The sequence below is a fragment of the Microbacterium sp. RU33B genome (genome assembly GCF_900155915.1).
In the GTDB taxonomy this organism is placed as follows: Bacteria; Actinomycetota; Actinomycetes; order Actinomycetales; family Microbacteriaceae; genus Microbacterium.
In genome coordinates, this window is the sequence record NZ_FTPO01000001.1 from 843,862 (window position 1) to 956,722 (window position 112,861).

Genomic DNA, 112,861 nt, shown 5'->3' on the forward strand with positions numbered 1-112,861 from the left:
GCGGCATTCGAGGATGCCGCCGCCATGCTGCGCGGCGTCGTCTCGCACACGCCGCTCGACGCGTCGCTCTATCTGTCCGAAGTGCTCGGCGTTCCCGTGCACCTCAAGCTCGAGAACCTCCAGCGCACGGGTTCGTTCAAGATCCGTGGCGCCGCGTACCGCCTGTCGCGCCTGACGGAGGAGGAGCGCGGGAGGGGTGTCGTTGCGGCCTCCGCCGGCAACCACGCGCAGGGCGTCGCTCTCGCGGCCCAGGCGCTCGGCATCCCGGCGACGATCTTCATGCCGCTGGGCGTGCCCGTTCCCAAGCTCCTCGCGACACGTGGCTACGGAGCCGACGTCGTGCTGGAGGGGGCGACCGTCGAGACCCCCCTGCGGCTGGCGGCCGAGTTCGCCGAGCGCACGGGCGCCGTGCTCATCCATCCCTTCGACCACGACGACATCATCACCGGCCAGGGCACGCTCGGCCTCGAGCTCTTCGACGACCTGCCCGAACTCGACACCGTGCTCGTCAGCATCGGCGGGGGAGGACTCGCCGCCGGCGTCGCCGCCGCCGTCAAGGCTCGTGCCGCGGCGGTCGGACGCACTGTCCGCGTGATCGGGGTGCAGGCCGAGAACTCCGCCGCCTACCCCGAGTCGCTGCGCAAGGGCGAGCCGCTCGAGGTCGCCACGCGTCCGACGATCGCCGACGGGATCGCCGTCGCCCGCCCGGGCGACATCCCGTTCGCCGTCATCCGCGAGCTCCTCGACGACGTCGTGACCGTGACGGAGGACGACATCGCCCGTGCCCTGCTCGTGCTGCTGGAGCGCGCGAAGCAGGTCGTCGAACCCGCGGGTGCCGCGGGGGTCGCGGCGATCCTCGCCGGCAAGGTGCACGCCACGGGTCCCACCGTCGCGATCCTCTCGGGCGGGAACATCGACCCCCTGCTGCTGCAGCGCGTCGTGGCCCACGGGCTGGCGGCATCCGGTCGCTACATGACGCTGCGGATCGGACTGCCCGATCGCCCGGGCCAGCTCTCCCGCGTCTCCGAGCTGCTCGCGCAGGCGGGCGCGAACGTGATCGAGGTGCTGCACACCCGTCACGGGCAGGGTCTGCAGATCAGCGAAGTGATCCTCCAGCTCAGCGTCGAGACGCGCGGCGAGGAGCACCGCGCCCACGTCATCCAGACGCTGGAGAACGCCGGGTTCGCCCCGACCGTCGTCGCCGACTGACGTGCCGCCCGGGGTCGCTCGGGACTACTGCCCCGTGTAGGTCTCGACCTTGACGACCTCGACCTCGATCGAGCGGCCGTTGGGAGCGGTGTACGAGGTCTTGTCGCCCTCCGAGAGGCCGAGGATCGCGGCGCCCAGGGGAGAGGCCTCGCTGTACACGTCGAGCTCCGAATCCACGGCGATCTCGCGATTGCCCAGGAGGAAGACCTCTTCGCCTCCCGCGACGATCGCGGTCACGACGGTGCCGGGTTCGACGGTGCCGCTGGCCTCGGGGGCCTCGCTGACGGTCGCGTCCTTGAGCAGCGCCGTCAGCGTGCGGATGCGCGCCTCCTGCTTGCCCTGCTCGTCCTTGGCGGCGTGATACCCGCCGTTCTCCTTCAGATCGCCCTCTTCGCGGGCGGCCTCGATGCGCTTGGCGATTTCCTCGCGGCCCACGGTCGACAGACGCTCGAGCTCCGCGGCGAGGCGGTCGTACGCGTCCTGCGTCAGAAACGTGATCGGTGCGTCGCTGGACACAGCGGTCTCCTTCGTTCGATGGGGCGTCGACGGAGCGGATATAGCGAGACGCCCAGGCACGTGGCCAGGGCGTCGGGTCGACTGCGTCCGGTCAGCCTACGTCACCCAGCAGGTGTTGACCAAACCTGTCGTCGCCTCGGCGACCGTCGGGATCGACTCCCGGAACGCGCGCGTGTGCTGGTCGGATGCCTCGATCTCGATGATCTTCCACCCCACGACGCCGTGGTCTTCGTCCTGCGCCTCGAGGGCGCACGCGATGTCTCGTCCGATCGGCACGGTGAGCTGGAAGTCGAGCGTCACGGCCCGTTCCTCGATGCGGAAGCCCGTCGTCTCGGCGGCGATGTCATCGAACGCGTTCGCGACCGTCATCCAGGCGAAGGCGCCCACCACCACCACGGCGAGGCCGATGAAGCCGCCGCGGATCCAGCGGGCACGCGGGGAGCGACGGCGGCCGTACCGCTCGTCGAGCACGTCCTGCGTCGTCATGATCACCTGCCGGGGAGGAATTAGGCTGGAACTCCAGGCTATGCGCTTCCGCGCGGATCAGAGGACACCCCCATGCACGCAGCGATCGCGGCCTTCCTGCACGCGGCATCCTCCGTCACTCCGAGCCCGAGCCCCACGGCGCCTCCGCCCGAGCTCGTGACCCCCGGACCCTGGGGGTTCGCGGTGATCGCGTTCATCGCGCTCGCCGTCGTGCTGCTCGTGTGGGACATGCTGCGCCGCATCCGGCGCGGACGGTTCCGCTCGGAGATCCGCGAAGAGCTCGACGCCGAAGAGGCCGCCGCGCAGCAGGCCGAGTCCGCCGGGCGCGCGAGCGAGGTCGACGACCAGGACATCGAACCCGGGGCCGACCCGAAGCGCTGAGGCCTCAGCCGGGGAGGCCGAGCGACGGGCTGAGCGGGTCGATCGCGATCAGCAGGCACGCGGTCCAGTGGCAGAGGAACGCCAGCACCGTGCACACGTGGAAGATCTCGTGGAAGCCGAAGTGCCCGGGCCACGGGTTGGGCTTCTTGAGTGCGTAGACGACCGCGCCGCCCGTGTACAGGAGCCCGCCGATGATGACCAGGAGCATCATGACCGGGTTCGCCTGGAACAGCTGCGGCATGTACATCACGGCCGCCCAGCCCAGGGCGAGGTACAGCGCGACGTAGAGCCAGCGCGGCGCGCCGATCCAGAAGACGCGGAACAGGATGCCGAGCAGGGCGCCCGTCCATACGACGACGAGGAGGATCGTGCCCTGATCGGGCGGGAGGGCCATCACCGCGATCGGCGTGTAGGTGCCGGAGATCAGGAGAAGGATGTTGGCGTGGTCGATGCGCTTCAGCGTCGCCTTCGTCCGCGGGCCCCAGTCGAAGCGGTGATAGAGCGCGGAGTTGCCGAACAGCAGCAGCGACGAGGTCATGAAGACCGCCGACGCCCACTTGCCCGGGGTGCCCTGGGTCGCGATGATCAGGATGATCCCGCCGACGATCGCGATCGGGAACGTAGCCGCGTGGATCCAGCCGCGCCACGTCGGCCGGATCTCCGCCTGGGCGCTGACCGCCGCCGCCTCGATCAGCGGGAGCTGGGGGACGTCGGGCACGGACGATTCGGGGCGCGAACTCACAGGACGAGCGTACGCCGCGGCGCATGCTCCCAGCTGAATGTCCGCCTCGGTCGAGGAGTAGCGTAGGAGCGTGATGTCGTCGAGCCGCGGGCGCGGGCCCCTGTACCGGCTCTACATCAACCGGCTGCGACGTCGGATGGCCCACCAGCCCACGCCGCGGCACGTCGCCATGATGATCGACGGCAATCGCCGGTGGGCGCGGCAGCTCGGGTACGACTCGGCGGCGCACGGGCATCGCGCCGGCGCGGCGAAGATGCGCGAGTTCCTGCAGTGGTGCGACGATCTGGGCGTCGAGGTGGTGACGCTCTACCTGCTCTCCAACGACAACCTCCGCAAGCGCGACACGAAGGAGCTGGCCGATCTCCTCGAGATCATCGCCGACCTCGCCGACTCGCTCTCCCGCGAACGCGATTGGCGCGTGCAGTCGGTCGGACGCTCCGACAACCTCCCGCCCGATCTCGCACGTGTGCTCGCCGACGTCGAGGAGCGCACGCGCGGCAACACCGGCCTGCACGTGAACCTCGCGGTGGGCTACGGAGGACGCAGCGAGATCGTGGATGCCGTGCGCAGCATCATCGCGCAGCACGGCGGCGACGGGGGCTCGCTGGAGGAGCTGGCGGCGAACCTGACACCGGAGCAGATTGGCGAGCATCTGTACACGGGCGGTCAGCCCGATCCCGATCTCGTGATCCGCACATCGGGGGAGCAGCGACTGAGCGACTTCCTGCTGTGGCAGTCGGCGCACTCGGAGTTCTACTTCATGGAGGCCCTCGGGCCCGACCTGCGCGAGGTCGACTTCCTCCGTGCGATCCGCGACTTCGGCTCGCGCGATCGTCGCTACGGCAGCTGAGCGCGTCGCCGGTGTCGCGGGGCCGCCGATAAGCCCGGTGATCAGGCATCCGGCACCCCGCGCGACCTCTGCCACAATGTGACGGTGATGGATCTCGAGTCGTTCCAGGCATCCTTCGACGGCGAACCCGGCTACCTCGACTGGGCCGCGCACGGGCCGCTCTCCTCGACGGTGCGCGACGAGGTCCACGCGGACGCCGAGCTCCTCGGCTCGGGCCGCCGCGCCGGCATCGACATGGTGCGGGCGCACGTGCCCGAGGCGGAGCAGCTGCTGGCCGAACTGCTCCGGGCGGATGCCTCTCAGATCGTCCTGCAGCCGTCGACGACGTACGGACTCCAGCAGGCCCTGTACGGACTGGCCGGCGGCCTCCTGGTGTCGCAGGCGGAGTTCCCGAGCCTGACGGTGACCGCGACGCGCGCAGCCGAGGCGCTGGGCTCGCTGCAGCTTCAGTGGCTCGAGCCCGCCGACGGCCGCGTCACGGCCGAGGTCGTGCGCGACGCCCTCACCGACGACACGCGCGCACTGGCCGTGAGCCTCGTGGACTTCCGCACCGGCTACCGCGCCGACCTGTCGGCCCTCCGAGACGTCATCGGCGACAGGCTGCTCATCGTCGACGCCATCCAGGGCTTCGGCGTCGTCGACGCCGATTGGGCCGCCGCAGACGTCGTGTGCGGCAACGGCTACAAGTGGCTGCGCGCCGGACGCGGCACGGGCTTCGCCTCGTTCAGCGAACGGGCGCTGGAGCGACTCGCGCCCGTGCTGTCGGGCTTCACGGGTGTCGACGGCGATCTGCCGGTGGATGTCGTGCCGCAGCCCTCCACGTCGGCCGCCGCGTTCCGGGTGAGCACTCCCGACCACCTCGCCGTCGCGAGACTGGCCACCGCGCTCGCCGACGTGCGCGACGTCGGCGTCGACATCATCGAGAGGGAGATCGCGGCGCGCGCGAGCGATGTCATGTACTTCGCCGACCGCTACGAGATCCCCGTCGTCACGCCTCGCGAACCCGAGCAGCGGGCCGGCATCGTCGCCCTCGCTCCCGCGCCGCAGGACGCCGCGCCGCTCGCGGCATCCCTCGCCAACCACGGGATCACGGTGACCGTGCGCTCGGGTCTTGTCCGGGTCGCCCCTCACGTGGGAACGGGCGGCGACACGCTGAGACTGTTCGGCGATGCGCTCGCGGCGTTCTCGTCGTCGCGGGTCTGGTGATCCCCGGGAATTAACCCGGCCGTAACGTGCCGACAGCGTGTCGCCGCGTGCCGTGTCACACGTCGGACGTACGTTCATCTCATCGGGCAAGGCGCCCGGTCGGGTCGGCCTGATGGATCGCGACTCGTGGCCCTGGGTCGACTCTTATCTGCCGGGTTCTCGCAGCCCGGGGCGGGAGTGGGTTGTGACCACAGGAGCACCACACAAGCAGGACCGTCAGCTCGTCGACGACGGCGTCGCGCAGGATCAGGACCTGCGCACGTATGTCCTCGACACCTCGGTACTGCTGAGCGATCCGCGGGCGTATTTCCGTTTCGCCGAGCACAACGTCGTGATCCCCGTCGTGGTGATCACGGAGCTCGAGGGCAAGCGGCACGATCCCGAGATCGGCTACTTCGCACGCCAGGCCCTCCGTCATCTCGATGAGCTGAGGGTGGAGCACGGGCGTCTCGACTTCCCCGTCCCCGTCGGCCAGGGCGGCACGCTGCGCGTCGAACTCACGAACACGGATGCCTCGGTCCTCCCGTCCGGCATGCGTCTGGGCGACAACGACAGCCGCATCCTCGCCGTGGCGCTCAACCTGGCGGCCGACGGGCAGGAGGTCACGGTCGTCTCCAAAGACCTGCCCATGCGCGTGAAGGCGGCCTCGCTCGGCATCATCGCCGAGGAGTATCTCGCCGAGCAGGCGGCGGACTCGGGGTGGACGGGGATCTCCTCGATCGACGTCTCGGGCGACGATCTCAGCGATCTGTACGAGAGCGATGTCGCGATGAGCGACGACGCGCGCGGGCTCCCCGTCAACACGGGCCTCATCATCCACTCCGAGCGCGGTTCGGCGCTCGGACGGGTGACGGGGGACGGCGAGTTCCGGCTCGTCCGCGGCGACCGCGACGTCTTCGGCCTGCACGGCCGGTCGGCCGAGCAGCGCATCGCGATCGACCTGCTTCTCGACCCCGAGGTCGGAATCGTCTCGCTCGGCGGACGCGCGGGCACGGGAAAGTCCGCTCTCGCCCTGTGCGCCGGACTCGAGGCCGTCCTCGAACGCCAGCAGCAGAAGCGCATCCTCGTGTTCCGTCCGCTGTACGCGGTCGGGGGCCAGGATCTCGGCTACCTCCCGGGAGACGCGCAGGAGAAGATGAACCCGTGGGCTCAGGCCGTCTTCGACACGCTCGGATCGGTCGTCTCGGGGAATGTGATCGAAGAGGTCATCTCGCGGGGGATTCTCGAAGTCCTGCCCCTCACCCACATCCGCGGTCGTTCGCTGCACGACGCGTTCGTGATCGTCGACGAGGCGCAGTCCCTCGAGCGCAACGTCCTGCTCACGGTGCTGAGCCGCATCGGGCAGAACTCGCGCGTCGTGCTCACTCACGACGTCGGTCAGCGCGACAACCTCCGCGTCGGACGGCACGACGGCGTCGCATCCGTCATCGAGACCCTGAAGGGGCACGATCTGTTCGGTCACGTCACTCTCATGAGGTCCGAGCGGTCCGCCATCGCGGCGCTGGTCACCGACCTCTTGGAGGCGGGAGAGCTCGCCTGACGACGGCGTGCCGAAGGGCCGGGGCGGGATGCCTCGGCCCTTCGGCACGCCGTCGTATGCACGCGCATGAAAGCATGAGAAGAGTCTCATCCCCTTCTCCTCACGTTCTCATCGCCGGATGTCACTATTGATCCAGCGCAGGAGGACTGCGCCCGAACCTGGGGGTTTCACGTGGAGGGACGCACGCGTCTCGCGGCAGGCGGCTTCATCGCCGGCTCCGCGTCGATCGCCGCCGTCGCCGCCGTCATCATGACGAACTCGGCCGCGTTGGCCGACGTGTCCGGTGCCCCCGTCCACGCGTCCTCCATCGTGCTCCCGATGGCGGCATCGGCTGCGCCGACGGCGGTCCCCACCGCTCCCGCGGTGAGCACGGCCCCGCCGATCGTCGCCGAACAGCCCCTCGTCGTGGAAGAGGCTCCGGAGGTCGAGGAGACCCCCGCCGCGCCGTCCACGGTCACGACGGTGGCGACGGCGCCGTCTGCGGCCACCGAGGAGTCCATCGTCGCCGCCGCGGCCGCCACGGGCACGTGGGATGCGGCCTACGAATGGTCCAAGAACCACGGCTGGACGAGCGGACAGACGAGCGAATGGCTCGTCCGCCTCGAAGCCAAGCTCCACACGTACGCGCAGTCCCGCGAGACGCGCGCTCCCGAAACGTCCGGACTCGACCGCCCCGGTCTGATGTCCGGATCGCAGAAAGATCGATCGCCCGATTCCCCAGATCACAGCGATTGACGCGGCGGTCGGAGTCCCCCAGCTCCCCGCCCCTCAGCCCCCGGCGTCCCCCAGCGCCGGGGGCTTCTCTCTGCCGTGGTCCACGGCGCTGCGGCTGCCGACCTACTCCCAGCGGTAGCCGGCGCCGCGGATCGTGGAGATGTGCTCGGCGCCGAGCTTGCCGCGCAGGTACCGCACGTACACGTCGACGACGTTCGATCCCGGGTCGAAGTGCATGCCCCAGACGCGGCTCAGCAGCTGCTCGCGGCTGAGCACCTGGCCCGGGCTGCGCAGGAACTGCTCGGCGAGGGCGAACTCGCGGGCGGACAGCTCCACCTCGCGGCCGTTCACGGTGGCGCGACGGGCCAGGATGTCGAGCACGACATCGCCGTGCGTGATCGACGTCGCCGTCGGGGCCGACCCTTCCCGCAGACGCGACCGCACGCGCGCGAGCAGCTCGTCGAACGTGAACGGCTTGGAGACGTAGTCGTTGGCGCCGGCATCCAAGCCCTCGACCGTGTCGCGCGTGCTCGATCGAGCCGTGAGCATGATGACGGGCACCGTGGAACCCTGTCCGCGAAGGTGCTGCAGCACCTCGAAGCCGTCCATGGTGGGCAGCCCCACGTCCAGGAGGACGAGGTCGATGTCACCGCGGAGCGCTCGCTCGAGGCCCTCGGCGCCGTCCTCGGCGACCGTCGCCGTGTACCCGGCGGACTCGAGCCCGCGCTTGACGAACGCCGCGATGCGGGGCTCGTCCTCGATGATGAGGATGCGCGTCATCCGGACGCCTCTCTCTGGAGCACGACGTCGCCGGCCCGGACGGGTGCCGGGAGCTCGGTCGTGGGAAGCGGAAGGTGGATCGTGAAGGTCGCTCCACCACCGGGGGAATCGGTCACGGCGCAGTGACCGCCGTGCGCCTTCGTGATCGCGTCGACGATGGCGAGGCCGAGGCCGGAGCCGCCGACGGTGCGCTTGCCGTGCGCGCGATCGAAGCGCCGGAAGATGCGGTGCCGCAGAGCGGGCGGGATGCCGGCGCCGTGATCGCGCACCCAGATGCGGGCCGAGCCGTCGACGAAGGCGCTGCCGATCTCGATCGGCGACCCGTCGGGTGTGTACTTGGCGGCGTTGTCGGCCAGTTGCAGCCACGCCTGCAGCAGACGGTCCTGGTCGGCCCGCACCGTGCCTTCGCCGATCTGCTCGACGCTCCACGTGTGACCCGGGATCACGGTCACGAGCTCGCCGACGCGCGCGGTGAGGATAGCGAGGTCGATCTCGGTGAGGTCGAGATCTCCGCCCTCCGCTGCGGCGAGGAGATCGATGTCCTCCACCAGGCGGGTCATGCGGTCGAGTTCGGCCATGCCGATCTCGCGGGTGTTCTCGACGTCGTCGACGTCGCGGACATCCATCATCTCGAGATGACCCCGCACGATCGTGATCGGCGTCTTGAGCTCGTGGCGCACGTCGTCGAGCAGCTGCCGCTGCACGTCGACCGAGCCCTCCAGGCGATCGAGCATGGAGTTGACGGTGCGTCCGAGGTCGGAGATGTCGTCGTTGCCCTGCGTGGGCAGACGCGGGGACAGGTCGTCGATCGTGATCGCGTCGGCCGTCTCGCGGATCTGGCGGATGGGGGAGAGGAGGCGGCCCATGACGAACCACCCGACGATGCCCATGGCGGCCAGGACCGCGACGGCGGCCACCCAGAATGTCGTGATGGCAGCGGTCACGGACGTGAGCTCGGCCTCGAGGTCGACGGCGCGGAGGTAGATGCCCTCCGCGTCGTCGCCCTCCATCGTCACGGGAATGGCGATGTAGCGCAGCGACCCGTTCGAGGTGACCGCCGTGCCGATCACGGTGTCACCCGTCCGTCGCGTCTCGCTGACCGCGCGATCGATGAGCGCCTGATCGTCGGAGATGTCGAATCCGGAGAGCGTCTGCGGCCGGTAGCGCGGTTCTCCGTCGATGACGGCGACGGATGCCTCGTTGCGCCCCGGCACGAGGCGGGCGACGGCCGCGTGCAGGAACTCGGCCACCGAGTCGTAGTCCTCGATCGACAGGTCGTCGGTGGCGGTCGTGGTGCCCGGCGTCGGATTGGCCGACGGCGAGGATCCTGCGCCGGCCACCGTCTGCAGGCTCTCCACCTGCGACAGGAGCCGCGCGTCGATCTCCTGCAGCACCTGCTCGCGCTGCACGAGGAAGGTCACGCTGCCCACGATCGCCAGACCGACGCTCGCGACGGCCAGGATCGCTCCCAGGATCCGCACGCGCGCCGAGATCGGGCGGGGAGTTCGGCTCACTCCCCGATTATCGCGCGCGGGAGCGGTTCTCGCGTGCTCGACGCGATCGCCGTGCCGTCCGGGACCGGCCCGATCCTCGAACGCGTTCAGCCGGGGTGCGTCATCGAGAGCAGGTCGAGCTTCTCGTCGAGCAGCTCGAGCGAGATGTCGCCGCGCTCCACGTAGCCCAGATCGATGACGGCCTCGCGCACCGTGATGCCCTTGGCGACGGCGTGCTTCGCGATCTTGGCCGCTGCTTCGTAGCCGATGACCTTGTTCAAGGGGGTCACGATCGACGGCGACATGCCGGCGAAGGCGGCCGCGCGCTCGGTGTTGGCCTCGAGCCCGTCGATCGTCTTGTCGGCGAGGAGACGCATCGAGTTCGACAGCAGGCGGATCGATTCGAGCAGCGCCGTTCCCATCACGGGGATGGCGACGTTGAGCTCGAAGGATCCGGATGCCCCGGCCCAGGCCACCGTCGCATCGTTGCCGATGACGCGCGCGGCGACCATGAGCGTCGCCTCCGGGATGACGGGGTTGACCTTGCCCGGCATGATCGACGACCCGGGCTGCAGGTCGGGGATGTGCAGCTCGCCGAGGCCCGTGTTGGGGCCCGAGCCCATCCAGCGGATGTCGTTGTTGATCTTGGTCAGCGACACCGCGATCGTGCGCAGCGCACCGGATGCCTCGACGAGGCCGTCGCGGTTCGCCTGCGCTTCGAAGTGATCCTTCGCCTCGGTGATCGGCAGTTCGGTCTCGGCCTGCAGGATCGCGATGACCTTCTGCGGGAAGCCGAGGGGGGTGTTGATGCCGGTGCCGACGGCGGTGCCGCCGAGCGGAACCTCTCCGACCCGCGGGAGCACGGACTGCACCCGCTCGATGCCGAGACGGATCTGGCGGGCGTAGCCGCCGAACTCCTGGCCGAGCGTGACGGGCGTCGCGTCCATGAGGTGCGTGCGGCCGGACTTGACGACGTCCTTCCAGGCATCCGCCTTCGTCTCGAGGGCGACGGCGAGGTGGTCGAGAGCGGGGATCAGGTCGTCGATGAGCGCCTGGGTGACGGCGATGTGCACCGAGGTGGGGAAGACGTCGTTCGAGGACTGTGACGCGTTGACGTGATCGTTGGCGTGCACGGCCGCGCCCAGGCGACGCGAGGCGAGCGTCGCGAGCACTTCGTTCATGTTCATGTTCGACGACGTGCCGGAGCCGGTCTGGTACGTGTCGACGGGGAACTCGGCGTCGTACGCGCCCGAGATGACGTCGTCGGCGGCTCCCGCGATCGCGTCGGCGATGCCGGCGTCGAGGGTTCCGAGCTCCTTGTTCGCGAGTGCGGCGGCCTTCTTCACCCGTGCGAGCGCGGCGATCTGGGTGGACTCGAGACCCTTGCCCGAGATCGGGAAGTTCTCGACGGCGCGCTGCGTCTGGGCCGCGTAGAGCGCGTTCCGGGGCACGCGCACTTCGCCCATCGTGTCGTGCTCGATGCGGTAGTCGATGTCGGTCACGTCGTCCTCGCTTGTCTTTCCACGCGGACGTCGCGGTCCGCGCTGTGATGTGTGGGTGTGGTGATCTTCCGTGCGGTGCGGACCGCTGCGGTCAGGGGGTGGTGGCGGGTCCGACGATGATCTCGGGCGCGACGGTGCCGTCGACGAGTCGATAGTTCGCGCCCACGATGGCGAGCGACCCGGAGGCCACGCGGCCCGAGATGAGCTCCGAAGCGTGCAGCATGTCGGACACGGTGTCGCGCAGGTGCTCGCGGCCGACCTGCTCCGCGTCGAGCGTCTCCGGCGTCGCCTCGGGATCGGCCGTCAGAACGCGGCGCGCGGCCGGGACGATCGGCGCGATCTGGCGCCAGATGTTGGCCGGCAGCGTCGGGGCGTCCATCCGTGTCGAGTCGATCGCCGCACGGACCGCTCCGCACTCGTCGTGGGCGAGCACGACGATGAGGGAGACGTTCAGCACGGCGACCGCGTATTCGAGGCTGCCGATGACGGACGACGAGTTGACCTGACCGGCGTTGCGGACGACGAACAGGTCGCCGAGGCCCTTGTCGAAGATGATCTCGGCGGCCAGGCGCGAGTCGCTGCATCCGAACAGCGCTGCCCGCGGCGTCTGGGCGCGGGCGAGCTCGCTGCGCCGCTCGACGTCCTGGCGGGGGTGCAGAGGCTCGCCGGCCACGAATCGCGCATTGCCGCGCAGCATCTCGTTCCAGACCTGCTGCGGCGTCGGCTGATCGGTCATTCGCCCTCCCGGAGTGTGCGCACCTGATCGGCGACGGACGCGGCGGCGGCCTCGAGGCTCGCCCGGTCCGTTGCCCCGTACACGAGGATCGTGTCGGCGCCGGCCTGCGTGCTCAGTGCGGCGGTGATGTTCTTGGCCCGTGCAGGATCCGAGATCGCGTACTCGTTCCACTCGATGCCGTCGATCGTGACGACATCCGTCACTCCCGCGCCCGACAGAACGCGCGTGGACCACGCCGCGTCCGCGTCGAAACCCTGCGCGATCGTGACGACGCCGAGCTCTTCTCCCGGCACGTAGATGATGGTCCAGGCGCTCACGGAGTCGCCTTCGACCGAAGCCCGGTTGACGATCCATCCCGAAGGGACCTCGGGCACGATCGCGGTGCGGCCCTGCGCGTCGGCCACGCGCTCGGCGGCCGCGGCGACGTCGATCGGATCGCGCGGGGCGGGCTGCCCGCGGGGGACGATGAAGACCACCACGAGAACGATCGCCAGCGTCGCGATGAGGGCGGCGATGAGATTGCGGAAGCTCTGGCTCGAGCGGTAGACGCGCGAGGACTCGGCCTTGCGTGCAGCCGTCTCGTCGGGCGTCTCGGGGCGACCGAGTTCGGCGACGACACGCGGACCCTGGGCCATCATGCGTCGTCTCCGACGACGGCGCGCGCGGCGTCCAGACGCCTCTTGGCCCCCAGCAGCCACTCTTCGCAGCGGGCGGCGAGGGCTTCACCGCGCTCCCAGAGGGCGAGGGACTGCTCGAGGGTCGGTGCGCCCTGCTCGAGTTCGGCGACCACGCGGACGAGTTCGTCGCGCGCCTGCTCGAAGGACAGCGTCGCGATGTCGGTGGTCTCGCTCGACACGCTCATGGCATCTAGCTTAGGTTCTCCGCGGCCTCGGCGATCTCGCCCTCCGAGCGGGCGGCGAACGAACCGCGACCCACCGTGACGGCCACCGCAGCGCCCGCCGGCGCTTGGGCGGCGTCACGCACGATCACGCCGTCGGACAGGTGCGCGATCGCGTAGCCCCGTGCGAGGGTCGCGGCGGGGGAGAGGGCGCGCAGCGTCGCCCGGAGCTCGGCGGCGCGACGACCCTGCGCCTCCAGGCTCCGTCCGACGGTGTCTCGACCGCGCACCGTCAGGAGGTGCAGCTCGTGCGACCGACCCTGGAGCATCGTCTCGGGCGCCCGCAGCGTCGGACGCGAGCGCAGCTGTTCGAGCTGGGCGATGTCGTGCGTGACCCGGTGCGTGAGCCGCGAGGTCAGGCGGGAACGCAGCTGGGCGACGAGGGCGCGCTGCTCGGCGACATCCGGCACGATCTTCTTCGCCGCATCGGTCGGGGTGGACGCCCGGAGGTCGGCCACGTCGTCGAGGAGCGGATGGTCGTTCTCGTGCCCGATCGCACTGACGATGGGAGTGGATGCCGCAGCCACCGCGCGCAGGAGACGCTCGTCGCTGAATCCGAGGAGGTGCATCGGATCGCCACCGCCGCGGGCGATGACGATGACGTCGACGGACGGATCGGCATCCAGCGCCTTCAGCGCGGCGATCGTCTCGGGCACGCAGCGCTCACCCTGGACCGCGGCGTGCTTCGTGCGGAACTGCACGCGCGGCCAGCGCAGCTCGGCGTTGCGGTGCACGTCCTTCTCGGCGTCGGAGTTCTCGCCCGTGATGAGCCCGATCAGCTGCGGCAGGAACGGGATCGGCTTCTTCCGCGCGGGGTCGAACAGCCCCTCGGCCCTCAGCTTCGAGCGCAGCTGCTCGAGCTTCTCGAGCTGCTCGCCGATGCCGACGTGCTTCATCATCGCGACGGCGAAGCCGAAATCGCCCGTCTTGACGAAGTAGTCGGCTTTGACCGAGGCGACCACGTGATCGCCCGCACGCAGGTCGGCGGGGAGCCGCTGCAATGTGGACGACCAGATGCGGAACGAGATCGACGAGTCGGTGGTGAGGTCTTTCAGGCGTCCGAAGACGTTGCCGCCGCGCACGTTCCACAGCGTGATCTCGCCCTCCACCCACACCGAGCCCCAGTTCGCGATGAAGCCGCGAATGGCGTCGTTGAGACGTGCGACGGATGTCGGCGCCTCGGCGCTCGACTCGCGGGGGTGCACCGAATCGGGGGGCGGCGGCTGGCCCGGCACGGCTTCCGGCTGGAACGTCGTCACGGTCTCTCGCTCTCGTGGATGATCGTGCGTCGGATGATCGGCGCGTTTTCGGCCGGGAGGTGCAGCGCTCGGCCGGCATCCAGAACCTCGCCCGTAGAATCGAAGGGTGAATGCATCCCCTCCGGTCGAGTCTGCCTCGATCGCCCCGAGTTCGGCCGTCCGGATGCCCATGCCGCGCGTTCCGCGCCGCCGTGAGCGCCTCAAGGATAACGCCGTCGTCGGACACAAGCGCGTGCTCCTCGCGTCCCCCCGCGGCTACTGCGCCGGCGTCGACCGCGCGGTCATCGCCGTCGAGAAGGCCCTCGAGCGGTACGGCGCCCCGGTCTACGTGCGCAAGCAGATCGTGCACAACATCCACGTGGTGACCGAGCTCGAGCAGAAGGGCGCGGTGTTCGTCGAAGAGGTCGACGAAGTCCCCGAGGGCGCCCACGTCGTCTTCAGCGCGCACGGCGTGTCTCCGGCGGTCGTCAGCGCGGCATCCGATCGCGGACTCCTCGCGATCGACGCGACCTGCCCTCTCGTCACGAAGGTTCATCGCGAGGCGGTGCGCTTCGCGCGCGACGACTTCGAGATCCTGCTGATCGGCCATGAAGGGCACGAGGAGGTCGAGGGCACGGCGGGCGAGGCGCCCGATCACGTCACGATCGTGAATTCGCCCGACGACGCCGACCTCGTCGAGGTCAAGGATCCCTCCCGCGTGGTGTGGCTGTCGCAGACGACGCTCTCCGTCGACGAGACGATGGAGACCGTGCGTCGACTGCGCATCCGCTTCCCCGAGCTGCAGGATCCGCCCTCGGACGACATCTGCTACGCCACCCAGAACCGTCAGGTGGCGATCAAGAAGGTCGCGAAGGACGCCGATCTCGTGATCGTCGTGGGCTCCGCCAACTCCTCCAACAGCGTCCGCCTCGTCGAGGTCGCCCTGGAGTACGGCGCGAAGGCCGCCTACCGGGTCGACTACGCCGACGAGGTGGAGCAGGCGTGGCTCGACGGCGTCGAGACCGTCGGTGTCACCAGCGGAGCGTCGGTGCCCGACGTCCTCGTGCAGGAAGTGCTCGAAGAGCTCGCCGGCGCGGGCTACCGCGACATCGAAGAGGTGCGGACGGCGGAGGAAGACCTCCAGTTCTCGCTTCCGAAGGAGCTGCGCACGGATGCCGCGGGGCGCCGCGACGCGCGCGCCCTCGGCGGACGGACCACCGAGTGACCGATCTCACTCCCGAGATCGGCCCCGACGGACGTCAGCGTCCGCGGTTCGGCGAGTACGCCACGCCTGAGGAGCAGCGCGCCCGCATCCAGGTGCCCGACGTGACCGCGGCCCTAGAGAGCGGTGTCGCCCCGGCGACGGCTGCCGCACCCCCCGCTTCTGCAGAGCCCGCTGCGGCCGCGGCGTCCGGCCCGGTCGCCCGCAAGCCGCGGACGGCCGACCGCATCGCGACCGCTCTGCTTCTCGCCTTCGGTCTGTTCAACGTCCTCACGTCGGTGCCGGCGCTGTTGGACTACGCGGGCTACCTGGAGGTGTTCCTGGGGAGCTTCGGCGTCGACCAGTCTCTGGCCGACCCCGGTTCGGGCGCGGCGTGGGGCTTCTCGGCCGCTGCGGTGCTGATCGGCGGCTGGGTGGTGACCGCGCTCATCTCGCTGCGGAGTCTGCGCCGGGGTCGCCTCACGTTCTGGATCCCGCTCGTGGGCGGGCTCGTGTTCAACACGATCTCCGCCGTCCTCATGATCGTGCCGATCATGAACGATCCCGCGCTCTGGTCGGCGCTGCAGCGCGCGCTCCTCGGCTGACCCGGTGAGCCGGTCGGCTCGATAAAGTGACCGGATGCCCCGCCTTCTCGCCGTCTGCGCCGTTCACGAGCTCCGACCCGACGCCAGCAGCGTCGGTGTCACCGCGATCGACAAGCGTCCGGCATCCGGAGCTGTGCGCATCGGCACCTACGGCGCGTACGCCGATGTGCAGGCCGATCGCAAGCACCACGGAGGCCTCGACAAGGCGCTGTACGCGTACGCGCAGGAGGATGCCGACTTCTGGGAGCGCGAGCTCGGGCGGCCCCTGTCGGCGGGGTGGTTCGGTGAGAATCTGCGCACCGAAGGCATCGACGTCAACGCTGCGCGCATCGGCGAGCGGTGGCGCATCGGCCATCGCGTCGAAGTCGAGATCACGATGCCCCGCACTCCCTGCCAGACGTTCGCGCGGTGGGTGGGCGGCGATCATGAGCGCGGCTGGGTGAAGCGGTTCTCCGACGAACGTCGGCTGGGTGCGTACCTCCGCGTCGTCACGACGGGGCGTGCGCAGGCGGGCGACGAGATCATCGTCGTGCATCGCCCGGACGGTGCGCCGACGATCCTCGACGTCTACCGCGCTCCGGCCTCCTCATGACGGATGCCCCGACCGGAGGTCGGGGCATCCGGATCTCACGAGACCGTGGTCGGTCGGATCAGATGCTGATCGACTTGCCGTGCGAGCCGAGCTGCTGCGTGGCCTCGACGACGCGGGCGGCCATCGCCGACTCGGCGACCTTGCCCCACGCGCGGGGGTCGTAGGCCTTCTTGTTGCCCACTTCGCCGTCGACCTTCAGGACGCCGTCGTAGTTGCTGAACATGAAGCCGGCGACCGAGCGCGTGAACGCGTACTGCGTGTCGGTGTCGATGTTCATCTTGATCACGCCGTTGGCGACGGCGGTGGCGATCTCCTCCGACGTCGAGCCGCTGCCGCCGTGGAAGACGAGATCGAGCGGCTTGTCGCCCGCGCCGAACTGCGAAGCGATGCCGGCCTGGATCTCGCCGAGGAGCTCGGGGCGGAGCTTGACGTTGCCCGGCTTGTAGACGCCGTGCACGTTGCCGAACGTGAGGGCGGCGATCCAGCGACCCTGATCGCCGAGTCCGAGCGCCTCGACGACCTGCGAGACGTCAGCCGTCGTCGTGTAGAGGGCGTCGTTCGAACCCTCGTGCTTCACGCCGTCTTCTTCGCCGCCGACGACGCCGATCTCGACCTCGAGGATCGCGTTGATCGCCTTCAGACGGGGGAGCAGCTCCTTGGCGATCTCGATGTTCTCGGCGAGCGGCACGGCGGAGCCGTCCCACATGTGCGACTGGAAGATCGGGTTGCGCCCGGCCTTGACCTCTTCTTCGGATGCCGCGATGAGCGGAAGCACGAAGTCCTCGAGGGCGGGCTTGGGGCAGTGGTCGGTGTGCAGGGCGACCGTGATGGGGTAGTTCTTCGCGACCTCGGTCGCGAACTTCGCGAAGGCGATGGCTCCCGTGGCGCGGCCCTTGACGGTGTGGCCGGCGAAGTAGTCGGCACCACCGGTCGTGACCTGGATGATGCCGTCGGAGCCGGCCTCGGTGAGGCCCTGCAGGACGGCGTTGATCGACTGCGAGCTGGCGGCGTTGATGGCAGGGAACGCGAAGCCCCCGGCCTTCGCGCGATCCAGCATCTCGGCGTACTGCTCTGGGGTGGCGACAGGCATTTCGTGCTCCTCGATCGTGACGGACGTCACTCGTCACTCTAGCGAAGGGCGCGCATCGCGGAGGGATGTCCTGCGCCGTGGCAAACGCCTTCGGCGGGTTCTGTCGTCACCGCAAGAATCGAGTTTCCTTCGTCTGCGCAGCGGCGGAATCCGTCGATTCTCCCCGCGTCGATCGTTAGGCTGACCGCATGGTGAGTCTGACGGCCGATATGAGCCCCCTGCATCCCGACCGAAATCTCGCTCTCGAGCTCGTGCGCGCCACGGAGGCCGCCGCGATCCGCTCGGTTCCCTTCATCGGGCGCGGCGACAAGCTGGCCGCCGACGGCGCGGCCGTCGACGCGATGCGGGCGTTCCTGACGACCGTTGCCTTCGACGGCGTCATCGTGATCGGCGAGGGCGAGAAAGACGATGCGCCGATGCTCTTCAACGGCGAGCACGTCGGAACCGGCCGCGGACCGCAGGCCGACATCGCGGTCGACCCGATCGATGGCACGACGCTCACGGCGGAGGGGCGCAACAACGCGCTCTCCGTGCTCGCCGTGGCCGACCGCGGCGCGATGCTCGATGCCTCGTCGGTGTTCTACATGGACAAGCTCGTCACCGGGCCGGCCGGCGTCGGGGTCGTCGACATCCGCCTGCCGATCGGCGAGAACATCCGCCTCCTCGCGAAGGCGCTCGGAAAGCCCGTCGACACGCTCGTCGTCTCCGTGCTCAACAGGCCCCGCCACGCCGATCTCATCGAGCAGATCCGCGAAGCCGGCGCCGGAACCCGACTCATGAGCGACGGCGACGTCGCCGGCGGCATCAACGCCGCTCGCCACAACGCCCGCACCGACATGTGCGTCGGCATCGGAGGAAGCCCGGAGGGCATCGTGACCGCGTGTGCGATCAAGGCGCTCGGTGGGCACATCCAGGGTCGCCTGTGGCCCCGCGACGACGACGAGAAGCAGCGGGGCATCGACGCCGGGCTCAAGCTCGACGACTTCGTCTACGAGGCGGATGACCTGGTCAAGGGCAAGAACTCGATCTTCGTCGCGACGGGCGTGACCAACGGCGAGCTCGTCGCCGGCGTGCGCCGCGAGGGAGACTACGTCTACACGGAGAGCGTCGTCCTGCGCGGATCGTCCGGCACTCTCCGACGGATCTCGTCGGAGCATCTCGCCTCGAAGTGGTACTGACGCCGGGCGTCGGAGACGGGATCCGGGCATCCCTCTGGCACAATCGGAGGAGGGATGCCGGGATCACTCGGCGTGAGGGAGTGTCGACATGACGGCTCAGACCGGTTCGGCTCCGCAGACGGGGGCCCAGGCCGTCGTCGCCAATGCCATCGATCCTGCGCGCAGGCCGGACGTTCTGCTGCGCAAGCGTCGCCCCGAGGGCTCGCAGGTCTCGGCGTGGTGGATGATCGGAGCCTTCGTCTTCGTCTCCGCAGCCGTCGTGACGCTGCTGAGCCTCATTCCCGGCGGCGCCTGAGACCCTGAGGCATCTGCGTGCCTCGGCCCTGATCAGTCGCCGCGGCGCGCGATGCGTTCCCGCAGATCTCCCAGATCGGCCGTGAGCGGCGGGACATCGGCCGCACGCGCAGCGTCGGTCGCGCCGTCGAGGAGCTCGGGCGCGACGAGTGCGCGCGGAGCCTTCTCGACGAGGGCCGGCGCGGCGAGCGCATCGAGCTTGGTCTCGTCGATCCCGGGGAACTTCCGTGCCGTCACGAGCACGCGGGACTCGAGTGAACCGGCGAAGCGGTTGTAGCCCTCGACGGTGCGTTCGATCGCCCTCCGCAGCTCTTCGGCATGCCCGGCCAGACCGCCCAGACGCTCGTACAGCTGATTGCCGAGCTCGAACAGCGTGCGGGCCTCCTGCGAGACGTCCTGCTGCGTCCAGGTGTAGGCGACCGTCTTGAGCACCGCCCAGAGGTTGACGGGGGAGGCGAGGGCCACCCGGCGCCCGAACGCGTAGTCGAGCAGCGAAGGATCTTCTTCCAGCGCCGCGGCAAGCAGCGACTCGCTGGGGACGAAGCACACGACGAACTCAGGGCTCGACGACAGGCCGGCCCAGTAGGTCTTCTTCGCGAGCGCATCGACATGCGCGCGGACCGCTTTGACGTGCCTCTCGAGAAGGGACTTCCGCCGCGCGCCCTCCGCGCCCTGGGCCGTGAAGGGGATCGCACTGGCCTCGAGGTACGCGTCGAGCGGCACCTTCGCGTCGATCGCGAGGGCCTTGTCGCCGGGGAGACGCACGATCATGTCGGGACGGCCGGCTCCGGCATCCGTCACGATCCCCGCCTGCGTGTCGAAGTCGACGTAGCGGGTGAGACCCGCCGCCTCGACGACCCGGCGCAGCTGGGTCTCGCCCCACACCCCGCGCGTGCTGTTCGAGCGCAGAGCCCCGGCGAGCGACTCGGTCGTCGCCCGCAGTGCCTCGTCGGACTCCTGAGCGCGGCGCAGCTGCTCGGCGAGCGAGCCGAACTGCTCCTGGCGGTCGCGCTCGAGGGCGTCGACCTTGAGCTGCATCGACTGGAGGGTCTCGCTCACGGGCGCGAGTGCCCGCAGCACCGACTGCTCCCGCCGCTCGCGCTCTTCGCGGGCCGCCTGATCGGCACGGGCCTGGCCGGCGAGCTCGCGATACAGCAGGTGCTGGTGGTCGAGCTGAGCCTGCACGCCGTGGCGCGACGCCTCGGCGGCGGCGACGCGCGCCTGCAGTGCCGAGCGCTCCTGCACGCCTCGCGTGGTCGCGCGGGCACCACCCGCGAACCAGCCGGCGAGGAGTCCGGCGGCGAGGGCGGCGATCACCAGGATCGAGAGCAGAAGTGCATCCATGACTCGAGGATGCCGGTACCCTCGGACATCGCGCGGCTCGGCGCGCAGCGTGTCAGGTGCGGACGACGGCGAACTGCGCCGGCAGGGGCGCATCGACCAGCTGCGGCACGGGCATGTGCGACACGCGCACGCCGGCGAGCTCGGCGAGGGAGGCGACGTCGCGAGCCCCCACCAGACGGGCGGCGTCGATGAGGATGTGCGCGCACGCCAGAGCGTCGGCGGCCGCGTCGTGGTGCGGGAAGTCGAGGAATCCGGCGGCCGCGGCCACCGACGGCAGCCGGTACGAATCCAGCTCGTACGTCTTGCGGGAGATCTGCAGGCTGCAGATGTAGTCGTTGAGCGGCCACACGTCGCCCGTGGCTTCGCACGCGCGGCGGATCACCGTCATGTCGAACCCGGCGTTGTGAGCGGCGAGCACGTCATCGCCGATGAACGACACGAGCTCGGGAAGCTGCGCCGTCCAGCCCTTCGCACCGGCGACGTCCTCTTCGCGCAGACCGTGGATGCGCGTGTTCAGCTCGAAGAAGCGGTCATGGCCGGGTGGCGGCTGGATGAGCCATCCCGCGCGGGCGACGATCTCGCCGTCGCGGACGCGAGCGAGGCCGACCGCACACGCCGATGCACTGCTGGAGTTCGCCGTCTCGAAATCGATCGCGGTGAAGTCCAGGGGCACGTCTCCACCCTCACGCGCGCGCGAGCGGCTGGGGCGGAGGCGCGCCGGTCCGGATCCAGGTCGAGGCGAGCGCCGTAGTCTGGCGGCATGGTGGATCGCGACGAGATGTCGACCTCTTTCGGGCGCCAGGCGAGCACATATGAAGCGGGGCGCCCCGAGTACCCGGTGGAGGCGGTGGCCTGGATGCTGGAGCTCGGCGCCGCCACGCCCCGTATTGCCGATGTCGGCGCCGGCACGGGCAAGCTCACCCGGGCGATCGTCGCCCACGCGGCGGATTCGGGCGCCGAGACGGTGGCGATCGACCCCGACCCCGACATGCTCGCCGTGCTCCGCGGCGCGGTGCGCGGCATCCCGACCTTCGTCGGAACCGCCGAGAACCTGCCGCTCCCGGATGCCTCGGTCGATGCCGTGCTCCTGGGCCAGGCGTGGCACTGGGTCGACCCGGTCGCTGGCTGCGCCGAGATCGCGCGCGTCCTCCGCCCGGGCGGCGTGCTGGGGCTCGTGTGGAACCTCCGCGACGAGTCGGTGCCGTGGATCGCGCGCCTGACCGACATCATGCACGGCAGCAACGCCGAGCTGATGATGCAGGACGGCGGTCCGACCGTCGCGCCGCCGTTCGGGCCACTGGAGAGTCGGTCCTGGTCGTGGACGCGCCGGATGACGCGGGAGTCGCTGTTCGACATGGCGCGGTCGCGGAGCTACGTCATCACGGCGGCACCGGAGGACCGCGCCCGCATCGAGGCGGGACTGGCGGAACTGTTCGACGAGATCGGCGCGGTCGGCGATGCCGCGGTCGATGTGCCGTATCGCACGGAGGCGTTCCGAAGCGTGGCGGAGGGCTAGGACGGACATGCGCGCGCTCACGGTCTGCAACTTCACCACCGTCGACGGTCGCTACGAAGACGACGACCACGACATCGGATCCTTCTTCGAGCATCAGCACACCGCCTATCGCGGGGCCGATTCGTTCGATCACTACACGGCGGGTCTCCTCCGCAGCTCCGACACGCTGCTCCTCGCGGGTCGACGCTCGGCGCTCGGAAATCTCGGGTACTGGACGGGCGTCCGCGCGGATCCGGATGCCACGGAGATCCGCGCCGAGCTCGCCGAGCTCATCCTCGGCATCGAGAAGATCGTGGTGTCCGACACGATCACTCCCGACGACGTCGCTGCCTACGAGAACGTCCGCATCGTGCGGATCGCCGACGCGCGTCAGGAGGTGTCGGAGGCGAAGCAGCGCGACGGACGCGGCATCCTCGTGCTCCTCGGCCGTGTGCTGTGGAACGACCTCATGCACGCCGGGCTCGTCGACGAGCTGCACCTCGTGACGTTCCCGCTGATCGCGGGCACCGGTGTCGGACTGTTCGATTCGCGTCCCCCTGTCGCGCTGCGACTGCTGGGCACACAGGTCTGGCAGGAGTCCGGCAACGTCCTCATGCGCTGGGCCGTCGAACGCGACGACGTCCGATCCGGACACCGAGGCAGACAGGACGGTGCTCCCTCATGACGATCCGCGCGGTCTGCTTCGACCTCGACGGCACTCTTCTGCGCGACGACCACGTCGACGGCGTCGTCCTGCGGGTGGCGCGGGAACTCGCGAGCCGGTACGACCTCGACGCTGACGCGCTCGCCGCGGCGAACGAGCGGGTGTGGTGGGACTACTGGCCCGAAGTCGGTGAGGCATGGATGCGGGGGCAGATCCCCGGCGACGACGTGCCGATCGAGGTGTGGCGGCGTGCCCTCGCGGAAGTCGGGGTGACGGATGCGTCGGCGGCCACGGCCGCCGTAGCGCTCCACACCGGGCTGGAAGGGGAGGCGTTCTCGCTGTACCCCGAGTCCGTCGAGGTGCTGGACGCACTGCGGGAGCGCGGCATCCGGATCGCGATCGTCACGAACGGGCCCTCCGGTCTTCAGCGCGCCAAGCTGCGCGCCGTCGACCTCGAGGGCGCCGCCGACGTCGTGGTCGTCTCGGGCGAGCACGGCACGCACAAGCCCGATCCCGCGATCTTCGCGCTCACCGTGGAGGCTCTCGGAGTCGCTGCCGACGAGACGCTGTTCGTCGGCGACAACCAGGTGGCGGATGTCGGCGGTGCGCGCGCGGCCGGGCTCACCGCCGTCTGGATCGATCGCCGCGGTGTGGAGCGCACGTGCGAGCCGCACGCCGTGGTGACGGATCTGCGCGACCTGCTCACGCTGGTGTGAGCCGGGGCGGTCGTGCGCCGCCACGTAGACTGAACTCCCGTGGCTCTCACCATCGGAATCGTCGGACTGCCCAACGTCGGCAAGTCCACCCTGTTCAACGCCCTGACCAAGAACCAGGTGCTCGCAGCGAACTACCCGTTCGCGACGATCGAGCCCAACATCGGGGTCGTCAACCTCCCTGATCCGCGGCTGGCGAAGCTCGCCGAGGTGTTCCACTCCGAGCGCATCCTGCCCGCCGCCGTGTCGTTCGTCGACATCGCGGGCATCGTGCGCGGTGCATCCGAGGGAGAGGGCCTCGGCAACAAGTTCCTCGCCAACATCCGCGAAGCCGACGCGATCGCGCAGGTCGTGCGCGGCTTCGCCGACGACGACGTCGTGCACGTCGAAGGCGAGGTGAATCCGCAGAACGACCTCGAGACGATCAACGCCGAGCTCCAGCTCGCCGACCTCGAGACGGTCGAGAAGGCCATCACGCGGTACGAGAAGGAAGTGAAGGGGCGCAAGCTCGATCCGTCGGTGCTGGAGACCGCGGTGCAGGCGCGTGATGCCCTCCAGCGCGGCGAGCTGCTGTCCGCGTCGAAGATCGACCTCGCCCCGATCCGCGAGCTCGGCCTGCTGACCGCCAAGCCGTTCATCTTCGTGTTCAACGTCGACGAGGCCGTGTTGACGGATGCCGCGCGGCTCGACGCGCTCGCGGCGCTGGTGGCTCCGGCCAAGGCGGTGTTCCTCGACGCGAAGATCGAGTCCGAGCTCATCGACCTCGACCCCGAGGACGCGGCGGAGCTGCTCGCATCGACGGGGCAGGACGAGTCGGGTCTCGACCAGCTCGCGCGCATCGGCTTCGACACGCTGGGTCTCCAGACGTACCTGACGGCCGGACCGAAGGAAGCGCGCGCGTGGACGATCGGCAAGGGCTGGAAGGCTCCGCAGGCGGCCGGCGTCATCCACACCGACTTCGAGAAGGGCTTCATCAAGGCCGAGGTCATCTCGTTCGCCGACCTCATCGAGACCGGCTCGGTCATCGAGGCCCGCGCGAAGGGCAAGGCCCGCCTCGAGGGCAAGGACTACGTGATGCAGGACGGCGACGTCGTGGAGTTCCGCTTCAACAACTGACGCGGCGGCTCCCGGGGTCGGCTCGACGCCACGCGAGAGAATGGTCGCATGCTGATCGTGATGGCAGGCCCGCCCGGAAGCGGCAAGAGCACGATCGCCGCGCTCGTCTCCCGACGCCTGGGCTGTGCACTGGTCTCGGTCGATCCGATCGAAGCGGCCATGTGGACCGCGGGCGTGAGCCGTGACCAGCCCACCGGGCTGGCCGCCTACGTCGTCGCCGAGGCGGTCGCCCGCGAGCAGCTGCGCCTCGGGCACGATGTCATCATCGACGCGGTGAACGATGTCGAGGCTGCACGGCAGCAGTGGCGTGATCTCGCCCGGGTGGCCGCGGTAGACGTGCTCTTCGTCGAAGTCGTGGCATCCGATCCTGCAGAGCATCGACGTCGTCTCGCGGAGCGTCGGCGCGACATCGAGGGTTTCCCCGAGCCGGATTGGGAGTCGGTGCGAGCGCGTGTGCGTGCCCTGTCCGACTGGGACGGGGACCGTATCCGGCTCGACTTCCGGAACGAGCCGGGGGCCAACGCGGACGCGATCATCGCCGCCGTCGAGCGGGACCGCGAGTAGCGGGAGCCGCGACGCCGCGAGGGACTTCCGCCCCTGGCAACGACATCCGCGCTCCCACTACAGTGATGCCACAACGCTCCACCCCCCACTCACCAGAGGGAGTCCCACATGGCCGCTTCCCGTCCCTTCGGGGTCACTCTCGTCGGCATCATCGCCTGGATCACCGGTGCGATCCAGATCGTCAACGGCGTCTTCGCCCTGATCGGCGGCAACCTGACCCTGGGCATCGTCGGCATCGTGGTCGGCATCATCACGGTTCTGGTGAGCCTCGGGCTCTTCAGCGGCAGCTCCGGCGCCCGCCTCATCGTGACGATCGTGTTCGTGCTCAACATCGCCGGGTCGATCTACCTGCTCGTGGCGTATCCGGGGCAGGCGTGGAGCGCGATCGGCAGCATCATCCTGCCTCTCCTCGGACTGATCCTGCTCTACACGTCGCGCGCGAACGCGTTCTTCAAGAGCTGAGCGGAGCGGGTCCGTCATCCGTCATCGCCGATGACAGGATGGACGGATGACCGCAACACTCGTCGCGAGCGGCCTCGCCGGCGGCCACGGCCATCGGACGCTGTTCGATGCGCTCGATCTCACAGTCGCACCGGGCGACGTCATCGGCGTCGTCGGTGCGAACGGTGCAGGAAAGTCGACGCTCCTGCGCCTGCTGGCGGGGATCGACGAACCTCAGGCCGGCGCAGTGTCGCTCTCGCCGCCCGACGCGTTCGTCGGCTGGCTTCCGCAGGAGCACGAGCGCATTCCGGGAGAGACAGTCGCCGAGCACATCGCGCGGCGGACGGGGTGCGCCGAGGCGACGCGGGAGATGGATGCGGCGGCTGCGCGTCTCGCCGATCCTGCCGACGTCCTCGCCGCCGACGACTACTCCGCCGCCCTCGACCGCTGGCTGGCCAGCGGCGCAGCCGACCTCGACGAGCGGATCCCCGTCGTGCTGGCGGATCTCGGGCTGGCGATCGCTCCCGGCGACGCCCTGATGACTTCGCTCTCGGGTGGCCAGGCGGCCCGCGTGGGCCTGGCGGCGCTCCTCCTCAGCCGATTCGACATCGCGCTGCTGGACGAGCCCACGAACGACCTCGATCTCGACGGGCTCGAGCGGCTGGAGGCGTTCGTGCGCGGCATCCGGGGCGGTGTCGTCCTGGTGAGTCACGACCGCGAGTTCCTCGCCCGCTGTGTCACGCGCGTGCTGGAGCTCGACCTCGCGCAGGGCTCGAACAGGGTGTTCGGCGGCGGATACGACGCCTATCTGGAGGAGCGCGCGACGGTGCGCCGCCATGCTCGGGAGAAGTACGACGAGTTCGCCGAGAAGAAGGCCGACCTCGTCGCCCGCGCCCGAACGCAGCGGGAGTGGTCGAGCCAGGGCGTGCGCAACGCGATGAAGAAGTCGCCCGACAACGACAAGATCCGGCGCAAGGCGGCGACCGAATCGAGTGAGAAGCAGGCGCAGAAGGTGCGTCAGATGGAGAGCCGGATCGCGCGACTCGACGAGGTCGAGGAGCCGCGGAAGGAGTGGCAGCTGGAGTTCACGATCGGCTCCGCGCCGCGTTCGAGCTCGGTCGTCGCCACCCTCAACGACGCGGTGTTCCGGCAGGGATCGTTCACCCTCGGTCCCGTCTCGCTGCAGGTGAATGCGGGGGAGCGGATCGGCATCACGGGACCCAACGGCGCCGGCAAGTCCACGCTGCTGCGTGCGATCCTCGGGCGCCAGGATCCGGATGCCGGCACGGCGAGTCTCGGGGCGAACGTGCAGATCGGCGAGATCGATCAGGCCCGGGCCCTGCTGTCGGGATCGGACGCGCTCGCCGACGCGTTCGAGTCCCTCGTGCCCTCGATGGAGTCGGGTGAGGTGCGGACGCTCCTGGCGAAGTTCGGTCTGAAGGCCGACCACGTGCGGCGTCCGGTCGACGAGCTGTCACCGGGCGAGCGCACCCGGGCGGGTCTCGCCCTCCTGCAGGCGCGCGGCGTCAACGTCCTGGTGCTGGACGAGCCCACGAACCACCTCGACCTCCCCGCGATCGAGCAGCTCGAGCAGGCCCTCGAGTCGTACGAGGGATGCCTCCTCCTCGTGACGCACGATCGGCGGATGCTGGCCGCGGTGAGGACCGACCGGCACTGGCAGGTCGACGGCGGGCAGGTCGTCGAGCGGTAGCAGCCGCTACCGGCCCTGCCGCTTCTTGTAGGGCTTGGGCTGACCCTTCACCGCGGGCGTGCGGCCCTTGCCCTTCGAGGCCTTGGCCTTTCCTCCCGCAGGACCGGTCTGCTTCTCGGTCGGCGCGGGGGACTCGGCGATGCGCTGCCGGGCTTCGTCGAGCAGGAGCGAGCCGGCGGGGGTGAGTGTCCAGCCGGCTTTCGCGCGGGTGAGGAGCGGATGCCCCACCTCCTCTTCCAGCTTGTCGATCGACGTGTAGAGCGATGCGAGCGGGATGCCGAGGGCGTCTGCCGTGCGGGGGGCGTGCAGATCGTGCTCGACGAGGGCGACGAACCGTCGCAGGAGGGCGATCTTCACGGGCGACCTTTCCGGGCGGAGCGCGCTGAGGACGGTCCGATCTCGCCCTCCAGACTAGACGCGCCGCTCGGAGGGCTGGACGCTCCGTGCTCCCGGCGCGCAGACTCGGGGCATGACCGACTCCGTCGCCCGCCTCGAGGCCACGATCCGCGATCTTCTCGCCCAGCGCGCCGCCACGGCGACGATCTGCCCCTCGGATGCCGCCCGCGCGATCGGAGGCGACGAGTGGCGCGGCCTCATGGACGACGCGCGCACCGCTGCGGGCCGGCTCGTGGGGTCGGGGGAGGTGGAGATCACCCAGGGCGGCGTCGTGGTCGATCTCTCGAGCGCGAGAGGACCGATCCGGATCCGTTCCGTACAGCCGCCCGGCTGAGATCAGCTCAGCGGTCCGACGTCGAGCGTGAATCGATGCGCACGGAGGCGCTGCGCGAGCGCCTCGCCCATGGCGACCATCGGGGTGAGCACACCCGCGCGGTCGGGCAGGTCGTCGAACGCGAGACTCAGCGCCGACTCGGCGAGCATGACGCCGGTGCCGCCGTACCCCGGATCGTACGGGGCGGCCACCCGCGCCCGCACCGGCGCGCCCTCCACCGGGTACACGTCGATCTCGACCGCGAATCTTCCGCGGGCGATCGCGTCGGCACTCGGCCCCGCGCCCGGTGCAGGCAGCACGCGATCGACGACGGCGCGCGTGGGCGCGAACGAGAGCGCGCCGACGAGGGCCGCGGTGCCGAGCGTCAGCGCACCCGCGCGCAGCGCGCCCGCCACCCCGCGCCCGGTCGCGACGACCTCGCGGTAGCGCAGGAGCTGTCCGTAGCTCCATCCGTTCAGGAAGCTCGTACGCTGCACGATCTGCCGGTTGTAGCCGCTCATGACGAACGGCGCCTCCCACCCGCCGCGCACCCGGGAGATCCCGTCGCGGGGTCGTTCCGGGAGACGTACCGCGGGGCCCGGTGTGAGGGCGTAGGGACTGGCGATCAGGCGCCGGAGAGAGGGATCCTTCGCCGCCGCCGCCATCTGCTGCCGCAGCGAGTCGATGGTCCCGCCGCTGACCCCGCCGCGGAGCGAGCGCACGCGCAGCGTCGCCGACACGATCGGCACCCCGCCCGCCGCAGCGTGGGCGAGCCCGAGGCCCAGATCGGAGGGGATCGAATCGAACCCGCAGGAGTGCACGATCCGGGCCCCGCTCTGCTGCGCCGCATCGTGGTTCGACGCGATGCTCCGCGCCACGAACACGCTCTCGCCGGACAGATCGGCGTACGACGTGCCGGAGCGAGCGCAGGCGGCGGCGACGACCGCTCCGTCGCGCAGGTAGGGTCCGACGGTCGTGGCGATGACGGACGCGGATGCGGCGAGCCGCTCGACAGCGGGCGCATCGGACGTATCGACCTCCACGAGAGGCCAGGAGACGCCGAGCTCGCGCTGCAGCGCTTCGAGACGCGGGAGGGAGCGGCCGGCGAGCGCGATGCGCGCTCCCTCGGGAGCCGAGCGGGCGAGATGGCGGGCGGTGAACCTCCCCACGAAGCCGGTCGCGCCGAGCAGGACGATGTCGTGGTCGCGTTCTTCGGTCATGCCCCCAGCCTGCGCGATCGACGCGGGCGGCACGAGGGGGTTGACCGCGACTACCGCTCGGGCACGCATCCGGGCTAGCGTGCCGATGTGGACGACACGGCGGGAGAAGCGCCTGAGGAGCGCAGGAGCAGGGACGTGCCGATCGGTGTGATCATGGTCGGCATCGTCGCGATCGCCTGGTGGCCGGCGTTCACCCTGGGCGCCTGGGGCGAGATCTTCTTCGACGACATCCTGGGGCTGTGGGCCGCCTCGACGGCGGCGTTCGTCTTCGTACTGATCGAACACCGGCCCGTGGGGGTTCGGCTGGCGCGCGCGGTCGTGCTCCTCCTGCCGACGGTGTGGCTCGTGCTGAACTTCGTCGTCGACGACGACACCGCCGATCTCTCGGTCGCGCTCATCGACCTCGCGGCGTTCGCAGCGGTGATCATCGGCATCCCGTTCACCCTGGTGGTGCTGGTGCGCATCGTGTGGCCCGACTTCGCGGAGCGCACACCCCGACGCGCGAAGTGGATTATCAACAGCGTCGTCGGGGTCGTGGTGATCGCCTCGTTCGTGCTCGGTCTCAACCAGGCCCGGTTCCTCACGTGCGACGACTTCGCCGTCAGCGGCAACTCGGAGCCCCGCGGCTGCACACCGGGTGCGGAGGTCTCGTCATGAGCGCGGGCGAACGCATCGCCTTCGTCCTGGGCGGGGGAGGCCTGCGCGGTGCCGTGCAGATCGGGATGCTGCGTGCCCTGCTCGAGCGGGGAGTCGTCCCCGACGTCATCGTGGGCACCTCGATCGGGGCCATCAACGGGGCGATCGTCGCGAAGACGCCGAGCCTCGATGCGCTCGACGACCTGTTCGAGGCGTGGATGTCTCCCGAAGCCGCCTCCGTCTACGGCGACTCGTTCGCGACCCAGTTCGTCCGTCTCGTGCGCACCCGCACGCACCTCAACTCGCCCGCACCGCTCCGCCGCATGTTCGAGCGCGTGCTCGGAGCCGACACGCGCTTCGAAGACCTCGCCGTGCCGCTGCGCGTCGTCGCAGCGAGCATCGAGCGCGCCGCCGAGCGCGTGTTCGACTCCGGACCCCTGATCCCGGCCGTCCTGGCGTCCTCCTCGGTGCCGGGACTCCTTCCGCCCACGACGATCGACGGCGAGACGTTCATCGACGGCGGAATCGTCAACTCCATCCCCATCGGACCCGCGGTCGACGCGGGCGCCACGACGATCTTCGTGCTGCAGGTGGGCCGCATCGAGACCCCGTTGGTCGCACCCCGCACCGCCGTGCAGACCGCACAGATGGCGTTCGAGGTCGCGCGGAGGCATCGGTTCGCGCACGATGTCGCGACGCTGCCGGACGGCGTGCGGCTCCACGTGCTGCCCAGCGGCGGCACGCTCAAGGGTGATTCGTCGGTCCTGTCGTACCGCCGCATGGAGACGGTGCGCACCCGCATCGACCTCGCCTACGCGGCCAGCACCGTATACCTCGATGAGCAGGTCCCGAAGGGCGGGCGCCCGTGAGAGTGCCGCCCACCTGGGTGCGCCGGGTGGTGATCGCGCCCGCGATGGTCATCGGCGGCCCGCTGCTGATCGGGTTCACGCCGATCCTGCTGCTCGTCGTCATCATCGTCGCGTCGTTCATCCCGCGCAGGTTCCGCTGGCCGAGGGCGCTGCTCATGCTTCTCGTGTACGTGCTCTGGGACGCACTGCTGCTGGTCGTGCTGTTCGTGCTGTGGATCGCCAGCGGGTTCGGCTGGAAGCTGCGGTCGCCGTGGTGGGTGGGCGTGCACTACACGGTCGCCGCCGTCGCGCTCAAAGTGCTGCTGTGGGTGTGCCGAGGCGTGCTGGCCGTCAGGATCTTCACCGAAGCGGCCGAGGAGACCCGCGACGGCACGGCCGCGGCATCCTTCGACCGCATGTTCCAGCCGGGAACCCCGCTCATCGTCGCCAGTCGGCACGCCGGCCCCGGAGACTCGTTCATCCTCATGCATGCCCTCCTGAACCATGTGAAGCGGATGCCGCGGGTCGTCGTCAAGGACACGATGCAGTGGGATCCGGCGGTGGACGTGCTGCTGAACCGCCTGCCGACGCGGTTCATCACCCCCACCGGATTCACGGGCGCCGCCGCGAAGGCCCCGCCCGCGGGGCGCAGTCAGAGCGGCCGCGCCGCAGAGGCCGCCATCGCGGATCTCGCGGTGGGACTCGGTCCGGCCGACGCCTTCGTGATCTTCCCCGAGGGCGGCAACTTCACGCCGGGCCGTCGGGCCTCCCGCATCGAGCGCCTCCGCCAGAGCGGCAACGAACCGCTTGCGGCGCGGGCCGAGGCGCTGCACCACGTCCTCGCTCCGCAGCCGCGCGGCCTCCACGCGGCGCTGGAGGCGGCTCCGGACGCGGATGTCGTCTTCATCGCCCACTCGGGCCTCGATGAGTTCTCGACGATGGGTGACGTCTGGCGCGGTCTCCCGATGGAGAAGCGCATCACTCTGCACGCCTGGCGGGTGCCCCGCTCCGACGTTCCGGAGGAGCGCACCGCGCAGGGGCTGTGGCTGTTCGACTGGTTCGGCCGCATCGACGAGTGGGTCGACGCCGGCTCCGCGGCGGGGTGACGGGAGAGGGGTGACGGCCGGCCACACCCGCCGACCATCACCCCCGTAGTGAAGCGAACTGGATCAGGTTGTCGGTGTAGTGCCCGACGCTGCGGTCGAACGCACCGGCGCAGGTGATCAGCCGCAATTCTGGACGTGGGACGTTGCTGTAGACCTCATCCGTGGGGAACGCCGCCTTCGCCGACTGCGCGCTCCCGGTGACGACGAATGTCAGGTCGGTGCCCGTCGACGTGCTGACGACGATCTCGTCGCCCGGGACGAGCTCTCCGATCCTCGCGAAGACCGCGGGACCCGCGGCGCTGTCGACGTGCCCGGCGATGATGGCCGGGCCGACCTGTCCCGGCGCCACGCCGCCGGAGTACCAGCCGGCGAGGTCGAAATCCACCGGCGCGTTGAGCTCGCCCTGGGGCCCCAGGGTCAGGTTCTCCAGGACCGAGTCGACGCCGATCCGGGGGATCCGGATGCGGGTGGGGACGCCGATTGCGGCCGGATCTGCGACGTCGGCGGCGGCCGGGTCCTGCAGGCCGTCGGCGGCGAAGTCGTTCACCGCTTCGGGCGGCTCCGGCGTGGCGGACGGCGAGGCGGTCTCCGGAGCGACCGTCGCGGCCTGGCTCGCGATCGCCCCGATCGCGCCGAGCGCGAGGGCCGCCGCGAGGGCGATCCCCACGATCCCGGCGCGTCTCATCAGAAGGCCTTCACCGCTCCGACCGTGACGACGGAGTGGGCGAGCCATCCGCCACCGGTCTGCACGCCGCCGTCCGGCACGGCACCGGCCGACGCGGAATCCAGGATCGGCAGGATCGTCAGGCCGCCGTCGGCCGTGTCGACCACGAAGAGGGTCGTGACGCTCCCCGAACCCACCGAGACGTCGGTGACATCGCGGATGGCGCCGCCCGTGAGCTCGAGGGTCCACGGGCCCGCGGGGATCTCCGCGTACGCCGTGGCCGAGCCCGCGACCGCTCCACGCGCGATGGGCGTGCCGGTCGAGGTCGACACGTCGACCCGGGGTGTGAGGGTGGATGCCTGCACCAGCCGGATCCGCGCGTTGCCGGCTGCCGGCTGCGTCAGGTCGTCGGTGAACGCCTTGACCTGGAGGTCCTTGGAGGGGCCGTAGGCGGCCACGGTGGTGGCCGTGTCGCCCGAGACGCGGACGGATGCCGAGATCGCGGGAGCCGTCGTGCGACTCGAGCCCGCGGGCACCATGCTCACCGAGTAGGAGCCGGGCGGCAGCTCCGAGTACGTGGAGACGTCGCCGTAGCTGACGTCGGTGAGTTCGATGATCGGAGTCGCGCTGCCCCGCGCCGAGACGCGGACGTCGACCGACTTCGTGTCGGGGGACAGGTGACCGAGGCGGAGCCAGCCGACCGGATCGCCGGGAGCGGCGGTGGCCGGAGCGGCGACGAGCGCGCCCAGCGCCACGACCGCAGCCGCGACGATGCCGAGAGCTGCGCGGCGACCTCGACGCGCGAGGGTGTGATCTTCCATGACGGGATTCCTTCCGGCGTGCGCGGTCATTCGTGCAGCGGTCGCGGCCGGTTCGTGAAGGAACTGGGGGCGACAGCGGGAATGAACGAGTGGCGGCGCCGCGGAGCTGCTCGCCACGCCCCAGGCGTGAAGACCGCTGCGATGCGATCGGCGAGATTCGGGTTCGACGGACCACTCATGACGGTGATTCGGCACCGCGGCCGTATCGGTTTGGATCCTGCGCCGATCCGCCCCTCGAGTGCTACGGTCAGGCGCGGCGTCGCAGCGGAAGGTCGCGCGCTCCCAGGCGTGAGAGCGTCGACGCGCCGTCGGGTGCGAACGTGATCATGAAGCCGACGTGGCACGACGGGCACCGCCAGCCGCCGGGGATGTCGCGCATCACGACACCGCACAGCGCGCACTGCGGCTGCTGGTAGGCGAGGTCGCCCGCCGACCAGTCGTCGGCGCCCGTCGAGGTCACGTCCGCGGGTCCTCGGACAGCGCAGCGGCGATCAGAGCGCTCATGTCGATCGGATGTGTGGGGGGCAGCACGACATCGCTGGGGGTGACGGCCTGCTCGCTCATGGGGGTACCTTCCGATCGGATGCCTCTGCCCTTCGATGTCGGCGATCGGCGGATCCTGACATCCGATGTCAGGATCCACGCACGACACGCATCTGTTCGTGAAGGCACAGGGGCCGAGGGGATGCGGTGGACGCTCGAGCGGACGCGGCGCGGACGCGTGAGATCATGGGCCGGTCATGCATTCCGGATTCGAAGCGCTCTACCGCGAGCAGTACGCGGGGGTTCTGAGGTACGTGGATCGACGACTGGGCGGCTTCGGCGCGGAGGACATCACCGCGTCGACGTTCGAGCTGGCCCTGAGGAAGCTCCCGGAGCGGCATCCGCATCCCGTCGGGTGGCTGTTCCGCACGGCGGAGAACCTCGTCAAGGCGGAAGTGCGCCGCCGAGAGCGCGAGCGCCGGGCGCTGCGCGACACCGAGGTGATCGGCCCCCCGGCCGCCGAGGATCCGGAGGTCGACACGCTCCGGGGCATCCTGCACTCCCTGCCGCGGGGCTATCGCGACGTGCTCCAGCTGACCTACTGGGACGGACTCGGCGCCGCCGACGCCGGAGTCGTGCTCGGATGCTCCGAGCAGGCCGTCTGGAAGCGCATCAGCCGTGCGAAGAAGGCGATCCGCGACGCATGGCCGCGGGATCGCGACGCGACGACGTGGGAGGAGGCGATGACCCGTGCCTGACGAGCGGATGACGGATGCCGAGCTCGATCGCCTGCTGGCGGCATCGAGCCCCTATCCCACGCGGGACACCGCCCTGGATGCACGGGCCGAAGCGCGACTGCGCGCACTGCTGGCCGAGCGACCGCAGCGTCGGCGCCGGCGGTTCGCGGTCTCCGTGTCGGTCCCTGTGCTGGCGGCCGCCGTCGTCGCCCTCCTCGTCGTGCTGGTGGTCGCTCCCTTCTCCGCGACTTCTCCGGCGGCTGCCGACGCGCTCCGCCCGCTGCAGCTCGCGGCATCCGGACTCACGGTCGCCGAGCAGGTCACGCGCGCCCAGGAGCAGCTCGCCGACGGATCCGGACCCGCGACCCCCGAACGCCGAGCCGTGACGGTGGCGTGGTACGCCCACGTGCAGATGGACGGACCGGATGCGGGTGCGGTGATCTCACCCGAGGTCGAGACGTGGACGTGGAACGAGGACTTCTCCGCGAACCTGCGCGTGACGGCCGGGCGCGCCTACACCCCCGCCGTCGACGGCAGCGAGCTGCCCGTGCGCGCCGACCTCTCACCGGCGGGCACGGTGCTGCGCGACGACGACTTCCCGGCATCGGACTTCGTCGTCGACGGCGAGCCTCCTCCCTGGATGGTCGCGGGCGACAGCGCGGACTTCTATCGGACCTATCTGCGCGAGGCCTACACCGTCGCAGGCGAGGATCCGTCTGCGGTGCTCCGGGCCGTCGGCGACCTCAAAGCCTGGTGGACGTTGACGGATGCGCAGGAGGCGAACATCCTCGAGGCCCTCCGGGACTATCCCGGGATCGAGCTCCGAGGCGTGACCCAGGATCGCGGCGGACGAGACGTGTTCGCGCTCAGCGCCGTGACGTCCGCAGGTCTGCACGAGGAGATGCTGCTCGTGTCGCTCGACACGGGGCGCATCGTAGGCTCCGAGACGACCTACCTCGGCGACGACCCCGAAATCCCGATGGCGCCGAACACGGTGATGAGCTATCGGCTGTGGGACCTCGCCGACGGCTGACGCGTGTCGGCACCCGGTGCGAGGATGGGCGCATGCCCGAGTCGCCCGAGGTGCAGGTCCAGGCCGAGTTCCTCGCCGAGCGGATCTCCGGGAGGGAGATCGTCGGCGCCGACCTCATCGAATTCCGCGCGCTGAAGACGCGCCAGCGGCCGCTCACGTCGATCGTGGGCGAGCGCGTGCGCGGTGTGCGCCGCTGCGGAAAACACATCGCGGTCGAGCTCTCGAGCGGATACCTGGTGATCTCGCTCGGCCGGCACGGGTGGGCCCGGTGGAGCGACGAGCACGTCGACGCGCCCGCCGACGCTCCACCCGCACTCGCCGTTCTCACGTTCGACGACGGCGGCGAGATCGCGTGGACGGATGCCGGAGACTGGGTCTCGCTCGGCCTCTTCGTGGTCGACGATCCGCTCGACGTGCCCGCCGTCGCGGCGCTCGGCCCGGATCCCGCCGATGAGTCGTTCACCCGCGACGACTTCGACTCGGTCACCCGCGGCCGCCGGAAGCAGATCAAAGCGATCCTGCAGGAGCAGAGCTCGCTCGCCGGCATCGGCAACGCCTACTCCGACGAGATCCTCCATGCGGCGAGGACCTCACCCGTCGCACTCGCCGCCGCGCTCGACGGCGCTGCTCTCGACGGCGTCTTCGACGCCATGCTCCTCACCGTCCGCGGTGCGATCGCGGCGCGGCGGGGCATCCCGATCGCGGAGCTCAAGGCAGCGAAGGTCGCGGCGATGCGCGTGCACGGACGTACCGGCGAGCCCTGCCCCGTGTGCGGCGACGAGGTCCGCGACGTCCGGTTCGCGAGCACGACGGCGCAGTACTGCCCGACGTGTCAGACCGGGGGAGCGCTGCTGTAGCGCTCCGCTCGGCGGACTATCTCAGGCGTCCTCGTCCTCTTCGGGCTCGAAGGTGGACTGCACACCGGTGTGGCCCGCGGCGACGCCGTCGGGGTGGGCCGGGATCGTGCCGTCCTGGCCGAGTCCGCCGGGCTTGGTCTCCGCCTCGTCGCGTTCGGCGTCGGAAGAGTTCTCGAGATCGCGTTCCATGGTCTGCTCCCTTGCGGTCGGCGGATGCCGTGACCTCGACGGTACGCGCCGCCGGGCGCGGGCCGCAGGGGCTTGCGTCGGGCCGGGTGATCGCCTACGCGGCACGAGGGCAGGGATAGGATCGGGTCATGGCCACGTCGAACCTCCCGACCCCCTCGCTCCAGCCGCTGCAGACCCTGCCTCAGGCGGGCGATGACAAGAACCTCCTCGTCGCGCTCGACGAGGGTGCGTCGTGCTGCGGCGGCGGGTGCTGCAGCACCGACTGAGCACCCCCTCGATGCCCGATCCCGCTGCCGGCCGGCTCGCCCGACTGGGCCGCGTTCTCATCTCCGAGGAATCCGTCTACGGGCTGATCCTCGTGTCGGGGATGATCGTCGTCAGCAACAGCCTGACCGGCACCTCGGCGAATGCGCTCCTGACCGTCGTCGTGACGGTCATCGTCTTCTTCGCCGCGCACGTCTACGCCGGCACGATCGCCGGTCTCGCCCGCACGCACCGCGGCGACCTCAGGGCCAGCTTCTCGGCCGCCATCCATCACTCCGAGGGCATGCTCCTCGTCTCCGTCGTGCCGCTCGTGATCCTGCTGCTCGGTGTGAGCCGCGTCATCGACGATGAGCTGGCGATCTGGACCGCGCTCGTCGTCGACACGGTGATCCTCGGTCTGCTCGGCTGGTTCGCCGTCGCGCGGTGGGACGGGCGTTTCTGGGTGCGGCTCACGAGCGCCCTGATCACGGCGGCGTTCGGCGGCATCCTGATCATGCTGAAGTCGCTCATCCACCACTGAGCGACAGCGGACGGGTCAGCGCGACAGCGGCGACAGGAGGGCGTCCGTCAGCCGCGGACTCAGCCCCGCCATCTCCTCGACCGGCACGGCGAGGGCCTGCAGAGCGCGACTGAAGTAGTTGCGCGCCGCGGCCGCCAGGGTGATGTCCACGATCTGGCGATCGGTGAAGCCGACGTCGCGCAGCGACTGACTGTCGCGGTCGGTCATGGCGTCGGCATCCGTGGACAGTCGTGTGGCGTACCTCATGACGGCGAGGTCGGCTTCGCTCAGCTCCGCCTGCTCGAAGTCGCGGGCGACGCGTTCGAGTTCGTCTTCGTCGAAGGCGCCCGCGCGCAGCGCCTTGCGCCCGTGGGCCATCAGACAGTGCGGCGACTTCACCGCGGCCGCCGCGGCGAGGGTCGCCAGCTCGTACGTGCGCACGCCGATCGACGGGATGACCGCGCCGAGCAGGGCCTCGAATGCGTCGAGAGCCTCGGGATTGACCACCATCGCGCGCGTGTGGGTGAAGACGAAGCCGTCGTCGTCGAGATCCTCGCGGTACTTCTCGGCGACATAGCCTCCGGCGGTGGCGGGCTCGGGTGTCGAGATGATCATGCTGCCTCCGGGTCTGTCGGGCACCACAGACAACAGTGCCCCTCCGACACCGAGTTCGGAAGGGCACTGCCTGATATACGATCAGTGCGCGGGCGGCCCCGCGTACTCCGCGTCGTCCGGCTTGCGGATGAGGAATGCGCCGATCAGCAGCGGTATCGAGATGATCGCAGCGAGCAGGAATGCGGCGTGCGCGCCCGCCGCACCAGCGACGGCGGCGGATGCCCCGTCGGCGGCAGCCGAGGCGGAGACGCCCGACATCACCGCGATGAGCACCGCGATGCCCGCCGCACCCGCGACCTGCTGGACCGTGCCGAGGATCGCCGACCCGTAGGAGTAGAACTTCGGCTGCAGCGAGCCGAGGGAGGCCGTGAACAGCGGGGTGAACGACAGCGCGAGTCCGAGCGAGAGCACGGTCTGGCCCGCGATGAGCGTCCACAGCGGCGTGGTCTCTGTGAACGTCGTGTAGAACCACAGCATCCCCACCGCGATGATCGCGCCCGGGACGAGCAGCACGCGAGCCCCGCGGGCGTCGTAGATGCGGCCGATGAACGGGCCGAGCAGACCCATCAGGAGCGAACCGGGGAGCACGGCGAGACCGGTCTCGAGCGGCGAGATGCCGAGCACGCTCTGCATGTAGAGCGGCAGGACCGTGATGACGCCGAAGAACGCCATCGACAGCAGGGCCATCTGCGCGATCGAGAGCGAGAAGTTCGCCGAGTGGAAGACCCGCAGATCGAGCAGGGCGTCGTCGCTGCGCTGCAGGCGCACCTGCCGCCACAGGAAGAGTCCCAGCGACACGGCGCCCACGCCGAGTGCGATCCACAGCGTCATCGTCGAGGTCGCGGCGGCCGAGGCATCCGCTGCTCCGCCGCCGTGGCTCGCCGCGCCGCCGATCTGGCTGAGGCCGTAGACGATGCCGCCGAAACCGAACGCGGACAGGATCACCGAGAGCACGTCGATCCGCGCGCGCGTGGTCTCACCGAGGTTGTGGATCCACTTCGCGCCGACCGCGAGGGCCACGAGCGCGATCGGGAGGACGATGCCGAAGATCCAGCGCCATCCGAGCGTATCGAGCAGAGCGCCCGACAGGGTGGGGCCGATCGCCGGAGCGAGCGACATCACGATGGAGACGCGGCCCATCATGCGGCCGCGGGCGTGCGGCGGCACGATCGTCATGATCGTGGTCATGAGCAGCGGCATCATGATGGCGGTGCCGGATGCCTGCACGACGCGGGCGACGACGAGCACCGGGAATCCGGGCGCGAGGAGGGCGACGAGCGTGCCGAGCGAGAACAGGCTCATCGCGGCGATGAACATCGCGCGGGTCGTGAACCGACGCAGCAGGAACCCCGTGATGGGGATGACGACGGCCATCGTGAGCATGAACGCCGTCGTGAGCCACTGGGCGTCGACGGCGGTGATGCCGAGATCTCCGATGAGGTGGGGGATCGCCACGCCCATCGTGGTCTCGTTCAGGATCGCGACGAACGCGGCCGCGAGGAGCAGCCAGATGACCCGGTTCTCTTCGGGACGGAGGGTGTGGCCCTGAGGGGCGGTCGTGCGGGCTGGGCCCGGCATCGTGGTCTCGGTGGCGGCCATGGGGCGTCTCCTCACTGCTCAGACGTCTTGCTCTGGCGAGGCTCGTGATGGTGTGCGCAGACGGCGCGAAGAGCGGAAGGGTCGCGGAAAGCCGCACCCCACGGCACGACAAACGATAACCGCCGGGTCGGACACGGCATTCCCCGATTCCGTGCGAACATTCAGAATATGTCCGGACGGCGATCGGCGGTGCTCGCACGCAGCGTCGTGTCGCTCGCCGCCGGCATCGCCGGCGGCCTCGTGGTGGGGCCGTTCCTCGGGCTCGCGGCGGCTCTCCTGGCGGGCTGGTCGGTGGTCGCGATCGTGAGCGTGGCCTGGATCCTGGTGCTGACCTGGCCGATGGACGCCGACCAGACGCGCGATCATGCCACGCGGGAGGATCCGGGGCGGCGCATCGCGCGCGTCATCGCGGTGGCGGGCAGCGTGGCCAGCCTCGGCGCCGTCGCCGTCGTCCTCGTCCAGACGCGGAACGTGAGTCTGGCGCAGTCGTTCCTGCTGGCCGCGATCGCCGTCGTCGCGGTCGCCGCGTCGTGGGCGCTGATCCAGGTCGACTACATGCTGCGCTACGCGCACCTGTACTACCGCGATCCCGTGGGGGGCATCGGCTTCAATCAGCAGGAGCCGCCGATGTACACCGATTTCGCGTACTTCTCCGTCGGGCTCGGCATGACGTACCAGGTCGCCGACACGAACGTGTCACGTAACGAGATCCGCCGGGTCGTGATCGCCCAGACGCTTCTGGCCTACCTGTTCGGCGCCGTCATCCTGGCGACGGTGATCAACCTCGTGACCGGACTGGGCTGAGCCGCCGTCAGACCTCGGTGCGCTCCTCGTCGGCGGGCTCGTCCCACTTCTCGGATCCGATCGCGTCGGTGACCTCGGGAGTGGGCTCGTTCTCCTCGATGTCCTTCGGAAGCGGCTCGATGAGCTCTTCGGTCGTCTTCGACTTCAGCTCGTCGATCGTCTCGCGCAGGGCGGCGAGATCGGCACCGTCGGGGGTGGCGGGGGAGTCGTTCGTGGTCATGGGTCAACCATAGCCGCGGTGTCGACACCGGAAACTAGGCTGGCGTGATGAGCATGGGCGGCATGGGCGGACGCGGCGTCGGCGGCGGACGCCCGGTCGATGAAGCGGCCCAGCGACGGCTCAACGCCGACGCCCCGCGCATCGATCGGATGGGCTCCCGCATCGTCGCGCTCTTCCGCCCCTACCTCGGCCGCATCATCGCGACGGGCGTCATCGTCGTCGTCGGTGCGGCCATCGCCGTCATCCCGCCGCTGCTCGTGCAGCGGATCTTCGACGATGCGCTCTTCCCCACCGACGGGTCGGGCGTCGACCTCGGCCTGCTGCTGCGGCTCGTGCTGATCATGATCGGCCTGTTCCTGTTCTCCGCCGCCCTCGGGGTCGTGCAGACGTGGCTCACGTCGACGGTCGGCAACAGCGTCACCGGCGACCTCCGCGTGAAGCTCTTCGAGCACCTGCAGGCGATGGAGCTCGGCTTCTTCACCCGCACCAAGACCGGCGTCATCCAGTCGCGCCTGCAGAACGACGTCGGCGGGGTGTCGGGGGTGCTCACCAGCACGGTGACGAGCATCCTGGGCAACGTCGTCACGGTCATCGCGTCGCTCGTGGCGATGATCCTCATCGACTGGCGGCTCACGATCATCGCGGTCGTCATGATGCCGATCCTCATCGTCGTGCAGCGGCGCGTCGGGCAGGTGCGCGCGCGCATCGCGGGCGAGACGCAGGAATCGCTCTCGGAGCTGACGTCGATCACGCAGGAGACGCTGTCGGTGAGCGGCATCCTCCTGTCCAAGGCCTTCAACCGACAGCGCACCGAGTCGGGTCGGTACCGCGCCGAGAACGCGAACCAGGTGCGTCTGCAGGTGCGGCGCGCCATGAGCGGCCAGGGCTTCTTCGCGGTGGTGCAGGTGCTGATGGCCAGCGTGCCGGCGGTCATCTATCTCGTGTCGGGCTATCTCATCTCCGGCGGCGTCGACACGATCACCGCCGGCACCGTCGTCGCGTTCACGACCGTGCAGGCGAGGCTGCTGCAGCCGCTGATGGGTCTCATGCGGGTGGCGCTCGACATCCAGACATCCGGAGCGCTGTTCGCGCGCATCTTCGAGTACCTCGATCTCGTGCCGGCGATCCGCGACGCCCCCGATGCCGTGTCGGCGGCCGCCGCACCCGGGCCCCTCGGGCGCATCGAGTTCCGCGACGTGCGGTTCGCCTATCCGGATGCCGCGCCCGACGCCCGCCCCACCCTCCAGGGCGTGTCGTTCACGGCCGAACCGGGTCAGCACGTCGCGTTCGTCGGCCCCTCCGGCGCCGGGAAGACGACGATCCTGTACCTGGCCCCGCGCCTGTACGAGGCGACCGGCGGAGCCGTGCTGTTCGCCGGAGAAGACGTGCGCCGGCTGACGCAGGAGTCGATCATCGACCAGGTCGGCATCGTCTCGCAGGAGACGTACCTCTTCCATGCGACCATCCGCGACAACCTGATGTACGCCAAGCCCGACGCCACGCAGGCCGAGCTCGAGGCCGCGTGCACGGCCGCCAACATCCACCACATCATCACGGGGTTCGAAGAGGGCTACGACACCGTCGTGGGCGAGCGCGGCTACCGCCTCTCGGGCGGGGAGAAGCAGCGCATCGCGATCGCGCGCGTGCTGCTGAAGGACCCGCCCGTGCTGCTGCTCGACGAGGCGACGTCCGCTCTCGACACCGTGTCGGAGCGCGTGGTGCAGGAGGCGCTGGATGCCGCGGCCCGGGGCAGAACGACCCTGTCGATCGCGCATCGACTGTCGACCGTGATCGGCGCCGATGTCATCCACGTCGTCGAGGCCGGACGCGTCGTCGAATCGGGGACGCATGCGTCGCTGCTCGCGCAGGGCGGACTGTACTCGGAGCTCGCGGCGCAGCAGCTCGCGGCGTCACGGATCCTGGAGACGGAGGAGGCCGATCCGCCTGCGGCGCTGCCCGAGCGACGCGCCGATCGGGCTCCGTCCGACTCCGACGGGGCGGCCGCTGCCTCGCTGCTGGTCGACGACGCGCCCGCCATCGAGCGCGGATGGCCGAACTCAGGCGACGACGGCGCGTACGTGCCGCAGCCCGGCTCCGACGATCCGCGGGCCTGACCGTCTCACCACAGCGCCGCGGCGGAGGCCGCAGCGGACGGCGTGACGTCGGCGGCGCGCGAGCCGAGGTCGCGGGCGAACGCTCCGAGAGCGCGACGGTAGGCGTCATCCGGATGCGTGCGGGCGATCTCGACGAGCGGAGGCAGGTCCATGTCCTGAATCAGTCGCACTCGCGCGCGCACGGCGGAGCGATGACCCGATGCCTCGAACACGGCGATGCCGCCGGTCATGGCCTCGAGGTAGTCGTGCAGAACGGGCACGGTGCCCTTGCCCTGCGTGATCGACGAGCCGTCCGCGCGCTCGCGCCAGTGCACGATCACGTCGGGGACCGTGTCGAAGCGGCGCGACTGCGCATACATCCGTGCGGCGACGATCTGGTCCTCGTACAGCTTGCCCTCGGGGAAGCGGAGACCCGCGCGGCGCCAGAAGTCGGTGCGGGCGACCTTGGACCACGCGACGATGTTGCCGGATGCCTCCGGGTGCGCCTCGATGGTGGTGCCGCGCTGCGCGGGGGCGGTCGCCGCCGCGACCCATGGCTGCACGACGCCGGGCGAATACGCCCCGCCCGCGTCGGGCTTGAGTCGCACATAGGCTCCGACCACGAAGTCGCTCCCCGTCTCCTCGAGGGTGCCGAGGAGGCTCTCGAGCGCGCGGTCCGTGAGGATGTCGTCGGCGTCGAGGAATCCGAGATACGGCGTGTCGACGGCGTCCAGGCCGGCGTTGCGCGCGGCCCCGAGACCGCGGCGGGAGGCGTGGTGGACGACGCGGAACCGCTCATCGCGCGCGGCGGCGGCGTCGAACAGTCGACCCGTCGCATCCGTCGAGGCGTCGTCGATCAGGACGGCCGTCCAGTCGCCGCGCGTCTGTCGGCGGAGCGAGTCGATCGCCTCTTCGGCGTAGGCGGCGACGTCGAAGCCGGGCACGATGAGGGTGATCGCGGCGGGAGGCACGTGCCCGATCGTACTGGCAGAGCGGATGCCGGAGGTCGGCGGACGCTCAGCCGCTGACGGCGGCGACGGATGCCGCGACGGCGTCGGCGATCGCGTCGGGTGAGCCCTGCATCTTGTGCGGGAAAGTGAAGCGCACGGCGGTCTGGGCGACCTCCGGCGAGACGCCCATCGCGAGCAGCACGTGCGAGGGCTCGTCGCTTCCGGCCGCGCACGCCGATCCGCTCGACGACACGATCCCGCGTCGCTCGAGCTCGAGCAGCACGGCCTCGCCGCTCGTGCCGGCGAAGGTGAACGAGGCCGTGGCGGGAAGGCGGTGACGCGGATCGCCGGTCATGCGCGCACTCGGCACGAGTGAGAGCACGCGCGCGGTGAAGGCATCCCGCAGCGCCGCCAGTCGGGCCGCGTCGTCGAGGCGTTCAGATTCGGCCAGCTCGAGGGCGACCGCGAGCCCGACCGCCCCGGCGACGTCCTCCGTGCCGCTGCGGCGTCCGCGTTCCTGCCCGCCGCCGTGGAGGAGGGGCTCGAGAGGGATGCGTCCCCGCACCGCCAGGGCGCCGACGCCCTTCGGGGTGCCGAGCTTGTGGCCGGCGATCGAGATCGCGTCGGCGCCGACGGTGTCGAGCGGAAGCCAGCCCGCGGCCTGCACGGCGTCCACGTGCAGGGGAACCCCCCGCTCGCGGGCGACGGCGGCTATGCCCGCGACGTCCTGCACCGTGCCCACCTCGTTGTTCGCGTAGCCGATGCTCACGAGCGCCGTGTCGTCGCGCAGCGCATCGGCGACGGCATCCGGAGTCACCCGTGCGGTCGAGGTCACGGCGGCCATCGTCGCATCGAAGCCGTGGATGCGGCGGAGGTGGTCGACGGACTCGAGGATCGATTCGTGCTCGATCGCGGTCGTCACGACGTGCCGGCGCCCGGTCGCCGCGATCGCGATGCCCTTGACCGCGAGATTGTTGGCCTCGGTGCCGCCCGACGTGAAAACGACGTCGCCGGCGCGCATCCCGAGGGCGCGGGCGACGCGCGCCCGGGCGTCGGCGAGGGCGTCGGCGGCCGCCTCGCCGACGGTGTGGTGGCTCGACGGATTGCCGAACCAGCGGGTGAGGAACGGCATCATCGCCTCGAGCACCTCCGGGCGCACCGGGGTCGTCGCGGCGTTGTCGAGGTAGAGCACGTCAGCCATCCGTGCGGATGCGCACGTCGAGACCGAGGTCGAGCGCGCGCGCGGAGTGGGTGAGGGCACCCACCGAGATGACGTCGACGCCGGTCTCGGCGATCGCGCGCACCGTCTCGAGCGACACGCCCCCGGATGCCTCGACCGTCACGCGTCCGTCGATCAGCGCGACGCCGGCCCGCAGATCCTCGAGGGAGAAGTTGTCCAGCATGATCGTGCCGATGCCGCGCGCCCCCAGCCCGGCGGCGAGCACCGGCTCGATCTGCTCGAGCCGATCCACCTCCACCTCGACGTGCGTCGTGTGGGGGAGGCGGCTCAGGGCCGCCGTGAGCGCCGCCGTGACCGACGCGTGCTTCTCCGCGAGCACGGCCAAGTGGTTGTCCTTGGCCATGACGGCGTCCGACAGCGAGAAGCGGTGGTTGTGACCGCCGCCGTTGCGCACGGCGTGGCGCTCGAACTGACGCAGTCCGGGTGTCGTCTTGCGGGTGTCGACGATCCGCGCCGTGGTGTGCGCGACCTCGGCGACGTACAGCGCCGTCAGCGTCGCCGTGCCCGACATCCGCTGGGCGAAGTTGAGGCCGATCCGCTCGGCGGTCAGCACCGACCGGGCGGGTCCGTGCACGGTCGCGAGCACGGCGCCGCGCTCGAAGAACTCGCCGTCGTCGACGAGCAGCCGCACCTCCACGGTGGGGTCCGTCAGGCGGAACGCGGCGGCGAACACCTCGCCGCCACTGAACACCCCGGACTCGCGCGCGGTCAGGTCGGCAGTGGCCCGGGCGTCTTCGGGGATCAGGTACTCGCTCGTCACGTCGCCCCACGGGGCGTCCTCTTCGAGGGCCGCCGCGACGACACGGTCGATGTGGGCTTGCGTCAGCATCAGCGGACTCCCATCGCGACGTCGACGGGCGCGGCCGCGAGGGCCCCGGCATCGCGTCGGAAGTGCGCACCGACCGAATCCGGGCGCGCGAGAGCGGCGGCGACCAGGGCCTGACCGACGTCGAGGAGGTTGTGGTCCTCGAACTCCGCCTCGGTCCGCGGCGCGGCGATCGAGAGACGCCACGTCGCGAGGACGGATGCCGCGCGCCGCAAGCCGGATTCGTCGCGGACGAGGCCGGCGTGCTCCCACATCAGCCGTTGGAGCGCTTTCCGTGAGAACGCGGGGGCGTCCTCGTCCCCTGTCGAGCCGACTGTCGAGGCCGCCGTTCGGGGCGAACGAACGGTCGGTCCGGCCCAGGTCGCGGCGGCAGCATCCGCCGCGATCGCGTCGCCCGCGCGCGCGCCGAACACCGCGCCCTCGAGCAGCGAGTTGGAGGCGAGCCGGTTGGCGCCGTGCACGCCGGTGCGCGCCACCTCGCCCACGGCGTACAGGCCGGGGAGCGTGGTGCGTCCGTGGAGGTCGGTCGTCACGCCGCCCATCAGATAGTGGGCGGCCGGTGCGACCGGGATCGGCTCGCGCGCCCAGTCCAGCCCGCGTGCGCGCACCGCCGCGTCGATCGTCGGGAAGCGCTCGGCGAGGAACGCGCGCGTCTCGGCCTCGGTGGACCGCAGGTGCGTCGCATCGAGGAAGACGGGGCGTCCGTCCTGCTGTTCCATCGCATCGGCGATCGCCCGGGCCACGACGTCTCGTGGGGCGAGCTCGCCGTCGGGATGCACATCGAGGGCGAAGCGGTGCCCGTTCTCGTCGAGGAGGGTCGCCCCTTCGCCGCGGACGGCTTCGGACACGAGAAACGCGTCGCCGCGCGCGATGATCGTGGGGTGGAACTGGAAGAACTCCAGATCGGTCACGTCGACGCCGGCGCGGAGAGCCGCCGCGATGCCGTCGCCGGTCGCCACCGGAGGATTGGTCGTGTAGGCGTAGAGCTCGCCCGCGCCGCCGGTCGCGAGCACGACCGCCTCGGCCTCGAGCGTCTCGCGCCTGCCCGGAGTCGATTCCGCATCGCCGACGAGCAGGTCGACGCCCGCGACCCGGTCGTCACGCACGAGGAGATCGACGAGGAACGCGTGCTCGACGACCCGCACATCGCTCGCCCGCAGCCGTGCGACGAGGGCCTTCTCGATCGCGGTGCCGGTCGCATCGCCGCCGGAGTGCAGGATGCGGGGATACGAGTGCGCGGCTTCGAGGCCCTTCACGTACGCGCCGTCGGCCCCGCGGTCGAACGCGACGCCGAGCGACACGAGCTCGCGGATGCGCGACGGCCCCTCCTCGGCGAGCACGCGCACGGCCTCGGGGTCGCTCAGGCCGGCTCCCGCGACGATCGTGTCGTGGATGTGGTCTTCGGTGCGGTCGTCGTCGAACATGACGCCCGCGATCCCGCCCTGGGCGAAGCGCGTGTTCGCATGCTCGAGCACGTCCTTCGTGACGAGCGTCACACGGCAGCCGTGCTCGACTGCGTGCAGCGCGACGGTGAGGCCGGCGATCCCCGACCCCACGACGACGGCGTGGACGGTCATGCCCCCGTCCCGTCGGCAGGCGCCGGAGCGGGCGGGGTCAGCGAGGGCGCCGCCGGAGGCTTGGCCGCCAGCATCCGCTCGAGTGCGAGGCGCGCGGGCTCGGCCACGTCGCCCGGCACCGTGATGCGGTTGAGCACCTGTCCTGCGACGAGTCCCTCCAGGACCCACGCGAGATACCCGGGGTGGATGCGGTACATCGTCGAGCACGGGCAGACGACCGGATCGAGGCAGAAGATCTCGTGCTGCGGGTGGGCCGCCGCGAGACGCTGCACGAGGTTGACCTCGGTGCCGATCGCGAACGTCGTGGGCTCCGTCGCGCCTTCGATGGCGCGGCGGATGTAGTCGGTCGACCCGGCCTCGTCGGCGGCATCCACCACCGCCATCGGGCACTCGGGGTGCACGATGACGCGCACGCCGGGGTGCTCGGCGCGGGCCTTGTCGATCTGGTCGACCGAGAACCGGCGGTGCACGGAGCAGAAGCCGTGCCACAGGATGACGCGCGAGTCCTCGAGCTCTCCCGCGGTGGACCCGCCGAACGGCTTGTTCGGATTCCACATCGGCATCTGCTCGAGCGGCACCCCCATGGCCTTGGCGGTGTTGCGGCCCAGGTGCTGGTCGGGGAAGAACAGCACGCGGCGCCCGCGGGCGAACGCCCACTCCAGCACGGTCTGGGCGTTCGACGACGTGCAGACGATCCCGCCGTGGCGGCCGACGAAGCCCTTGATCGCGGCGGAGGAGTTCATGTAGGTCACGGGGACGACCGGCACGAGCCCGTCGGCGTCGACGGCGTCGAGGTCGCCGAAGATCTCCTCCAGCTGCTCCCAGCACTCCTCCACCTGGTCGATGTCGGCCATGTCGGCCATGGAGCACCCGGCGGCGAGGTTGGGGAGGATGACGGCCTGCTCCGGCCTCGACAGGAGGTCGGCGGTCTCTGCCATGAAGTGCACGCCGCAGAAGACGATCGCCTCGGCCTCGGGATGCGCCTTCGCCGCGTTCGCGAGCTGGAACGAGTCGCCCACGTAGTCGGCGTGGAGCACGACCTCCTCGCGCTGGTAGAAGTGGCCGAGCACGACGACACGGTCGCCGAGGGCGGCCTTGGCCGCACGGATGCGGTCGGCCAGCTCGTCCTCCGACGCCTCCCGGTAGTCCGCCGGGAGCTCGCCCTGCCGCGGCGAGCCGGTCGGGATGACATCGCCCATCGACGAGCCCGGCCCGTACCCGGGGCGGCTGTCGAAGTTCCACGGGCCCGCCGCGAGGTCGGTGTTGCACGTGTCGGCGTTGGAGGCGCCGGCGACGATCGCCTGGATCTCGTGGTCGACGGACGGGTCGACCGGCCGGGGCTGGAGGGTGAGGGTGACGGCGGGCATGGCCTTCTCTTCTCGGGGGTGTGGATCGGGTGTCAGCGAGCGGGGTCGTCCGCGCCGTGCACGCGGACGGGTCCGCGGTCGGCGAGCTCGACGTCCCGGTTGTAGCGGTACAGGCGCGCGGGACGATGGCTGCCCGTGCGGAAGTCGTCGGTCGGGATGAGGGTCGCGGAGCTCTCGACCTGCCGGCGGAAGTTGGCAGGGTCGAGACGCCGCCCGAGGATCGCCTCGTAGACCTCGCGCAGCTCGGCGAGCGTGAACTCGTCGGGGAGGAGGCCGTGGGCGATGCGGCTGTAGCCGACCTTGTTGCGCAAGCGCCACAGGGCGTACTCGACGATCTCGTTGTGGTCGAACGCGAGAGGGGGCAGCTCGCCCGCCTCGAACCACGCGACGTTCTCCAGGTCGACGTCGGCGCCGGTCAGCATCGTGGAGGCGTCCTCCTCGCGAACGAGCGCCCAGTAGACGATCGAGACCACGCGGGTGGGGGAGCGTTCCACGGCTCCGAACGCGTACAGCTGCTCGAGATGGCTGGGCGCGAGCCCCGTCGTCTCGGCGAGGGTGCGGGATGCGGCGGCATCCAGGCTCTCCGCGATGTCGAGCCATCCGCCCGGGAGCGCCCACTGGCCCTCGTGCGGGTCGCGCGTGCGTCGCACGAGTGGCAGCACGACCGTGGGTCGATCCGACCCCGTCGGCCGGCGCAGGCTGAAGATCACCGTCGACACGGCGACGCGCGTGACGTCGTCGGCGGATGCCGGTGCGCCGCCGGCCTCGGGAAGGGTGCTTGTTCGTGTCATTGTGACTTTAACCTTGGGTCGATCTTATAGTCGATCTGACCTGAAGGGCAAATGCCGGGCGCCGTGGATACTCAGCCACGTCGCCTACAGTGGGGCGCTGAGCGAGAGGAGCTCGGGATGCTGGTGGTCGACGTCATCGCCGTCGCGGCACTCGTCGTCGCGCTCGCCGTCGGCATCGCCCGCGGCTTCCTCGCCAGCATCGGCACGATCGCGGGCCTCGTGGCAGGTGCGCTCGCCGCGTACTGGCTCGTCCCCCTCGCCGGCCCCTGGATCCCGGATGCCTCGTGGCGCGGCATCGCGCTCGCTGCGGGAGCGGTCGTCGTCGTCATCGTGGGCGCCGCACTGGGCACGCTCATCGGCGAGACGCTGCGCTCCGGCGCCGACCGCATCAAGCTCAAGACGATCGACCGGATCCTCGGCGGCGTGTTCAGCACGGTCGCCACCGCTCTCGTGCTGCTCATGGTCGGGGCCACCGTGACGGCCACGGGAATGCCCGCCCTCGCACCGGCGGTCGCCTCCTCACGCGTCCTGGGACTCCTCGACGAGCTCACACCTCCGCCCGTCGACACCGCCCTCGCCCAGCTGCGCGGGGCGGTCGTCGACGAAGGCCTCCCACGACTCGGCGAGCTGCTGCGGTCTGAGGTCGCCCCCACGTCACCGCCCGTCGCCCTCGACGATCCCGAGCTCCAGACCGCCGCGGCATCCGTCGCCCGCATCAGCGGAACCGCCTACGCGTGCGGCGTCGCCCTCACCGGATCGGGCTTCGTCGCGGCGCCCGACCTCGTGGTCACGAACGCGCACGTCGTCGCCGGAGTGGATCTTCCCGTCGTGGAGCTGCCCGGGCGCGAAGCGCGCGAGGGGCGGATCGTCTACTTCGATCCGGTCGACGACCTCGCCGTCATCGCCGTCGACGGGCTCGCCGCGGCGCCCCTCACCGAGATCGATCAGCTCGCGCCCGGCACGGCTGCGGTGGTGCAGGGCTATCCGCTGGGCGGACCGTTCACCTCCACCCCCGCGCACGTGCTGTCGGTCGGCGTCGTGCCCGTTCCGGGGATCGACGGCGCGTCGGCGGCACCGCGTGAGATCTACTCGCTGCAGGCCGACGTGCTGCCGGGCAACTCCGGGGGTCCTCTGCTCACCGAGGCCGGCCAGGTGGCCGGCGTGGTGTTCGCCCGCGGCGACGACGGTCAGTCGCGCGGCTACGCAATGACGACGAACGAGCTGCGTCCGGCGCTCGCCGGGTCGTCGGCGAGCGGCCCGACGGTGTCGACCGGGGCCTGCAAGCCCTAGCCGACCGGCGTCTTCGCTGCCCCGCGCGCGCTATGCTGTGCGGACAAGTCGATACAGGCCGCATGACGTGTGCGGGAGAGCCCCGGCATCCGCTTCTCGCGAAGCGATGACGGGCACCGAAGGAGCAAGCCTCCCCGCCAATCTCTCAGGTCCGCGTACCGTGCTCGTCCGGCCACTCTGAAAAGCGATCCCGCGCGCCGGCGGGGGATCCGCCGACGGTGAAAGCCCCGCCACGGACCCGCGTCCGTCCACGGGTGAAGCTCTCAGGCCCATGACAGAGGGGGAGTTCCTCGGGTGCCGACCGGCATCCGCACGCCCGCAACGGGAGAACTCATGACCGAACCCATCGATGGCGCAGCGCCCCTGCGCGTCACGGCGCTGCACGATCGCCACGCCGCGCTCGGAGCGTCCTTCACCGACTTCGGCGGCTGGTCGATGCCGGTGCGCTACACGTCCGACCTCGCCGAGCACCACGCGGTGCGCACCGCGGCCGGTCTGTTCGACATCTCGCACATGGCGCAGTTCGTGGTCACGGGGGAGGAGCGGGAGGCGTTCCTCGCCTACGCGCTCGCGTTCGACCCCACCAAGCTCGCCCTGTCCAAGGCCAAGTACACGATGATCCTGGCACCCACCGGCGGCATCATCGACGACCTCATCGTGACGCGGAACGCCGACGATCAGTTCCTCATCGTCGCCAACGCCGGCAACCGCGATGCGGTGCGCACGGCGCTCGCGGACCGGATCGAGGGCTTCAACGCGCAGGTGACGGAGACGGACGCCGCCCTCATCGCCGTGCAGGGGCCCCGCGCCCAGGAGATCCTCGAGGCGACGACGTCGCTCGTGCACGACGACGCTCTCGCGATGGGGCACACGCTGGATTCCCTGCCGTACTACACCGCGATGGGCATGCGCTTCGGCGGCGGTGCCGTGCTGGTCAGCCGCACCGGGTACACGGGCGAGGACGGCTTCGAGCTGAGCGTCGACGCCGCCGACGCCTGCGCGCTCTGGGACGCGGTCCGCGCGGCCGGCGAGCCGTTCGGGCTCGTGCCGGCGGGTCTCGCCGCCCGCGACACGCTCCGCCTCGAGGCGGGCATGCCGCTCTACGGCCACGAGCTCTCGCTCGACATCGTCCCCGCGCAGGCCGGACTCGGCCGCGTCGTGCCCCTCAAGACGAAGGAAGCCGACTTCGTGGGACGCTCCGCGCTGGCCAGCGTCGTCGCGAGCGACGCTCCGGTGCTCGTCGCCCTGGTGGCCGACGGGCGCCGCGCCGGCCGGGCGGGCTACGCGGTGCTGAGCGTCGACGGCGAACAGGTCGGCGAGATCACGAGCGGCGCGCTCAGTCCGACCCTCGGCCACCCCGTCGCGATGGCCTTCGTGGCGCCGTCGGCGTCCGAGCCCGGAACCGAACTCTTCATCGACGTGCGCGGCAACCGCATCCCCGCGACCGTGACCACCCTGCCCTTCTACAAGAGGAACGCGAAGTGACCGATCTGAACAGCCTCAAGTACACCGCCGAGCACGAGTGGGTCGCCCTCGAGGGCGAGATCGCGACCGTCGGCATCACCGACTACGCGGCCGACAAGCTGGGCGACGTCGTGTACGTCGACCTCCCGGGCGTCGGCACGGCGGTCACCGCGAACCAGGTGAGCGGCGAGATCGAGTCGACGAAGTCGGTCGGCGAGCTCTACGCGCCCCTCGACGGCGAGATCGTCGAGATCAACGACGACGTCGTGGCCGACCCGTCGCTGGTCAACTCGGATGCCTTCGGTGCGGGCTGGCTCGTGAAGATCAAGGTCGACCCGGCCGCGGTCGACGCGCTCCTCGACCGCGCCGCGTACGTCGCGCTCACGGACGACGACGCGTGACCGCGGCGCCCTTCGTCCAGCGCCACATCGGAACGGATGCCCGCGCCCAGCGCGTCATGCTCGACGCCCTGGGCTACGACACGGTCGACGCCCTCGTCGAGCGCGCCGTCCCGGCATCCATCCATGTCCGCCCGCGCGAGACCTCCTCGATCCCGCCTGCGGCATCGGAGGCCGAGGCCCTCGCCGAGCTGCGCGTGCTCGCGTCGCAGAACCGGCCCGCGCGCCCCATGATCGGCCTCGGCTACTACGACACGTTCACGCCGTCGGTCATCGCGCGCAACGTGCTCGAGAACCCCTCCTGGTACACGGCCTACACGCCCTACCAGCCCGAGATCTCGCAGGGCCGCCTCGAGGCGCTCATCAACTTCCAGACGATGGTGACCGACCTCACCGGACTCGCCACGGCGAACGCGTCGATGCTCGACGAGTCCACCGCGGTCGTGGAGGGCATGCTCGTGGCCCGCCGGGCGTCGAAGTCGACCTCGAACGTCTTCCTCGTGGATGCCGACACGCTGCCGCAGACGAAGGCCCTTCTCGCGCACCGCGCCGAGGCCCTCGGTATCCAGCTGCACTACACGCCGTACGACATGTCGCCGCCGCCCGCCGACATCGACGTGTTCGGCGCATTCGTGCAGTACCCCGGGGCGTCGGGCCGCGTGTGGGACCCGTCCGAGGTCATCGCTGCAGTCCAGGCCCAGGGCGGACTCGTCGTCGTGGCCGCCGACCTCCTCGCCCTCACCCTGCTGCGCTCGCCCGGCTCGCTGGGCGCCGACGTCGCCGTGGGGACGACGCAGCGCTTCGGCGTCCCGCTCGGCTTCGGCGGCCCGCACGCCGGGTACATGGCCGTGCGCGCCGGCCTCGAGCGCCAGCTCCCCGGACGCCTCGTGGGCGTGTCGCAGGATGCCGCCGGCCACCCGGCCTACCGCCTCGCGCTCCAGACCCGCGAGCAGCACATCCGCCGCGAGAAGGCGACCTCGAACATCTGCACCGCGCAGGTGCTGCTGGCCGTCATGGCGGCGATGTACGCGGTCTACCACGGTCCTGACGGGCTGAAGGCGATCGCCACCGACGTCGCGAAGAAGGCGGATGCTCTGGCCGAGCGTCTGCGGTCGTACGACCTCCACGTCACCCACGAGGCATTCTTCGACACGATCCGCGTCGTGACCCCCGGGCCGTCGCAGCGCGTCATCGAACGTGCGCGCGCGAAGGGCTACCAGCTGTTCTGGGTGGATGACGCGACGGTCGGCATCTCTGTCGATGAGACGACCACCGCCGACGACCTCGCGGTCGTGGCCTGGGCGTTCGGCCTTCCCGCCGCCGACGAGCACGACGTGCGCGATCTGCCGTGGGACTCCGCGGAGCCGCTGCGGGGCGTCGCCGAGGTGCTGCACCGCGAAGACGAGTACCTGACGCATCCGGTCTTCACGTCGCACCACTCCGAGACCGCCATGATGCGGTACCTCAAGACACTCGCCGACCGGGACTACGCGCTCGATCGCGGCATGATCCCCCTCGGCTCGTGCACGATGAAGCTCAACGCGGCGACCGAGATGGCGGCGGTGTCGTGGCCGGAGTTCTCGCGCGTGCATCCGTTCGCCCCCGAGGCCGACGTGCACGGGTATCTCGCCCTCATCGAGCAGCTCGAGACGTGGCTGGCCGAGGTCACGGGCTACGACGCCGTGTCGCTGCAGCCGAACGCGGGCTCGCAGGGCGAGCTCGCGGGGCTCCTCGCCATCCGCGGCTATCACCTCGCGAACGGCGACACCCAGCGCACCGTCTGCCTCATCCCGTCGTCCGCGCACGGCACGAACGCGGCCTCTGCCGTGCTCGCCGGAATGCGGGTCGTCGTGGTGGCCTGCGATGACGCCGGCAACGTCGACCTCGACGACCTGCGCGCCAAGATCGCCCAGCACGCCGACGCGCTCTCGGCGCTGATGATCACGTACCCGTCGACGCACGGCGTGTACGAGCACGAGGTGCTCGAGATCACGCAGGCGGTGCACGACGCGGGCGGCCAGGTGTACGTCGACGGCGCCAACCTCAACGCCCTCCTCGGCTTCGCGCGGTTCGGCGACCTCGGCGGCGACGTCTCGCACCTGAACCTGCACAAGACGTTCGCGATCCCGCACGGCGGCGGAGGACCCGGCGTCGGCCCGGTCGCCGCCAAGGCTCATCTGGCCCCGTTCCTGCCGTCGCACCCGCTCTCCCAGCGCGGCGACCACGCGGGCGGCTTCGTGTTCGACGGAGGGCCGATCTCCGGCGCTCCGCAGGGCTCGGCATCCATCCTCCCGATCTCGTGGGCGTACGTGCGCATGATGGGCGCCCAAGGGCTGCGGGATGCCACGGCGGCGGCCGTGCTCTCGGCGAACTACATCGCGGTGCGCCTCCAGGACCACTTCCCGGTGCTGTACGCCGGGGAGGGCGGCCTGGTCGCGCACGAATGCATCCTCGACCTGCGTCCGCTGCGAGAGGCCACCGGTGTGACGGTCGACGACGTCGCGAAGCGGCTCATCGACTACGGCTTCCATGCGCCGACGATGTCGTTCCCTGTCGCCGGCACACTCATGGTCGAGCCGACCGAGTCCGAGGACCTCGGCGAGATCGAGCGGTTCATCGAGGCCATGATCGCGATCAAGGCCGAGGCCGACGCCGTCGCCGCGGGGGAGTGGCCCGCTGACGACAATCCCCTCGTCAACGCGCCGCACACGGCCTCGTCGGTGATCGAGGGCGAGTGGGAGCACCCGTACTCGCGGTCGACCGCGGTCTACCCCGTGCACGCCCTCGTGCGCACCAAGTACTGGCCGCCCGTGCGCCGCATCGACCAGGCCTACGGCGACCGCAACCTGGTGTGCGCCTGCCCGCCGCCCGAGGCGTTCGCCTAGCCCGCGGTCCTCGTTCCGCCGGTTCTCGTTACGCCCTCGCGCCCTCTCGGTGTTTCCGTAACCGATAAACCCCCTTTCGCCCGGCACACCCCGCATTGCCGGGATTCTCAGGCGAAAGGGGGTTTCTCGACGGACCGCAGTGAGCGGGGGTTGGTTCGAAGCGTCGCGAGCATGGTCTCGTTGCGAGGGTGACGCCTCACCACCCCTGCGGCGCTGAGGCGGGCGGCCAAGGGCGCCACGCGCATCGTGTCCTCCCAGTCCCATCGCGCGAAGGCACGGCACGACCGCCGGAGGCGATCTTCCCGTGCCTTCTCGCGTCGCAGCGCGGAGAACATGCCGTCCGCGTCGAGGAGGTACTTGCCATACCCGTCCGACTCCGCGAGCACGCCCCTGCGCGGCCACGCGAAGTCGACTCTGTCCTCGTAGCCCTCCGATCTGACGACGAGTTGTAGCTCCGGAGGCTCGAATCCGCACCACTCGATGACGACGCGGCTGACCGTTTCGCCCACGGATTCCGATTCGGGACGGACGCGATCGAGCAGCCATCGGAGTGTGAGGATGCCGCGACGCCACTGCTGTCCGTCTACGAGACCGCGGATATCTCTCGCCTCGACTCCGAAAGCTCGGAGAGCCGCATCTGCCACGGACAGTCCGAACGCAGGTGGGAGAACTCGTCCGAGGTCTGCGACCGTGGCCAGCGGCGAGGTGACCACGACACCGCCCACCTCCCAGATCGGACGCGACGACAGGCTCGTGTGGATCAGGACATCGCCGAAGCGTTTCGATCGAGCGCGGCGGTCCGAGAAGAGATGGATGTCACGAGGCTCTCCGAAGACGGGCAGACCCAGGACGGCTGCCGCGGACTCGTGAGAGAGCACAGCATCCGGGAACGTCATGAGCGCTGCGTGCACGCGCGTGAGATAGCGGTCCCAAGGGGCGAGTCTCCGATACGCCGCTGCGTCGGTGTAGACATGCGGACGCACGCGATGGAGCCGGGAGTCGTCGCGCAACCGACGACCCGACCCGACGTCGTGTCGCGTGAAGTGGAGCGGGACCGGGCTGGGGCGGAGGCTTGTCGGTCGATCGGCCTGGGCTGTCGGCGGCATCCGTTCACGCTGGCGTCGCGGGCTGAGTGGAGGGGACCGCCCGCTCGATCTGGGGAGAGAGCGTCCGGGGCTTCCCCGTGGGAGGAACGGCCTCGTCGACACGAAGCGCGGCTCTTCGGGAAACCCCGCCGCGCTCGGGACACCTCGCTGTGCGGGGTTTCTGACGCGGGCGGGGGTTTCCGACGTCGGCGGGGGCAACCCAGCGAGAGGATCAGAGGATCACGGGATCAGGGCGACGGCGTCGGGGTCGGGGTGGGGGACGGGCCGGGCACCGGACCGAACACGCCGGGCCAGAGCGACGCGGCGAGCGGATAGCCGACGAAGGCGACGACATCCAGCACCGTGTGGGCGATCACGAGCGGCATGACCCGACCCCATCGCTGATACGCCCAGCCGAACACGATCCCCATCACGAAGTTGCCGACGATCGGACCGACCCCCTGATAGGCGTGGTACGCGCCGCGCAGCGCCGCAGCCGACAGGATGATCGACCAGGGCCCCCATCCGAGCTGGCGCAGCCGCGTGAACAGGTACCCGATCATCACGACCTCTTCGAGAAGGCCTGCCCGCAGCGCGCTCAGCAGGAGGAGGGGCACCGTGTACCAGGCGGCATCCAGCGGCGACGCCACGACGGCCACGGTGAGTCCGGTCGCCCGGCCGATCGCATAGAGGCCGAGACCCGGGATGCCGATGACCGCCGCGATCGTGAGGCCGAAGCCGAGGTCGCGGCCGAAGCGGGAGAAGTCGAGGCCGATCCGCCGGAAGGGGCTCTTTCCGGCATCCCAGAGCAGATAGAGCACCAGCCCGACGAGAGCGAGCGAGAACAGGATGTCGAGGAGCTGGTAGACGACGTCCCACACCGCCTGCTCGGACTGAGAAGGATTGAGCTGCGTCTGCTGCCGGCTGAGGGGCACGGCGGCCAGAAGCCGGCGCACGAGGCTCAGCAGCGAGTACAGCGCAGACTGCCCTATCGAGACGGCGAGGACGAGGCAGATCTCCCATGTGAGGCGTCTGCGTCTTGTCGAATCAGTGGGATTCATACTGTCGGCAGCAGAGGAACCCGGGCTCACCTTGTCAGAATGCCACACGAGGGGGCGCTTGAGTTAAGGGTATGTAACGTTTGGGCGCGCGGTTTTGACCAGCGCGCATCGGTTACTTATGGTTTCCCTATCCGTGGCCAAGCGTTCCCTCAGGTTCCGCGCGGCCACAATCATCCCTTGCACAGGAGGAAAAGTGTCTGAAAAGACGTGGCGCACCCGCGCCCTCGCGGGAGGTGCAGGCCTGGTCATCGGTGCCTTCGCACTCGCAGCCTGCTCGGCCCCCGGCGGCGGTGGCGAGTCCACCGAGGCCCCCGTGGCCGACGCGACCATCACGATCGCCGAGACCAACGAGTTCACGAGCACCAACTCGGCGAGCGCGACCGGAAACCTCGACATCAACGGGAAGGTCAACTACCTCACCCGCAGTGGCTTCTACTACGTGTCCGACAGCTACGAGGTCGTCCCCGACACCTCGTTCGGCACGTACGAGATCGTCAGCGAAGACCCGCTCGAGGTGAAGTACACCCTCAACGAGGGCCTCAAGTGGTCGGATGGCGATCCCATCGACACCGACGACCTGATCTTCGGCTGGGCCGCCACCTCGGGTGTCTTCGACGACGCCACGTTCGACGCCGACGGCGCCGTGGTCTCGGGCACGCAGTACTTCCAGTACGCGGGCAGCACCGAGGGTGTCAACACCTCCACGATCAAGGATGTCGCCGACGACAAGCTCTCGCTGACGCTCGCGTACGACACCCCCTTCGTCGACTGGAACATCGTCGGACTCATCGACCAGCCCGTCCACGTCGTGGCCGACAAGGCCGGCGTCGAGGTCGACGAGCTCATCAGCACGATCCTCGAGACGCCCCGTGGCGACGCCGACAACCCCGTCGAGCCCAACGCGACCATCAAGGCCGCCGCGGACTTCTGGAACACCGGCTTCGACATGACGTCGCTTCCCGACGACCCGTCGCTGTTCCTCTCGAGCGGCGCCTGGATCATCGACTCGTGGGAGCCCACGCAGTCGATGACGCTCAAGGTCAACCCCGAGTACACGGGTGACCTCAAGCCGCAGTTCGACACGCTCGTCGTCCGCTTCATCGGCGACCCGCAGGCGCAGGTCACGGCCCTCCAGAACGAAGAGGTCGACCTCATCGTTCCGCAGGCGTCGGGTGACACGCTCGAGGCGCTCAACGCCATCGACGGCATCGAGGTCCTCCAGGGCAGCCAGCTGTCCTACGACCACCTCGACCTCACGTTCGCCGGCCCCTTCGCCGACCAGAACGTGCGTGAGGCCTTCCTGAAGACCATCCCGCGTCAGCAGCTCGTCGACACGCTCATCAAGCCGGTCGTCGCCGACGCAGAGGTCCTCAACTCGCAGCTGTTCATCCCGGCACAGCCCGCCTACGAGGAGGCTGTCGCCGCCAACGGCTCCGACGCCTACGCCGAGGTCGACATCGAGGGCGCCAAGGAGCTCCTCGCCGGTGCGACCCCGACCATCCGCCTGATGTACAACATCAACAACCCGAACCGCGTCGCCGCGTTCGAGGCCATCCAGGCCTCGGCTGCCGAGGCCGGCTTCGTGATCGAGGATGTGGGTCGTGAGGACTGGGGCTCGCAGCTCGGTTCGGACATCTACGACGCCGTCATCTTCGGCTGGATCAGCCCCGGTGTCGGCAACGGCACCATCCCGCAGATCTTCGCGTCGTACGGTGGCTCGAACTTCAACAAGTACGCGAACGCCCGCGTCGACGAGATCGGCACGACGATCCCCGTCACGCTCGACCTCGACGAGATCGACCAGCTCACGATCGAGGCCGACACGGAGCTGTTCAAGGACGCCTACGGCCTGCCGCTCTTCCAGGGCCCGGGTCTCGAGGCTCACACCTCGCGTCTGCAGGGTGTGACGTTCATGGGCAACCAGACCGGACCGCTCTGGAACTTCTGGGAGTGGACCGTCTCGGAGTGATCCGAGTCTGATCCGACACAGCTGGGGGCGGCGGGCCCGACGGTCCGTCGCCCCCGGCATGTGTCATCTCCCGTCCGATCGACGGGAGGTGTCCATGAAGGTGCCGCGCCGGGCCTGACCCCCCGCCCGCGCTGCTGGTACCTTGATCACAACTCTCCGAAGGGGGCTGCGCTCCTTGCTTTCGTATGTTCTTCGGCGTATCGGCGTATCGGTGCTGATCCTGATCGCCGCGTCGTTCATCATGTACATCCTGGTCGCGTGGGCACGCGACCCGCTCTCCGACCTGTATGCGTCGAACAGCCCCAACCGCGATCAGCTGATCGCCCAACGCATCGACTGGCTGGATCTCGACCAGCCCGTCGTCCTCCGCTGGTTCAACTGGCTCATCGGAGCCGCCCAGTGCGTCGTGCCCTTCGGCGGCTGCGACCTGGGCGTCACGATCCAGAACCAGCCCGTCACGATCCTGCTCGGCCGCGCCGTCGGTTCGACGCTGCAGCTCGTCACGGCCTCCACGATCTTCGCGATCGTGCTCGGCATCCTCGTGGGCATCGTCTCTGCGCTGCGGCAGTACAGCGCCGTGGACTACACGTTCACGTTCGCCAGCTTCTTCTTCTACTCCCTTCCCTCGTTCGTCATGGGTGTTCTGCTGAAGGTCTTCGTCGCCCTCGGCTTCAACAACTGGCTGCGCGATCCGGTGTTCTCCTGGGCCTGGATCATCATCCTGTCGGTCGTCTCCGGTCTCTTCTGGCAGGCGGTCATCGGGGGTCCGCGCAACCGGCGCCTCGTGGCCTTCGCCGCGTCGCTGATCACCACCGGCGCGATGCTCTACTTCATGTCGGTGACCGAGTGGTTCCTCGACCCGTCGCTCGGCCCGGTCATCTCGCCGCTGCTGATCATCGCGTTCGGTGCCGCCATGGTGCTCATCACCGCAGGTCCACGTGCGCGATTCGCCTGGCGCACCGCCGGGGCGACCGCGATCGTGCTGATCGTCGCCTACTTCGTGCTCCAGATGGTGCTGCCTTCGCTCGAGCTGTGGGGTGTCGTGCTCCTGTTCGTCGCCGCGATCGCCGTCGGTCTGGTCGCAGGATGGTTCCTCGGCGAGCACGACAAGGGTCAGGCGATGCGCATCGGCGCTCTGACGGGCGCCCTGGGCATGGGCGTGATCATCCTCGATCAGTTCATGCAGCGCTGGAGCGACTACCTCACCAACCCCCGTGTCAACGGACGCCCCATCGCGACGGTCGGCTCGCAGACGCCGAACATCCAGGGCGACTTCTGGATCCACAGCATCGACACGTTCACGCACCTCCTGCTGCCGACGATCAGCCTCATGCTGATCTCGTTCGCCGGCTACACGCGCTACGCGCGCGGCGGCATGCTGGAGACGCTGAACCAGGACTACATCCGCACGGCGCGCGCCAAGGGTCTGCCCGAGCGCACCGTGGTCGGTCGTCACGCCTTCCGCAACTCGCTCATCCCCATCACCACGATCGTGGCGGCGGATGTCGGAGGCCTCATCGGTGGCGCGATCATCACGGAGCGCATCTTCGCGTTCTCCGGAATGGGCGCCCTGTTCGCGCAGGGGCTCAACGCGGGAGATCCGAATCCCGTGATGGCGTACTTCATCGTCGTGGCCATCTTCGCGATCACGTTCAACTTCCTCGCCGATCTCAGTTATTCGGCGCTTGACCCGAGAGTGAGGGCCAAGTGATGACGATCCCCATCGATCCCAGCACCGCATCCGCGGGAGAGCCCCAGGCCGGCGGCCCCACCGTCCTCCAAAAGGACGAGAAGGGCACGAGCCAGGGCCGCCTCATCCTGAAGCGCTTCCTGTCGCACAAGCCCGCGCTGGTGAGCATGATCCTGTTCGTGGCGCTCATCGCGTTCGCCGCGTCGGCCAGCGGCGTCTTCGGAATCCCCGGCTGGTGGCACCTGAACTACACGACGCTGTATCCGATCACCGGCGGCGGCAAGCCGACGCTGACCCTCTGGCCGCCGTCGCTCGGCGAGCACCCGTTCGGCCAGAACAACGTCGGCAAGGACTACTTCGCCATGACGATGCGCGGCATCGTCAACTCGTCCTACGTGATGTTCATCATCGGCCTCACGGGCGCCTTCCTCGGCGTCGTGGTCGGTGCCGTCGCCGGGTACTACCGCGGGTGGGTGGATGCCGTCCTCATGCGCATCACCGACATCGTGATCGTGATCCCGGTGATCGTGATCGGCGCCGTCGTCGGAACCGCAGTGGGCGGGCTCGGTCCCGTGACACTGGCGTTCTTCCTCGGCTTCGTCGCCTGGACCGGCATCGCGCGACTCGTGCGCGCCGAGTTCCTCAGCCTCCGCGAACGCGAGTTCGTCGAGGCGGCGCGCGTGGCGGGTGCCTCCGACTTCCGGATCATCTTCAAGCACATCCTGCCCAACGCGATGGGTGTGATCATCGTCTCGACGACGCTGCTCATCGCGGCCGCGATCATCCTGGAGACGGCGCTGTCGTTCCTCGGGTTCGGCATCAAGTCGCCCGAGGTGTCGCTGGGCTCGCTCATCAGCTCGAACGAGTCGGCTTTCCAGACGCGTCCGTGGCTGTTCTGGTGGCCCGCCGGGTTCATCGTGGTGCTGTCGCTCCTCGTGAACTTCGTCGGCGACGGTCTGCGCGACGCGTTCGACCCGCGGCAGAAGCGCATCGTCTTCCGCCGCGTGAAGGAACTGCCGGCGGATGCCGCGGTCGTCGACTCGCAGGGTGTCGTGTCCGATGTGCCCGTGGGGCCGATCACGACGCCGAGCGGTCGCACCACCGAGGACGGGCTCTCGGGCGAGGAGAGGCGACAGCCGTGATGCGGGTCGTCTCAGCTCGTCGCGACGAGCGCCCAGACGGTCGCCGCAAGGAGAACGGCGAAGGCCCCCAGCACGGGCGCATCCCACGTGCGGCGCACCGGCACCTCGTCGGCGACACCCGTCGCGACGCTGCCCGCGTCGAGGCGGCGGCGCCACTGCTCGCGCACCAGGAGGGCGGCGTCGCCGGATTCCGTGCCGATGAGGTCTCCGGCACGCAGCGGCTCGCCCGACGCCCGCGCTTCGCGGTCGCCGTTGCGGCGGCGCGCCCGCAGCGAGCCGACGAGGCCCGGAGCGGGCGCCGCCCACGCCGCGAACTTCCCTGCGGGAGTGTGCAGTGTGAGGGCGTAGCGCGTATCGACGTGAACGAGCGCGGCCCACGCGACATCGACGTGATGGGTGACATTGCGCAGAGTCACGCCGCTGTCGCCCACGCGCACGTACGGACGCCACAGCGCCGCCCACGCGAAGAACGCCAGGAGTGCGGCGGCGGGGTACAGACTCACGAAGCGCGCGTCGCCCGCCACGACGGCCGAACCCACCATGAAGGCGCTGAGCGCCCAGACGATGACCGCGACGATGCGATTGAAGCGCGAATGCAGCGTGATGTCGTGGCCCATGTCTCCATTCTTTCAACTCAGGAAGTCAGGAACGACCGATGAACCAGCTGCGCGACCGCCACGGCGTCACGGGGCCGCTCCTCGAGGTGGACGGCCTGTCGGTCGATTTCGCCGTCGACAACTTCTGGATCCCCGCGGCCAAGGATCTCCAGTACTCCGTCTCCGCAGGCAAGTGCCTCGCCATCGTGGGGGAGTCCGGCTCCGGCAAGAGCGCGAGCTCGATGTCGATGCTGGGCCTCCTTCCCAAGAACGCGCGTGTGACCGGGAGCGTCCGCCTCGCGGGCCGTGAGATCCTCGGGCTCAAGGGCGACGACCTCCAGCGCGTCCGCGGCAGCGAGATCGCCGTGATCTTCCAGGAGCCGATGACGGCGCTGAACCCTGTGTTCACGGTGGGCTTCCAGATCGTCGAGACGCTGCGCATCCACACCGGGATGACCCCGAGCGAGGCGAAAGAGCGGGCTCTCGAGCTCCTGTCCCTCGTCGAGCTGCCCGACCCGCTCAAGGCGTACAACTCCTACCCGCACCAGCTCTCCGGCGGTCAGCGTCAGCGCGCGATGATCGCGCAGTCGATCTCGTGCGACCCGTGGCTGCTGATCGCGGATGAGCCCACGACGGCGCTCGACGTGACGGTGCAGGCCGAGATCCTCGACCTGATGCGCGACCTGCGCCACCGCCTCGATTCGGCGATCCTCCTCATCACGCACGACATGGGTGTCGTCGCCGACCTCGCCGACTACATCGTCGTCATGCGCAACGGCGTGATCGTCGAGCGCGGCACCGTCGAAGGGGTGTTCGCGAATCCGCAGCATCCCTACACCCAGCAGCTCCTCGCCGCCGTCCCGCGCATCGGCGCCGTCGGCGACGGGGAGGTCATCGACACGACGGCTGCTCTCGCGGGCGACACGTCGGCGATCCGTCTTGCGGATGTCGCGGCGGAAGAGGACGCCGCGCGCCGCGCGGGTCTCGGTACGCCCGTGCTGTCGTTCGACAACGTCGCCATCGACTACCCGAAGAAGGGCCGCGTCCCCGCGTTCCGCGCCGTCGAGGACGCCACGTTCGCGATCTATCCCGGCGAGGTCACCGGCCTCGTCGGCGAGTCCGGCTCGGGCAAGACGACCGTGGGACGCGCAGCGATCGGTCTGCTCCCGATCGCCGAGGGCGCGGCGAACGTGGTGGGCCACGACATCTCGAACGCGAACCGCCGCCTCCTGCACCAGGTGCACAAGGATGTCGGCATCGTCTTCCAGGATCCGTCGTCGTCGCTCAACCCGCGTCTGCCGGTCGGTCAGTCGATCGGCGAGCCGCTGCTCCTGGCGGGCATCGCGAAGGGCGGCAAGCTCGAGACGCGCGTCAAGGAGCTCCTCGACTCGGTCGAGCTTCCTCGCTCGTACAGCTCCCGCTATCCGCACGAGCTCTCCGGTGGGCAGAAGCAGCGCATCGGCATCGCGCGCGCCCTGGCGCTGCAGCCCAAGCTGCTGATCGCCGACGAGCCGACCTCGGCCCTCGACGTCTCGGTGCAGGCGACGGTGCTCGAGCTGCTGAAGCGTCTGCAGGCCGACCTCGGCTTCGCCTGCCTGTTCATCAGCCACGACCTCGCCGTCGTCGACACGCTCGCCGACCGCATCATCGTGATGCACCACGGCAAGATCGTCGAGCAGGGTGCGACCGGACAGATCCTGCGCGCGCCGAAGGAGGCCTACACGCAGCGCCTCATCGCCGCCGTGCCGGTGCCCGATCCCGCGGAGCAGCGCAAGCGTCGCGAGGCTCGCGCCGCGATCCTGGAGGCGGACCGCGCCGCTTCCTGAGTGCCCGCCATACGTCGGGCGACGCGTCGCCCGGTAGAATGGGATGCCCCCGCCTCCGGGGAACATCCCATTCTTCTTCTGCAAGGACCTTTTCATGGCGCGCGCCCTCCGTCCGGACCTCCGAAACGTCGCGATCGTCGCGCACGTCGACCACGGCAAGACGACGCTCGTCGATGCGATGCTCCGTCAGACCGGCTCCTTCGGCTCGCACGAGCACATGGAGGAGCGCGCGATGGACTCCAACGACCTGGAGCGTGAGAAGGGCATCACGATCCTCGCCAAGAACACGGCGATCACCTACAGCGGCATCCACACCGACGTGCCCGTCACGATCAACGTGATCGACACGCCCGGCCACGCCGACTTCGGCGGCGAGGTGGAGCGCGGCCTGTCGATGGTCGACGGCGTGGTGCTGCTCGTAGACGCGAGCGAGGGCCCGCTGCCGCAGACCCGCTTCGTGCTGCGCAAGGCGCTCGAGGCGAAGCTTCCCGTCATCCTCCTGGTCAATAAGACCGACCGCCCGGATGCGCGCATCTCCGAGGTCGAGGAGGAGGCCCACGATCTGCTGCTCGGTCTCGCGTCCGACCTCGTCGACGACGTGCCCGACCTCGATGTCGATGCCCTGCTCGACGTGCCCGTCGTCTACGCGTCCGGCCGCGCCGGCGCGGCATCCCGCACGCGTCCCGAGAACGGCTCGCTGCCCGACAACGACGATCTCGAGCCGCTCTTCGAGGCGATCCTCGAGCACGTTCCGGCGCCCGAGTACGACGACGAGGCCCCGCTGCAGGCCTGGGTCACCAACCTCGACTCCAGCCCGTTCCTCGGCCGCCTCGCGCTGCTGCGCGTGTTCAACGGCACCCTGAAGAAGGGGCAGACTGTGGCCTGGGTGCGTGCCGACGGCACCACGAGCAACGCCCGCATCACCGAGCTGCTCAAGACCCGTGCCCTCGACCGCTACCCCGCGGAGAGCGCCGGCCCCGGCGACATCGTCGCGATCGCCGGCTTCGAGGACATCACGATCGGCGAGACGATCGCCGACCCCGAAGACGTTCGTCCGCTGCCGCAGATCCACGTCGACGATCCCGCGATCTCCATGACCATCGGAACGAACACGAGCCCGCTCGTCGGCAAGGTCAAGGGCCACAAGCTCACGGCGCGCATGGTCAAGGACCGCCTGGACCGCGAGCTCGTCGGAAACGTGTCGCTCAAGGTCGTCGACATCGGACGACCGGATGCCTGGGAGGTGCAGGGACGCGGCGAGCTCGCTCTCGCGATCCTCGTCGAGAACATGCGCCGCGAGGGCTTCGAGCTCACGGTCGGAAAGCCGCAGGTGGTCACGAAGTCCATCGACGGCAAGACCCACGAGCCCTTCGAGCACCTCACGATCGACGCACCCGAGGAGTACCTCGGCGCGATCACGCAGCTGCTCGCCGCCCGCAAGGGACGCATGGACAACATGACCAACCACGGCACCGGCTGGGTGCGCATGGAGTTCATCGTGCCCTCGCGCGGCCTCATCGGCTTCCGCACGGAGTTCCTCACGACCACCCGTGGCACGGGCATCGCGAACGCGATCTCGCACGGCTACGAGCCGTGGGCCGGACACATCGTGACGCGTCAGAACGGCTCGATCGTCGCGGACCGGTCCGGCGTCGTGACCCCCTTCGCGATCATCGCCCTGCAGGAGCGCATGTCGTTCTTCGTGCAGCCGACGCAGGAGGTCTACGAGGGCATGGTCATCGGCGAGAACTCGCGCTCCGACGACATGGACGTCAACATCACGAAGGAGAAGAAGCTCACCAACATGCGCTCTTCCACCTCGGATTCGTTCGAGTCGATGACGCCCCCGCGCCAGCTCTCGCTCGAGGAGAGCCTCGAGTTCGCGCGCGACGACGAATGCGTCGAGGTCACGCCCGAGATCGTGCGCATCCGCAAGGTGAACCTCGACGCCAACGAGCGCGCACGCGCCACCTCGCGCCTCAAGCGACAGGACGCCAACGCGTAAGGCATCCGTCATCCTCGAGTGAGGGCGACGACGAAGAGCCCGTCGGGATCCGGCGGGCTCTTCGTGCACCTACGTGCGGAGGATCTTCTCCAAGGGGCGACCCTTCGCGAGCTCGTCGACGAGCTTGTCGAGGTAGCGGATCCGCCGCATGAGCGGATCCTCCACCTCCTGCACGCGGACGCCGCAGACGACTCCGGTGATGAGCGTGGCGTTGGGGTGGAGGTCGGCGTCGGCGAAGAAGTCCTCGAACGTCGTGTGCTCGGCGAGATGCTGCTTCAGCGCGGCATCGTCGAAGCCCGTCAGCCACTCGATCACCTGATCGAGCTCCGCCGCCGTGCGGCCCTTGCGCTCGACCTTCGTGACGTAGAGCGGATACACCGCCGCGAAGGCGGTGGAGTAGATCCGGTGCATGAGCCGAATGGTACTCCGCGCGGCCGACAGCGTGGCGGGGAACGGTCCACGCATGGCAGGGCGGCCGCCGGTGTCCGTCCGAGCCCCTCGCTAGGCTCGATCGGGTGACCAGCGCCCCGCACTTCGACGACGCGCATGCGGCGGGCGAGGCGCGTCGGGCGGCCCGCTCCGGTCTCGGCGTGGCCCTCGCCACCAGTGCATACGGCATCTCGTTCGGTGCGCTGTCGGTCGCGTCCGGACTCGACGTGTGGCAGACGTGCGTCCTGAGCCTGCTGATGTTCACCGGCGGATCGCAGTTCGCGTTCGCGGGGGTGATCGGAGCCGGCGGCATCGCCGCCGCTCCGGCCGCGATCGCCTCGGCGTCGCTGCTGGGCGTGCGCAACATCGCCTACGGAATGAGCATGTCTCCCGTGATCGGCGACGGTTTCTGGCGTCGCGCGGCTGCGGCCCAATTCACGATCGACGAGTCGACCGCCGTCGCGGCGGCGCAGACGACGCGCCGCGCGAAGCTGGTCGGCTTCTGGATCACGGGCCTTGGAATCTACGTCGGCTGGAACATCTCGACGCTGGCCGGGGCGCTGCTGGGCGACGTGCTGGGCGATCCGAAAGCGTACGGACTGGATGCTGCGGCGGCCGCGGCCTTCCTCGCGCTCCTCTGGCCGCGTCTGCGGCGCGTGCAGCCCATCGCGGTCGGGATCGCCGCGGCGGTGGTCGCGACGCTCCTCACGCCGGTGCTGATGCCGGGTATGCCGGTGCTCGTCGCGGCCGTCGTCGCGATCGTGGTGGGCTGGGTCAACTGGCTCGGCACCGACCCTTCGGCGAGCTCAGAGGCAGGGATCGGCCGCGGGGGCGGGAAGCCCGAGCGGGAGGGTCTGCCGTGACCCTCTGGAACGCCGTGCTCCTCGCCTCGATCATCTGCGTCGCACTGAAGACGCTCGGCTACCTCGTGCCGCCGAAGGTGCTCGAGGCGCCGCGCCCTGCGCGCATCGCCGATCTGCTGACCGTCGCCCTGCTCTCGGCCCTCGTGGCGGTCCAGACGCTCGGAGCCGGTCAGGCGATCATCGTCGATGCCCGCATCCCGGCCCTGATCGTCGCGGCCGCCCTGCTGCTCGTGCGTGCGCCGTTCCTCGTCGTCGTTGCCGCCGCAGCCCTCGTCGCCGCGCTGCTGCGCCTCTGGGGCTGGGCCGCCTGACGGGAGTCGCCGGTAGAGTCGATCCGTGCGCTCCACCGTTCTCCCTCGCGTCGTGACCTGGGTCGTCGCCTTCGTCGTCGGTGCCGTCTACGGGCTCGCCGGCACGATCGCCCAGGGGTTCGAACTCGCGTGGGTCCCCGTCGGCCTCATCGTCGCGATCGCCGGCACCGGGGCCCTGCTCGCGGCGGTGCGCCTGCTCACGGGCGACCGCTGGGCGGCGCTGGCGACGGGTCTCGGCATGATGACGGCGACCCTGATCTTCTCGGGCAAGGGTCCGGGCGGATCGGTCATCGTTCCGCAGCCGGTTCCGGGGGAGTTCGACGCGGGGATCATCTGGACGATCGCGGTTCCGCTCCTGGTCGCGGTGGCCGTGGCGTGGCCGGAGCGGATGCGGGTGGCGCGCGGCGCATAGACTGGGGGAGTGACGTATGTGATCGCCCTCCCGTGCGTCGATGTCAAGGATCGCGCCTGCATCGACGAGTGTCCGGTCGACTGCATCTATGAAGGTGATCGGTCGCTGTACATCCATCCCGACGAGTGCGTCGACTGTGGTGCGTGCGAGCCGGTATGCCCGGTGGAGGCGATCTACTACGAGGACGATCTGCCCGAGGAGTGGGCGGACTACTACAAGGCGAACGTGGAGTTCTTCGACGACGTGGGGTCGCCCGGCGGTGCCGCCAAGGTGGGCGTGATCCACAAGGATCACCCGGTCATCGCGGCCCTCCCGCCGCAGGCGCACTGACATGGGGGTCGGCGACCTCGCCGATTACCCGTGGGACGCGGTCGCTCCTTACGCCGCGCGAGCCCGCGAGCACGCGGACGGTATCGTCGACCTGTCGATCGGGTCTCCCGTCGACGCCACACCGGCCGTCATCCGCGAGGCCCTCGCCGCCGCGACCGATGCGCACGCGTACCCGCAGACCGTCGGCACTCCGGCGCTGCGCGAAGCGGTCGTGGAGTGGTTCGCCCGGCGGCGCGGGGTGCACGGGCTGACGCCCGACAGCATCCTGCCCACGATCGGTTCGAAGGAGCTCGTCGCGCTCCTGCCGACGCTCCTCGATCTCGGCCCCGGCGACGTCGTCGTCCATCCGCGCGCCGCCTACCCCACCTACGAGGTGGGGGCCCGCGTGGCGGGAGCGACGCCGTTCCCCTCCGACGATCCCGCCGAGTGGCCCGCCGAGACGCGTCTGGTCTGGCTCAACTCTCCCGGCAACCCCGACGGACGCGTCCGCGATGCCGAGGGCCTGCGCGTCGCGCGCGAGCGTGCGCGGCACCTCGGAGCCGTTCTGGCCGGAGACGAGTGCTACGCCGAGCTCGGCTGGGACGCGCCCTGGGACGTCGAGCCGATCCCGTCGGTGCTCGACGAGCGCGTGACGGGGGGCGACCTCACCGGCGTGCTGTCGGTCTACTCGCTCAGCAAGCAGTCGAATCTCGCCGGGTACCGCGCCGCGTTCGTCGCCGGCGACCCCGAGCTCATCGCCCGACTCCTGACCGCCCGCAAGCACCTCGGCCTCATGCTCCCGGGGCCCGTCCAGGCAGCCATGGTCGCCGCCCTCGGCGACGACGCGCACGTGGCGGCGCAGAAGGGCCTCTACCGCGCGCGGCGCGACGTCCTCAAGCCGGCACTCGAGTCCGCGGGGTTCCGCGTCGACGGCAGCGAGGCGGGCCTGTACCTGTGGGCCACCGAGGGCCGCGATGCATGGGAGAGCCTCGGCCGCCTGGCCGATCTCGGCATCCTCGCAGGGCCCGGCGTGTTCTACGGCACGTTCTTCCCTCAGCACGTGCGTCTGTCGCTCACCGCGAGCGACGAGCGGATCACGGCCGCCGCCGCGCGTCTCCGCCCGGCCTGACGGGCGCTGCGCGAGACATCCTCCAGCGGATCCCATGCGCCTTTGGCGGTGTCCGCAGTACCGACGCGGGGCAAGTAGGCTGTAGAGGCGCGGCGGAGGCGGCATCCGTCGACACCGCGCGGGACCGGCAGTCGCACGCGCACGGCCGGGCCACGACCCCCCGTCCCACCAGGAATCACGAGGAGGCGCCGTGACCGATGCGGGCGCGCAGAACGACAAGGCCACTCTGAAGATCGGCGACAAGGTCGCCGAATTCCCGATCCTGCGTGGCACCGACGGCCCGCCCGCAGTCGACATCACGACCTTCGCGCGGCAGACCGGTCACAACACGCTCGACTACGGCTTCGTCAACACGGCGGCCACGAAGTCGGCGATCACCTACATCGACGGCGATCAGGGCATCCTGCGCTACCGGGGATACCCGATCGAGCAGCTCGCCAAGAACAGCACGTACCTCGAGGTCGCCTGGCTGCTGCTGTACGGCGAGCTCCCGACGGCCGACCAGCTCGCCGAGTTCGACGACCGCATCCGCCACCACACGCTGCTGCACGAAGACCTCAAGCGGTTCTTCTCGTCTCTTCCGCACACCGCGCACCCCATGTCGGTGCTGTCTTCGGCCACGGCCGCGCTGTCGACGTACTACGAGCACGAGTCCGACCCCAACAACCCCGAGCACGTCGAGCTCACGACGATCCGCATGCTCGCGAAGCTCCCGGTGATCGCGGCGTACGCGCACAAGAAGAGCATCGGCCAGGCGTTCCTCTACCCCGACAACCGTCTCGGCTTCGTCGACAACTTCCTCAAGCTCAACTTCGGCGTGCTGAGCGAGCTGTACGAGATCAACCCGGTCATGTCGCGCGCCCTCGAGCGCCTGCTGATCCTGCACGAAGACCACGAGCAGAACGCCTCGACGTCGACCGTGCGCCTCGTCGGCTCCACGGGTGCCAACCAGTTCTCCTCGATCTCGGCGGGAATCAACGCGCTCTACGGCCCCCTCCACGGCGGCGCCAACGAGGCCGTGCTCGACATGCTCGCGCGCATCCGCGACTCGGGCGAGAGCGTCCAGCGCTTCGTCGAGCGGGTCAAGAACAAGGAGGACGGTGTCAAGCTCATGGGCTTCGGGCACCGGGTCTACAAGAACTACGACCCGCGGGCCAAGCTCGTCAAGGAGTCGGCCGACGAGATCCTCCGCGAGCTCGGCGTGCACGATCCGCTGCTGGATCTCGCGCAGGAGCTCGAGGCCGTCGCGCTCGAGGACGACTACTTCCGCGAGCGTCGCCTGTATCCGAACGTCGACTTCTACACCGGCGTGATCTACAAGGCGATGGGCTTCCCGACGCGGATGTTCACGGTGCTGTTCGCGATCGGCCGCCTGCCGGGTTGGCTCGCCCACTGGCGCGAGATGCAGTACGACCCGCAGACCAAGATCGGTCGCCCGCAGCAGCTGTACACGGGCGCCGCGGCGCGCGACTACCCCGGCACGCGCTGACCTCAGGCTCGCCGCTAGGGTCGAGGGATGCCGCGCCTTCTCGTCCGCCAACCGTCGCCCCGGCTCGCCGAGGGCGAGCTGACCCACCTCGACCGCGTTGCCGTGGACGCTGCGCTCGCCCAGGCGCAGTGGGAGGCGTACGTCGACGTGTTCCGCGCACGCGGCTGGGAGATCGTCGACGTCGAGCCCGCGGACGCGCAGCCCGACGGGGTGTTCGTCGAGGACGCCGTCGTCGTGTTCGGCGAGCTGGCGGTGCTGTGCCGCGCCGGAGCTCCGTCGCGCCGTGGTGAGGCGGGGAGCGTCCGCGCGGCCGTGGAGGCATCCGGTCTTCAGATCGCGGAGGTCGTCGAGCCGGGCACGCTCGACGGGGGAGACGTGCTGAAGCTGGGACGCACCGTCTACGTGGGGGCGTCGTCGCGGACGAACGCCGACGGGATCGCGCAGCTGCGGGCCGTGCTCGAACCGCGCGGGTGGCGAGTGGTCGGGATCCCCGTCACGAAGGTGCTGCACCTCAAGTCGGGTGTCACCGCGCTGCCCGACGGCACCGTGGTGGGCTACGCGCCGCTCGTCGACGATCCGTCGCTGTTCGCGTCGTTCCTCTCCATCCCGGAAGAGCACGGCACGGCCGTCGTCGTGCTCGACGAGACGACCGTGCTGATGTCGGATGACGCTCCCGAGACCGCGGAACTCTACCGGGCGCGGGGGCTCGAGGTCATCACGACGCCCGTCACCGAGTTCGAGAAGCTCGAGGGGTGCGTCACGTGCCTCTCGGTGCGCGTGCGCGACTGAGGGTCAGTCCGATGCGCCGTGTCCGAGGGCGTCGACGTAGTCGGGCACCGCGTTGTCGTCGTTGCGGGGCGGGCGCTCGTATCCGCCCGACGGCGGACGCGGCGGGATGACGATCTCCTCGCGCTCCACGGGCCGGTACGGGATCTTCGAGAGCATGTGCGCGATCATGTTGAGCCGTCCGCGCCGCTTGTCCTCGTTGTCCACCTCGTACCAGGGCGCCTCGGGGATGTCGGTGTGCACGAACATCGTGTCCTTGGCGCGCGAGTAGTCCTCCCACTTCGTGATGGAGAGCACGTCGTTGGGGCTCAGCTTCCAGCGGCGCATCGGATCCTCGGCCCGCGAGCGGAAGCGCTCCTCCTGCTCGACATCGGAGACGCTGAACCAGTACTTCAGGAGGATGATGCCGTCCTCGACGAGCATGCGCTCGAAGATCGGGGCCTGATGCAGGAAGCGGTGGTACTCGACGTTCGTGCAGTAGCCCATGACGTGCTCGACGCCCGCCCGGTTGTACCAGGAGCGGTCCATCAGGACGATCTCCCCGGCGGCGGGGAGGTGGGGGACGTAGCGCTGGAAGTACCACTCGGTGCGTTCGCGCTCGGTGGGTGCCGGCAGGGCGACGGTGCGCGTGACGCGCGCGTTGAGATACTCGTTCACGCGCTTGATCGTGGAGCCCTTGCCGGCGGCGTCGCGGCCCTCGAAGATCACGACGATGCGGGCGCCGGAATCCTGCACCCACGCCTGCAGATCGACGAGCTTCGCCTGCAGATTCCGCAGTTCGGACTCGTAGAGCTTCTTCGAGAGACGTTTCGTCATGGACGAGAGACTACGCGTGCAGCGCCTCGTTGAGGGTGACGCCGACCCCGGCGCGGCGGACGGCCTCGATCGCACCGGAGAGGGAGTTGCGACGGAAGAGGATTCCGGCGCGACCGGACAGCGCGGCGGCCTTGACGGTCGGCTGGGCGCCGTCGGCGAGCGGCGCCTCATCGGCCAGCACGACCTTCGAGCCGCCCGTGACGTACAGCCCCGCCTCCACGACGCAGTCGTCGCCGAGCGAGATGCCCACCCCGGCGTTGGCACCCAGCAGGGTGCGGGCGCCGATCGAGACGCGGTGCGCGCCACCGCCCGACAGCGTTCCCATGATGGAGGCCCCGCCGCCGATGTCGCTGCCGTCGCCGACGACGACGCCCTGGGAGATGCGTCCTTCGACCATCGAGACGCCGAGCGTACCGGCGTTGAAGTTCACGAAGCCCTCGTGCATCACCGTGGTGCCGGGGGAGAGGTAGGCGCCGAGGCGGACGCGGCTGGCGTCGGCGATGCGCACTCCGGGCGGGGTGACGTAGTCCAGGAGCCGCGGGAACTTGTCGAGCCCTTGCACCTGCACGCCGTCGCGCTGCAGGTAGCGCCGCAGGCGGGTGAGATCGTCGGGATGCACGGGGCCCGCCGAGGTCCACGCGACGTTCGGCAGGTGCCCGAAGATGCCTTCCAGGTTGAGATCGTTCGGGGCCACGAGACGATGCGAGAGCGCGTGGAGGCGCAGGTAGGCGTCGGAGGTCGACGCGGGGGGCTGATCGAGATCGATCTCGAGGGAGACGACGTCGACCTCGACGGCGCGTCGGGGGTCGGGCACGGCGAGCTTCTCGAGGTCGTCGGGCGGCATCGCAGGGTCGTACCCGAGGGGGAGTCGCCCACGAGCAGGGCTCGGGAACCACGTGTCGAGCACGGTTCCGTCGCCGGTCGTCGTCGCGAGGCCGATGCCCCAGATCCACCTGTCGTCGCTCATGAGACCAGGCTACCGGCGGGTCGCGCGCACCGCCGGTGGCTAGACTCGGGGGATGCCGCCGCTCGATCTCTCCGCGACATCCGTCGACATCACCCGCGCGATCTGCGATGTGCCGAGCGTCTCCGGCGACGAGACGGCCCTCGCCGATCTCATCGATGCCGCCGTCCGCCCACTCCCGCACCTCGAGGTGTACCGCGACGGAGACACGATCGTCGCCCGCACCGATCTCGGACGAGCTCAGCGCGTGGTGATCGCCGGGCACATCGACACGGTGCCGATCAACGACAACGTGCCCACGCGCGATGTCGTCATCGACGACGAGCCGTTCCTCTGGGGGCGCGGGACCGTCGACATGAAGGCGGGAGTGGCGGTGCAGCTCAAGCTCGCCGCCGAGCTCGTCGATCCCCGGGTCGACATCACGTGGATGTGGTATGACCACGAGGAGGTCGACGCCGACCTCAACGGGCTCACCCGCCTCGCGCGGACTCGACCCGATCTGTTCTCCGGTGACTTCGCGATTCTCGGCGAACCCTCCAACGGCACGGTCGAAGGCGGCTGCAACGGCACTCTTCGCGCACTGGTGCACACGCACGGGGTGCGAGCGCACAGCGCCCGCGCGTGGATCGGAGAGAACGCGATCCACAAGGCGGCACCCATCCTCGCGCGTCTCGCCGAGTACCGTCCGCGCTCCGTCGAGGTCGACGGACTCGTCTACCGCGAGGGACTCAACGCGGTGAGCATCACGGGGGGCGTGGCCAGCAACGTCATCCCCGACGCCTGCCGGGTCGAGGTCAACTACCGCTTCGCCCCGAGCCTCACCGGCGAGCAGGCCGCCGCCCACATCCGCGACGTCTTCGCAGGGTTCGAGGTCGAGATCGTCGATGTCGCACCCGGCGCCCGTCCCGGCCTCGACGCTCCGCTCGCGCAGGAGTTCGTGGCCGCGGTAGGTGCCGAGCCGACCCCGAAGTACGGATGGACGGATGTCGCCCGCTTCGCGGCACTGGGCGTTCCCGCCGTGAACTACGGCCCCGGCGATCCGCATCTCGCACATCACGACGAGGAGCGCGTGCCGCTGTCGCAGATCGACGACGTCGAGCGGGGTCTTCGTTCGTGGCTGACGAGCTCCTGACGAGCCCTCACGCGCCGGGGAAGGGCGAGGGCTGGTGGCGCCGAGCGCCGATCGCGGCACGCATCGGCATCCTGTACGGCGCGTCGCGCATCGTCACGACGCTGTTCTTCGTCGCCGCCGCTGCCATCTCCGGTGAGGGATCGCGCTTCGGCGCGGGGGCTACGATCGGATCGCTCGCGATGGGCTGGGACGCGCAGTGGTACTGGTTCGTGGCCGAGAACGGCTATCCCAGCGAACTGCCGCTGACCGACGACGGCCTGGTGCGCGAGAACCAATGGGCGTTCATGCCCGTCTACGCATACCTCGCGAAGGCCATCGGACTGCCGTTCGGCGGATGGCCCGTCGCAGCGATCCTGATCTCGATCGTCGCGGGCTATCTCGCGTGCCTCGTGCTGTACCGGATGCTGCGACTCCGCGTCGACGAGACGACCGCGCTGTGGGCCGTGGTGTTCTTCGCGTCGGCGCCGCTGGCAGCGATCTTCCAGATCGGCTATGCCGAGTCGCTGTTCCTGCTGTGGCTGTTCCTCGCCCTCTTCCTCGTGATGCGGCGGCGCTATGCCTGGCTGTACCTTCTGATCCCGCTGATGGGCTTCACCCGACCCGGGGTGCTGGCGTTCGCCCTCTTCCTGGGGCTGCACGGCATCCACCGCTGGTCCACGCGGAGGACGGAGGCGCTTCCGGCCCGCGACATCGTCCATATCGTCGCGCTAGGCGCTCTGGCCGTCGCCGTCGGCTTCTCATGGCAGATCATCGCCGGCATCGTGACCGGCGACCCGGGTGCGTACCTCGCGACCGAGCTCGCGTGGCGGCGCAACTGGATCGCCGAGCCCGTCACGTCGTTCTTCCCGTTCGACGGCTTCATCGCCGGTGCGGAGTTCTGGTTCACCACCTGGGGTCTGGGCGCTGTCGCCGGCTATGTCGCGCTGGGGCTGCTCGTCGTCGGCCTGACGGCGCTGCTGCTGTTCGAGCCGCACGTGAAGCGTCTCGGTGTGGACGTACGGCTGTGGTCGGCGAGCTACCTGCTGTATCTCCTGGCCGTGTTCTTCCCTCAGTCCAGCACGTTCCGGCTGCTCGTCCCCCTCTCCCCGCTGTGGGGAGCCGCTGCGGTGCCGAAGTCGACGCTCTGGCGCACGGGCGTGCTCGCGGCGTGCCTGGTGGGGCAGTGGTGGTGGATTCTCAACATGTACGCACTGGGGAATACCTACTGGCAGATCCCCTGATACGGCCGCATCGTGCGACGTTTCCACCGGACCGACCGCCCTGGTTCGGCCAGTGTCCGTTACACACGGTAAACTGACAGGGAGACCGACGACGAAAGGGAGCCACGATGGCAGCCATGAAGCCGAGAACCGGAGACGGGCCGATGGAGGCCGTCAAGGAGGGTCGCCTGATCATCGTGCGCGTTCCGCTCGAGGGCGGCGGACGACTTGTCGTCTCCGTGAACGACGCCGAGGTCAAGGAGCTCTACGACGTGCTGGGCGGAGTGGTCAACCCCGCGTAAGCACCACCACGACTCACGATGGCCGGTCCTACGGGGCCGGCCATCGGCGTTTCCGGGGCCTGCGAGCGTCAGTCGGTCGCGACGGTCGTGAGCTGGAGCAGTCCCTCGCCCACGATGGACAGAGCGCCGATGACGGCGGGGGATGCCTGGATCTCCTGGATGAGCGACCGGTACGCCGCCGTGACGGAGTCTCGTCGCACCGGATCGGCGACGGCGCCTCCGTGGAGGACGCGGGGAACGAGGACCGTGCCGCCGGCCCGCACGAGCCGCAGACCGTGTTCGACGTATTCGATGACGCCGTCGGGATCGGCGTCCACGAGGACGATGTCGTACGACGCCTCGTTCATGCGGGGGAGCACGTCGGACGCTCGACCCGAGATGAAGCGTGCGCGCGCGGCGGGCACCTTCGCCTCGGCGAACGACTGGCGGGCGACCGCGAGGTGCTCGGGCTCGCTGTCGATGGTCGTGAGCGTGGCGCGCGGGGAGCCGTGGAGCAGCCACAGGCCCGACACGCCGGCACCCGTTCCGATCTCCACGATGTTCAGCGCCTGCGACGCGGCGGCGATGACGGCGCACTGCGCCCCGACCGCTGCGCTGATAGGCGACGCCCCCAACTCGAGCGCATGCGCGCGTGCCCGCGCGATGTGGTCGGGTTCTGTGGTCGCCTCCTCGGCGAACCGGTGGTTCGCGTCCTGCTCGCTCATGGATCCTCCGACGGCCACACTACGCGCCGAGAGGGGGGCCGACCGCCAGGCGCGACGGTAACCTTGGAGCATGACTCTGGGGCTGACGTGGGAGAAGCTCGTGCTGATCCTCGTGATCGCCGCGCTCCTCATCGGTCCCGAACGACTTCCGCGGTACGCGGAGGGCCTCGCACACCTCGTCGGCCGCGTGCGCGACTACCTCCGCGGGGCGAAGACCCGCGTGAAGGACGAACTCGGCGAGGACTTCGACGACGTCGACTGGCGCACCCTCGACCCTCGCCGCTACGACCCTCGCCGGATCATCCGCGAGGCGCTGCTCGACGATGCGCCGCTGCCCACGATCCCCTCGGGCATCAAGCCGCAATCGCCCGGCGGGCCGGTGCCGACCACGGCCGTGGGCGCGGCGGGGGCTGTGGGAGCAGCCGGTGCAGGTGCGGCGGCAGCATCCGCCGCCGGTGCGCCGCCGGCACGTCCGGCATTCCGCCCCGACGACGACGCGCCGTTCGACTCCGAGGCGACCTGACCCGCCTCCTCAGCGGAGGGTGACCGGAAGCGGGCGACCGGCAAGGCCCCGCGGCTTCACGGCCACGCGAGCGGCGAGCTCGACGATGGCGACGGCGGCCGGGTCTTCGGGCGCCGCGACGACCACGGGAGTGCCCTCATCGCCTCCTGCCCGGAGCGCGGGGCTCAGCGGGATGGAGGCGAGCACGGGCACCTCGTCGTCGGTCGACAGCGCGGCGGCCAGACCCGCGCCCCCGCCGGAGCCGAAGAGATCGAGCAGGGTGCCGTCGGGAAGGGTCATCGCCGCCATGTTCTCGATCACGCCGATCACGGTCTGGCCGGTCTGACGGGCCACGAGGGCGCTCCGCACCGCGACATCGGCCGCGGCGGGCTGGGGGGTGGTGACGACGACGACGTCGGCGTGGGGGAGGAGCTGGCCGACCGAGATGGCGATGTCGCCGGTGCCGGGCGGCATGTCCAGCAGCAGGATGTCGAGATCGCCGAAGTAGACGTCGGTGAGGAACTGGGTGACCGTGCGATGGAGCATGGGCCCACGCCACGCCACGGCGGAGCCCTCCTCGCCCTCCCGCAGGAACATGCCGATCGAGACGACCTTCACGCCGTAGGCGACGGGCGGCAGGATGAGATCGTCGATGCGCGTCGGTCGCACCGTGCGTCCCAAGGCATCCACGATCCCGAGGAGCCCGGGGATCGAGAAGCCGTGCACGTCGGCGTCGACGACTCCGACGGCGAGTCCGCGTGCGGCTAGCGCGACGGCGAGATTGGCCGTGACGGTCGACTTGCCCACGCCGCCCTTGCCGCTCGTGACGGCGATGATCCTCGTGAGCGAATCGCGGCCGAACGGCATGACGCGGGCGGCGCGCCCGCCGCGGAGCTTCTCGGTCAGCTCCCGCCGTTCATCGGGCGTCATCACCCCCACCGTGAGCTCGACGTCCGCGACGCCGGGGACGGAGGCGGCGGCATCCGTCACTTCGCGGGAGATGCGCTCGGCGGCGGGACACCCCACGATCGTGAGCACGATCCCCACGCGGGCCGTGCCGCCGTCGACCGAGATGTCGCGGAGCATGCCGAGCTCGGCGATCGGACGGCGCAGCTCGGGATCGACGACCGCGCCCACCGCCGCGACGACGGCGTCGGCCTGGGAGGTCACCGCGCCTCCGGTCGCGCGTCGACGTGGTCTGAGCGCTCCGACCGGGCATCGAGCTGATCGAGCAGCGAGCGGAGCTCCTGGCGGAGCACGTCGCGCGTCACGGCCTCGTCCGACACGTCGGTGAGGGCCATGCGCAGCGCGACGACTTCGCGCGCGAGGTACTCGGTGTCGGCGAGATTTCGCTCGGCGCGCTGGCGGTCCTGCTCGATCTGCACGCGGTCGCGGTCGTCCTGACGGTTCTGCGCGAGCAGAATGAGCGGCGCGGCGTACGAGGCCTGGAGCGAGAGGATCAGCGTCAGCAGGGTGAAGTTGGTCGCGGCCGGGTCGAACTGCAGGATGACCGGCATCGTGATGTTCCAGAGCAGCCACACGAAGACGAACGCTGTCATGCCGATGAGGAACCCCGAAGTTCCCATGGCCCGGGCGAACGACTCCGAGAAGCGTCCGAAGCGGTCGCGCGACGGCTGGGGCGTGCGCGCGAGCACGCCCTTGCGTCCGCGGGGGGCGTCGAGCGAGATCTGCCGGTTCTGGCGGGCCATCATCGCCCCCGTCCCGGTCGGTCGCTGCCGACGAGCGTCGGAGCGGGCGCGGGGACCGTCGCCCGCGGCTGGTCGTCGCCGTCGTGCGAGCGCCAGTCCTCGGGCAGCAGGTAGTCCAGCACATCGTCGACGCTGACCGCACCGACCAGGCGGTAGGCGGGATCGACGACGGGCAGCGAGACGAGGTTGTAGCTCGCGAGGAGGCGCGCGACCTCGGCGGCCGAAGCGGACGCGGGGATCGCATCGAGCGAGTCGTCGATGATCGCCCCCAGGCGCTCGTGCGGCGGGTAGCGCAGCATCCGCTGGAAGTGCACGGTGCCCAGAAGACGGCCCGTCGGCGTCTCGTAGGGCGGCAGGGTCACGAACACGGCCGCGGCGAGAGCGGGGTGCAGCTCGTGGCGGCGGATGAGGGCGAGAGCCTCGGCCACCGTCGCATCGGCCGAGAGCACGATCGGCTCCGGTGTCATCAGGCCGCCGGCGGTGTCGGGGCCGTACTTCAGCAGGGCGCGGACGTCTTCGGCCTCTTCGGGCTCCATGAGGTCGAGCAGCTCCTCGCGCTGCTCCTCGGTGAGCTGCGCGAGCACGTCGGCGGCGTCATCCGGCTCCATGGCATCGAGGATGTCGGCGGCGCGCTCGTCTCCGAGGGCTTCGAGGATGTGCACCTGGTCGTCTTCGGGCATCTCCTCGAGGGCGTCGGCGAGACGGCCGTCGGGCAGTTCCTCGGCGACTTCGAGCAGTCGCTCCTCGGGCAGGTCGAGGAGCGTGTTGGCGAGATCGGCGGCCTTGAGCTCGGAGAACGACGCGACGAGCTGCTCGGCCGACTGCGTCTCGCCCGGGGTCTGCTGCTCGCGCACCTCGGACCAGTTGGCGAACGTCGTCGGACCCTTCGCGAACGGGGACGCGCTCGTCTTGGGCTTGCGGAGGAACAGCTGGCCGATGTCCCATTCGCCGAGGCGGTTGCGCTCGATCGCGACGTCTTCGATGATCGCGTGGCCGGAGCCGTCGGTGAAGAACACGCGGCGCCCGAGGAGCTCGGCCATGACGCGCACCTCGCCCCCGCGCTCCTGGAAGCGGCGGACGTTGATCAGGCCGGTCGTGATGACCTGACCGGTGGCGATCGAGGTGACGCGGCCGATCGAGACGAACACGTGTCGGCGCCCGGGGATCTCCACGACGAGGCCGACGACCCGCGGCGGATCGTCCTTGCGGTAGATCACGACGACGTCTCTGACCTTGCCGAGGCGATCGCCGGCGGGGTCGAAGACGGCGCAGCCGGCGAGCCGCGCGACGAATACCCTTTGCGTGCTCACCGTCCCAGCGTAGTCCGGCACCGTGGGAGGATTGAGGGATGAGCATGATGGGCGGGCGTCTCCCGGCAGGGTTCGACCAGGTCGGTGAGACCGTAGCGTCCTTCCCGAGCTACGAAGCCGCGCAGAAGGCCGTGTCGGCGCTGATCGCAGGGGAGGTCCCGGCGAAGCAGGTGGCGATCGTCGGCACCGGGCTGCGCTCGATCGAACGCGTGACCGGCAAGCTCGGCTACGCCACCGCCGCGCGCAGCGGTGCGCTGAACGGCCTCCTGCTCGGACTGCTGTTCTCCGCAATCTTCGTGATCGGCACACCGTCACCGCCCATCCAGCTGTTCGTCGGCGTCCTGATCGTGGGCATCGCACTCGGCATGCTGCTGAGCCTCCTGACGTTCGCGATCGTGCGGCGCCGGCGCGACTTCGCCTCGGTCATGCAGGTCGTCGCGGATCACTACGACGTCACCGTGTCGGCTGAGAGCGTGCAGCGCGCCCGGGAGATCCTCGGCGCGAGCACCGCCGCTCAGGCCGTCGAGACCGCGTCCGCCGAGAACTGGGACGAGCCGCCCCGCTACGGCGAACGGATCGCGACGCCGGGCGCTCCGACCCCGCCCGCCCCCGTCACCCCTCCCGTCGCGGAGGGCGACGCCGTCCCGACGCCGGAGGGCATCGAGGTGGCACCCGAACCGGCTCCCGCCCCGGATGCCGAGCCCGGCGCGCAGGGCGACGCCGTTCCGACCGACGGCGGCATCGTCGTCGCCCCCGAAGGCCCCGAGGGTCAGCGGGCCTGACATGCCGGCGCTCGACGACCGCATCGCCGTCGGTCTTCCCGCCGGGAGCGTCGAGGTGTCGGCTTCCTGGGTGCGTCCCGACGACGCCTGGGGCGTCATCGCCCTCGCCCACGGCGCAGGCACGGGCTATGCGCATCCGTTCCTCGCCGCGTTCACCGAAGCGGCGAACGCTCACGGTCTGGCGACGCTGCGGTTCAACTTCCCGTACGCGGAGGCGGGGCGACGGATGCCGGGTCCGGCGACGCACGCCGTGACGACCTGGGCCGCCGTCGCGGAGTGGATCGCGGACCGCGCTCCCGAGCTTCCGCTGTGGGCTGCCGGGAAGTCCTACGGCGGACGCATGGCCTCGATGGCGGCCGCCGAAGGCGCCATCGACCCTGCCGGACTCGTCTACCTCGGCTATCCGCTGCATCCGCCCGGCGATCCGTCGAAGGCGCGGGTCGCACACCTTCCCGACATCCGCCCGCCGCAGCTCTACGTCGAAGGGACGAACGACCCGTTCGTCGATCCGCACGCGCAGCTCGAGGAGGCGGTGGCCTCGTGCCAGGATGCGGTCATCGCATGGGTGGACGGCGGGGGTCACTCGTTCGAGGTCAAGGGTCGCAAGCGCCCGCCCGAGGAGATCGGCGCCGACCTCGCGCCGCTCGTCGTGGAGTGGATCCGCTCGAGGTCGTGAGGTCTCTGGCTCAGCGACCGGCGGCGTAGCCCTGCATGCCGCGCGGGTTCGCCGCGGCCCACAGGGTGCCGGTCTCCCGGTCGATGCCGACGGCCGAGAGACGACCGAGGCGCCAGTCGCCTGCGCGCGTGACGACGTGTCCGCGCCGCTCGAGGCCGGCGATGACGTCGTCGCCGAGGCGGTCCTCGACCACGAGGCCGCCCGGCTCCCACGTGCGGGGCCAGAACGAGTCGACGAGAGCCGTCGTGTGCAGGGTGGGGGCGTCGATCGCCTCCTGCGCGGAGAGGCCGCCCACGAGCATCCGGAGCAGCATCGGCAGCTGCCACTGGTCCTGCTGATCGCCGCCGGGCGTGCCGAGGGCCATGATCGGGCGGCCGTGCTGCAGCACCAGCGTCGGCGTCAGCGTCGTGCGCGGGCGCGTACCCGGACGCAGAGCCGACGGCGACTCCTCGTCGAGCCACGTCATCTGCAGGCGCGTTCCCAGGCAGAAGCCCAGCGACGGGATCGTCGGCGAGGACTGCAGCCAGCCGCCGGACGGCGTGACCGCGATGATGTTGCCCCAGCGATCGACGACGTCGATGTGGCACGTGTCACCGCGCGTCTCGCCGGAGCGTGCCACGGTCGGCTCGCCGGCACCCGCCGCGCGCTCGGAGCCGCTGCTCGTGCGCAGGGGCGGGCGGAAGGGCGTGCGGCCCGGGACGTCGCCGGGGCGCCACTCGTGCGAGGCCCGTGGACCGAGGGCGCTGCGACGCCGTGTCGCGTAGTCCTCCGAGAGCAGCACGTCGAGCGGAGCTCCATCGCCGAAGTAGGCGTCGCGGTCGGCGAGGACGAGCTTGAGCGTCTCGGCCACGGTGTGCGCGCCCTCCTCGGTCGCCACGTCGAGGTCTTCGTCGGGCAGCGGCTCCAGCAGACGCAGCGCCGCGAGGAGAGCAGGACCCTGGGTCCACGCGCCGGCCTTGGCCACGGTGTACCCGCGGAAGTCGGCGGAGACCGCATCCTCGTATCCGGCTCGGAATCCCGTCACATCGGCCTCGGTCAGGACGCCCGCATGATCGGTGCTGGTCGAATGGCGGTGCGGGGCGGCGAGGAACGCGGACGCCTCCCGGCCCACGACGGCGGCCCACTCCGCGCGGGCGGCGTCGACGCGCGCGGCACGATCGCCCGCAGTGGCCGAGGAGACCGTGGCCAGCCGCCCCAGCACCGCCGCATAGGCCGGATTGCGGTGCAGGCCGCCCGTGACGGGCGGCCGCCCCTCGGGCAGCCACAGCGAGGCGGAGGTCGGCCAGTGCTCGGTGAACAGCTCGGCCACGCGGCCGATCGTCGCGACCGCAGCCGGGACGAGCGGGGCACCGTCGCGCGCGTAGCCGATCGCATACGCCAGCACGTCGGACACCTCCCACGTGCCGTGATCGCGCAGCAGGAGCAGCCAGGCATCGACGGCGGCGGGGATGGCTGCGGCGAGGCCGCCGGCGCCGGGGACGAGATCGAGACCCTCCGCGCGCATGTGGGTGATGGTGGCGCCGGCGGGCGCCGGACCTTGCCCCATCAGCACGGTCGGGGCCGCGGCGTCGCCGCGCTGGAAGATTCCCACGAGGTCGCCGCCCGGACCGTTCAGGTGCGGCTCGACGAGGTGCAGGACGAAACCTCCGGCGACGGCTGCGTCGAACGCGTTTCCACCGCGCTCGAGCACGGCCTGGGCCGACGCCGTCGCGATCCAATGCGTCGACGCGGCCATGCCGAACGTGCCCCGCAGCGTCGGCCGGGTCGTGTCCGCGGGGACTGCGAATGCGTGAGTCACGCGCGCGTGCGGGCGATCCACGCCTCGACCTCGTCGGCCGTGCGCGGGATTCCCGCCGAGAGGTTCTCCGGGCCGTCGGCGGTCATGAGGATGTCGTCCTCGATGCGCACGCCGATCCCGCGGTATTCCTCCGGGACCGTGAGGTCGTCGATCTGGAAGTAGAGGCCGGGCTCGATCGTGAAGACCATGCCGGGCTCGAGGATGCCGTCGTAGTACATCTCGCGGCGGGCCTGGGCGCAGTCGTGGACGTCGATTCCGAGGTGGTGGCTCGTGCCGTGCACCATGTAGCGGCGCTGGTGCCCGCCGGTCTCGGTGTCGAGCGCCTCCTCGGCGGTGACCGGGAGGAAGCCCCACTCGGCGACGCGCGTGGCGATGACCTTCATCGCAGCCTCGTGGATCGTGCGGAAGCGCACACCCGGCTGAGCCGCCGCGAAGGCGGCATCGGCCGCTTCGCGGACGGTCTCGTAGACCGTGCGCTGGACCTCGGTGAAGGTGCCGCTCACGGGGAACGTGCGGGTGATGTCGGCCGTGTACAGGCTGTCGACCTCGACTCCGGCGTCGATCAGGATGAGATCGCCCGGCACGACGGCTCCGTCGTTGCGCGTCCAGTGCAGGTAGCACGCGTGGGGCCCGGACGCGGCGATCGTGTCGTAGCCCACCGTGTTGCCGTCGCTGCGCGCGCGCTGGTGGAACACGCCCTCGACGATGCGCTCTCCGCGCGGGTGGTCGATGATGCGGGGGAGCTCGCGCACGATGTCGTCGAAGCCGTTCGCCGTCACATCGACCGCGAGGCGCATCTGCGCGATCTCGTAGTCGTCTTTCACGAGTCGCAGCTCCGACACGTATCGGGTGAGCTCCGCGTCGTCGCCCACGACGAGATCGCCGTCACGCGGGGAGAAGTCGTCGAGGTGGGCGGTGGCGATGCCGAGATCGGCGGCGACCCCGGCCAGCGCGGGGCGCGGGCCGATCCAGAACTCGCCGATCGAGGCATCCGAGTAGAACTCCGCCGTCGTGCGGTCGGCGCGCTCACGGAAATGCAGCGTCGCATCGTGACCGCCGTCGCCGCGCGGCTCGAACACCAGCACGGAACCGGGCTCGGAGTCGGAGGCCCAGCCCGTGAGGTGCGAGAACGCCGAGTGGGCGCGGAACGGGTAGTCGGTGTCGTTGCTGCGCTGCTTGGGCTCGCCTGCCGGCACGATGAGGCGCCTGCCGGGGAAAGCCGCCGACACCGCCTCGCGACGCGCGGCCGCGTACGGGGCCTCGGCGCGCTGCGCCGGAACGATGTCGGGCCGCTCGGCCCACCCCGTGGAGATCGTCTCGAGGAAGCCCGCACCATAGCCCTGACGACGATTCGTGGTCGTGTCGGTGGTGGCCGGAGCCTCTGCCTGCGTGTCCTGCGTCGCTGCGGTCTCGCCCGTCGTGCTCATGCATCCAGTCTCGCACGAGGCCGCCGACACGCGGGTGCTACCCGGCGGGCTCCAGCTGGACGACGAGGGGGCGGTGGTCCGATCCCGATCCGTCGAGCGAGCGGAGCACGAGGGAGCCCGTCGGACGCCACGCATCCGACACCAGCACGTGGTCGATCGGCGCGCCCAGGAGCGTCGGGATCTCGGTCGACCAGGTTCCGGCCGACCCGTTGCCGGTCTGCTCGGCGACGTCGCTGCAGCGGCCGAGGGTCGCCCCGTCCAGCCCGAGGCCGGCCATGTGGTCGACGGTCGCGTTGAAGTCGCCGGCGAGGATCACGTTGTCGGCGGCGCACTGGTCGGCGAGCCACTGCAGATCGTCGCGCCACGCCTGCATGTAGGCCTGGCGGGGCGCCACGGCGTGCGCCGCGACGACGATCGGACCGTTTCCGGACACGGGCATCGCGACCGCGCTGGGAACCGTCGAGGTGTTGCTCGTGCCGTCCTGCGAGGACTCGATGACGGAGTAGTCGCCGAGCTCGGGGGCGATGAGGATCGTCGTGGATCCGGCATCCCATTCCGTGGACGGGTTGTCGGCGTGGTGCGCCCACATCGGGTGGCCGAGCTCGCGCATCGCGATCGCGACCTGCTCGCCGGTCTGGATCGTGGTCTCGGGGAGCGTCACGATGTCGGCATCCATCGCGACCGCGATCTGGGCGATCTGCTGGGCCGACGTGGCGGCGCCGGCGGTGTTCCAGGTGAGCACGCGTACGCTCGTCTCGGTCTTGGCCGGCAGCTCGTCCGTGCCCGTCCCCCGCGAGGTCACGATGACACCGTTCGCGACCACGCCGACGAGCGCGACGAGGGCGACGGATGCCGCGAAACCGCGGATCGGGCGGGCGAGCAGGAGCAGCAGCGCCAGCACGAGGACGGCGGCGAAGGCCAGCAGGAGCAGGGTGCGGAACGAGACGATCTGGGCGATCGGGAAGTACCTCTGGACGCGGAAGAACGAGGGCCAGGTGAGCACGGCCGTCACGATCGCGAGCGCGACGGTCACGAGGATTCCGAGCAGTCGCAGCACGTCCAGGACTCTATGTCAGCAGTCTGGGAAACCTCCGGATCGCGCGGCTGCGCGGCCGTCTCCGCGTCCGACGTCCGGACCGCGCGATACGCTCGGAGCATGCAGCGCGAGCCGGGGTCGGAGGGACGCCGGATCACCGGTCCCAGCGATCTTCACCTGCACTCGATCCGCTCCGACGGCACAGAGTCGCCCGCGGAGGTCATGTCGGCCGCGCACCGCCACGGAGTGCGGACCGCGGCGCTCACCGACCACGACACGACGGCGGGCTGGGCCGAGGCGGCCGACGCGGCGACGTCGCTCGGGATGACCTTCCTCCCGGGCATGGAGATGTCGGCGAGAGACGAGTGGCGCAGCGTCCACGTTCTCGCATACCTGTTCGATCCCGACGACGCCGACCTCCGCGCCGAGACGGAGCGCATCCGCCTCGATCGGGTGGGGCGCGCCGAGCGCATCGTCCGCAACATCGGCCGCGACTACCCGCTCACGTGGGACGACGTGCTCTCCCACACCGGCTCCGGTGCGACCGTGGGTCGGCCGCACATCGCCGACGCCCTCGTGGCCCGCGGTCTCGCACGCACGCGGAGCGAGGCCTTCGACGGCATCCTGCATCCGCGCGAGGGCTACTACGAGGGTCACTACGCACCCGACCCGCGTCGCTCGGTGAGCCTCATCGTCGCGGCCGGGGGAGTGCCGATCATCGCGCATCCGTCGTCGGCCGGCCGCTCGCGGATGATGTCGCGCGAGCTCCTCGAAGAACTCATCGCGCTGGGCCTCGCCGGCTTCGAGCTCGATCATCGGGAGAACACGGAGTCGGGCACGAAAGTCCTCCGTCGGATCGTCGCGACGCACGACCTCATCGTCACCGGGTCGAGCGACTACCACGGAGTGGGCAAGCCCAATCTGCCCGGGGAGAACACCACCGCGGACGACATGGTCGCCCGCATCATCGCCCGTGGAACGGGAAGCGCCCCCGTCTTCCCCTGAGGGAAGACGAGGGCGCACCGGAGAGGCGATCGCCGATCAGGCCAGAGCCTTGGCCTTCAGCGCGTCGAACTCGGCCTGCGTGATCGAGCCGGCGTCGAGAAGGGCCTTCGCCTTCGCGATCTCCTCCGACGGGCTCGAGCCGGCCACCTGCTTGATGTAGTCGTCCTGCGCGGACTTGAACTCGCGTGCGGCCTCGGCCGAGCGCTGTCCCATGCCCTTGCCGCGGGCGATGAGGTAGATCAGCGCCGTGATGATGGGGAAGAAGATGAGGAAGAAGATCCACACGGCCTTCCACCCGCCCGCGAGCTTGTGATCGCGGAACAGGTCGCCGATGATCGCGAACAGCGCGAACAGGTACGACACGAAGATGAACGCCCAGAGGAACCACCAGATGAGGTCTCCGATGGAACCCCAGAAGCCCTGGTATTCCACTGCGGTCTCGATAACTCGCACGATGTGTGCCTTTCAATGAGGGGGCCGCGGCAGTGTCTGCCGCCGCCCTCACCCTAGCGCTCCGCATTCGGGCTCGACAGCGGGTGACGGCGGAGGTCGCGGGCCGTCTCACCCGATGCGGGCGAGCGCGATCAGACCGCCGGTGCGCCGCCGGTGCGCGGACCGCGACGCCGGCGACGTCGACGGGCCGGTGCGGGGTGGCCGTCGTGATGCTCGCTGCCGCCCCCGTCGTGGGTGCCTGCGCCGTCGACGGACCGGGTCTCACCCGATCCGTCGCCGGATCCGGATGCCGCGGAGGCCGGCGCGTCCGCGGCGAACGTCGCCCCGACACGAGCCTCTTCCGAGCCGCGCGTGCGGCGACGGCGACGGCGGGTGGTGCCCTCGTCGGTGCCCTCGGCCGCGGCATCCGCTGCCCGTGCGGGCTGCTGCTGCGTGCGCACCGTCTGGGTCTTGGGCGCCGTGACGAGGCGGCCCTTCGTGCCGGCGGGGATGTCGAGGTCTTCGTACAGGTGCGCGCTCGAGGAGTACGTCTCGATGGGCTCGGGCTTGCCGAACTCGAGGGCCCGGTTGATGAGGGCCCACTTGTGCAGGTCCTCCCAGTCGACGAACGTGACGGCGATGCCGGTCTTGCCGGCGCGTCCCGTGCGTCCGACGCGGTGCAGGTACGACTTGTCGTCGTCGGGGATCGTGTGGTTGATCACGTGGGTCACGTCATCGACGTCGATGCCGCGCGCGGCGACATCCGTCGCGATGAGCACGTCGCGCTTGCCCGCCTTGAATGCGGCCATGGAGCGCTCGCGAGACTCCTGGCTCATGTCGCCGTGGACCGCCGCCGCGTTGAAGCCGCGGTCTCCCAGCTCGTCGACGAGACGCTGCGCCGCGCGCTTGGTGCGCGTGAAGATGACCGTCTTGCCGCGGCCCTCCGCCTGGAGGATGCGGGCGATGACCTCGTCCTTGTCGAGCGAGTGCGCGCGGTACACGAGGTGCTTGATGTTGGCCTGCATCAGACCTTCGTCGGGGTCGGTGGCCCGGATGTGGATCGGGTTCGACATGAAGCGGCGTGCGAGCGCGACGATCGGACCGGGCATGGTCGCCGAGAAGAGCTGGGTGTGGCGGATCGCGGGGATCTTCGTGAAGATCTTCTCGATGTCGGGGAGGAAGCCGAGGTCGAGCATCTTGTCGGCCTCGTCGAGCACGACCTCGGTCGCGTTCGAGAGGTCGAGGAGCCGCTGGTTGTTGAGGTCGATGAGGCGCCCGGGGGTGCCCACCACGATCTGCGCGCCGGCCTTGAGCTGCTCGATCTGGCCTTCGTAGGCCTTGCCGCCGTAGATCGCCACGACGCTCGTCGAGCGGTTGCGGGTGAGCATGTCGATGTCTTCGTAGACCTGCACGCAGAGTTCGCGCGTCGGCACCACGATGAGCGCCTTGACGCCGTGGGAGGGGTCGAGCCCGAGGCGCTGCACGACGGGGATGCCGAAGCCGAAGGTCTTTCCGGTGCCCGTCTTGGCCTGTCCGATGATGTCCTGGCCGGGGAGGCCGAGGGGGATGGTCTGCTCCTGGATGGGGAACGCGTCCACGATGCCCTTGGACGCGAGCGCGTCCACGATGTCCTGGTCGACGCCGAGTTCGGCGAAGGTCGTCACGATATGTGCCTGTCTGGCGGCCGAGGAAGTCCGCCTGGGAGTGAGTCTGTCCACGCCTTCTCGCTCATCCACAGGCGCGGTGCCCCGATCCGACGCCGAGGGCTGAAGTGCAGTCTATCGGGAGACGTGCGCGAGGCCGGTCTAGGCTGGCTGCGTGGTCGAGTGGTTCTGGAAGCGTCGTCGCCCCGAGGGCCGGGCGCTCTCCCTCAAGACGAAGGGGGAGCTCTCCGATGCGACGCGCGTCGACTTCGAGGAGCTCGCGCCCGAGATCGACACGTTCCTCGGGCAGGCCGCCTACCTGCAGCTCGGGTACTTCGAGACGCTGACGCGCCTCATCCGGGCCACGCCGGGCCTCTCCGACAAGGAGGCGCTGTCGCGCGCGGCCGGTGCTGCGCTCACGAAGCACCAGGCCCTGGTCGAACTCATCCGCGAACGCGGCGATGACCCGACCGAGATCATGCTGCCTTTCCGCGAGCAGCTCGACGCCTTCCGCCGTGAGACGCTGGGCGCGCGACCGCAGGAGACCATGCTGTCCGTCCACCTGACGGCCGGGATGCTCGACGACTTCTACACCGCGCTGTCCTCCAGCTACGGCGACACCGGTCGCCGCGTGGCCGAGATCCTCCGCGCCGACCACGATCGGGGCGCCATCGTCGACATCGTGAACGCGACCATCGCGAGCGATCCGGAATGGCGTTCGCTGCTGGCCCTGTGGGGACGGCGACTGGTCGGCGACACGCTGCTGGTCGCCCGATCCGCCCTGCGCCCGTCGCGCCTCGCCGTCGCCGACGAGAAGAAGGTCGAGCCCGTGTTCACCGAGCTCATGGGCGCCCATTCCCGCCGGATGGATGCGATGGGCCTCGCGGCCTAGGTCCGGATGCCGCGGCATCCGGATGCCGCGTCAGGAGATCTTGAGGCGCGCGCGTTCGCGTGCGTCGTGCTCGCGGCGCAGGCGCGTGAGCATCGATCCGGTCGGGAAGACGACCAGGGCGGGGACGACGAGCGTCACCAGCCACAGCAGCGGGTTGTCGACGGCGAATCCGGCCCACGTGAGGATCATCCAGGCGAGACCCGCCACCAGGGCGCCGAGGATCGGCAGCACGGCCGCGCCACGGGAGTCGCGACCGGAGAGGACGAAGTGCGCCGCGGTGCCGATGGAGGCGCCGACGATGAAGCCGAGGAGGATCTCCACGAGCGTCTCGCGTCAGGCGACGAAGCCGACGCGGCGCGTCTCTTCGGACCCGAGCTCGACGAACGCGAGGCTCGCGGTCGGAACGATGTAGGAGCTTCCCTTCGCGTCGACGAACGTCACGTGGGTCGCGCCGGAATCGAGTGCGGTCGCGACCGACTTCTTGACGGCGTCGGCCGATTCGTTGGTCTCGAGGTTGAGCTCTCGGCCGGTGTTGGCGATGCCGATGCGGATCTCCACTTGAGGGTCCTTCCTGCGGCGCCGGGTGCGCCGTCCGTCGTGCGGGGAGGCCGTGAGCCTCCCGCATGGGCAACTCTACGACACGGCGAACGACCCCCGGCCGTGGCCCGGAACGCTGACGGCGAACGCCGGGTGCGGCATCCGCCGGGGTGCTCGCGGCGGCCGCTCGGTGTCGGTGCAGCGAGGTAGCGTGCTGGTGTGGACTCCGGGGAGGATACCGGCGCGATGCGCACGCCGGACGCGCAGCAGCGCGCCGTCATCGCGCTGCCCGCCGACGCCTCGGGCGTCGTCGTGGGGGCGCCGGGCACCGGGAAGACCACCGTGCTCGCCGAGCGGGTCGCGGCGCTCCTCGCGGGTGGAGTCGCAGGTACCCGACGCCTCGACGCCGACGAGATCGTGGTGCTCACGCCCACCCGGCAGACCGCCACGGCGCTCCGCGACCGGCTCGGTGCAGGGCTCGACCTGGCCACCCCCGGCCCCCTCGCGCGCTCGGTGGCGTCGTTCGCCTTCCAGATCGTGCGCGCCGCGGCGGTCGCCGCCGGCGAGCCGCCGCCGCAGCTGCTGACGGCGGGCGACCAGGATCGCATCATCGCCGAGCTCCTCGCCGGCGACGAGCAGGATGCCGAGTCGGGTCTCGCCGACCGCTGGCCGGAAGAGATCGGCCCGGCGCTGCGCGGCTCACGGCAGTTCCGCGCCGAACTGCGCGCGCTGGCGGCCGAGTGCAGCGAACGCGGCATCTCGCCGCTCGAACTGGCGGCTGTGGCGGAGGCGTACGATCGCCCCGTCTGGACGGCGGCCTCCTCCTTCTTCCGGGAGTACCGCGACACGCTCGGCGCCATGCGCACGGCGCATCGCGATCCGGCCGAGCTCGTGCGCGAGGCGGCCGGCCGCCTCGCGACGGCGCCCACGGGTGACGAGGGGGTGCGCGTGCTCGGCCCGCTCGCCCGGCTCCGCGTCGTGCTGGTCGACGACGCCCAGGAACTCACTCCCGGCGGGCTCGCGCTGCTGCGTGCGCTGCGGCTGCGCGGCATCGCGGTGCTCGCCTTCGGCGATCCCGACATCGGCTCCGGCTCGTTCCGCGGAGCAAGCCCGGCGCTCTTCGCCGACCTGTGCGACGAGCTCGGCGCCGTGTTCGTGCTCGACGTCCCGCACCGGGCGACGCCGGCCCTGACACGCCTGACGCGCGTGGCGACCGAGGCGATCGGGGCCTCCGGACGCGTCGACCATCGGCGCGCGCCCGGGCCGACCGTCGACGACGTCGAGGTCACGACGATCGTCGCGGCGTCGCCGTTCGAGGAGATCGACCGCATCGCGCGCGTGCTGCGCGAATGGCACGTGCACGGCGAGGTGCCGTGGGGGCGACTCGCCGTGATCGCCCACGACACACGACAGGTCGCCGAACTCGAGGTCGAGCTCGCCGCACGGGAGGTCCCGACGCGCGCAGGCGCGCTGCCGCGCCCGCTCGGCGGCGAAGGCGTGGTCCGCGAACTGGTGCAGTTCGTCGCCCTCGGCATCCAGCCGCCCGACGAGCGGCCCTACGAAGCGCTCACGGCGGCGCTCCTCTCGCCCTTCGGAGGGCTGGATGCCGTGAGCCTGCGCCGTCTGCGGGCGCGGCTGCGCCATGCGGCCCTGCGCGTGGCGCAGGAACCGGGTGCTCCTCCTGCGCGCGCCGCGCGGGAGCTGCTGTGCCACGCGATGGCGCACCCGCTCGGGCTGTCCGACATGACTTCGCCCGAGGGCAGGGCTGCCGAGCGCGTCGCGACCACGCTCGCGCGCGTGCACGCCGAAGCCGAACGGGGCGCGCATGTGCACGAGCTCCTGTGGATCGTGTGGGATGCCGCGAGAGACATCTCCGGACGCGCGCTCTCGAGGGTGTGGACGGAGCTGGCGGGTTCGCCGGGGGTCTTCTCGGCGGAGGCGAATCGCGCCCTCGACGCCCTGGTCGCGCTGTTCGACGCCGCGAAGCGGTTCGTCGAGCGCGCGCCCCAGGAGCGGCCGGTCGTCTTCATCCGCCGCATCCTCGACAGCGCCGTTCCCGAAGACATCCTCACGGCCCCGGATCGGGCGGAGTCCGTCGCGGTGCTGACCCCCGCGTCGGCCCTCGGCACGGAGTTCGACGGCGTCGTGATCGCGGGGCTCCAGGACGGGGTCTGGCCCAACGTGCGGCTGCGCGGGGGAACGCTGGGCACCTGGAGACTGGCCGACGACATCGCGGCCTGGCGCGCCGGGCTGCCCGAGCCGGTCGCTCCCGCCGTGCTCGACCGCCGCCGTGCCGCACTGCACGACGAGCTGAGGCTCTTCGTTCGGGCCGCCTCGCGGGCGCGCACGCGTCTCGCCGTGACCGCAGTCGACGACGATGATCTGGGGCCGAGCCCGCTGCTGTCGTTCCTTCCGGAGCCCGATGCCGACGGGGGCGTCGCGGCGGCCGAGGCGGAGCATCCGCTGACCCTTCGCGGTCTCGTCGCCCAGCACCGGCGAACGCTCACGAGCGGGTCCACGGGCGCCTCCGACGCGCGCCGCCGCGCCGCCGAGCAGCTGGCGGTACTCGCGCGGGAGGGCGTCTCCGGGGCGGCCCCCGACCAGTGGTTCGGCATCACGGCGTCGTCGTCGATCGGTCCGCTGCGCGACCCCGACCGCACGCCGGTCCCCGTGTCGCCCTCCAAGCTGACGACGTTCCAGGACTGCGCACTGGACTGGGCGATCCGGGCGCTCGGGGGCGATACGAGGTCGTGGTCGGCCGGAGCCGGCACGATCCTCCATGCCGCGATGGAGGACGTGCCGTCGGGCGATCTGGGCGAGATCCTGCAGATCCTCGACGAACGCTGGGGCGAGCTGGACTTCGAAGCCGACTGGCTCGCCCGCAAGGAGCGCACCTGGGCGGACCTGCTCGCCGAGCGGCTGCACCGCTACCTCACGACCTTCCACGCCCACGACGGCACGACGCTCGGCGCCGAGGCGCGGTTCCGACTCGCCGTGCAGATGGATGCCGAACCCGGCGCGGTGCCCGAGGTGCGCGTCGTCGCGCCCGAGACGCCGCGCCTCGACGGACGGTTCGCCGTGCTGAGCGGGTCGATCGACCGTGTCGAACGGTATCCGCCCGGACGAGGGGAGGACGTCCCCGTGGACCCCGCGCGGGCGGAGGCATCCCGCGTCCTCATCGTCGACCTCAAGACCGGACGATCGGAGACGCGCGTGAGCGACGACAAGGTCGTCGGCGACCCGCAGCTCGCGGCGTACCAGCTCGCACTCCTCGAGGGTCTCGTGCCCGGCGCGGACCCCGCCGACAACGCCGGGGCGCGGCTGATCGTGCTGTCGAAGAACACGGTGAAGAACCCGCATTACCGTCTCGCACGGCAGCAGCCCATGGGCGACGTCGAGCGGGCGGAGTTCCTCGGCGCGATCGTCGAGGCCGCACACGGCATGGCATCGGGATCGTTCGCCGCACCCGTCGATGCCCACTGCGCGACCTCTCGGTTCGGCGTCTGCGCGCTGCACACCGTGAAGGCGGTGAGCGCACCGTGACCACGCTCCGGGATGTCGGATGGACCGGCGGGCTGAGTCTTCCGGCCTCGGCGATCGCCGTCGCGCTCGGGCTCCCGCAGCCCACGCCCGACCAGACCGCGGTGATCGAAGCGCCTCCGACCCCCGCCCTCGTCGTCGCCGGTGCCGGCAGCGGCAAGACCGAGACGATGGCGGGGAGGGTCGTCTGGCTCGTCGCGAACGGGCACGTGCGCGCGGATGAGGTGCTCGGCCTGACGTTCACGCGCAAGGCGGCGGGTGAGCTCGCCGAGCGCATCCAGCGGCGGCTCGCGACGATCGGCGAGTACGAGCGGCGCGGACTGCTGCCGCACCTGCCCGTGCTCGTCCGGCGCGGTGACCTGGACGCCTTCTGGAAGGCGCACGCCGAGTCGTCGCCGCGCGTGCGCCAGGCCGAATTCGAACTCGTGCTCGACGGCCTCGCGACGGAGTTCGCTTCGGCACCGGCTTCCGTCTCTGCCGCCGCGGACTCGCTGCTCCAGCGGCCGCGAGTGGCCACGTACAACGCGTTCGCCGATGCGATCGTGCGCGAGCACGGGGCGCGGATCGGTCGCGATCCCGACTCCGCCCTCCTCAGCCAGTCGGGCTCGTGGCTCCTGGCCCGGCGGGTCGTCGTCGGATCGCTCGACCCTCGACTCGCCGCACGCGAGGAGTCGTTCGGGCACCTGGTCGACAATCTCCATCGGCTCGCCGGAGAAGTGCTCGACAACCGGGTCGACCTCGACGAGCTCGCGGCCTTCGGGCAGCGGTGGGATGAGGCGCTCGGCCACGCCACCTACCGCTTGAAGAAGGATCAGACCCCCGTCGACAAAGCCCGGCTGAATCTCTCCGCCCTTCCGCTGCTGGCGAGCCTCGTGCGCGACTACGCCTCGCGCAAACAGGAGGACGACACCCTCGACTTCGCCGATCAGGTCGCCGGGGCGCTGCAGATCATCGAGAAGGCACCGGATGTCGCCGCAGAGCTGCGCGACCAGTACCGGGTGGTGCTGCTCGACGAGTACCAGGACACGTCGGTCATCCAGACCGATCTGCTGGCCGAGATCTTCCGCGACACCGCGGTCATGGCGGTGGGGGATCCGCACCAGTCGATCTACGGGTGGCGCGGAGCATCCGCCGACAACCTCGCGGCCTTCGAGGCTGCCTTCTCCCGCACGGCGCCCTGCGGGTTCCACAGCCTCATGATCAGCTGGCGCAACGACCTCGCGGTTCTGGCGGCGGCGAACGCCCTTCTCGCGAACGCGCACGCGGCGCGGGTGGACGTCGGCACGCTTCAGCCTCGACCGGGCGTCGGCGACGGACGCGTCGAGCATGTGTTCGCGCCGAGCGTCGACGAAGAGGCGCGGAGTGTCGCATCGTGGTTCGTCGAGGTCCGCACACGGCACGAGGCCGAGCAGGATCGCCTCGCCGGAGAGCGCGCCGCGGCGGGCCTGGCGATCGAGAGACGAGCCCACTCCGGCGCCGTGCTCTTCCGGACGAAGCGCCACATGCGTCTCTTCTCCGATGCGCTCAACCGCGCCGGGGTCCCGAACCGCATCCTGGGGCTCGGCGGTCTCCTGTCCGCCCCCGAAGTCGTCGATGTGGTGTCGGCTCTCCGGGTCGTGCACGATCCCTCCCAGGGCTCCGCGCTGCTGCGGATCCTCTCCGGGCCGCGCTTCGCGGTGGGCATCCCCGACCTGGCGGCCCTTCACGCACTGGCGGAGACGCTGTCACGCCGTGACGAGACGCTCACGCCGTTCGACGACGACCTCGCCCAGCGCGTGCGCGGCTCCGCCGGCGCCGACGAGCAGGTGTCGATCATCGACGCGCTGGAGTTCGTCCGGCGGACGCCCGACGACTACCGTCTGCTCGCCGACATCACGCCGCTCGGACGCAGCCGGCTGCGCGAAGCGGGCGAGCTGTTCGAGCGGCTCCGGCGTGCCGTGGGCCAGCCGATCCCCGACCTGATCCGACTGATCGAGATCGAGCTGCGGCTCGATATCGAACTCGCCGCCAACGAGGCGCGGGGCGCCGCTCGTGTCGCGTCGTCGAATCTCCGGTCGTTCCTCGACGAAGTCCGCGCGTTCCTGCTGGCCGACGACCGAGGGTCGGTGGCGAGCCTCCTCGCGTGGCTCGACCACGCCGAAGACACCGATGAGCTCATGCCGCGGCCGGAGCAGCCCGAGCCGGGGGTCGTCCAGCTCCTTACGATCCACGGATCGAAGGGCTTGGAGTGGGATGCCGTCGCCGTCGTGCGCCTCGTCGACAAGGAGCTGCCGAAAGACCCGAGAACGGTCTCCGGATGGCTCGGGTTCGCCGTCCTGCCGTACGCGCTGCGGGGAGACCGCGACGCCCTCCCGCGGCTCGCGTGGGATGTCGGCGACGATCTCGACGACCTTCCCGCGGCGATCCAGGAGTTCCGGGAGGCGGATCGCGTGCACCAGGAGCATGAAGAGCGCCGACTGGCGTACGTGGCGGTGACGCGCGCGCGCACCGACCTGCTCCTCACCGGATCGCACTGGGCCGGGCAGACCGCGGCGAGGCCGCCGAGTCGGTACCTCGTGGAGATGCTCGCCGCGCTCGGGCGCGACGAGATCGATGCCGCCGATCCGGGAGAGAACCCCTACCTCGAGAAGGGCGGCCGCGTGCTGTCCTGGCCCCTCGACCCGCTCGGCGACCGCCGCGCGATCGTCGAGCGTGCTGCGGCGGCCGTCGACGACGCCGCGGAGGGGGAGCCGGAGCCCGACGACACGCTCCGCCGCCTGCTCGAGGAGAGCGCGCGACGCCGGCAGGGTCCGCCTCTGCACGCTCCGTCGCGCATCGGCGCGTCGCGCTTCAAGGACTTCGTCGGCGACTACGGCGGAGCTGTGCGGTCCGTCGCGCGGCCGCTGCCCGAGCGCCCCTACAACGAGACGCTGCGGGGAACGCTGTTCCACGCATGGGTCGAGCAGCGCTCCGGCATGGCGGGGGCCGGCACGTCTCTCGACGACGGGCTCTGGGAGCTCGACGACGACGCACCCGACACCGAGACGTCGCTGGCCGAGACGGCGGCGCTCGACGAGCTCAAGGCGATCTTCGAGGCATCCGAGTGGGCCGCATTGCAGCCGATCGAGGTGGAGATCGAGATCGACATCGTGCTGCCCGCGGCCGTCGGCCTCGGACACGTCGTGTGCAAGCTCGATGCCGTGTACCGACGCGCCGACCGCGGCGGCCGCATCGAGATCGTCGACTGGAAGACGGGTCGCCCGCCGCGCACGGCCGCGCAGCACGAGGAGCGGATGCTGCAGCTCGCGCTCTACCGGCTGGCCTACCACAAACGCTACGGCGTCCCCCTCGACGACATCGACGTCGCGCTGTACTACGTGGCCGACGATCTCGTCATCCGCTCGGACCGCGCGATGACCGAGGCCGAACTCGTGGCGCAGTGGAACTCCGCGCGAGCGGCGGAGGCTGTGCCGAGCGCGCCGGCGGATCCGTCAGCCGGCTGAGCCGGTCCAGCGCCGCAGGGCCGCGTCGGCGGCGCGAGATGCCTCGGCCTCCGCTTCGTCGGGCGAGAGGGCGTCCCCCGCGGCCGGGCGCGTCAGCGGAAGATCGACGGGAGCCGTCGACGTGTCGTCGGCATCGAACGCCCGGTCGGACCGATCGGCGTCCGCAGCGTCGTCCGTCACCGCATCCCGGCTTCCGTCGGGATCCGCCTCGTCGGCGGCGTCTCGCTCACCCTCCAGTTCCGACACCCAGAGCGCGAGCTCGGCCGGATCGTAGGCGTCGGTCTGCATCGAGGTGTCGACGTCGGCGGCGGGGGGAGCGGGGACCCGGTCGAGGAGGGCGATCGCGTCGTCGACGCCGAGGAGGTCGACGGGCGCGAGGTCGTCGCCCTGCACCCCGTCGGCGAGGGAGTCCAGCAGCGCGACCGCGTCGGCGACGATGTCGTCGCGACCGGCCTCGTGGCCGTGGACAAGCCACTTCGCGAACTCGAGTTCGGCGTAGAAGCGCGCGCGCTCGCGCAGGAAGGCATCGGGAGCGCGCCCGCTCGACTGCGCGTACGACGCGTAGACGTCGTCGGCGGCGATCGGGGCCGACGCCAGCCACTGCAGATCGGTGGCGGGATCGCCGACGGACAGGCCGTGCCACTCCAGTACGCCCGTCACCTGCGGAGCGCCGTCGACGTCTTCGAAGAGGAAGGATGCCGCTCCCGCGCCGCCCAGGGCGACGGCGGACTCGAACCGCCAGAGGCGGTCGGCGGCGAGCGCACGACGCCACCGGCGCAGCAGTCCCGGGTGCAGGCGGTGCGTGGCTTCCGCGCGATCGACGAGCCGACTGGCGTCGTCCCGCACCTGCTGCGGTGTCCGCACGGGCAGACCCTCGGTGCGCACGATGGAGAGGGGGAGAGCGTGGAGGGCGGCGAGAGCCTCGCCGAGCGACGACGCCGCACCTCGCCCGGCGGGCAGGTGCGCGGCGTCCACTCGGTATCCAGGAAGGAAGTCGACCACGATGGCGCGTGCGTCGCCGAGGCCGGTCTCGCCGAGCAGTTCCGGGGCGCGGAAGGGCAGGAGTCCGCGCACACCGGGGGTGAGCACGCGCAGCGCGCGGGCCTCGGCGGCGAGCTCGGCATCCGCCTCCGCATCGGCAGGCGCCCGCACCACGACACGTCGTCCGTCGGACAGATCGGCGACGGCGGCGTCGTAGCGTCCGGCCGCACCCTCCGTCAGAACCCCCACGCCCACGACGCCCGCCCGGGGCAGAGCCGAGGTGACGGACGCGGCTAGAGTGAGAGGTGAGCGTGCCATGTGCCCAGGGTAGGTCTGGTCACGGCTCGCAACCTCGCGCCACGCCCTGGCGCGTCGAGCACGGGTGATGGGGGGTTCGCGATGACGTCGCGAGAGCCCTCGCATCCCGCACCGTCACCGCTCGTCGGACTCGATCGCTCGGGCGACGAGCGCTCGGAGTCGCTGCTCGACGATCTGCGAGCGGATGCCGCGACGAAGGTGCTCGTGCTGTCCGGCGACACCGCTCCGCTGGCCGCATCCGGCGCACTGCTGTACGTCGCTCCGGGCGACGCGCCGTCGGATGCTCAGTGGGCCTTCCTCGGACGCGGCGAGGACGGACGCTCGGTGGTCGCTGCCGTCGTCGGGCGCCGCGAGGGCGAGCTCTTCCCGGCGCCGGCGGGGTGGGGGAGTCTGCGGACGATCGGCGGCTCCCTGTCGGCGGAGGATGCCGGAGCATTCGTCGAGGCGCTGAGCGTCGGACGCTGGCTGCTCGACGCGCCCTTCTGCCCCGCGTGCGGGGGGCGAACCGAGGTGCGCAACGCCGGCTGGTCCCGTCACTGTCCCCCCTGCGGCCGCGAGCACTTCCCGCGCACCGATCCGGCGATCATCGTCGCCATCACGAGCGCGCGCCACCCCGATCGGCTCCTCCTGGGTTCGAATGCGCTGTGGGAGCGTCAGCGCTACTCATGCTTCGCCGGCTTCGCGGAGGCGGGGGAGTCGCTCGAGTCCACGCTCGTGCGCGAAGTGCGCGAGGAGGCGGGCATCGAGGTCACCGACATCCGTTACCGAGGATCGCAGGCATGGCCGTATCCGCGCTCGCTGATGCTCGGATTCCTCGCGACGGCCGTCGATGACGACGCGGCCCGGGCCGACGGCGAGGAGATCGCCGACGTCCGCTGGTTCGAACGCGACGAGATCGGGGCGGCGCTCCGCGGCGAGGGCGACATCGTGCTCCCGGGAGGCGCATCGATCTCGCGGCGCCTCATCGAGGATTGGCATGCGGGCGCATGAGCGCCCTGGACGGACTCGACCCGCGGCAGCTCGAGGCGGTCACGACCCTGCGCGGGCCGCTCGTCGTTCTCGCCGGTGCGGGCACGGGCAAGACGCGCGTCATCACGCACCGCATCGCGCACGGCGTCGACACCGGCGCGTACTCGCCCGGACGCGTGATGGCGGTGACCTTCACGGCGAAAGCCGCGGGTGAGATGCGCGGGCGACTTCGTGCGCTCGGCGTCGAGGGCGTCGCGGCTCGCACCTTCCACGCCGCAGCCCTCGCACAGCTGAACTTCTTCTGGCCCCAGCTCACGGGCGACTCGGCCCCCACGATCGCCTCGAACAAGGTGAAGCTGCTGGCGCACGCCGCCGATGCGATCGGCATCGATCCGGATGTCGCGACCCTCCGCGACGTCGCAGGCGAGATCGAGTGGCGGAAGGTCCGCATGCAGAGCATCGAGGACTATGCGGCGACGCGCACCCGCGGCATCGGCCGGCTGGAGGTCGCGCGGGTCGTCGACCTTCAGCGCTCCTACGAGAAACTCAAGGACGAGCGGCGGCAGCTGGACTTCGAGGACGTCCTGCTGGCGTGCGCGGGGATGCTGGAGGCCGAGCCCCAGGTGACCCAGGCCGTGCGCGAGCAGTACCGGCACTTCACGGTCGACGAGTTCCAGGACGTGTCACCCCTGCAGCATCGTCTGCTGGATCTGTGGCTCGGCGACCGGCGGGATCTGTGCGTCGTGGGGGATGCGAGCCAGACGATCTTCTCGTTCGCCGGCGCGGACTCGTCCTTCCTCCTCGAGTTCGAACGGGAGCACGAAGGTGCGCGCATGGTGCGGTTGGAGGTCAACCACCGTTCCGACGCGCCGATCCTCGCCGTCGCGAACGCACTGATGCGCGATCGTCCGGGCGCGCTCGAGCTCGTCTCCGCGCGAGGGGACGGCGGTGTCGTCCCCGATTGGACGGAGTTCGACGACGATGAGGCCGAGGCGCGGGCGGTCGCATCGCGGATCTCGGCGCAGATCGCCCGAGGCATCGACCCTCGCCGCATCTGCGTGCTGTACCGCGCCCACGCGCAGTCGGCGGAGATCGTCCGCGCACTCTCCGACGCCGGCATCGCCTCGACCGTCCTCGGCGGCCGTCGCTTCTTCGAGCTGCCGGAGGTGCGCCAGGCCGTCATGGAGCTCAGGGCGGCATCCGTCGCGCCGAACGATCGCGGCTTCGTCGACACCGTGCGCTTCATCCTCCGTGAGCGCGGCCTGACCGACGATCCGCCGGAGGCCGGCGGCGCACTCCGTGACGCGTGGGAGGCCCGGGCGGCGCTGCTGCGTCTGGCAGAGGAGGCGCCCGAGGGCACGACGCTGCGCGAGTTCGCCGATGAGCTCGTCTCGCGCGCGAAGGCGCAGGACGAGCCCGCGCTGCAGACGGTGACCCTGGCGACCCTGCACGCGGCGAAGGGCCTCGAGTGGGATCACGTGCACCTGATCGGGTTCGCCGAAGGGCTGCTGCCGATCGCCTACGCCACGACGTTCGAGCAGGTCGACGAAGAGCGACGACTCGCCTACGTCGGCATCACGCGGGCCGCGCGTACGCTCTCGCTCTCGTGGGGACGGGGGCCACGGGAGCGGCGGGCATCGCGCTTCCTTCGAGAGATCGGCAGTGGCAGTCTGCGTGCGGGCGATGCGCGCGCTGCGAACGGTGCAGCGAGCCGGCGCGCAGCGTCAGCGAGCGCGCACTCGAGCCCGCAGGGCGCCGCGCCGCGTCGCTGAGGAGTGCGGCCGAGGCGACACCGGCTTCGACGGCCAGTGCGCGTGACACCACGGGGGCCGGCCGGCCGACCAGCTGGGCCGCCAGGAGCGGCCAGGAGGGATCGGCGTCGCGTCGGTGGGCCGCGACGCAGGCGAGGCACGGCGACTCTCCCGGGCTCACCACCGGCCCGAGCTCGACGCCGCGTCCGGTGAAGACGACCGGGAGATGGACGAGGTCGTGACTCATGAGCGCCGCGGCGCGACGGGGCTCCACGAGGTGATGCGCGAGCACCACGATCGGCGAGCCGTGCAAGACCGGCGGTGACGCGGCCCGCCAGGTCTCCTGGACGACCGTCATGCCGGCGTCGCCCAGCGCAGCGCCGAACGCCTCGGTCGTCGAGCGCGGGAACCCCTCCGCCGTCTGCAGGGTCACGGTGCGGGGTGCGGATGCCGCAGCCGGCTCGAGGGCGCGGGCCAGGCGCGCGACGAGTCGTTCGGCGGCTCCGGGAGGCGCTCCCAGGGCGACGGCGACCATGTCGAGCGCCGCGTCGGGGACGCCCTGTTCGAGCGCGCGCACAAGGCGCTCCTGCCAGGGCTCGGGCTCGAACAGGATCGCGACGGGGACGACGCCGAACTGCAGCGTCGTCGGCGTGCGCCAGAGCGGAGGGTGGGCGGGATCCAGGCGCGGCATGTGCCGATCCTGACCTCTGCGCGACACCCGCCGCGGCTTGTCCACAGCTCCGAGGCTCAATTCAGGCGTGCACGAGGCCTGGGGAGGAGCGGATGCCTAGACCGGCCGGGGTCCCTCCGGCTCGTCGTCGCGCGTCTCGTCCTCTGCCGGTCCGGTCTCGTTCTCGGCCTCGCCCGCGAGCAGGGCCTCGAGCGCGTCGTCCATCTCGTCGCGCGCGGGCTCTTCGCCTCGGGCGCGCGCTTCGAGCCGGGCGACGAGCGCCGCCGGGTCGTCGATGTCCTCGGAGGTCGGGATCAGGTCGGGGTAGTCCCACAGGGCGTCGCGGGGCCCGACGCCCACGGCATCCGTCACCGCCCGCCACATCGCCGCCGCCTCGCGCATGCGCCGGGGGCGCAGCTCGAGGCCGACGAGCGCACCCAGCGCCTGCTCGGCGGGGCCACCCACCGCACGACGACGCCGCACGACCTCCGCGACGCGCACCGAAGACGGCAGGCGCGAGGTGGCGTCGGCCGTGACGACGTCCACCCAGCCCTCGATCGTGGCGAGGAGGTTCTCCAGTCGGGTGAGCGCCGTCTGCCCCTCCTCCGTGCGGACGATGAGCCCGCCCTCGGCGATGATGCTCTGCAGCTCCGCCGGGTTGGACGGATCGAAGCGCTCGGCGAGATCCTGGAGCTTCTCGTCGTCCATGCGCACGCCGCGGGCGGCTTCGGCGACATGCGAGATCACGTGCAGCCGCAGCCACTTCGCGTGCCGGAACAGACGCGCGTGCGCGAGTTCGCGCGCCGCGATGTACAGTGCGAGCTGGTCTTCGGGGATCTCGAGGTCGCGGCCGAAGTCGCTGAAGTTCTGCGGCAGGATCGCGGCCTCGCCGTCGGGCATCACCGGGATGCCGACGTCGCCGCCGCTCACGACCTCTTTCGAGAGGTTGCCCACGACGTGCCCGAGCTGGGTCGCGAACAGCGATCCCGCGACCGTGCGCATGAGGCGACCGGCGTTCTGCACGAGTCCCTGCATCTCCTCGGGCATCTGCTCGCGCAGCGCCGCGGTCATCGCATCGGCCATGCTCGTCGCGACGGGGGCCGCCAGCTCCTGCCAGACGGGGAGAGTCGCCTCGACCCAGCCGCCGCGCGTGAGCGGCTTGGGGGGATTCGGCAGGTCGGCGATCGTGGTGGCCTCGCTCAGCCAGAGGGTCGCCAGGGCGAACGCCTGGTCCATCTCGGAGCGCTCTCCCGTCGTGACGCCGTGGCCGTCCTGGTTCGCGATGTGCAGCGCCTGGCGCTTCGCGAGGTCCCACGAGATGCCGCCGTCGCCGGACTGCATCGCCCCCTGCAGATGCTGCATGACGGTCTGCATCATGGCCGGATCGATGCCCATTCCCGAGAGGCGCTCGAGCATCGCGGGGTCGAGGCCGCCCCCGCCACCGCCCAGCAGCTGTCGCATGAGCTCCTGGAATTCCTCTTCCGGAGTGCGATCTTCGTCTGCCACTTCAGCCGCCTTTCAGACACGTCTGCACGTCTCGATCTACGCTAGTCGCACGGATCATCGCTCCAGCTGGACGGGACCCGCTCGGTGTACGCCGGTCGCGAACGACCGTGACCCGCCCGCAGAGAAAGGCCGTCCGTGGCGCTGTTCGACGAGAACGTGGAGATCACCCCTGCTCCCCGGCGGCGCCTGCCGCGGGCGACGACGGCGGGGATCTGGGCCCTGACGGTGGCCCTCGTGCTGCTGCTGGTGATGACCTTCCTGCCCACGGCCTACGTCATCCAGCAGCCGGGGCCGGTGTACAACACGCTCGGCGAGGCGACTGCGGCCGACGGCACCAAGGTGCCGCTCATCCAGATCGACGGCGCCGAGACGTTTCCGACCGAAGGCGCGCTCGACCTCCTGACCGTGCAGGTCGTCGGCAACCGGGAGCGCACGCCGTCGTGGTTCGAGCTCGCGACGGCGTGGTTCCAGCCGAGCCGCGCCGTGCTGCCGCTCGACGCGGTGTTCCCTGCGGGCCAGAGCACCGAGGAGCGCAACGAGCAGAGCGCCGCCGACATGGTGGACTCGCAGAAGGAGGCCACCGCGGCCGCCCTCACCGAGCTCGGATACGACGTCAACCCGATGATCTCGGTGTTCACCGTCATCGAGGACTCCGCGGCCGACGGCGTGCTGCAGGAGGGCGACCTCATCCGCGGCGCGAACGGTCAAGAGGTGACCGACGCGACAGCATTGCGCGAGATCGTCAACGCCGGCGGGGGAGCGCCCGTGGATCTTCTGGTCGAGCGCGACGGCGAGGAGCAGACGATCGCGATCACTCCGAAGGAGACCGAGGTCGACGGCGAGTCCACGCTGCTGCTGGGCATCACGCTCCTGCACGACTACGAGTTCCCGTTCGAGGTGACGATCCAGCTCAACAACGTCGGCGGACCGTCCGCGGGGATGATGTTCGCACTCGGGATCATCGACACCCTGACGCCTGACGAGCTCAACGGCGGCGCGAACGTCGCGGGCACCGGGACGATCTCCGGCGGCGGGGTCGTCGGACCGATCGGCGGCATCCGTCAGAAGATGTGGGGCGCGGTGGATGCCGGGGCCACGTACTTCCTCGCCCCCGCCGCGAACTGCGGGGAGGTCGTGGACCACGTCCCGTCCGGGCTCCAGGTGTTCTCCGTCGAGGAGCTCGACGATGCGCTGGACGTGCTGGAGGCGATCCGCGACGACGGTGACCTCTCCGCCCTGCCCACGTGCGAGGCATCCTGAGCGGAAGCGGGCGGATCGCCCGATTACGCCCACGGCGATAGCGCGTTCTCTCGGCCGTCTCTCGGCGATCGCGCGGAATCAGCCCGCTTAGGATGGAACGGTGACCACGACCTCAGCGCCGAACCAGGCCACGCCCCCCCGCTCACGCCGCATCATCGCGATCACCCTGGCGATCATCGCCGCAGTGGTGGTCGCGTTCTTCGCGTTCGCGAACCTCTACTCCGAATGGCTCTGGTTCGACCAGCTCGGCTTCTCGCAGGTGCTCGTGACCCAGTGGGTCGCCCGAGTCGTGATGTTCGTGGTCGGATTCCTCGGCATGGCGGTCCCCGTGTGGCTCACCATCCAGCTCGCCTACCGCCTGCGCCCGGTCTACGCGCGTCTGAGCTCGCAGCTCGACCGCTACCAGGAGGTCGTCGAGCCGCTCCGTCGCCTCGCGATGTGGGGCATCCCGGTGTTCTTCGGCTTCTTCGGCGGATTCGCGGCATCGGCGCAGTGGGAGACCACGTGGATGTGGTTCAACGGCGTGCAGACGTCGGTGACCGACCCCGAGTTCGGACTCGACACGGGCTTCTACATGTTCGCGCTGCCGTTCTGGGGCGCCCTCGTCGGCTTCGTCTCGGCCGTGCTGCTCGTGTGCATCCTCATGACGGTCGTCGTGTCGTACCTCTACGGCTCGATGCGCGTCGGACAGCGCGAGCTGCGCATCTCCAAGGCGTCCCGCATCCAGCTCGCGATCCTCGCCGGGCTCTACCTCATGGTGCAGGCCGTGAGCCTGTGGCTCGACCGGTACCGCACGCTCGTCGAGCCGGCCAGCGGCGGCCGCATCACGGGCGCGGGCTACACCGAGACGAACGCGATCATCCCCGGACAGATGATCCTCGCGATCATCGCCCTCGTCGTGGCGGCGCTGTTCTTCCTCACGGCGATCATCGGCCGCTGGCGCTACCCGCTCATCGCGACCGCCCTGCTGGTCGTCTCGTCCATCGTCCTGGGGATCGGCTACCCGTGGTTCGTGAACACCGTGCAAGTGCGTCCGAACCAGTTCACGCTCGAGAAGCAGTACTACGAACGCAACCTCGAGGGCACGAAAGCCGCCTACGGCATCGACGGCCTGGAGAAGACCGACTTCACGGCGACGACGGATGTCGCGGCCGGCCAGCTGCGGGCGGACGCCGAGACCACGGCGCAGATCCGCATCATGGACCCGGCGATCATCAGCCCGACGATCCGTCAGCTCGAGCAGTTCCGCTCGTACTACCAGTTCCAGGACCCGCTCGACGTCGACCGCTACGAGATCGACGGCGTCTCGCAGGACACGATCGTGTCGGTGCGCGAGCTCGACGTGAACCAGCTCGGCCAGGCGGCATCGTGGTACAACACCGCACTCGTGTACACGCACGGCTACGGTCTCGTCGCTGCGAAGGGCAATGCCCGTGCCGCCGACGGAAACCCGGAGTTCCTCGAGCGCGGCATCCCCGCCAGCGGATTCCTCTCCGACCGGGAGAACTTCGAGCCCCGCATCTACTTCGGCGAGGAGTCGCCGGTGTACTCGATCGTCGGCGCCCCCGAAGGGACCCCCGACATCGAGCTCGACTATCCGTCCGGTGAAGACGGTGCGAACGAGACCAAGACGACGTTCTCGGGCGACGGCGGGCCGAGCATCGGCAGCGTTTTCAACCGTCTGATCTACGCCCTGAAGTTCCAGTCGGAGCAGATCGTGTTCTCCGACGCCGTGAACGAGGACTCGCAGATCCTCTACGACCGCGACCCCCGCGTCCGCGTCGAGAAGGTCGCGCCGTACCTCGAGCTCGACAGCGACCCGTACCCGAGCGTCGTGGACGGTCGCATCGTGTGGATCGTCGACGGGTACACCCTGAGCGCGAACTACCCCTACTCGTCGGTGGTCTCCCTGTCGTCGTCGATCGCCGACTCGAACAACACGGCGCCGCGCTTCGCGCTCGACAACATCAACTACATCCGCAACTCGGTCAAGGCCACGGTCGACGCCTACGACGGTTCGGTCACGCTCTACGCGTGGGACACGGAGGACCCGATCCTCCAGACGTGGCAGAACGTCTACCCGTCCACGCTCAAGCCCATCTCCGACATGTCGGCCGACCTCGTCAGCCACGTGCGCTACCCGACCGACCTGTTCAAGGTGCAGCGCGCCATGCTCGGCGTGTACCACGTCGACGACGCGCAGTCGTTCTTCCAGCGCGACAACGCGTGGGAGACGCCGAACGACCCGCAGAACGCCACGCGTCTGCAGCCGCCGTACTACCTGACGATGCAGATGCCCGGTCAGGAAGCGCCGACGTACTCGATGTTCACCTCGTTCATCCCGTCGTCCGAGGGCGACACGGCACGCAACGTGCTGCTGGGCTATCTCGCGGTCGACTCCAACGCCGGAAGCGAGGCGGGCACGAAGAGCGACGACTACGGCAAGCTCCGGATGCTGGAGATCAGCGCGACGACGACCGTGCCCGGCCCGGGTCAGGTGCAGAACACGTTCAACTCCGATGAGACGATCTCGTCGCAGATCAACCTGCTGAAGCAGGGTCAGTCCGAAGTGCTCAACGGCAATCTTCTGACGCTCCCCGTCGGCGGCGGTCTGCTGTACGTGCAGCCGGTGTTCGTGCAGGCCTCCAGCGGCACGCAGCTGCCGAGGCTCCGCAAGATCCTCGTGGCGTTCGGCGAGAAGGTCGCGTTCGAAGACACGCTCGCCGAGGCGCTCGACTCGCTCTTCGAGGGAGACTCCGGCGCGAACACGGGCGATGCCGACGTCGAGCCGACGCCGGATCCGTCGGTGACGCCGAACCCGGGCGAGACCGAGGCGCCGACCGATCCCGAGACGCCGACGGGTACGGAGTTCGAGATCGCGCTGCAGGAGGCCCAGCAGGCGATGATCGACCGCGACACGGCGCTGAAGGCGGGCGACCTCACGGCGTTCGCCGAGGCCGACGCCCGTCTCACCGCGGCGGTCGAGAAGCTCATCGCGCTGGGCGGCTGAACCGCCTGACGTGGGCGATGGCCGGGGACCGAGGTCCCCGGCCGTCGTCGTTCCTGCACGGAAGTCCGAGCATCACCCTCGTCTCGCGGATCGGAAGACCGATGCGGAGCGGCGTGGCCGAGGGGGCGGTGTGGCCGAGGGGGCGGTCCGGTCCGGCCGGCGGGGCCGGTGTCGGCTACGCCGTGAGGATCGCCCACCAGATGAGCAGCAGGGTGACGAGGAACCCGGCCAGCTGGTTGACCCAGAGGAACCTCTTCCAGCCGCGGGTCGCGGCATCCGCCGTCTCATCGGTCACATCGCGGAACGGCCACACGGTGACGAGGTACGGCACGACGACGAGCGCCGCGAGAGGGCCGGGCCACGTCGTCGGGAGCATGAGCAGTCCTGCGGCCGCGTAGGCGGCGAGGGCGAACCACACGGTCCACCGTGCGCCCCGTGCGGTGGCGATCGAGGCGATCCCCGCGGCGCGGTCGGCCGCGACGTCCTGGACCGCGCCGAACGCGTGCGAGGCGATGCCCCAGAGGGCGAAGGCGGCGATCACGAGGCCGAGCTGCCAGGTCCACGTCGCACCCGCGAGCACGAGGGCGTACACGGCGGGCGAGAAGAAGTGGATGCTGCTGGTCATCGAGTCGGCGAACGGGCGCTCCTTGAGCCGGAGCGGCGGCGCGCTGTAGAAGACGACGAAGAACAGGCTCAGGGCGAGCACGAGCCACGACAGCGGGCTGCCGACGATCACGAGGTACACCACGAACGGCAGGCACGACAGAGCGGCCGCCCACAGCGTGATCGGGTGCATGCGTCGATCGAGGACGGCCCCGTGGGCGCCTCCCTTGCGCGGGTTGCGCAGGTCGGACTCGTAGTCGAAGACGTCGTTGATGCCGTACATCGCGAGGTTGTAGGGCACGAGGAAGAACAGAGTGCCGACGATGAGGGTCGCATCGATCTGCCGCGTCGTGAGCAGATAGGCGGCGGCGAACGGATACGCGGTGTTGATCCAGCTGACGGGGCGCGACGAGACGAACAGCTCGCGCAGCACCCGTCCGGGACCGAGGGCGGCAGGCGCGGTCATGCGGTCACCTCCTGTCGGCGGGGGAGGAGCGTGAACACCGCGGGCACGAGGAAGGCGGCGCACAGCGGATACGAGAAGTCCTCGAGGGGGGCGAGGCCGATCCTCAGACCGCTGAGGTGCTCCGCCGGGTAGGTGAAGAGACCCGCCGCGATCATGAGGTTGTCGAATACGGCGGTGAGCAGGAGCAGCACCGCGGCGGAGATCCCGGATGCCGCCATCCGCCGCCCGAATGCGGGGCGACGTGCGGTCAGGAGCGTGACGACGACGGTGACGAGCAGGAAGGGGATCACGAGGAGCGGATACGTCATCGGGCGGCCTCCTGCTCGACGCGCGCGCCGGAGGTGCGGCGGGCGAGCACGCGCTCCGCGGCGGACCACACGACGAGCCCGAGGTAGCACAGGAACGCCAGGAAGAACGGCTCCTCCAGCGGCAGCTCCGGTGCGAGGTCGACGCCGAGGAGCAGAGGGCTGTCGCCCTTCACGAACACGCCGAGGGCGATACCGGCCGCATCCCACGCGAGGAAGAACGCCGTGCCGATCCCGACGGCGACCGCGGTGCGCCAGGGCGCTGATCGCAGCGCGAGCCGGAACCTCAGATCGAGCGCGACGATCCCCGCGGTGGAGATGAGGATGGCGAGGAGGTAGAGCCCCGGCATCCGTCACGCCTCCGCAGCGACGGGTTCGGGCAGGGGTCCGGGAGAACGGTCGCCGCGCAGTCGCTTGACGACGAGCTCGGCGGAGATGAGGCACATCGGCAGGCCGATGCCCGGAAGCGACGACGAACCGGCGTAGTACAGATCACGCACCTTCGCCGAGGCGTTGCGCGGACGGAACAGCGCACTCTGACCGAGGGTGTGCGCGAGGCCGAGGGAGTTGCCTCGCCAGGCGTGCAGGTCGGCTTCGAAGTCGCCGGGGGCGATCGTACGGCGCACGATGATGCGATCCGCCAGGTCGGGGATGCCGCACCACTGCGAGATCTGCGCGATGACGGCGTCGGCTGCACGTTCGATCGTCTCGTCGCCCGCGCCGTCGACACCGCCCCGCCCGAATGCGGGCTCGGCCGGCATCGGGACCAGGACGAACAGGTTCTCGGCGCCGTCGGGGGCCACCGTGTCGTCGGTCGCGCTCGGGCGGCAGATGTAGATCGAGGCGGGGTCTGGGATGCTCGGGTCCGCGCCGAAGATGTCGCCGAAGTTGCGCTTCCAGTCCTCCGCGAACAGCAGAGTGTGGTGGGCGAGTTCGGGCAGCTCGCCGCGCACGCCGAGCAGCACGAGCAGTGCTCCGGGGCTCGGAGTGCGCCGCTTCCACCACGACTCGGGATACGTGCGCAGCTCGGGCGGAAGCAGGGCCGTCTCGGTGTGGTGCAGATCGGCGGTGGACACCACGATGTCACCGGCGAACTCACGTCCGTCGGTGAGGAGCACGCCGGTGGCGGCGGCATCCGTCGTGAGGATCTGAGCGACCTCCGCGCCGGTCTCGACGCGCGCGCCGCGGGCGACAGCGAGGCGCTCGATCGCCGCGATGACCTCCGTGAAGCCGCCGCGCGGGTAGAGCACGCCGTCGTCGAGGTCGAGGTGGCTCATGAGGTGGTACAGCGCGGGCACACCGAAGGGCGACCCGCCGAGGAACACGGCCGGATAGCCGAGCACCTGGCGCAGTCGCGGATCGCTGAAGCGCTGCGCGATGTGCGTGGCGAGCGGACGCGTCAGCAGCGGCGCGAGCGTGGGCAGGCGGCGCACGAGCGCGGGATCGAGCAGACCGCCCAGCGTCTCGTACGTGTCGTAGAGGAAGCGGTTCACCGCGAGCTCGTACGCGTCGCCCGCCGAGTCGAGGTAGGCGTCGAGGCGAGCGCCCGCGCCGGGTTCGACCGACTCGAAGAGCGCCGTCGCGGCATCCCGACCCGACTCGATCTCGAGCGCGTCCGCGAGGTTCTCGAAGTACACGCGGTACGCGGGGGAGAGGGGCACGAGGTCGAGCTCGTCGGCTGACGTGGTGCCGAGCATGCGGAAGAAATGGTCGAACACCTCGGGCATGAGGTACCAGCTGGGGCCGGTGTCGAAGCGGAAGCCGTCCTGCTCCCACGAGCCTGCGCGGCCACCCGTCTCGGAGCGACCCTCCAGGAGCGTGACGTCGTGACCCTCTTCGGCGAGCAGTGCGGCGGTGGCGAGCCCGGCGATGCCTCCGCCGATGACGATCGCGGTCATGCGGATCTCCTCTCTGCGGAGCGCGCGCGACGAGGCGGGCGTCCGATCATCGCTCGTGCGGCGATCGCGGCTTTCACGGGGTCGGGCACGCGCACCCGGCCCTCGTGCGGGCGGCGCAGTCGCGCCGCGAGCTCGGCGAACAGATCGTGTGCGACAGTGACGGCTCGCCGGCAGTCGGCGGGGAGCGACGGGATGACGGCGGCAGCCGCATCGAGATCCGCATCGATCTGATCCAGCACCTCGTCGCGGGTGTGCGAGCCGTCGCGGAGGCCGAGGTAGTCGCGACCCAGGACGTCGGCGTCGTCGTGCAGGTCGCGGAGGAAGTTGACGTCCTGGAATGCCCGTCCGAGGCTCCGTGCTCCATCGACGAGGCGCGCGTCGGCCGGTGCAGGGCGCGAGGACCCGGCGTTGAGGAACGCCTGCAGGCACATGAGCCCGACGACCTCAGCGGAGCCGTACACGTACGCGTCGTGCGAGGCGTCGTCGTGGTCGGCGACGTCGAGGTCGGTGCGCATCGAGAGGAAGAACGGCGCGATGAGGTCGTCGCCGATGCCGCACTCGCGAGCCGTGCGGGCGAAGGCGTGCACGACGAGGTTCGCGCTGAAGCCCCGGGCGACGGCGGCGGCGGTCTCGGCCTCGAGCTCGTCGAG

111 protein-coding genes and 1 riboswitch (1 of these 112 cut by a window edge) are annotated in these 112,861 nt (G+C 70.4%); of the genes, 59 read left to right on the forward strand and 52 right to left on the reverse strand.

All coding sequences use genetic code 11. The features are described from left to right. Nucleotides 1–24: 24 nt before the first annotated feature. Nucleotides 25–1,209: a threonine ammonia-lyase gene (ilvA, locus tag B0B14_RS04130; protein ID WP_218642071.1), complete on the forward strand. Its 1,185-nt coding sequence runs from the start codon at nt 25–27 to the stop codon at nt 1,207–1,209. A 24-nt stretch (nt 1,210–1,233) separates the two neighbouring features. Here ilvA and greA read toward each other — a convergent pair whose 3' ends face one another. Beyond that, nucleotides 1,234–1,725, reverse strand: coding sequence for a transcription elongation factor GreA (gene greA / locus B0B14_RS04135; protein ID WP_076680227.1), 492 nt, complete (start codon nt 1,723–1,725; stop codon nt 1,234–1,236). Between the two features lie 96 nt (nt 1,726–1,821). Then, on the reverse strand, nt 1,822–2,211 hold the full coding sequence (locus B0B14_RS04140; RefSeq protein ID WP_076681263.1) for a DUF4307 domain-containing protein: 390 nt from the start codon (nt 2,209–2,211) through the stop codon (nt 1,822–1,824). A 72-nt stretch (nt 2,212–2,283) separates the two neighbouring features. On the opposite strand from B0B14_RS04140, the gene B0B14_RS04145 reads away from it, so the two are divergent. Beyond that, nucleotides 2,284–2,592 (forward strand): hypothetical protein, encoded by a 309-nt coding sequence (locus B0B14_RS04145; RefSeq protein WP_076680228.1) that lies wholly within the window; start codon nt 2,284–2,286, stop codon nt 2,590–2,592. A 4-nt stretch (nt 2,593–2,596) separates the two neighbouring features. On the opposite strand, the gene B0B14_RS04150 is transcribed toward B0B14_RS04145, so the two are convergent. Then, nucleotides 2,597–3,334: a PAQR family membrane homeostasis protein TrhA gene (locus B0B14_RS04150; protein WP_256714249.1), complete on the reverse strand. Its 738-nt coding sequence runs from the start codon at nt 3,332–3,334 to the stop codon at nt 2,597–2,599. Nucleotides 3,335–3,407: 73 nt separating this feature from the next. On the opposite strand from B0B14_RS04150, the gene B0B14_RS04155 reads away from it, so the two are divergent. The 4 genes from B0B14_RS04155 to B0B14_RS16450 all read left to right on the forward strand — a co-directional run bounded on the left by B0B14_RS04155 (nt 3,408) and on the right by B0B14_RS16450 (nt 7,665). Next, nucleotides 3,408–4,184 carry an isoprenyl transferase gene (locus B0B14_RS04155; protein ID WP_076680230.1) on the forward strand — a complete coding sequence of 259 codons (777 nt, stop codon included), beginning with the start codon at nt 3,408–3,410 and terminating at the stop codon, nt 4,182–4,184. A gap of 87 nt (nt 4,185–4,271) precedes the next feature. Next, nucleotides 4,272–5,390 carry an aminotransferase class V-fold PLP-dependent enzyme gene (locus B0B14_RS04160; protein ID WP_076680231.1) on the forward strand — a complete coding sequence of 373 codons (1,119 nt, stop codon included), beginning with the start codon at nt 4,272–4,274 and terminating at the stop codon, nt 5,388–5,390. A 184-nt stretch (nt 5,391–5,574) separates the two neighbouring features. After that, nucleotides 5,575–6,930: an RNA 5'-3' helicase PhoH2 gene (locus tag B0B14_RS04165; protein WP_076680232.1), complete on the forward strand. Its 1,356-nt coding sequence runs from the start codon at nt 5,575–5,577 to the stop codon at nt 6,928–6,930. A 171-nt stretch (nt 6,931–7,101) separates the two neighbouring features. Next, complete coding sequence (locus tag B0B14_RS16450; protein WP_076680233.1) at nt 7,102–7,665, forward strand: RodZ family helix-turn-helix domain-containing protein; 564 nt, start codon at nt 7,102–7,104, stop codon at nt 7,663–7,665. A gap of 102 nt (nt 7,666–7,767) precedes the next feature. Here the strand turns inward: B0B14_RS16450 and B0B14_RS04175 are convergent, their stop codons facing one another. From B0B14_RS04175 to xseA, 7 genes are all read right to left on the reverse strand, one after another. After that, nucleotides 7,768–8,424, reverse strand: a complete 657-nt coding sequence (locus tag B0B14_RS04175; RefSeq protein WP_076680234.1) for a response regulator transcription factor — start codon at nt 8,422–8,424, stop codon at nt 7,768–7,770. Further along, nucleotides 8,421–9,938: a sensor histidine kinase gene (locus B0B14_RS04180; protein WP_076680235.1), complete on the reverse strand. Its 1,518-nt coding sequence runs from the start codon at nt 9,936–9,938 to the stop codon at nt 8,421–8,423. Before B0B14_RS04180 ends, B0B14_RS04175 begins: the two co-directional genes overlap by 4 nt. Before the next feature lie 86 nt (nt 9,939–10,024). Next, entirely contained in the window at nt 10,025–11,419 is a 1,395-nt protein-coding gene (locus tag B0B14_RS04185; RefSeq protein ID WP_076680236.1) for a class II fumarate hydratase, read from the reverse strand. Nucleotides 11,420–11,510: 91 nt separating this feature from the next. Beyond that, a complete protein-coding gene (locus B0B14_RS04190; protein WP_076680237.1) occupies nt 11,511–12,155 on the reverse strand; it encodes a carbonic anhydrase in 645 nt (214 codons plus the stop codon). After that, the gene (locus B0B14_RS04195) at nt 12,152–12,793 is read right to left on the reverse strand and encodes a DUF4245 domain-containing protein (protein ID WP_256714250.1); all 642 of its coding nucleotides are present in this window, start codon (nt 12,791–12,793) and stop codon (nt 12,152–12,154) included. The genes B0B14_RS04190 and B0B14_RS04195 overlap by 4 nt, the downstream gene beginning before the upstream one ends. Beyond that, nucleotides 12,790–13,017: an exodeoxyribonuclease VII small subunit gene (locus B0B14_RS04200; RefSeq protein ID WP_083710321.1), complete on the reverse strand. Its 228-nt coding sequence runs from the start codon at nt 13,015–13,017 to the stop codon at nt 12,790–12,792. Before B0B14_RS04200 ends, B0B14_RS04195 begins: the two co-directional genes overlap by 4 nt. A 5-nt stretch (nt 13,018–13,022) precedes the next feature. Further along, a complete protein-coding gene (xseA, locus tag B0B14_RS04205) occupies nt 13,023–14,312 on the reverse strand; it encodes an exodeoxyribonuclease VII large subunit (protein WP_076680239.1) in 1,290 nt (429 codons plus the stop codon). Nucleotides 14,313–14,481: 169 nt separating this feature from the next. Between xseA and B0B14_RS04210 the strand changes: the two genes are divergently transcribed. Genes B0B14_RS04210 through B0B14_RS04220 form a run of 3 tightly spaced genes read left to right on the forward strand, consistent with a single transcriptional unit; the run spans nt 14,482 to nt 16,689 of the window. Continuing rightward, entirely contained in the window at nt 14,482–15,516 is a 1,035-nt protein-coding gene (locus B0B14_RS04210) for a 4-hydroxy-3-methylbut-2-enyl diphosphate reductase (RefSeq protein WP_076680240.1), read from the forward strand. Beyond that, nucleotides 15,513–16,097: a DUF6264 family protein gene (locus tag B0B14_RS04215; protein ID WP_083710323.1), complete on the forward strand. Its 585-nt coding sequence runs from the start codon at nt 15,513–15,515 to the stop codon at nt 16,095–16,097. The genes B0B14_RS04210 and B0B14_RS04215 overlap by 4 nt, the downstream gene beginning before the upstream one ends. 34 nt (nt 16,098–16,131) lie before the next feature. Next, nucleotides 16,132–16,689: an MOSC domain-containing protein gene (locus B0B14_RS04220; protein ID WP_076680241.1), complete on the forward strand. Its 558-nt coding sequence runs from the start codon at nt 16,132–16,134 to the stop codon at nt 16,687–16,689. Nucleotides 16,690–16,747: 58 nt separating this feature from the next. Here the strand turns inward: B0B14_RS04220 and fbaA are convergent, their stop codons facing one another. Then, entirely contained in the window at nt 16,748–17,779 is a 1,032-nt protein-coding gene (fbaA, locus tag B0B14_RS04225) for a class II fructose-bisphosphate aldolase (RefSeq protein ID WP_076681266.1), read from the reverse strand. Between the two features lie 188 nt (nt 17,780–17,967). On the opposite strand from fbaA, the gene glpX reads away from it, so the two are divergent. Continuing rightward, the gene (gene glpX / locus B0B14_RS04230) at nt 17,968–18,957 is read left to right on the forward strand and encodes a class II fructose-bisphosphatase (RefSeq protein ID WP_076680242.1); all 990 of its coding nucleotides are present in this window, start codon (nt 17,968–17,970) and stop codon (nt 18,955–18,957) included. Nucleotides 18,958–19,045: 88 nt separating this feature from the next. Next, entirely contained in the window at nt 19,046–19,252 is a 207-nt protein-coding gene (locus B0B14_RS04235) for a UDP-N-acetylmuramyl pentapeptide phosphotransferase (RefSeq protein ID WP_076680243.1), read from the forward strand. Nucleotides 19,253–19,284: 32 nt separating this feature from the next. Here the strand turns inward: B0B14_RS04235 and B0B14_RS04240 are convergent, their stop codons facing one another. Both B0B14_RS04240 and B0B14_RS04245 read right to left on the reverse strand, forming a co-directional pair. Further along, entirely contained in the window at nt 19,285–20,595 is a 1,311-nt protein-coding gene (locus B0B14_RS04240) for a DNA recombination protein RmuC (RefSeq protein ID WP_076680244.1), read from the reverse strand. 52 nt (nt 20,596–20,647) lie between these two features. After that, a complete protein-coding gene (locus B0B14_RS04245) occupies nt 20,648–21,268 on the reverse strand; it encodes an exonuclease domain-containing protein (protein WP_076680245.1) in 621 nt (206 codons plus the stop codon). Between the two features lie 87 nt (nt 21,269–21,355). Here B0B14_RS04245 and B0B14_RS04250 point away from each other — a divergent pair, with 87 nt between their 5' ends. From B0B14_RS04250 to abc-f, 7 genes are all read left to right on the forward strand, one after another. Beyond that, nucleotides 21,356–22,111: a class I SAM-dependent methyltransferase gene (locus B0B14_RS04250; protein WP_076680246.1), complete on the forward strand. Its 756-nt coding sequence runs from the start codon at nt 21,356–21,358 to the stop codon at nt 22,109–22,111. Between the two features lie 7 nt (nt 22,112–22,118). Further along, nucleotides 22,119–22,775: a dihydrofolate reductase family protein gene (locus B0B14_RS04255; RefSeq protein ID WP_076680247.1), complete on the forward strand. Its 657-nt coding sequence runs from the start codon at nt 22,119–22,121 to the stop codon at nt 22,773–22,775. Beyond that, entirely contained in the window at nt 22,772–23,470 is a 699-nt protein-coding gene (locus tag B0B14_RS04260; protein WP_076680248.1) for an HAD family hydrolase, read from the forward strand. Before B0B14_RS04255 ends, B0B14_RS04260 begins: the two co-directional genes overlap by 4 nt. A gap of 39 nt (nt 23,471–23,509) precedes the next feature. Beyond that, on the forward strand, nt 23,510–24,583 hold the full coding sequence (gene ychF / locus B0B14_RS04265) for a redox-regulated ATPase YchF (RefSeq protein WP_076680249.1): 1,074 nt from the start codon (nt 23,510–23,512) through the stop codon (nt 24,581–24,583). Between the two features lie 48 nt (nt 24,584–24,631). After that, on the forward strand, nt 24,632–25,147 hold the full coding sequence (locus B0B14_RS04270; protein ID WP_076680250.1) for a P-loop nucleotide/nucleoside kinase family protein: 516 nt from the start codon (nt 24,632–24,634) through the stop codon (nt 25,145–25,147). Between the two features lie 108 nt (nt 25,148–25,255). Next, nucleotides 25,256–25,609 carry a hypothetical protein gene (locus tag B0B14_RS04275; RefSeq protein WP_076680251.1) on the forward strand — a complete coding sequence of 118 codons (354 nt, stop codon included), beginning with the start codon at nt 25,256–25,258 and terminating at the stop codon, nt 25,607–25,609. A gap of 46 nt (nt 25,610–25,655) precedes the next feature. Further along, entirely contained in the window at nt 25,656–27,299 is a 1,644-nt protein-coding gene (gene abc-f, locus B0B14_RS04280; protein ID WP_076680252.1) for a ribosomal protection-like ABC-F family protein, read from the forward strand. Between the two features lie 6 nt (nt 27,300–27,305). Here abc-f and B0B14_RS04285 read toward each other — a convergent pair whose 3' ends face one another. Beyond that, a complete protein-coding gene (locus B0B14_RS04285) occupies nt 27,306–27,656 on the reverse strand; it encodes a LysR family transcriptional regulator (protein ID WP_076680253.1) in 351 nt (116 codons plus the stop codon). A gap of 112 nt (nt 27,657–27,768) precedes the next feature. On the opposite strand from B0B14_RS04285, the gene B0B14_RS04290 reads away from it, so the two are divergent. After that, nucleotides 27,769–28,029: a DUF3253 domain-containing protein gene (locus B0B14_RS04290; RefSeq protein ID WP_076680254.1), complete on the forward strand. Its 261-nt coding sequence runs from the start codon at nt 27,769–27,771 to the stop codon at nt 28,027–28,029. Nucleotides 28,030–28,031: 2 nt separating this feature from the next. On the opposite strand, the gene B0B14_RS04295 is transcribed toward B0B14_RS04290, so the two are convergent. Beyond that, on the reverse strand, nt 28,032–29,228 hold the full coding sequence (locus B0B14_RS04295) for a saccharopine dehydrogenase family protein (RefSeq protein WP_076680255.1): 1,197 nt from the start codon (nt 29,226–29,228) through the stop codon (nt 28,032–28,034). A 135-nt stretch (nt 29,229–29,363) separates the two neighbouring features. Here B0B14_RS04295 and B0B14_RS04300 point away from each other — a divergent pair, with 135 nt between their 5' ends. The 3 genes from B0B14_RS04300 to B0B14_RS04310 are packed head-to-tail and all read left to right on the forward strand — an operon-like array spanning nt 29,364 to nt 31,818. Beyond that, on the forward strand, nt 29,364–29,885 hold the full coding sequence (locus B0B14_RS04300) for a hypothetical protein (protein WP_256714251.1): 522 nt from the start codon (nt 29,364–29,366) through the stop codon (nt 29,883–29,885). Then, the gene (locus B0B14_RS04305; protein WP_076680256.1) at nt 29,882–30,733 is read left to right on the forward strand and encodes a patatin-like phospholipase family protein; all 852 of its coding nucleotides are present in this window, start codon (nt 29,882–29,884) and stop codon (nt 30,731–30,733) included. The genes B0B14_RS04300 and B0B14_RS04305 overlap by 4 nt, the downstream gene beginning before the upstream one ends. Continuing rightward, on the forward strand, nt 30,730–31,818 hold the full coding sequence (locus B0B14_RS04310) for a 1-acyl-sn-glycerol-3-phosphate acyltransferase (RefSeq protein ID WP_143733615.1): 1,089 nt from the start codon (nt 30,730–30,732) through the stop codon (nt 31,816–31,818). The genes B0B14_RS04305 and B0B14_RS04310 overlap by 4 nt, the downstream gene beginning before the upstream one ends. Before the next feature lie 37 nt (nt 31,819–31,855). Here B0B14_RS04310 and B0B14_RS04315 read toward each other — a convergent pair whose 3' ends face one another. The 3 genes from B0B14_RS04315 to B0B14_RS04325 all read right to left on the reverse strand — a co-directional run bounded on the left by B0B14_RS04315 (nt 31,856) and on the right by B0B14_RS04325 (nt 33,763). After that, entirely contained in the window at nt 31,856–32,503 is a 648-nt protein-coding gene (locus B0B14_RS04315) for a class F sortase (RefSeq protein ID WP_083710325.1), read from the reverse strand. After that, on the reverse strand, nt 32,503–33,303 hold the full coding sequence (locus B0B14_RS04320) for a DUF4397 domain-containing protein (protein ID WP_076680258.1): 801 nt from the start codon (nt 33,301–33,303) through the stop codon (nt 32,503–32,505). The genes B0B14_RS04315 and B0B14_RS04320 overlap by 1 nt, the downstream gene beginning before the upstream one ends. A gap of 247 nt (nt 33,304–33,550) precedes the next feature. Then, nucleotides 33,551–33,763, reverse strand: a complete 213-nt coding sequence (locus tag B0B14_RS04325) for a hypothetical protein (protein ID WP_076680259.1) — start codon at nt 33,761–33,763, stop codon at nt 33,551–33,553. Between the two features lie 280 nt (nt 33,764–34,043). Here B0B14_RS04325 and B0B14_RS04330 point away from each other — a divergent pair, with 280 nt between their 5' ends. Genes B0B14_RS04330 through B0B14_RS04340 form a run of 3 tightly spaced genes read left to right on the forward strand, consistent with a single transcriptional unit; the run spans nt 34,044 to nt 36,413 of the window. Then, entirely contained in the window at nt 34,044–34,544 is a 501-nt protein-coding gene (locus tag B0B14_RS04330) for an RNA polymerase sigma factor (RefSeq protein ID WP_076680260.1), read from the forward strand. Continuing rightward, entirely contained in the window at nt 34,537–35,556 is a 1,020-nt protein-coding gene (locus B0B14_RS04335; RefSeq protein ID WP_143733616.1) for a hypothetical protein, read from the forward strand. Before B0B14_RS04330 ends, B0B14_RS04335 begins: the two co-directional genes overlap by 8 nt. Nucleotides 35,557–35,588: 32 nt before the next feature. Further along, nucleotides 35,589–36,413 carry a DNA-formamidopyrimidine glycosylase family protein gene (locus B0B14_RS04340; protein WP_076680262.1) on the forward strand — a complete coding sequence of 275 codons (825 nt, stop codon included), beginning with the start codon at nt 35,589–35,591 and terminating at the stop codon, nt 36,411–36,413. A 21-nt stretch (nt 36,414–36,434) separates the two neighbouring features. Here the strand turns inward: B0B14_RS04340 and B0B14_RS16455 are convergent, their stop codons facing one another. Next, nucleotides 36,435–36,602, reverse strand: a complete 168-nt coding sequence (locus tag B0B14_RS16455; protein ID WP_179085264.1) for a hypothetical protein — start codon at nt 36,600–36,602, stop codon at nt 36,435–36,437. A 128-nt stretch (nt 36,603–36,730) separates the two neighbouring features. Between B0B14_RS16455 and B0B14_RS16460 the strand changes: the two genes are divergently transcribed. Both B0B14_RS16460 and B0B14_RS04345 read left to right on the forward strand, forming a co-directional pair. Continuing rightward, nucleotides 36,731–36,868 carry a hypothetical protein gene (locus tag B0B14_RS16460; RefSeq protein WP_179085265.1) on the forward strand — a complete coding sequence of 46 codons (138 nt, stop codon included), beginning with the start codon at nt 36,731–36,733 and terminating at the stop codon, nt 36,866–36,868. Between the two features lie 11 nt (nt 36,869–36,879). Then, entirely contained in the window at nt 36,880–37,386 is a 507-nt protein-coding gene (locus B0B14_RS04345) for a hypothetical protein (protein WP_076681269.1), read from the forward strand. Nucleotides 37,387–37,401: 15 nt separating this feature from the next. Here the strand turns inward: B0B14_RS04345 and B0B14_RS04350 are convergent, their stop codons facing one another. Beyond that, on the reverse strand, nt 37,402–37,980 hold the full coding sequence (locus tag B0B14_RS04350) for a carboxymuconolactone decarboxylase family protein (RefSeq protein ID WP_076680263.1): 579 nt from the start codon (nt 37,978–37,980) through the stop codon (nt 37,402–37,404). A gap of 81 nt (nt 37,981–38,061) precedes the next feature. Further along, nucleotides 38,062–39,579 carry a DHA2 family efflux MFS transporter permease subunit gene (locus tag B0B14_RS04355; protein ID WP_083710328.1) on the reverse strand — a complete coding sequence of 506 codons (1,518 nt, stop codon included), beginning with the start codon at nt 39,577–39,579 and terminating at the stop codon, nt 38,062–38,064. 168 nt (nt 39,580–39,747) lie between these two features. Here B0B14_RS04355 and B0B14_RS04360 point away from each other — a divergent pair, with 168 nt between their 5' ends. Continuing rightward, nucleotides 39,748–40,383 carry a DUF1345 domain-containing protein gene (locus B0B14_RS04360; protein ID WP_076680264.1) on the forward strand — a complete coding sequence of 212 codons (636 nt, stop codon included), beginning with the start codon at nt 39,748–39,750 and terminating at the stop codon, nt 40,381–40,383. A gap of 7 nt (nt 40,384–40,390) precedes the next feature. Here B0B14_RS04360 and B0B14_RS04365 read toward each other — a convergent pair whose 3' ends face one another. Then, complete coding sequence (locus B0B14_RS04365) at nt 40,391–40,603, reverse strand: hypothetical protein (RefSeq protein ID WP_076680265.1); 213 nt, start codon at nt 40,601–40,603, stop codon at nt 40,391–40,393. Nucleotides 40,604–40,656: 53 nt separating this feature from the next. Here B0B14_RS04365 and B0B14_RS04370 point away from each other — a divergent pair, with 53 nt between their 5' ends. After that, nucleotides 40,657–42,717: an ABC transporter ATP-binding protein gene (locus B0B14_RS04370; protein ID WP_083710330.1), complete on the forward strand. Its 2,061-nt coding sequence runs from the start codon at nt 40,657–40,659 to the stop codon at nt 42,715–42,717. Between the two features lie 5 nt (nt 42,718–42,722). Here B0B14_RS04370 and B0B14_RS04375 read toward each other — a convergent pair whose 3' ends face one another. The 6 genes from B0B14_RS04375 to B0B14_RS04400 are packed head-to-tail and all read right to left on the reverse strand — an operon-like array spanning nt 42,723 to nt 49,447. After that, a complete protein-coding gene (locus tag B0B14_RS04375; protein ID WP_076680266.1) occupies nt 42,723–43,667 on the reverse strand; it encodes a glycosyltransferase family 2 protein in 945 nt (314 codons plus the stop codon). Between the two features lie 46 nt (nt 43,668–43,713). Then, entirely contained in the window at nt 43,714–44,838 is a 1,125-nt protein-coding gene (locus B0B14_RS04380) for a cysteine desulfurase family protein (RefSeq protein ID WP_076680267.1), read from the reverse strand. Between the two features lies 1 nt (nt 44,839). After that, a complete protein-coding gene (gene nadC / locus B0B14_RS04385) occupies nt 44,840–45,715 on the reverse strand; it encodes a carboxylating nicotinate-nucleotide diphosphorylase (protein WP_076680268.1) in 876 nt (291 codons plus the stop codon). Continuing rightward, the gene (gene nadB / locus B0B14_RS04390) at nt 45,715–47,289 is read right to left on the reverse strand and encodes an L-aspartate oxidase (RefSeq protein ID WP_076680269.1); all 1,575 of its coding nucleotides are present in this window, start codon (nt 47,287–47,289) and stop codon (nt 45,715–45,717) included. Before nadB ends, nadC begins: the two co-directional genes overlap by 1 nt. After that, nucleotides 47,286–48,656, reverse strand: coding sequence for a quinolinate synthase NadA (gene nadA / locus B0B14_RS04395; protein WP_076680270.1), 1,371 nt, complete (start codon nt 48,654–48,656; stop codon nt 47,286–47,288). Before nadA ends, nadB begins: the two co-directional genes overlap by 4 nt. Nucleotides 48,657–48,688: 32 nt before the next feature. Beyond that, complete coding sequence (locus B0B14_RS04400) at nt 48,689–49,447, reverse strand: NUDIX hydrolase (RefSeq protein WP_083710331.1); 759 nt, start codon at nt 49,445–49,447, stop codon at nt 48,689–48,691. A gap of 117 nt (nt 49,448–49,564) precedes the next feature. On the opposite strand from B0B14_RS04400, the gene B0B14_RS04405 reads away from it, so the two are divergent. From B0B14_RS04405 to gcvP, 4 genes are all read left to right on the forward strand, one after another. Further along, a complete protein-coding gene (locus B0B14_RS04405; RefSeq protein ID WP_076680271.1) occupies nt 49,565–50,737 on the forward strand; it encodes a MarP family serine protease in 1,173 nt (390 codons plus the stop codon). A gap of 62 nt (nt 50,738–50,799) precedes the next feature. Further along, nucleotides 50,800–50,908: riboswitch (glycine riboswitch) on the forward strand. 162 nt (nt 50,909–51,070) lie between these two features. Continuing rightward, on the forward strand, nt 51,071–52,222 hold the full coding sequence (gcvT, locus tag B0B14_RS04410; protein WP_076681272.1) for a glycine cleavage system aminomethyltransferase GcvT: 1,152 nt from the start codon (nt 51,071–51,073) through the stop codon (nt 52,220–52,222). After that, nucleotides 52,219–52,602: a glycine cleavage system protein GcvH gene (gene gcvH, locus B0B14_RS04415; RefSeq protein WP_076680272.1), complete on the forward strand. Its 384-nt coding sequence runs from the start codon at nt 52,219–52,221 to the stop codon at nt 52,600–52,602. Before gcvT ends, gcvH begins: the two co-directional genes overlap by 4 nt. 56 nt (nt 52,603–52,658) lie before the next feature. Beyond that, a complete protein-coding gene (gene gcvP, locus B0B14_RS04420) occupies nt 52,659–55,484 on the forward strand; it encodes an aminomethyl-transferring glycine dehydrogenase (protein ID WP_372236633.1) in 2,826 nt (941 codons plus the stop codon). Nucleotides 55,485–55,591: 107 nt separating this feature from the next. On the opposite strand, the gene B0B14_RS04425 is transcribed toward gcvP, so the two are convergent. Both B0B14_RS04425 and B0B14_RS04430 read right to left on the reverse strand, forming a co-directional pair. Then, a complete protein-coding gene (locus B0B14_RS04425) occupies nt 55,592–56,197 on the reverse strand; it encodes a hypothetical protein (RefSeq protein WP_143733617.1) in 606 nt (201 codons plus the stop codon). Between the two features lie 620 nt (nt 56,198–56,817). Next, the gene (locus tag B0B14_RS04430) at nt 56,818–57,630 is read right to left on the reverse strand and encodes a CPBP family intramembrane glutamic endopeptidase (RefSeq protein WP_076680275.1); all 813 of its coding nucleotides are present in this window, start codon (nt 57,628–57,630) and stop codon (nt 56,818–56,820) included. A gap of 193 nt (nt 57,631–57,823) precedes the next feature. Here B0B14_RS04430 and B0B14_RS04435 point away from each other — a divergent pair, with 193 nt between their 5' ends. The 3 genes from B0B14_RS04435 to B0B14_RS04445 all read left to right on the forward strand — a co-directional run bounded on the left by B0B14_RS04435 (nt 57,824) and on the right by B0B14_RS04445 (nt 62,431). Next, complete coding sequence (locus tag B0B14_RS04435) at nt 57,824–59,599, forward strand: ABC transporter family substrate-binding protein (RefSeq protein ID WP_076680276.1); 1,776 nt, start codon at nt 57,824–57,826, stop codon at nt 59,597–59,599. Nucleotides 59,600–59,774: 175 nt separating this feature from the next. Continuing rightward, nucleotides 59,775–61,310, forward strand: a complete 1,536-nt coding sequence (locus tag B0B14_RS04440) for an ABC transporter permease (RefSeq protein WP_076680277.1) — start codon at nt 59,775–59,777, stop codon at nt 61,308–61,310. After that, nucleotides 61,310–62,431 carry an ABC transporter permease gene (locus B0B14_RS04445; RefSeq protein ID WP_076680278.1) on the forward strand — a complete coding sequence of 374 codons (1,122 nt, stop codon included), beginning with the start codon at nt 61,310–61,312 and terminating at the stop codon, nt 62,429–62,431. Before B0B14_RS04440 ends, B0B14_RS04445 begins: the two co-directional genes overlap by 1 nt. A gap of 11 nt (nt 62,432–62,442) precedes the next feature. Here B0B14_RS04445 and B0B14_RS04450 read toward each other — a convergent pair whose 3' ends face one another. Further along, a complete protein-coding gene (locus B0B14_RS04450; RefSeq protein ID WP_076680279.1) occupies nt 62,443–63,048 on the reverse strand; it encodes a PH domain-containing protein in 606 nt (201 codons plus the stop codon). 38 nt (nt 63,049–63,086) lie between these two features. Between B0B14_RS04450 and B0B14_RS04455 the strand changes: the two genes are divergently transcribed. Both B0B14_RS04455 and typA read left to right on the forward strand, forming a co-directional pair. Further along, the gene (locus tag B0B14_RS04455; protein ID WP_076680280.1) at nt 63,087–64,853 is read left to right on the forward strand and encodes an ABC transporter ATP-binding protein; all 1,767 of its coding nucleotides are present in this window, start codon (nt 63,087–63,089) and stop codon (nt 64,851–64,853) included. 94 nt (nt 64,854–64,947) lie between these two features. Further along, nucleotides 64,948–66,858 carry a translational GTPase TypA gene (gene typA / locus B0B14_RS04460; RefSeq protein ID WP_076680281.1) on the forward strand — a complete coding sequence of 637 codons (1,911 nt, stop codon included), beginning with the start codon at nt 64,948–64,950 and terminating at the stop codon, nt 66,856–66,858. A gap of 69 nt (nt 66,859–66,927) precedes the next feature. Here the strand turns inward: typA and B0B14_RS04465 are convergent, their stop codons facing one another. Beyond that, complete coding sequence (locus B0B14_RS04465) at nt 66,928–67,269, reverse strand: DUF2200 domain-containing protein (RefSeq protein ID WP_076680282.1); 342 nt, start codon at nt 67,267–67,269, stop codon at nt 66,928–66,930. A 104-nt stretch (nt 67,270–67,373) separates the two neighbouring features. Between B0B14_RS04465 and B0B14_RS04470 the strand changes: the two genes are divergently transcribed. From B0B14_RS04470 to ddaH, 7 genes are all read left to right on the forward strand, one after another. Then, nucleotides 67,374–68,150 carry an AzlC family ABC transporter permease gene (locus B0B14_RS04470; protein ID WP_076680283.1) on the forward strand — a complete coding sequence of 259 codons (777 nt, stop codon included), beginning with the start codon at nt 67,374–67,376 and terminating at the stop codon, nt 68,148–68,150. Further along, nucleotides 68,147–68,461 carry an AzlD domain-containing protein gene (locus B0B14_RS04475; protein ID WP_076680284.1) on the forward strand — a complete coding sequence of 105 codons (315 nt, stop codon included), beginning with the start codon at nt 68,147–68,149 and terminating at the stop codon, nt 68,459–68,461. Before B0B14_RS04470 ends, B0B14_RS04475 begins: the two co-directional genes overlap by 4 nt. A gap of 25 nt (nt 68,462–68,486) precedes the next feature. Next, nucleotides 68,487–68,873, forward strand: a complete 387-nt coding sequence (locus B0B14_RS04480) for a DUF6113 family protein (protein ID WP_076680285.1) — start codon at nt 68,487–68,489, stop codon at nt 68,871–68,873. Nucleotides 68,874–68,882: 9 nt separating this feature from the next. Next, entirely contained in the window at nt 68,883–69,203 is a 321-nt protein-coding gene (gene fdxA / locus B0B14_RS04485) for a ferredoxin (protein WP_076680286.1), read from the forward strand. Between the two features lies 1 nt (nt 69,204). Beyond that, on the forward strand, nt 69,205–70,311 hold the full coding sequence (gene dapC, locus B0B14_RS04490; protein ID WP_076680287.1) for a succinyldiaminopimelate transaminase: 1,107 nt from the start codon (nt 69,205–69,207) through the stop codon (nt 70,309–70,311). Nucleotides 70,312–70,501: 190 nt separating this feature from the next. Further along, nucleotides 70,502–71,800, forward strand: a complete 1,299-nt coding sequence (locus B0B14_RS04495) for a citrate synthase (RefSeq protein WP_076680288.1) — start codon at nt 70,502–70,504, stop codon at nt 71,798–71,800. Between the two features lie 27 nt (nt 71,801–71,827). Next, the gene (gene ddaH / locus B0B14_RS04500; RefSeq protein ID WP_076680289.1) at nt 71,828–72,589 is read left to right on the forward strand and encodes a dimethylargininase; all 762 of its coding nucleotides are present in this window, start codon (nt 71,828–71,830) and stop codon (nt 72,587–72,589) included. A gap of 3 nt (nt 72,590–72,592) precedes the next feature. Here ddaH and ppk2 read toward each other — a convergent pair whose 3' ends face one another. Together ppk2 and dapD are read right to left on the reverse strand one after the other, a co-directional pair. Further along, on the reverse strand, nt 72,593–73,402 hold the full coding sequence (gene ppk2 / locus B0B14_RS04505; protein ID WP_076680290.1) for a polyphosphate kinase 2: 810 nt from the start codon (nt 73,400–73,402) through the stop codon (nt 72,593–72,595). 10 nt (nt 73,403–73,412) lie between these two features. Next, nucleotides 73,413–74,369: a 2,3,4,5-tetrahydropyridine-2,6-dicarboxylate N-succinyltransferase gene (gene dapD, locus B0B14_RS04510; RefSeq protein WP_076680291.1), complete on the reverse strand. Its 957-nt coding sequence runs from the start codon at nt 74,367–74,369 to the stop codon at nt 73,413–73,415. A 52-nt stretch (nt 74,370–74,421) separates the two neighbouring features. On the opposite strand from dapD, the gene dapE reads away from it, so the two are divergent. The 3 genes from dapE to B0B14_RS04525 all read left to right on the forward strand — a co-directional run bounded on the left by dapE (nt 74,422) and on the right by B0B14_RS04525 (nt 76,999). Continuing rightward, complete coding sequence (gene dapE / locus B0B14_RS04515; protein WP_076680292.1) at nt 74,422–75,498, forward strand: succinyl-diaminopimelate desuccinylase; 1,077 nt, start codon at nt 74,422–74,424, stop codon at nt 75,496–75,498. After that, nucleotides 75,480–76,718 (forward strand): hypothetical protein, encoded by a 1,239-nt coding sequence (locus tag B0B14_RS04520; protein WP_076680293.1) that lies wholly within the window; start codon nt 75,480–75,482, stop codon nt 76,716–76,718. Before dapE ends, B0B14_RS04520 begins: the two co-directional genes overlap by 19 nt. Before the next feature lie 107 nt (nt 76,719–76,825). After that, on the forward strand, nt 76,826–76,999 hold the full coding sequence (locus B0B14_RS04525; protein WP_076680294.1) for a DUF3117 domain-containing protein: 174 nt from the start codon (nt 76,826–76,828) through the stop codon (nt 76,997–76,999). Between the two features lie 68 nt (nt 77,000–77,067). On the opposite strand, the gene B0B14_RS04530 is transcribed toward B0B14_RS04525, so the two are convergent. Then, nucleotides 77,068–77,703 carry an O-methyltransferase gene (locus B0B14_RS04530; RefSeq protein ID WP_076680295.1) on the reverse strand — a complete coding sequence of 212 codons (636 nt, stop codon included), beginning with the start codon at nt 77,701–77,703 and terminating at the stop codon, nt 77,068–77,070. A gap of 70 nt (nt 77,704–77,773) precedes the next feature. Between B0B14_RS04530 and B0B14_RS04535 the strand changes: the two genes are divergently transcribed. Beyond that, nucleotides 77,774–78,226, forward strand: coding sequence for a twin-arginine translocase TatA/TatE family subunit (locus tag B0B14_RS04535; RefSeq protein WP_076680296.1), 453 nt, complete (start codon nt 77,774–77,776; stop codon nt 78,224–78,226). A gap of 9 nt (nt 78,227–78,235) precedes the next feature. Here the strand turns inward: B0B14_RS04535 and B0B14_RS16465 are convergent, their stop codons facing one another. Genes B0B14_RS16465 through B0B14_RS04550 form a run of 3 tightly spaced genes read right to left on the reverse strand, consistent with a single transcriptional unit; the run spans nt 78,236 to nt 81,224 of the window. Next, nucleotides 78,236–79,375, reverse strand: coding sequence for an Mrp/NBP35 family ATP-binding protein (locus B0B14_RS16465; RefSeq protein ID WP_076680297.1), 1,140 nt, complete (start codon nt 79,373–79,375; stop codon nt 78,236–78,238). Beyond that, nucleotides 79,372–79,914 (reverse strand): DUF1003 domain-containing protein, encoded by a 543-nt coding sequence (locus B0B14_RS16470; RefSeq protein ID WP_076680298.1) that lies wholly within the window; start codon nt 79,912–79,914, stop codon nt 79,372–79,374. The genes B0B14_RS16465 and B0B14_RS16470 overlap by 4 nt, the downstream gene beginning before the upstream one ends. Continuing rightward, nucleotides 79,914–81,224 carry a magnesium transporter MgtE N-terminal domain-containing protein gene (locus B0B14_RS04550; protein ID WP_076680299.1) on the reverse strand — a complete coding sequence of 437 codons (1,311 nt, stop codon included), beginning with the start codon at nt 81,222–81,224 and terminating at the stop codon, nt 79,914–79,916. The genes B0B14_RS16470 and B0B14_RS04550 overlap by 1 nt, the downstream gene beginning before the upstream one ends. A 38-nt stretch (nt 81,225–81,262) precedes the next feature. Between B0B14_RS04550 and B0B14_RS16715 the strand changes: the two genes are divergently transcribed. Together B0B14_RS16715 and B0B14_RS04560 are read left to right on the forward strand one after the other, a co-directional pair. Beyond that, nucleotides 81,263–82,006: a YflT domain-containing protein gene (locus B0B14_RS16715; RefSeq protein WP_076680300.1), complete on the forward strand. Its 744-nt coding sequence runs from the start codon at nt 81,263–81,265 to the stop codon at nt 82,004–82,006. Nucleotide 82,007: 1 nt separating this feature from the next. Continuing rightward, entirely contained in the window at nt 82,008–82,682 is a 675-nt protein-coding gene (locus B0B14_RS04560) for an alpha/beta hydrolase family protein (RefSeq protein ID WP_076680301.1), read from the forward strand. Between the two features lie 10 nt (nt 82,683–82,692). Here B0B14_RS04560 and B0B14_RS04565 read toward each other — a convergent pair whose 3' ends face one another. The 3 genes from B0B14_RS04565 to B0B14_RS04575 are packed head-to-tail and all read right to left on the reverse strand — an operon-like array spanning nt 82,693 to nt 86,964. Further along, entirely contained in the window at nt 82,693–84,417 is a 1,725-nt protein-coding gene (locus B0B14_RS04565) for a gamma-glutamyltransferase family protein (RefSeq protein WP_083710475.1), read from the reverse strand. A gap of 59 nt (nt 84,418–84,476) precedes the next feature. Beyond that, nucleotides 84,477–85,907 carry an aminopeptidase P family protein gene (locus tag B0B14_RS04570; protein ID WP_076680302.1) on the reverse strand — a complete coding sequence of 477 codons (1,431 nt, stop codon included), beginning with the start codon at nt 85,905–85,907 and terminating at the stop codon, nt 84,477–84,479. A gap of 37 nt (nt 85,908–85,944) precedes the next feature. Further along, a complete protein-coding gene (locus tag B0B14_RS04575; protein ID WP_076680303.1) occupies nt 85,945–86,964 on the reverse strand; it encodes an endonuclease/exonuclease/phosphatase family protein in 1,020 nt (339 codons plus the stop codon). 99 nt (nt 86,965–87,063) lie between these two features. Here B0B14_RS04575 and B0B14_RS04580 point away from each other — a divergent pair, with 99 nt between their 5' ends. Beyond that, nucleotides 87,064–87,948, forward strand: coding sequence for a PHP domain-containing protein (locus tag B0B14_RS04580; RefSeq protein WP_076680304.1), 885 nt, complete (start codon nt 87,064–87,066; stop codon nt 87,946–87,948). A gap of 36 nt (nt 87,949–87,984) precedes the next feature. Here B0B14_RS04580 and B0B14_RS04585 read toward each other — a convergent pair whose 3' ends face one another. Further along, complete coding sequence (locus B0B14_RS04585) at nt 87,985–88,401, reverse strand: SHOCT domain-containing protein (protein WP_143733619.1); 417 nt, start codon at nt 88,399–88,401, stop codon at nt 87,985–87,987. Nucleotides 88,402–88,532: 131 nt separating this feature from the next. Continuing rightward, on the reverse strand, nt 88,533–90,044 hold the full coding sequence (locus B0B14_RS04590; RefSeq protein ID WP_076680306.1) for a DEAD/DEAH box helicase: 1,512 nt from the start codon (nt 90,042–90,044) through the stop codon (nt 88,533–88,535). A gap of 154 nt (nt 90,045–90,198) precedes the next feature. Here B0B14_RS04590 and B0B14_RS04595 point away from each other — a divergent pair, with 154 nt between their 5' ends. After that, nucleotides 90,199–90,915, forward strand: a complete 717-nt coding sequence (locus B0B14_RS04595; RefSeq protein WP_076680307.1) for a ferritin-like fold-containing protein — start codon at nt 90,199–90,201, stop codon at nt 90,913–90,915. Between the two features lie 30 nt (nt 90,916–90,945). Here B0B14_RS04595 and B0B14_RS04600 read toward each other — a convergent pair whose 3' ends face one another. Both B0B14_RS04600 and B0B14_RS04605 read right to left on the reverse strand, forming a co-directional pair. Beyond that, entirely contained in the window at nt 90,946–91,236 is a 291-nt protein-coding gene (locus B0B14_RS04600; protein ID WP_076680308.1) for a hypothetical protein, read from the reverse strand. A gap of 12 nt (nt 91,237–91,248) precedes the next feature. After that, on the reverse strand, nt 91,249–91,473 hold the full coding sequence (locus B0B14_RS04605; RefSeq protein WP_076680309.1) for a DUF3107 domain-containing protein: 225 nt from the start codon (nt 91,471–91,473) through the stop codon (nt 91,249–91,251). Nucleotides 91,474–91,698: 225 nt separating this feature from the next. Here B0B14_RS04605 and B0B14_RS04610 point away from each other — a divergent pair, with 225 nt between their 5' ends. Together B0B14_RS04610 and B0B14_RS04615 are read left to right on the forward strand one after the other, a co-directional pair. Then, a complete protein-coding gene (locus B0B14_RS04610) occupies nt 91,699–94,995 on the forward strand; it encodes a UrvD/REP family ATP-dependent DNA helicase (RefSeq protein WP_076680310.1) in 3,297 nt (1,098 codons plus the stop codon). Beyond that, nucleotides 94,992–98,474, forward strand: coding sequence for an ATP-dependent helicase (locus B0B14_RS04615; RefSeq protein ID WP_076680311.1), 3,483 nt, complete (start codon nt 94,992–94,994; stop codon nt 98,472–98,474). Before B0B14_RS04610 ends, B0B14_RS04615 begins: the two co-directional genes overlap by 4 nt. On the opposite strand, the gene B0B14_RS04620 is transcribed toward B0B14_RS04615, so the two are convergent. Beyond that, a complete protein-coding gene (locus B0B14_RS04620) occupies nt 98,463–99,773 on the reverse strand; it encodes a phosphotransferase (protein ID WP_076680312.1) in 1,311 nt (436 codons plus the stop codon). The genes B0B14_RS04615 and B0B14_RS04620 overlap by 12 nt on opposite strands. Before the next feature lie 81 nt (nt 99,774–99,854). On the opposite strand from B0B14_RS04620, the gene nudC reads away from it, so the two are divergent. After that, on the forward strand, nt 99,855–100,763 hold the full coding sequence (gene nudC / locus B0B14_RS04625; protein WP_076680313.1) for an NAD(+) diphosphatase: 909 nt from the start codon (nt 99,855–99,857) through the stop codon (nt 100,761–100,763). Continuing rightward, nucleotides 100,760–102,514, forward strand: coding sequence for an ATP-dependent helicase (locus B0B14_RS04630; protein ID WP_076680314.1), 1,755 nt, complete (start codon nt 100,760–100,762; stop codon nt 102,512–102,514). Before nudC ends, B0B14_RS04630 begins: the two co-directional genes overlap by 4 nt. A gap of 766 nt (nt 102,515–103,280) precedes the next feature. On the opposite strand, the gene B0B14_RS04640 is transcribed toward B0B14_RS04630, so the two are convergent. Next, the gene (locus B0B14_RS04640; protein WP_076680316.1) at nt 103,281–104,669 is read right to left on the reverse strand and encodes a zinc-dependent metalloprotease; all 1,389 of its coding nucleotides are present in this window, start codon (nt 104,667–104,669) and stop codon (nt 103,281–103,283) included. Between the two features lie 135 nt (nt 104,670–104,804). Between B0B14_RS04640 and B0B14_RS04645 the strand changes: the two genes are divergently transcribed. Both B0B14_RS04645 and B0B14_RS04650 read left to right on the forward strand, forming a co-directional pair. Next, nucleotides 104,805–105,929: a YlbL family protein gene (locus B0B14_RS04645; protein ID WP_076680317.1), complete on the forward strand. Its 1,125-nt coding sequence runs from the start codon at nt 104,805–104,807 to the stop codon at nt 105,927–105,929. 100 nt (nt 105,930–106,029) lie between these two features. Further along, complete coding sequence (locus B0B14_RS04650; RefSeq protein ID WP_076680318.1) at nt 106,030–108,939, forward strand: UPF0182 family membrane protein; 2,910 nt, start codon at nt 106,030–106,032, stop codon at nt 108,937–108,939. Nucleotides 108,940–109,114: 175 nt separating this feature from the next. Here B0B14_RS04650 and B0B14_RS04655 read toward each other — a convergent pair whose 3' ends face one another. The 5 genes in view from B0B14_RS04655 to B0B14_RS04675 are tightly spaced (at most 3 nt apart) and all read right to left on the reverse strand, a layout consistent with a single transcriptional unit that may run on beyond the window. Beyond that, nucleotides 109,115–110,008, reverse strand: coding sequence for a prenyltransferase (locus B0B14_RS04655; RefSeq protein ID WP_076680319.1), 894 nt, complete (start codon nt 110,006–110,008; stop codon nt 109,115–109,117). After that, nucleotides 110,005–110,316, reverse strand: coding sequence for a lycopene cyclase domain-containing protein (locus B0B14_RS04660; protein ID WP_076680320.1), 312 nt, complete (start codon nt 110,314–110,316; stop codon nt 110,005–110,007). Before B0B14_RS04660 ends, B0B14_RS04655 begins: the two co-directional genes overlap by 4 nt. Further along, nucleotides 110,313–110,663: a lycopene cyclase domain-containing protein gene (locus B0B14_RS04665; protein ID WP_076680321.1), complete on the reverse strand. Its 351-nt coding sequence runs from the start codon at nt 110,661–110,663 to the stop codon at nt 110,313–110,315. The genes B0B14_RS04660 and B0B14_RS04665 overlap by 4 nt, the downstream gene beginning before the upstream one ends. A 3-nt stretch (nt 110,664–110,666) precedes the next feature. After that, nucleotides 110,667–112,211, reverse strand: a complete 1,545-nt coding sequence (gene crtI / locus B0B14_RS04670) for a phytoene desaturase family protein (RefSeq protein WP_076680322.1) — start codon at nt 112,209–112,211, stop codon at nt 110,667–110,669. After that, on the reverse strand, nt 112,208–112,861 hold the 3' portion of the coding sequence (locus B0B14_RS04675) for a phytoene/squalene synthase family protein (RefSeq protein ID WP_076680323.1). Its footprint extends 222 nt past the window's final position; the window shows 654 of its 876 coding nt (coding positions 223–876); its start codon lies beyond the right edge, outside the window; it ends in the stop codon at nt 112,208–112,210. Before B0B14_RS04675 ends, crtI begins: the two co-directional genes overlap by 4 nt.

Coding starts and splice junctions, on each gene's coding strand:
- ilvA (WP_218642071.1), top strand. CDS start 25: ATGCTGCGCGGCGTCGTCTCGCACACGCCGCTCGACGCGTCGCTCTAT.
- B0B14_RS04140 (WP_076681263.1), bottom strand. CDS start 2,211: ATGACGACGCAGGACGTGCTCGACGAGCGGTACGGCCGCCGTCGCTCC.
- B0B14_RS04145 (WP_076680228.1), top strand. CDS start 2,284: ATGCACGCAGCGATCGCGGCCTTCCTGCACGCGGCATCCTCCGTCACT.
- B0B14_RS04155 (WP_076680230.1), top strand. CDS start 3,408: ATGTCGTCGAGCCGCGGGCGCGGGCCCCTGTACCGGCTCTACATCAAC.
- B0B14_RS04160 (WP_076680231.1), top strand. CDS start 4,272: ATGGATCTCGAGTCGTTCCAGGCATCCTTCGACGGCGAACCCGGCTAC.
- B0B14_RS04175 (WP_076680234.1), bottom strand. CDS start 8,424: ATGACGCGCATCCTCATCATCGAGGACGAGCCCCGCATCGCGGCGTTC.
- B0B14_RS04190 (WP_076680237.1), bottom strand. CDS start 12,155: ATGACCGATCAGCCGACGCCGCAGCAGGTCTGGAACGAGATGCTGCGC.
- B0B14_RS04195 (WP_256714250.1), bottom strand. CDS start 12,793: ATGATGGCCCAGGGTCCGCGTGTCGTCGCCGAACTCGGTCGCCCCGAG.
- B0B14_RS04200 (WP_083710321.1), bottom strand. CDS start 13,017: ATGAGCGTGTCGAGCGAGACCACCGACATCGCGACGCTGTCCTTCGAG.
- B0B14_RS04210 (WP_076680240.1), top strand. CDS start 14,482: ATGCCGCGCGTTCCGCGCCGCCGTGAGCGCCTCAAGGATAACGCCGTC.
- B0B14_RS04220 (WP_076680241.1), top strand. CDS start 16,132: ATGCCCCGCCTTCTCGCCGTCTGCGCCGTTCACGAGCTCCGACCCGAC.
- fbaA (WP_076681266.1), bottom strand. CDS start 17,779: ATGCCTGTCGCCACCCCAGAGCAGTACGCCGAGATGCTGGATCGCGCG.
- glpX (WP_076680242.1), top strand. CDS start 17,968: ATGGTGAGTCTGACGGCCGATATGAGCCCCCTGCATCCCGACCGAAAT.
- B0B14_RS04235 (WP_076680243.1), top strand. CDS start 19,046: ATGACGGCTCAGACCGGTTCGGCTCCGCAGACGGGGGCCCAGGCCGTC.
- B0B14_RS04240 (WP_076680244.1), bottom strand. CDS start 20,595: ATGGATGCACTTCTGCTCTCGATCCTGGTGATCGCCGCCCTCGCCGCC.
- B0B14_RS04250 (WP_076680246.1), top strand. CDS start 21,356: ATGGTGGATCGCGACGAGATGTCGACCTCTTTCGGGCGCCAGGCGAGC.
- B0B14_RS04255 (WP_076680247.1), top strand. CDS start 22,119: ATGCGCGCGCTCACGGTCTGCAACTTCACCACCGTCGACGGTCGCTAC.
- B0B14_RS04260 (WP_076680248.1), top strand. CDS start 22,772: ATGACGATCCGCGCGGTCTGCTTCGACCTCGACGGCACTCTTCTGCGC.
- B0B14_RS04270 (WP_076680250.1), top strand. CDS start 24,632: ATGCTGATCGTGATGGCAGGCCCGCCCGGAAGCGGCAAGAGCACGATC.
- B0B14_RS04275 (WP_076680251.1), top strand. CDS start 25,256: ATGGCCGCTTCCCGTCCCTTCGGGGTCACTCTCGTCGGCATCATCGCC.
- abc-f (WP_076680252.1), top strand. CDS start 25,656: ATGACCGCAACACTCGTCGCGAGCGGCCTCGCCGGCGGCCACGGCCAT.
- B0B14_RS04290 (WP_076680254.1), top strand. CDS start 27,769: ATGACCGACTCCGTCGCCCGCCTCGAGGCCACGATCCGCGATCTTCTC.
- B0B14_RS04295 (WP_076680255.1), bottom strand. CDS start 29,228: ATGACCGAAGAACGCGACCACGACATCGTCCTGCTCGGCGCGACCGGC.
- B0B14_RS04305 (WP_076680256.1), top strand. CDS start 29,882: ATGAGCGCGGGCGAACGCATCGCCTTCGTCCTGGGCGGGGGAGGCCTG.
- B0B14_RS04315 (WP_083710325.1), bottom strand. CDS start 32,503: ATGAGACGCGCCGGGATCGTGGGGATCGCCCTCGCGGCGGCCCTCGCG.
- B0B14_RS04320 (WP_076680258.1), bottom strand. CDS start 33,303: ATGGAAGATCACACCCTCGCGCGTCGAGGTCGCCGCGCAGCTCTCGGC.
- B0B14_RS04330 (WP_076680260.1), top strand. CDS start 34,044: ATGCATTCCGGATTCGAAGCGCTCTACCGCGAGCAGTACGCGGGGGTT.
- B0B14_RS04340 (WP_076680262.1), top strand. CDS start 35,589: ATGCCCGAGTCGCCCGAGGTGCAGGTCCAGGCCGAGTTCCTCGCCGAG.
- B0B14_RS16455 (WP_179085264.1), bottom strand. CDS start 36,602: ATGGAACGCGATCTCGAGAACTCTTCCGACGCCGAACGCGACGAGGCG.
- B0B14_RS16460 (WP_179085265.1), top strand. CDS start 36,731: ATGGCCACGTCGAACCTCCCGACCCCCTCGCTCCAGCCGCTGCAGACC.
- B0B14_RS04345 (WP_076681269.1), top strand. CDS start 36,880: ATGCCCGATCCCGCTGCCGGCCGGCTCGCCCGACTGGGCCGCGTTCTC.
- B0B14_RS04350 (WP_076680263.1), bottom strand. CDS start 37,980: ATGATCATCTCGACACCCGAGCCCGCCACCGCCGGAGGCTATGTCGCC.
- B0B14_RS04355 (WP_083710328.1), bottom strand. CDS start 39,579: ATGGCCGCCACCGAGACCACGATGCCGGGCCCAGCCCGCACGACCGCC.
- B0B14_RS04360 (WP_076680264.1), top strand. CDS start 39,748: ATGTCCGGACGGCGATCGGCGGTGCTCGCACGCAGCGTCGTGTCGCTC.
- B0B14_RS04365 (WP_076680265.1), bottom strand. CDS start 40,603: ATGACCACGAACGACTCCCCCGCCACCCCCGACGGTGCCGATCTCGCC.
- B0B14_RS04370 (WP_083710330.1), top strand. CDS start 40,657: ATGGGCGGCATGGGCGGACGCGGCGTCGGCGGCGGACGCCCGGTCGAT.
- nadC (WP_076680268.1), bottom strand. CDS start 45,715: ATGCTGACGCAAGCCCACATCGACCGTGTCGTCGCGGCGGCCCTCGAA.
- nadB (WP_076680269.1), bottom strand. CDS start 47,289: ATGACCGTCCACGCCGTCGTCGTGGGGTCGGGGATCGCCGGCCTCACC.
- nadA (WP_076680270.1), bottom strand. CDS start 48,656: ATGCCCGCCGTCACCCTCACCCTCCAGCCCCGGCCGGTCGACCCGTCC.
- B0B14_RS04400 (WP_083710331.1), bottom strand. CDS start 49,447: ATGACACGAACAAGCACCCTTCCCGAGGCCGGCGGCGCACCGGCATCC.
- B0B14_RS04405 (WP_076680271.1), top strand. CDS start 49,565: ATGCTGGTGGTCGACGTCATCGCCGTCGCGGCACTCGTCGTCGCGCTC.
- gcvT (WP_076681272.1), top strand. CDS start 51,071: ATGACCGAACCCATCGATGGCGCAGCGCCCCTGCGCGTCACGGCGCTG.
- gcvP (WP_372236633.1), top strand. CDS start 52,659: ATGCTCGACGCCCTGGGCTACGACACGGTCGACGCCCTCGTCGAGCGC.
- B0B14_RS04430 (WP_076680275.1), bottom strand. CDS start 57,630: ATGAATCCCACTGATTCGACAAGACGCAGACGCCTCACATGGGAGATC.
- B0B14_RS04445 (WP_076680278.1), top strand. CDS start 61,310: ATGACGATCCCCATCGATCCCAGCACCGCATCCGCGGGAGAGCCCCAG.
- B0B14_RS04450 (WP_076680279.1), bottom strand. CDS start 63,048: ATGGGCCACGACATCACGCTGCATTCGCGCTTCAATCGCATCGTCGCG.
- B0B14_RS04455 (WP_076680280.1), top strand. CDS start 63,087: ATGAACCAGCTGCGCGACCGCCACGGCGTCACGGGGCCGCTCCTCGAG.
- typA (WP_076680281.1), top strand. CDS start 64,948: ATGGCGCGCGCCCTCCGTCCGGACCTCCGAAACGTCGCGATCGTCGCG.
- B0B14_RS04465 (WP_076680282.1), bottom strand. CDS start 67,269: ATGCACCGGATCTACTCCACCGCCTTCGCGGCGGTGTATCCGCTCTAC.
- dapC (WP_076680287.1), top strand. CDS start 69,205: ATGGGGGTCGGCGACCTCGCCGATTACCCGTGGGACGCGGTCGCTCCT.
- ddaH (WP_076680289.1), top strand. CDS start 71,828: ATGCCGCGCCTTCTCGTCCGCCAACCGTCGCCCCGGCTCGCCGAGGGC.
- ppk2 (WP_076680290.1), bottom strand. CDS start 73,402: ATGACGAAACGTCTCTCGAAGAAGCTCTACGAGTCCGAACTGCGGAAT.
- dapD (WP_076680291.1), bottom strand. CDS start 74,369: ATGAGCGACGACAGGTGGATCTGGGGCATCGGCCTCGCGACGACGACC.
- dapE (WP_076680292.1), top strand. CDS start 74,422: ATGCCGCCGCTCGATCTCTCCGCGACATCCGTCGACATCACCCGCGCG.
- B0B14_RS04525 (WP_076680294.1), top strand. CDS start 76,826: ATGGCAGCCATGAAGCCGAGAACCGGAGACGGGCCGATGGAGGCCGTC.
- B0B14_RS04530 (WP_076680295.1), bottom strand. CDS start 77,703: ATGAGCGAGCAGGACGCGAACCACCGGTTCGCCGAGGAGGCGACCACA.
- B0B14_RS04535 (WP_076680296.1), top strand. CDS start 77,774: ATGACTCTGGGGCTGACGTGGGAGAAGCTCGTGCTGATCCTCGTGATC.
- B0B14_RS16470 (WP_076680298.1), bottom strand. CDS start 79,914: ATGGCCCGCCAGAACCGGCAGATCTCGCTCGACGCCCCCCGCGGACGC.
- B0B14_RS16715 (WP_076680300.1), top strand. CDS start 81,263: ATGAGCATGATGGGCGGGCGTCTCCCGGCAGGGTTCGACCAGGTCGGT.
- B0B14_RS04560 (WP_076680301.1), top strand. CDS start 82,008: ATGCCGGCGCTCGACGACCGCATCGCCGTCGGTCTTCCCGCCGGGAGC.
- B0B14_RS04565 (WP_083710475.1), bottom strand. CDS start 84,417: ATGGCCGCGTCGACGCATTGGATCGCGACGGCGTCGGCCCAGGCCGTG.
- B0B14_RS04570 (WP_076680302.1), bottom strand. CDS start 85,907: ATGAGCACGACGGGCGAGACCGCAGCGACGCAGGACACGCAGGCAGAG.
- B0B14_RS04580 (WP_076680304.1), top strand. CDS start 87,064: ATGCAGCGCGAGCCGGGGTCGGAGGGACGCCGGATCACCGGTCCCAGC.
- B0B14_RS04610 (WP_076680310.1), top strand. CDS start 91,699: ATGCGCACGCCGGACGCGCAGCAGCGCGCCGTCATCGCGCTGCCCGCC.
- B0B14_RS04620 (WP_076680312.1), bottom strand. CDS start 99,773: ATGGCACGCTCACCTCTCACTCTAGCCGCGTCCGTCACCTCGGCTCTG.
- nudC (WP_076680313.1), top strand. CDS start 99,855: ATGACGTCGCGAGAGCCCTCGCATCCCGCACCGTCACCGCTCGTCGGA.
- B0B14_RS04630 (WP_076680314.1), top strand. CDS start 100,760: ATGAGCGCCCTGGACGGACTCGACCCGCGGCAGCTCGAGGCGGTCACG.
- B0B14_RS04655 (WP_076680319.1), bottom strand. CDS start 110,008: ATGACCGCGCCTGCCGCCCTCGGTCCCGGACGGGTGCTGCGCGAGCTG.
- B0B14_RS04660 (WP_076680320.1), bottom strand. CDS start 110,316: ATGACGTATCCGCTCCTCGTGATCCCCTTCCTGCTCGTCACCGTCGTC.
- B0B14_RS04665 (WP_076680321.1), bottom strand. CDS start 110,663: ATGCCGGGGCTCTACCTCCTCGCCATCCTCATCTCCACCGCGGGGATC.
- crtI (WP_076680322.1), bottom strand. CDS start 112,211: ATGACCGCGATCGTCATCGGCGGAGGCATCGCCGGGCTCGCCACCGCC.